This is a genomic window from Aquitalea magnusonii (assembly GCF_003202035.1).
Classification (GTDB): Bacteria; Pseudomonadota; Gammaproteobacteria; order Burkholderiales; family Chromobacteriaceae; genus Aquitalea; species Aquitalea magnusonii.
The window spans coordinates 56090-169215 of the sequence record NZ_QJKC01000002.1; the positions used below are offsets into that span (position 1 = coordinate 56090).

The window sequence follows — 113126 nt, forward strand, 5'->3', positions numbered from 1 at the left end:
GTGTTGCAGCGCGCTGTCGATCAGCCGGTTCAGCGTGCTGTCGTGATAGGCCAGCCACCAGTCGCCACGGGTGGCGGCATCGGCGGGTGCGGCCAGCGTCCAGCTGCCCTCCGCCAGCGTGGCCACTGGCGGGTTCTTGTAGCTGGCCGGCGTGGCCGGCAGCTGGCTGCCGTCAATGGCGGGCGGTGTGGCGCAGGCGCTTAGCGCAGCCGCCAGCAACAGGCCCAGGGTGATTTTGTTGATCATCAATCCGCTTCCTTATTCAACATGGTGGTGCTGGACAGCCGGGTGCAGTGCATGGCCGTGCTCATGCCCCATGGGCGGCTGGGCAATCGGGTCCAGGTGCGGCACCTGGCCGTGCAGCTTCAGTGGCCGGTTGCCGGACAGGCGGCGCATCAGCACATAAAACACCGGGGTGAGGAACAGCCCGAATACCGTGACACCGATCATCCCGCTGAATACCGCCACGCCCATGGCATTGCGCATTTCAGCCCCGGCGCCATGTGCCAGCACCAGCGGCAACACACCCATGATGAAGGCCATCGAGGTCATCAGGATGGGGCGCAAGCGCAGGCGGCTGGCCTCGATGGCGGCCTGCAGCGGGCTGCGTCCGGCAAACTCCAGTTCGCGGGCAAACTCGACAATCAGGATGGCGTTCTTGGCACTCAGGCCCACCAGCACCACCAGGCCGATCTGGGTGAACACATTGTTGTCGCCGTGGCTCAGCCACACCCCGGCCATGGCCGCCAGCAAGGCCATCGGCACAATCAGGATAATGGCCAGCGGCAGCGCCAGGCTTTCGTACTGTGCCGCCAACACCAGGAACACCAGCAGGATGGCAATGGGGAATACCCAGCTGCCGGAATTGCCCGCCAGGATTTCCTGATAGGTCAGCTCGGTCCACTCGTAGCCAATGCCCGGCGGCAGGGTTTGGGCCGCTACCCGTGCCACGGCTTCCTGTGCCTGTCCGCTGGAATAGCCGGGGGCGGCACCGCCGTTGATGTCGGCCGCCAAAAAGCCGTTGTAACGCATGGCCCGTTCCGGCCCGAAGCTGGGCTTGACCTTGAGCAGGGCCGACAGCGGCACCATGCTGCCGTTGGCCGAACGCACCTGCAGCTGGCCCACATCCTCTGGCCTTGCGCGGAAATCAGCATCCGCCTGCACCCGCACGGTGTAGGTACGGCCAAACTTGTTGAAGTCGTTGACGTACAGGCTGCCCAGATAAATCTGCATGGTGTTGAACACGTCGGTCACCTTCACCCCCAACTGCTGGGCCTTGCTGCGGTCCAGATCAGCCAGCAGCTGCGGCACATTCAACTGGTAGCTGGTATACAGGCCGGCCAGTTCCGGTGCCTTGGCCGCACCGGCCATGAAGGCCTTCACTGCCTTGTCCATCGCCTCGTAACCCAGGCCGCCACGGTCTTCCAGTTGCAGCTTGAAACCACCGGTGGTGCCCAGCCCCTGTACCGGCGGCGGCGGGAACATCACCACAAAGGCATCCTGCAACTTGCCAAATTCGGCATTCATCGCACCGGCAATGGCATTGGCGCTCATGTCCTTGCCCTGCCGTTCTGCAAACGGCTTGAGGGTGACAAACACGATGCCGGAGTTGGCACTATTGGTGAAACCGTTGATCGACAGGCCGGGGAAGGCAATGGCGTGCTCCACGCCGGGAATCTTCAGCGCGATATCGCTCATGCGGTGAATCACCGCGTCGGTGCGGTCCAGCGTGGCACCGTCCGGCAACTGGGCAAAGCCGATCAGGTATTGCTTGTCCTGTACCGGCACAAAGCCACCCGGAATGCTGTGGAACAAGCCCGCCGTCAGCGCGGCCAGCCCGGCATAGATGGCCAGCATGACAAACTTGCGGCTGATGGCCTGCTTCACGCCCTGGCTATAGCGGGTGGCACCGCGATTGAACAGGCTGTTGAAGCGGTCGAAGAAACCACCCAGCCAGCGATCCATCTGACGGGTCAGCCAGTCTTGCGGCGCATCGTGACGTTGCAGCAGCAAGGCGGCCAGCGCCGGCGACAGCGTCAGCGAGTTGATGGCGGAAATCACCGTGGAAATGGCAATGGTCAACGCAAACTGCTTGTAGAACATGCCACTGAGGCCGCCGATGAAGGCCAGCGGTACGAATACCGCCACCAGCACCAGCGCAATGGCGATGATGGGGCCGGAGACTTCACGCATGGCGCGGTAGGAGGCTGCCCGCGGGTCCAGCCCGGCCTCGATATTGCGCTCCACGTTTTCCACCACCACGATGGCGTCATCCACCACAATGCCGATGGCCAGCACCAGGCCAAACAAGGACAGGGTGTTGATGGTGAAGCCAAAGCCGTGCATCACCGCAAAAGTGCCGATAATGGACACCGGTACTGCCAGCAGCGGAATCAGCGAGGCGCGCCAGGTTTGCAGGAACAGGATCACCACCAGCACCACCAGCGCGATGGCCTCCAGCAAGGTATGCACTACCGATTCGATCGACGCCCGTACAAACTGGGTGGGGTCGTAGTCGATGGCGTAGTCCACCCCTTCCGGCATGGCTTTCTTCAGCTCGGCCATGGTGGCACGCACCTGGTCGGAAATCTGCAAGGCATTGGAGCCAGGGGCTTGCGATACCGGAATGGCCACTGCCGCCTTGTTGTCCAGCGTGGAATGCAAGGCGTATTCCGACGCACCCAGCTCGATGCGACCCAGCTCACGCAGGCGCGTTACCGCACCATCTGCACCGGTCTTGACGATGATGTCGCCGAATTCCTGCTCGGTTTGCAGGCTGCCCTGCGCGTTGATCGGGAATTGCAGCTGGATGCCCTTGGCGCTGGGCGAAGCACCGACGCTACCGGCCACAGCCTGCACGTTCTGTTCGCGGATCGCAGTCACCACCTCGCTGGCCGACAAGCCATGCATGGCTACTTTTTGCGGGTCCAGCCAGATACGCATGGAATAATCGCCCGCACCGTACAGCCCCACCTGCCCCACGCCGTTGATACGTGCCAGCCGGTCGCGCACATTGAGAATGGCGTAGTTGCGCAGATAGGTCATGTCGTAGCGGCCATTGGGCGACAGCAGGTGCACCACCAGCGTCAGGTCCGGGCTGCTCTTGATTGTGGTCAGGCCCAGGCGGCGCACGTCTTCCGGCAGGCGCGGTTCGGCCTGCGCCACGCGGTTTTGTACCAGTTGCTGCGCCTTGTCCGGGTCGGTGCCGATCTGGAAAGTCACCGTCAGCGTCATCAGGCCATCGGTGGTGGCCTGGCTGCTCATGTACAGCATGCCTTCAGTGCCATTGATGGCTTCTTCCAGCGGCGTGGCCACCGATTCGGCAATCACCTTGGGGTTGGCTCCGGGAAACTGCGCCCGCACGATGATTTGCGGCGGCACCACTTCCGGGTATTCCGAAATCGGCAACACCCGCAAGGACAGCAGGCCGGCCAGGAAAATCAGCAGCGACAGCACCCCGGCAAAAATCGGGCGGTCGATGAAGAATTTGGATAGGTTCATGAATGTCTTTCGCGTGGAAATCAGCTATTGGCCGCCGCAGTGGCCGGGGGCTGCATCGGCACCATGTGCGGCGCGACCGCTGCGCCGGGCTGCACTTTTTGCAGACCGTCGACAATCACCCGTTCACCGGCATGCAAGCCGGCGGTGACAATGCGCAGGCCATCGACACTGGCGCCCAGCTGCACCTGGCGGTAGCGCGCCTTGCTGTCCTTGTCGATCACCATCACATAGCGTTTGTCCTGATCCGTGCCGATGGCCTGCTCGTTCAGCAGCAGCGCCGGATGACGCTTGGCCTGCCCCAGCCGGATACGCACGAACTGGCCGGGAATCAGCACGCCGTCGCGGTTATCCACCGTGGCGCGCAGTTTGACCGTGCCGCTCTTGCCATCCACCTGGTTGTCCACCAGTTGCAGCTTGGCCGGGAAGGTCTGCGCCGTGCTGGTGGCCACCTGCAGCGGAATATCGCCCAGCCGCGCACGGGCAGCACCGGCGTCCGGTAGCTCGGCCAGTGCCTTGTTCACGGTTTCTTCGTCGGCATCAAAGCTGGCGTACACCGGGTTCACCGACACCAGGGTGGTGAGCACCGGCGAGTCCGGCCCGGCCGATACCAGATTGCCGGTGGTCACCAACAGCTTGCCCACCCGGCCGGATACCGGCGCGCGAATGGCGGTGTAGCCCAGGTTCAACCGTGCGGTTTGCAAGGCAGCCTGCGCGGCCTTCAGGTTGGCATCGGCGGCGCGGGCGGCATTGTTGCGCTCGTCGGCATCGCGCTGGGCAATGGCGTGGTCGGCCAGCATGCGGTTGGCGCGTTCCTGCTCGCTGCGAGCAAACACCAGCTGGGACTGGGCGGCGGCCACCTGCGCAGCAGCACGGTCCACTTCAGCCTGATACGGCGCAGGGTCGATAGTCACCAACAGGTCGCCGGCCTTGACCAGCGCACCCTCACGAAAATGCACGGACTGGATGGCACCGGCCACGCGCGAGCGCAGTTCCACCCGTTCCACCGCCTCCAGGCGGCCGGAAAAATCCTGCCAGCTGCTGACCTCCTGCGACACCAGCAAGGCAGCAGAAACGGGGACAGCCTGGCTGGCGGCAGCCGGGGCATCCGCGCGCACGGCCTGGCTGTGCAGGCCCAGCCAGCCAGCAGCACCAATGGCAGCCAGCACGGCAAAGGAAATGGCAGTCACGGCCAGCGGTCGCCGGCCCTTGAGCGGTGGGTTCATATATTTGGTTCCGTAAGGTCAGCACAGATGGTCAGCGCAGGGCGCGTGACCGGTCAGGTAAGGCGACGCAGTGCCTGTGCGGGCTGGCCGCTACGGCACTGTCTTGTTGTCGGGTGAACAAAGCACGACGGCCGGCACATGCCAGCCGGGTATTCACCGCCAGATCAGGGACGCAAATGTATCAGCTGGCATTTTGCTGAACTAGATGCAATTTGATGCATGCCATTGTGAGATAAATTCATCAATAGCTGCGCAAGCTGCATGAGGGTCATGCGTGACGGGAAGAGTTGTGCCTAGCTGGCTTGGTAGCGCAAGGCATCCACCAGCAGCATCAGCGCACGGGAGGACTGGCGACGGCTGGGGTAGTAGAGATGAAAACCGGGAAACATTGCACACCAGGGTTGCAGCACTTCCTGCAGCCGTCCATCGGCCAGATAAGGCTGCACATAGTCGCGGGTGATGTAGGCTATGCCCATGCCGGCCAGCGCGGCATTCAGCATCTGCGGCAGGGTGTTGATGATGAGCTGGCCATCGACACGAATGGAAAACTTGTGCTCGCCCTGGGCAAACTCCCAGGCATACAGCCCACCATAGGTGGGCAGGCGCAAGCTGATGCAGTTGTGCTCGGTGAGGTCACGCGGGTGGGCGGGAACGCCGTGGCGGGCAAAATAGGCCGGTGCGGCCACCACGGTGGTCTGGATATCCGGGCTGATGCGCACGGCAATCATGTCGCGCGCCACCTGGTCGCCAAAACGGATACCGGCATCAAAGCGCTGCGCCACGATATCAGTCAGCCCGTAGTCGATGGACAGCTCCACCTGCACATCCGGGTAGTCCGGCAAGAGCTGCGCCAGCTTGGGCAGCAGGTATTGCTCGGCGGCAAAGTCCGTTGCGGTAATGCGGATGGTGCCGGCCGGTTTGTCACGCTGCTCGCGCAGCACCGACAGCTCGGCTTCGATTTCGTCCAGCCGGGGGGCAAAAATGGCCAGCACCTGCTCGCCAGCGGTGGTCAGCGCCACACTGCGCGTGGTACGGGTCACCAGACGCATGCCCATGCTTTCCTCCAGCGCGCGCATGGTGTGGCTCACCGCCGAGGGCGACACGCCCAGCTTGGCCGCCGCGCGGGTAAAGCTGCCCTCGCGGGCGACCAGGACAAAGGTGCGCAGATCATTCAGGTTTTCGCGGGCCATTATTGAAATAATCTCATGCAAACTGGCGCATTATTTTGCAAACTGCCGCAATACGCCAGCAGATTCTGCCAGCGATAGCGGCGACAGGCCTGCTTTGCCCGGCAAGCAGCGACAGCGGCCAGCCAGACCATTGCCGCAACACATCTCCCGCCAGCCGTGCAGCGCACTTGCCTGTGACAGATGCGCACAGCTAGAATGAGTAATTACTCACTTACTTTCCCCACCCATGGCCCTCCCCCGCAGTGAAGAAAAACGCATCGCCCTGCTGGAATCTGCCGCCGCCATCATGGCTGCGCAGGGGCTGGGTGCGTCCACTGCGTCGATTGCCCGTGGTGCTGGCGTGGCCGAAGGCACGCTGTTCCGCTATTTCGCCACCAAGGACGTGCTGTACAACGCGCTTTACACCCACCTGAAGCTGGACCTGGCTGCCGCGCTGCGCCAGCACATGGCCGTGCACGACAGTCTGGACGAACAAGTACGTGCACTGTGGGATGCCTACATCGACTGGGGCGTCAGCAATCTGTCCTTTTTCAAGACGCTGAACCAGCTGGTGGTATCGGACAAGGTAACGGCAGAAACCCGCAGCACGGTGGCAAGCCAGCTGTCCGATATCAAATGCATCGCCCAGGCCTGCTCTGACAACAACGGCCTTGCCGCCCTGCCCGGCGGTTTTGCCGATGCCGTATTCATGGCGCTGGCAGAAACCACCATCCAGTTTGTAGTGCGGGACCCGGCCAATGGCCAGGCCTACAAAAGCGCCGGATTCCGGGTGTTCTGGTCCGGCTCGGTGCGCTGAAATATTGCGCTGTATTTTTTGCTCGATAAATGAGTGAGTACTCACGACAGGAATGTGCCATGCACTATGCGCGACTGGGCCTTGGCGGCCCCACCCTCTCCCGACTGGCCTGTGCAGCGCTGCGGCCAGACCCGGCCTGCCCGGATGCTGCACCACAGGCCGCCCGCAGCATAGGCCAGGCACTGGATGCAGGCATCAATCTGTTCGATACCACCAGCTGCATGGATGGCCTGGCGGAATCCCTGCTGGCCAAGGCGCTGGGCAAGCGCCGTGCCGAAGTGCTGATCAGCAGCCGGCTTGGTGCACGGCGCAACAGCACCCACAGCCACCCCGGCCTGTCGCGCGCCGATATGGTGTGGTCCATCGAGCAAAGCATGAAACGGCTGGGCAGCGACTGGCTGGACCTGTGCGTGGTACCACATGAAGACCCGTACACGCCGCTGGAAGAAACCCTGCAAACGCTGGACGACATGGTGCGTAGCGGGAAAGTCCGTTATCTGGGCTTTGCCAACTGGCCCGCCTGGAAGGCGGCCAAGGCACTGGAATTGCAACAGCGTCACGGCTGGGCGCCCTTCTGTTTTGGCGAGCTGCACTACGCCCTGAATACCCGCAGTCCGGAACGGGAAGCCATCCCCATGCTGCAAAGCTATGGCCTGGGCCTGATCGTGAAGCCCCAACCAGCAGGCATGCCGTTCAGCAATGCGGGCGCGCTACCCACCCAGGGCTACCTGACCGGCGCCACCGCCCCGGACAGCCCGCGCAGCAACCACAGACTGGCCGAGCTGATGCGTGACATTGCGGCCAGCCATCAGGCAAGCACCAAGCAGATTGCCCTCTCATGGCTGCTGGCGCGCGATACGGTTTCCAGCATCGTGCCGGCATTCAACAGCGCCATGCAGCACGCAGAGGCCCTGCACGCCACCACCTTGCAACTGTCCGCCACCGAATTGCTGCTACTTGATGCCGCCAGCGCCCCCACTCCGCTGTTGCCGGACTGGTTTGTGCCGCAGGAGCAGATGCCAGCAGCACAGGTCGAGCTGGCAAGAAGCTGCGCGTGAAGCTGCGGCGCTCCCTATCATTTTCGTCCCGAAAGAGAAGCCCATGCCCACCCTGACAACAGAAGACGGCAGCCTGCTACGCAATGGCCGCTACCGCAACGCCCAGCCACGCCGCGCGGGCGGGCTACGCGACACCCTGCGCATCATGCTGCGCTTTTTTACCGACAAATCACCCCATGCGCTACCAGCCCGGCCCATCCAGCCGCTACCCTTGCACCCGGCCGACCTGGCATCCGCGCCAGACAACAGCCTGTGGCGACTGGGGCATTCCACCGTACTGCTCAAGCTGGATGGTGTTTTTCTGCTGACCGACCCGGTGTTCGGCCAGCGCGCCTCGCCCTTTTCCTTTATCGGCCCCAAGCGCTTCCATGCGCCGCCCATCGCGCTGGATGAGTTGCCGCAACTGGACGTGGTGATCATTTCCCACGATCACTACGACCATCTGGACCGCGCCAGCGTGCTGGCCTTGCAGCACAAAACCCGCCGTTTTGTCACCCCGCTGGGCGTGGGCCAGCGCCTGCAAGCCTGGGGTATTCCAGCGGAGAAAATCCAGCAGCTGGACTGGTGGCAAGGCGTGGATGCCGGGCCACTGCACATCACCGCCACCCCGGCCCAGCACTTTTCCGGGCGCGGCCTGCGGGATGGCAACCGCACCCTGTGGGCATCCTGGGTGATTGGCAGCAGCCAGAGCCGGGTATTTTTCAGTGGCGACAGCGGTTATTTCGATGGCTTCCGTGACATTGGCCTGCGCCACGGTCCTTTCGATCTCACCCTGCTGGAAAACGGTGCCTACAACGAAGACTGGGCCGATGTGCACATGCACCCCGAGCAAACCCTGCAAGCCCATCTCGACCTGCGTGGCAAAGTGCTGGTACCCATCCACAACGGCACTTTCGATCTGGCCTTGCATGGCTGGACCGAGCCGCTGGAACGCATCAGCACCCTGGCCGCCCGGCACGATGTCTGCCTGCGCACACCACGCTTTGGCGAGCGGCTGGATATCCTGCACCCGGCACAGACGCAGGCCTGGTGGCCATCGCCGACAATAATGATCAACACCCAGACCAAATGCCGCGGGCTAGCAAAGATGGACTGTCGGCTGCTGCCAAAGCCAAAGTAGCTTGTTGATATCCAGAGACCAAGGGCAGGATTGCCTACAGGGGCCGGGACAGACCAGCATTCACCAATGGCATACACGCCATGCGATGGGTGCAGGGCTGTCCACCGCATGCCGAATTGGCTTGTGCCTTGTTTCCACCATGGCGCCGCCGTGGTAAGGCATCATATTGCCCCCGTCCTGCGGGGGCATTTTTCGCCATTATCCGTTTGAGACATTGAAGTTGAGACATTGAAGCTGCCGCGCGGTGAGTGGCTCTGCAATTCAAGACCAATAAAGACAGCAATCAGCAGCACGTGGTCCTGGCCAGCAATAAATGCTGGGTAGCGATGATTTACTGGTGGCCATGCCAGTGCAGGGACAGCAAGTAGCAAGGCTGCGACCTCCTCCGCACGGCAAAAGTCAACAGCTATCCGGCCAGCCGTCCGACATGCCACAAGCGCCCTGCGCGGCCCTTCACAAAAAGCGCCATTACGCGTACCATCCCGCCTCGCTTTTCGGGATGGCATCAATGACTACTAGCAGCGCTGCGCAAGCATGCGGCATCGACTTCGGCACCTCCAATTCCACGGTTGGCTGGCTGCGCCCGGGTGCAGACACCCTGATTCCGCTGGAAGACGGCAAGATCACCCTGCCCTCGGTTGTCTTTTTCAATTATGAAGAGGACCACTCGGTCTTTGGCCGCCGCGCCCTGCTGGAATACACCGAAGGCTACGAAGGCCGGCTGATGCGCTCGCTGAAAAGCCTGCTGGGCAGCAGCCTGATCGACAGCCAGACCGAGGTACAAGGCCGCGCCCTGCCATTTCGCCACCTGCTTACCCTGTTCATCCAAGAGGTAAAACAGCGCGCCGACCGTGCCGCTGGCCGCCCCTTCGAACAAGTGGTGCTGGGCCGCCCGGTATTCTTTGTCGACGACAACCCCAAGGCCGATGCGCTGGCGGAAGAAACCCTGGCGCAGATTGCCCGCCAGGTGGGCTTCAAGGATATTTCCTTCCAGTTCGAGCCGCTGGCTGCCGCCTTTGATTACGAGTCTTCCATCACCCGTGAAGAACTGGTGCTGATCGTGGATATTGGCGGCGGCACCTCGGACTTTTCGCTGGTGCGCCTGTCGCCGGAACGGCGCCTGCTGGACGACCGCCGTGCCGACATCCTGGCCACCGGCGGTGTGCATATCGGTGGCACCGACTTTGACAAGCAGCTGAGCCTGCACGGGGTGATGCCGCTGTTCGGCTTCAAGAGCCGCCTGCGCAACAATGCCGAAATGCCCTCGGCACAGTACTTCAACCTGGCCACCTGGCACACCATCAACTTTGCCTACACCCGCAAGGCATGGATGGATCTGCAGGACATTCATCGTGACGTGGAAGACCCGCGCGCTTTCGACCGCCTGTTCAAGCTGATCCAGGAACGTGCCGGCCACTGGCTGGCCATGCAGGTGGAAGAGGCCAAGATCGCCCTGTCCGGCAGCGACAGCCATCGCCTGGAGCTGGACCTGATCGAAGACGGACTGTATGCCGAACTGCTGCGCGAGCAGTTCAACCAGACCATCGACGGCATGCTGGGGCAGATCGGCAAAACCATCGGCAGCCTGCTGGCCGATGCCGGCATCAGCGCCAGCCAGATCGACACCGTCTTCTTTACCGGCGGCTCCAGCGGCGTTCCCGCGCTGCGCCAGTGCGTGCAGCAACTGCTGCCCAATGCCCACCATGTCGAGGGCAATCTGTTTGGCAGCATCGGCAGCGGTCTCGCCATCGAGGCGAAAAAACGCTACGGCTGATGCCCAAACAAAAAGGCTGCCCCAGTGGAGCAGCCTTTGTGCATTATCCGGAACCGTATCAGCCCTGCCGTTTGCGCGGGGCTTTTTTTGTGGCCGCCGGCGGCAGGTCGAGGTCAAACAGCATGCCGGTACGGCCGGTCTGCGACTGGCAGGCAATCTGCAGGGCGCGGTTGATCGCTTCCTTCTTGCTTACCCCCCACCACTCGATCATCTTGTCCAGCGACTTCTGCGCGTCACGACTCAACTCCACCGTTACCGACAGCTCCTGCAGGCGGTTGCGGCGCTGCTCGCGGCTGCGGCGCTTGCGCTCGGCCACCGTCATGGCGCGCTCGCCCAGCGGCTTGCGTCCGGGCTTTTTCTGCACGCCGCCAATCAGGTCGAAAGTGTAGTGATCGCAGGGATCTTTCATGGATGGGTGACGGGTCACAATCAAGAGGGGCGCAAGAATACCACAAAGCCGCGCCAGGTGGGGCATACCGCCCCTACCGCCCTTGCAATTAGTCGCTTCGCATAGCCAGCCAGACATCCGCACCCTCAGGGAGCGCCGGCGCGGACCAGATCACCCATGCATCACGGGTTGGATAGAGCGCCCTAGAGTGGATTGGCGGCAAAGGTATCGCACTGAGCGATATCACCACTGTCGAAGCCGCGCTTGAACCAGCGCACCCGCTGCGCGCTGCTGCCATGGGTAAAGCTATCCGGCACCACGGCGCGGCCGGCAGAGCGCTGCAAGGTATCGTCACCGATTTTCGAAGCTGCATTCAGCGCCGATTCCAGATCACCCCCCTCGAGGATATGCCGCGCCTTGTCGGCATGATTGCCCCACACCCCGGCAAAGCAGTCGGCCTGCAATTCCAGCCGTACCGACAAGGCATTGGCCTTGCGTTCGCTGGACTGGCGCCGCAGGGCATCCACCTTGGCGGAAATGCCCAGCAGGTTTTGCACATGGTGGCCGACCTCATGCGCAATCACATAGGCCTCGGCAAACTCGCCCGGTGCGCCCAGTTGCTGATTCAGCGTGCGATAGAAAGCCAGGTCGATATACACCTTGCGATCGGCCGGGCAATAAAACGGCCCCATGGCCGACTCGCCCTGACCACAGGCAGTGGGCGTGCTATTGCTGAACAACACCAGCTTGGGCTGCTGGTAGCTGGCACCGCGCTGCTGGAAAATCTGTCCCCACACATCCTCGGTATCCGCCAGCACCACCCGTACCAGCCTGGCCTCGCGTTCTTCTTCAGCAGAATGCACCCTGGGCTGCTGCGGCCGGGTCTGGACTTGCTGATGCCCACCACCGGTCAGCGCAGAAATCACCTGCAAGGGATTGGCCCCGAACACCAGCCAGGCCACCAGGCCAATGGCAATCGTCCCCAGACCGATACTGCCGCCACCCAGACTGAAACCGGGGGAGGCGCCAGCCTCATCGCGACGGTCTTCCACATTATCGCTTTCCCGATTGCCATCCCAACGCATGCCAGCTCTCCTTGTGTCGAATCAGGCCGGCAGGTAGCCCGCCAGCAGCGCCTGCACCAGCAGGGCAAACAGTGCGGCGATGATGTCATCCAGCATCACGCCAAAACCGCCATGTACCCGGCGATCAAACCAGGCAATCGGCCATGGCTTGAGAATATCAAACAGCCGGAACAGCACAAAGGCCAGCAGCCATCCTGCCCAACTGGCCGGGGCATACGCCAGCACCAGCAGCATGGCCACCACCTCGTCCCAGACGATGCCGCCGTAGTCGTGCACCCCCAGTGCATCACCGGTTACCTGACACACCCACACCCCCAGCACAAACAAGGGCAGGCACAACAAGGTCAGCCCCAGGCTGCCCACTCCCAGGGCGTGCAGCAGGAAAAACAGCGGATAAGCCACCAGTGTGCCCCAGGTGCCCGGCGCCTTGCGCGCCAGACCGCTACCAAAGCCGAAAGCCAGCAGATACGCCGGATGCCGGCGCAGAAAAGCCCAGTCCGGGCGAAAGGCCGGCGCCTGTTTATGCGAAGTGGTCATAACCCGCCCTGTCCAATGCAATTGTCTGGCCGGTGGCATCCAGCAGGCGTGCGCCACTGCCCGCCACGATACGGCCGATACGTGTCACCCGGCAGCCCGCCTGCGTCGCTGCGGCCAGCACCGCCTCGCGTGCCGCCTGCGGCGCAGTGAAGCACAATTCGTAATCATCACCACCGGCTGCCAGAAACTCCAGCCAGCGTGCTCGCTCTGCCTCCAGCGGCGACAAGGATGGCAGGCTGTCCGCCCAGATTTCCGCCGCCACGCCCGAGGCGGCCAGTATATGCCCCAGATCGGCCAGCAGCCCGTCCGACACATCGGCCGCAGCATGCGCCACGCCCAGCAGGGCCTGGCCCAGTTCCAGCCGTGGCACCGGAAAATCCAGCCGGCACTGGCAGGCCGCCAGCACATCATCCGACACGGCAGCAGCCGGCAAGCGCCCCAGCCGTTGTGCCACGGCAATGGCACCCAGGCCCAATTCGCCACTGACCCAGACATCGTCGCCCAGGCGGGCTGCATCGCGCCGCAGTGCCTGGCCCTGCGGCGTTTCGCCCATGATGGTGATGGACAGGGTCAACGGCCCGCGTGTGGTGTCGCCACCGGCCAAGTCCACACCGTACTGCTCGGCCAGGGCGAACAGCCCACGGCTGAAACCCTGTGCCCAGGCTTCATCCACCTCGGGCAGGGCCAGCGCCAGAAAAGCCCAGCGCGGGCGGGCGCCCATTGCCGCCATATCGGACAGATTCACCGCCAGCGTCTTGTGCCCCAGTGCCTGCGGGCTGACATCGGCAAAAAAATGCCGCCCTTCCACCAGCATGTCTACCGACACATGCAGGTCCTGGCCCGGCGTGGGACGCAGGATGGCAGCATCATCGCCCACCCCCAGCACGGCCGATGGTGCAGCGCGGGTGAAATAGTGGCGGATCAGTTCAAATTCATTCATTGCGTCAACTCCGGGCCCTCATGCAAAAACACCCGCCGTAGCGGGTGTCAGGCTGCTGACAAAGTTATTTGGTGCGATTGCACTGGACCCGGCAAAGCCGGGCCTTTCGATTAACTTATTGCTTTCGCAGCCCTCTCATCTAATCCCAATCCCCCCGCCCTTGCCCTGCAAGGGAGCCTCGCTTTCCTTTCGGAAAGCGAGAGGGGCGTCAACAAACTGACACCCGCCGTGGCGGGTGTCAGTTTCATGCAGCAAGATTATCAGCCTTGACGACGCGAACGCTGCGAGGCAACCTCGTCGGCGCGTACATCGGCAGCCAGCTTGTCCAGCACGCCGTTGACGAATTTGTGGCCGTCGGTACCACCGAAAGTCTTGGTGATCTCGATGGCTTCATTGATGATCACCGGGTACGGCGTTTCCGGGTGCTGGGTCAGTTCCAGCGCCGCCATCAGCAGCACGGCGCGTTCCACCGGGCTGACTTCTTCTTCGTTGCGTTCGTAATAGGGACGAATGCGACCGGACAGCACGGCAACATCTTTCAGCACACCGTACAGCACGGCGCGAAACAGGGTTTCGTCCGCCTTGGCGAAGTATTCGTTTTCGCGCAGGTGTTTTTCAATCAGCGAAGCCGGACGATCCGGATTCAGTTCCCATTCATAAATGCCCTGAACGGCAAATTCGCGGGCACGGCGACGGGCGGTTTTCATGTCGGTTTCCTAAAAAGAACAAGTGAGCGGCATCATCCCCAAGGGATGATCAACCGCGCAGCGTTTTATGCAGATTGGCCATTTCCACCGCAACGCGTGCTGCGTCGCGGCCTTTTTCCAGCATGCGCACTTCGGCCTGTTCGTCGTTTTCGGTGGTGAGGATGGCGTTGGCAATGGGGATGTCGAAATCCAGACCCACGCGGGTGACGCCGGCGCCGGACTCATTGGAAACCAGTTCGAAGTGGTAGGTTTCGCCACGGATGATGGCACCCAGCGCCACCAGCGCATCGAACTTGCCGCTCTTGGCCATGGTTTGCAGCACCAGCGGCACTTCCAGCGCCCCCGGCACCGTGGCCAGCACCACGTCTTCCGCGGCCACCCCCAGCACCTTCAGCTCGGCCAGGCAGGCGTCGCGCAGGCCATGGCACACTTCCTCGGTAAAACGCGCCTGGACGATGCCGACCTTGAGGCCGCGACCGTTAAAATCGGAAGAAATGCGCTGGATAGCTTCAAGCATGGGAGTCCTCGCTGCTGAAATTCGGATCAGATAAGCCCCCTGCGCGACCGGCAACTACCGGCCCCCAGGGGGAGTCATGACGGAAAACCGGTTATTTTAACCGATTTCGATATGAAAGTGTTCCGGCTGGCAAAAGCCGGTGACTTCGAGATTAAAACCAGCCATCGACGGTACATTCAAGGGCGGCGACATCAGCTTCATCTTGCCCACGCCCAGCGCCTTGAGCATTTGCGCACCGACACCGAAGGTCTTGCCGTCCCAGGGCGAGCGTTTCACATTCTGTCCCAGCGCCCGCTGCAGCAGGTCGTCGCCGGTTTCATCGCGATACAGCAGGATGACCACGCCCTTGCCGGCTTCATCGATGGCTTCCAGCGCGCCCGGCACCGTCCAGGAGTGCGGGCGCGAAGTCGGGTCCAGCACATCCATGATGGACAGCGGCTCGTGTACACGCACCAGCGTTTCCTTTGCCTCGTCCAGCTGGCCCTTGACCAGCGCCAGATGGGTTTCGCGGGTGGTGACATCGCGGAAGACATGCAAGTCGAAAGCGCCAAACGGCGTTTCCACCGGACGCTGGCCCACTTCTTCCACCAGCGATTCGGTACGGCTGCGGTAGTGGATCAGGTCGGCAATGGTGCCCACCTTGAGGCCGTGGGTCTTGGCAAACTCCAGCAATTCCGGCATGCGCGCCATGGTGCCGTCGTCGTTCATGATTTCGCAGATCACCCCGGCCGGCTCCAGCCCGGCCAGCATCGGCAGATCGCAAGCCGCCTCAGTATGGCCGGCACGGATCAGCACGCCGCCATTTTGTGCCTTGAGCGGGAAGATATGACCCGGCTGCACCAGGTCGCTGGCCTTGGCATTGCGCGCCACCGCTGCCTGCACGGTACGCGCCCGATCCGCCGCGGAAATGCCGGTGGTCACGCCTTCTGCCGCTTCGATGGACACGGTGAAATTGGTGCCGAAGGAGGTGCCGTTATTGGCGGCCATCATCGGCAGTTCCAGCAGCTTGCAGCGCTGCTCGGTCAGGGTCAGGCAGATCAGGCCACGCGCATGCTTGGCCATGAAATTGATGGCTTCCGGCGTGACGAACTCGGCCGCCATCACGATATCACCTTCGTTTTCGCGATCTTCCGCATCAGCCAGCACCACCATTTTGCCGGCCTTGATGTCGGCAATGATGTCCTGCACCGGAGAAATAACCATTTGCTACATCCTTTATATAGAGGCGCTGCACGGCCGGGCCGGGCAGACTGCGAATTCTGACGGTTGGCGGCAACCCTGCCCAGACCGTGTACGGGGCATCCGCCCCGCGCTGTATTTTCACAACATGGAGGCAATCGGCACCCTATCAAGCCGATTCACCATTTTTTTCAGACTGCTCACACACCCTGGCGCTGTGCCAGCACCCGCTCCACGGTATCGACAATGGCCTGGGTTTGCGGATCGACCTCGATATTGATGGCGTCGCCCACCTGGCGGAACTGGATGATGGTGCGCTCCAGCGTTTCCGGAATCAGGTGCACGCAAAAACGGCTGCCTTCGACGCTGCCTATGGTCAGACTGCAGCCATCAATACCGATATAGCCCTTGGCAAACAGGTACTTGGCAAACTCTGGCGGCAGCGTGAACCACACCGTGCAGTTGTTGGGCGTGCGGATGATCTCATCCACCCGCGCCAGGCAGATGATATGGCCGGACATGGCATGGCCGCCGATTTCGTCACCAAACCTTGCAGCCCGCTCGACATTGACCCTGTCGCCCACCTGCAGCGCGCCCAGATTGGTCAGGCGCAGCGTTTCGGCCATCAGGTCAAAGGCCACCAGGTCGTCACTGACCTCGGTCACGGTCAGGCAGCAGCCGTTATGGGCAATTGACGCCCCCAGCTCGATGCCGCCCAGCATGGACGGCGGCAGCCGCAGCACATGCCGACGGAAATCCTGTTTTTCCTCGATGGCCACCACCTCGGCCATCCCCTGCACGATACCGGTAAACATGCTTGCTCCTGTTCTGGCCCGCCCGGCTGGCGATGCAGCCGGCAAAACACCCATGATAACCAAATCGCCGCCCAGTGCCGACCCGCTTGCAAGCCCCGGCAGCCAGCCCGCTTACCACGGCCAAGCTATCTTGCTGATGTCAAAAGAAAAGCTTTTGTCAAAACACTGGCAGAAATTTGCAGCCTGCGAGGTTTTGTTGCGCGCCGCTATCCTGTAAAATCACCGCCTTCTTATCAAGCCTGTTCCTACTCCATGTCCGCAGAATTGTCCCGCATTGCCGAGGAAGTGGCGCGCCGCCGCACCTTCGCCATCATTTCCCACCCTGACGCCGGTAAAACCACGCTGACCGAAAAGCTGTTGCTGTTTTCGGGCGCCATCCAGATGGCCGGCACGGTAAAGGGCAAGAAGGGCGGCAAGTTTGCCACCTCGGACTGGATGGAAATCGAAAAGCAGCGCGGCATCTCCGTGGCCTCGTCGGTGATGCAGTTCGATTATCGCGACCACACGGTCAACCTGCTGGACACCCCGGGTCACCAGGACTTCTCCGAAGACACCTACCGCGTGCTTACCGCCGTGGACAGCGCCCTGATGGTGATCGATGCCGCCAAGGGCGTGGAAGAGCAGACCATCAAGCTGCTGAATGTCTGCCGCCTGCGCAACACCCCCATCGTCACCTTCATGAACAAGTACGACCGTGAAGTGCGCGATTCGCTGGAATTGCTGGACGAAGTGGAAAACGTGCTGAAGATCCGCTGCGCACCGATCACCTGGCCTATCGGCATGGGCAAGACTTTCCGCGGCGTATACAGCCTGCTGAGCGATGAGGTCATCCTGTTCGAAGCCGGCAGCGAAAAGCTGATCACCGACATCGAAGTGATCAAGGGCATCGACAACCCGCGCCTGGACGAACTGTTCCCGCTGGAAATGGAAGGCCTGCGCATGGAGATCGAACTGGTCAAGGGCGCTTCCAATGAATGGAATCTGGAAGAATTCCTGGCCGGTGAGCTGACCCCGGTATTCTTCGGCTCGGCCATCAACAACTTTGGCGTGCGCGAGATTCTGGATGCCCTGATCAACTGGGCCCCGGCTCCGCAGCAGCGTGATGCCACCCTGCGTGACGTGGCCCCGACCGAAGGCAAGTTCTCCGGCTTCGTGTTCAAGATCCAGGCCAATATGGACCCCAAGCACCGCGACCGCATCGCCTTCCTGCGCGTATGCTCCGGCCAGTTTGAACGTGGCATGAAGATGAAGCATCTGCGACTGAACCGGGAAATCTCGGCCTCCAGCGTGGTGACCTTCATGTCGCACGACCGTGAAATCGTCGAAGAAGCCTTTGCCGGCGACATCATCGGCATTCCCAACCACGGCAATATCCAGATCGGCGACAGTTTTTCCGAAGGCGAAGAACTGGCCTTTACCGGCATCCCCTTCTTTGCGCCAGAGCTGTTCCGCTCGGTACGCATCAAGAACCCGCTCAAGCTCAAGCAGCTGCAAAAGGGCCTGCAACAGCTGGGTGAAGAAGGCGCGGTACAGGTGTTCAAGCCGCACAGCGGCGGCGACCTGATCCTGGGCGCGGTCGGCGTGCTGCAGTACGAAGTGGTGGCCAGCCGCCTGGCGGCAGAATACAGCGTGGATGCGGTATTCGAATCGGCCAGCATCTGGTCGGCACGCTGGTTTACCTGCGACGACCGCAAAAAGCTGGACGAATTCATCAAGACCCTGCAGATGAATATCGCCACCGATGCCGGCGGCAACCTGGCTTACCTGGCACCCAACCGCGTCAACCTGCAACTGACGCAAGAGCGCTGGCCGGACATCGTGTTCCACGAAACCCGTGAACACGCCGTCAAGCTGAACGACTAGAAAGGCCCGCGCCGCCATGCAAGATCTGCTCCAGCTGATCCATCAGCTGCGTACCGATTACTCTCACGAGATCGTGCGCTCGCTGATGCTGATCGCCGTGTTGCTGCTGATCCGGCTGGCGGTAGGCCATATCCTGTCCAGCAATGTCAGCGTGCCGGTGGAGGAAAGACGGCGCTGGTCGGTCTCCACCCGCAATGTGCTGTTCATTTCCGGCCTGGCCGGCATCGGCATGATCTGGGCCGAAGAACTGCAAACCATCGCCGTGTCAATGCTGGCCTTTGCCGCCGCGCTGATCCTGGCCACCAAGGAGCTGATCCTGTGCGTGTCCGGCTTTGTGGTGCGCCATGCCTCCAACAGCTATAGCCTGGGCGACCATATCGAGGTGGGAACGATACGTGGCCGGGTGGTGGACATCGGCCTGCTGTCGACCACGGTGATGGAGATCGGCCCGCAGCACAATGCCCACCAGATGACCGGACGCGCCCTGACCTTTCCCAACAGCCTGCTGCTGTCCAATGCGGTGATCCGGGAAAACTACATGGGCGATTATGTGATGCACATCATCAACATCCCCATGGGCTACCACATCCCGCCCACCCGCGCCCAGCGCCTGCTGCTGGAGGCTGCCGAGCAGCACTGCCAGCAGCATGTGGAGGCGGCGCGCGAGCACATGGAGCGCATGGCCGAGCGCTATCTGGTGGACACGCCATCGGTGGAACCGCGCATCGGCATGCAGGCGGTGGATGAAAAACGCTATCAGCTGATCTTGCGCATCGCCATTCCGGCCAAGGAACGGCAACGTATCGAGCAGGCTATCATCCACCAGTTCATGGAGCAGTGCTATCCGGACAGTCCGGCCAAATAATTTAGAGCTGGAACTCCAAACAGCAGTTATAATCCCGACTTGCCCCATTGTCCGGTGTCCCATGAGCAAACCCCGCATCAAAACCTACGACCGCATCATTCTGGAAAGTCTGAAACTGTTCAACGAACAGGGCGAGCGCAATATCACCACCAACCATATCGCGGCCCATCTGGGCATCAGTCCGGGCAATCTGTACTACCACTTCCGCAACAAGGAAGAGATCGTCTACCAGATTTTCCTGATGTACCGCGACTTCATCAATGAACGGCTGGCGGTACCGGAAGCGCGCGACATGACGGTGGCCGATCTGGTCAATTACCTGGATACCGCCTTTCTGGCGATGTGGCAGTTCCGTTTCATGTTCTACGACCTGCCCGGCATGCTGGCGCGCAGCCCGCAGTTGCAGTCGGAGTATCACCAGTTCGTCAATACCGAGCTGAAAGGCATTCTGGGCGAGCACTTCCGCGAATTCATCCGTCTGGGCCTGCTCAAGATGGACGAAGAAGACATCGAGGCGGTCAGCATCAATATCTGGCTGGTGGTGAAATTCTGGTTTGCCTTCGAGCAGACCTCGCGCCCCAAATCGCCCATTACCGAAGCCTCCGGTCATCGCGGCGTGCGCCAGGTGATGGCACTGCTCAAGCCCTATGTGCAGCCGGATTTCATGGCAGCTTTCCAGCAGCTGAGCGAACGCCACGCTGCCCGCTGACAGCCGCCAGCACAAGAAAAAGGCCGCCGCCCCACGGGACGACGGCCTTTGTTGTTTCAGCCAGCCGGTCTGGCCGGCCCATACTCAGGGACGAATGGCGATCTTCAGCACCCCATCGCGCTGGTGGGCAAACAGATCGTAAGCCGCTTCGATATCATCCAGCGCATACTGATGCGTCACCAGCGGCCCCAGATCAACCCGGCCCGAGGCAATCACCCCCATCAGCCGGCGCATGCGCTCCTTGCCGCCCGGACACAGCGCGGTATTGATCTTGTGGTCGCCGAGGCCAGCCGCAAACGCCCCCAGCGGAATGGTCAGGTCGCTGGAGTACACCCCCAGGCTGGACAAGGTGCCACCGGGCTTGAGCACCCGCAAGGCCGAGGCAAAGGTTTGCTGCGTCCCCAGGGCCTCGATGGCCGAATCCGCCCCGCGCCCGCCGGTCAGTTTCATCACTTCGTCCACCACATCGCACTGGGTGAAATTGAGGGTGATATCCGCCCCCATCAGCCGCGAGATCCCCAGGCGGTGATCATTGCCATCCACCGCGATGATGGTGGTGGCCCCCAACAGGCGCGCGCCGGCCGTGGCACACAGGCCGATCGGCCCCTGGGCAAACACCACCACGGTGTCTCCGATGCGGATATTGGCGTTTTCCGCGCCCTTGAAACCGGTGGACATGATGTCCGGACACATCAGCACCTGCTCGTCGGTCAGCCCATCCGGAATTGGCGACAGATTGGCCTGGGCATCTGGCACCAGCACGTACTCGGCCTGGGTGCCGTCGATGAGGTTGCCAAAGCGCCAGCCCGCCGTGGCCTTGTAGCCGTGGCAGCCACACTTGCCGGAGGCAATCAGATAGCTGCCATCCTGTGACGCCACGCCATCCTGCGCGGCATAGGAATTGAAATTGGGGCAGATGGCGCCGGCGATGACGCGCTGGCCTTCCTGATAACCACTGACCGCGCTGCCCAGCTTTTCGATGATGCCCACCGGCTCGTGGCCGATGGTCAGCCCCGGTGCCACCGGGTATTCACCCTTGAGGATGTGCACATCGGTGCCGCAGATGGTGGTGGTGGTGATGCGGATCAGCGCATCGTTGGGTCCTACGTCCGGAATCGGCTTTTCGGCGATTTCAACCCGCCCTGCTGCCACAAAAACCGCTGCCTTCATCATGCTGCTCATACTGACCTCCTGTCTGGAAACCGGCTGGCATGTGACGGCAGGCAGCGGCGAGAAGCCCCCCGCCACCCATCACCACAAGCACCAGCAGATCATGCGATGCAGTACACTCGGCACGCAGCCCGGCCCAGCGGCTGCGCACGACCCGCCATCACCGGAATCGGCCATGGCCTTGTCTGGGGCAGCCAGAAACGCTGCAAGTTTCAGCAAGGCGCAAAAACCTTTTCTATCGGATGGGTATTCCATCATAGGGGGCAGACTGGCCGGCAGCCAAGGTGCCCGGCGCGGCGATCAGCCGCGGTTTAGCGCATCCCGCAAATGGTGGGCCGCTCGCAGGGCAAAGGCATAAATCGACAGCTGTGGATTGGCGCCGATGCTGGTGGGAAATACCGAACCATCGATAATGCTGAGATTACGCAGCTGCCAGTGGCGACCGTATTCATCCACCACCCCCTCCTCCGGCTGGCTGCTCATGGCAGCACCACCCATGACATGGGCGCTGACCACGCGCGCCAGCAAGGGCTTGAGCGGCAGCTGCAGGATCTGTGCGCGCGTCGCCTTCCAGCTGCTTTGCAAATCGGCCTGCTCGTGCAGCACCTGCACCTGGCGCGCCCCGGCGGCAAACTGCAGTTCGGCCATGGTCAGCCAGCTGCGGCGCACGCCATCCCACAGCACATCATTCAACGGGTAGTCCAGCTCCGGCGAACCATCCTGGCGCAAGCGCACCTGACCACCCTGGCTGTCCGGGTGAAAGCCATCGCGCAACAAGGCCAGCACCACTTGCAGATGGGGCAGCTGCTGCATCAGCCCCGCGCTGGCTGCACCGAAACCGGAGAGGGTGACTCCCATCAGCAAGGGATGCACCGGCGGCACTTCCAGCTTGTAGCCCAGCGGGCCATCCAGCGGCTGGGTGTGCATGAAGTGGTCGGAATAGACGGTCTGTGGAGCGCCGTTATAGGCCTCGATGCGTTGCGGCATCACCGCCCCGGAAACCACTACCGGATGCAGAAAGGTGCGCCGGCCCACCTGCGCCCCGCCCAACTGGCTGCGCAGCAGGATGGCCGGGCTGCCGATGGCACCGGCCGCCAGCACAACATGGCGCGCCCGCACCGCAAACTTGCGACCGGTCAGCCCATGGCCATCAGCCGCCAGCAGGCTACCCTCAGCCCCCTGCAGCGTCTTGCCATCCGCCGCCGGCAACAGGCGATCCACCCTGGCCCGCGCCAACAAGCCGGCCCGGTGCTGCAAGGCGCCGGGGATGGTGGTCACCAGCATCGACTGCTTGGCATTGGTGGCGCAGCCCATGCCGCAATAGCCCAGATTCCAGCAGCCGCGCACATTGCGGCGGATACGGCCGTGCTTCAGCCCCAGCGCCTGACAGCCACGCTCCAGCACGCTGTTATTGGGATTAGGGTCGGTCTGCCAGTCGGCAATGCCCAGCCTGGCCTCGGCCAGGTCAAACCACGGTGCCATGGCTTGCGGGTTCAGGCCCTGCAGGCCATAGCGCTCACCCCACCAGGCCAGGGTTTCTGGCGGGGTGCGAAAGGCGCTGGTCCAGTTGACCGTGGTACTGCCGCCCACCGTACGCCCCTGCAGGATATTGATGGCCTTGTCGGCGGTCTTGCGGCTGGCAGACTCCTGATAAAGCTCGGGATAGGCCTTGGCTTCCAGCAGGCGAAAATCACGCGAAGTGCGCAGCGCACCCTCTTCCACCATCAGCACATCCAGCCCGGCCTGGGCCAGCACCTCCGCCGTCATGCCGCCACCCGCGCCGGTGCCGATGATCAGCACATCGCAGCTCAGTTGCAGGTCCTGTGTTTGTGCTGCACCGTCCAGCACCCGCCAGCCACTGGCCACACCGTCGGCCACCGGATCGGGCAAGCTCATCTTGCTACTCATGGCAATAACCCCATCACCTGTTGCGGTTGCTGATAGCCCAGCGCGCTCCAGCTGGCCGGATTGCCAAACCAGGCGGCATTGATCAAAGCATGCAATGCCTGGAAGCCCGAGCGCAGCAGCAGCAAGGGGCTTTGCTGCCAGCGCTGCAGGAAGGCGGCCAGCTCGTCCGGCGTGGCCTGCGCCCACGGGCTGTGCACGCCGGCCAGCCAGCGCCGCGCCCAGCGATTGCCCAGCAGGTCGAACAGCTGGCGCAACTCCTGCTGTACCGCAGGCAGCAGATGCGCGATGGCCACATCCACCCCGCGCACGATGTCGTCCAGCGCCAGCCCGGCCATGCCCAGCATCACCGGGGCCAGGCTGCGGATGATCTGTGCATCAGCGGCCTGCAAAAACACCAGACGGCCCTGACTGGCGGCCGGCAGATCCGGCTGCGGGCTGGCCAGGAAGCCGGCCGCCAGCAACACCACGCTGCCGGCCATGCCGGTCTTGATCAATTGACGACGCGTAATCATCTCAGCCTCGCATCATCAGTCGCAGCAGCCATTGCACGGTGCGGCCATAAGGGGGCCGGGTCATCCAGCTGCCCGACCAGCGGCTTTGCTCGAATACCGGCTTGAGCTTGGAGAAGGTGAGAAAGCCTTCATAGCCATGGTAATGCCCCATGCCGGAGGCACCGACGCCACCAAAAGGCAGATCGTGCTGGATGACATGCAACACGGATTCATTGATGCACACCCCGCCGGAAATGGTCTGGTGCAGGGTTTTTTCGATACGCAGCGGATCGTTGTCGAACAGATACAGCGCCAGCGGCCGCGGCCGGGCATTGATGTAAGCGAGGGCCTGGTCGAAATGGTCGTAGCAGACCACCGGCAGGATGGGGCCGAAAATTTCCTCGCGCAGCAGCGTGCAGTCGGCCGGGCAGTTCAGCACCAGGGTCAATGGCAGCTTGCGGGTGCCGGACAGATCCTCGGCGGCCGGGTTGATCTGGCGGATGTCGGCCCCGGCGGCGCGCGCCTCGGCCAGCCAGTCCTGCAGCCGCTGGTAATGGCGCTGGTTGATGATATTGCTGTAGTCCGGATTATTGGCCAGCGTGGGATAGGCCCGCGTCGCGGCCGCGTCCAGCATGGCCAGCAGCCGGTCGCGGTCCTTGGCATTCACCAGCACATAGTCCGGGGCCACGCAGGTCTGCCCGGCATTGAACAGCTTGCCGGCAACAATCGACTCTGCCGCCCGGGCAAAATCGGCATCGCGCGCCACCAGTGCCGGCGATTTGCCACCCAGCTCCAGTGTGACAGGTGTGAGATGGTCGGCAGCCGCACGCATCACATGGTGGCCCACCGCGGTGGAGCCGGTGAACAGCAGATGATCGAAGGGCAAGCGGGTAAAGGCTTGCGCCAGCTCCGGCCCGCCATTGATCACGCAAACCAGATCCGGCTCGAAGTAACGCGCCACCAGCTCGGCCAGCAATTGCCCGGTGGCCGGGGTAAATTCCGACATCTTGATCATCACCCGGTTGCCGGCCGCCAGTGCGCCGATCAAGGGCCCCAATGCCAGAAACAGCGGGTAATTCCACGGCACCACAATGCCCACCACCCCCAAGGGCTGTGGCAGCACGCGATTGCGCGCCGGGCGAAACCAGATGGAGACCCCGCGTCGCTGCGGCTTCATCCAGCGCCGCAGCTGACGGCGGGCACTGCGCAATTCTTCCAGGCTGGGAAACAGCTCGCCCAGGCGGGTTTCCACGCTGCTGCGCTGGCCAAAATCGCTATTGATGGCGGCAATCAGCGCAGCGTGGTTTTGCTGGATCAGCTGCTCCAGCGCATTCAGCCAGCCCAGCCGGCGGGCCAGCACCGGAAAACGCTCGGCGGCAGCGGCGCGACACAGGGCGGCATGGGCATCCGGCAAGCTGAGCGCGTTTTCCTGCTGCATTGGCATGACATTCATTGTGCTATCCTCGTGTTGTTCCATCCGGCAAACGGTCGTTTAGAGCCACGACTCTAAAGCCAGAATAGCACCGGGAAATTTCCTTGTCACTCTCCGTGGACTACCCATGCTGATCGATTTCTTTACCGCCCTGCGCGACGCCGGCCTGCCGGTATCGCTCAAGGAATTCCTGACCCTGCTGCAAGCCCTGCAACAGCAGGTGGCCTTTGGCAGCCTGGACGCCTTTTATTATCTGGCACGCACCACGCTGATCAAGGACGAAAAACATTACGACCGTTTCGACCAGGTATTCGGCCATTACTTTCAGGGCAAGGCGCTGGTACTGGATGATCTGCAAACCGAGATTCCGGAAGACTGGCTGCGCCAGCAGGTAGAGAAATTTCTCAGCGAAGAGGAAAAGCAGCAGCTGCAGGCACTGGGCTGGGACAAGCTGATGGAAACCCTGCGCCAGCGCCTGGAAGAACAGAAAGAGCGCCACCAGGGCGGTAACAAATGGATAGGCACCGGCGGCACCAGCCCGTTTGGTGCTTATGGTTACCACCCGGAAGGCATACGCATCGGCCAGGATGGCTCGCGCCACCGCCGGGCGGTAAAGGTGTGGGATAAACGCGAATTCCGCAATTTCGACAATGCGGCCGAACTGGGCAGCCGCAATATCAAGCTGGCCTTGCGCCGCCTGCGCGAATTCGCCCGCGAGGGCGCGGAAGAAGTGCTGGACCTGGACGGCACCATCGCTGCCACCGCCCGCAATGCCGGCCTGCTCGAGCTGAAAATGCTGCGCGAACTGCGCAATACGGTGAAGGTACTGGTGCTGTTTGATGTGGGCGGCTCGATGGACGACCACATCAAGGCGGTGGAAGAGCTGTTTTCCGCGGTGAAAAGCGAATTCAAGCACCTGGAGTATTACTACTTCCACAACTGCGTCTATGAAACGGTGTGGAAAGACAATCGCCGCCGCCAGGGCAGCAGTCTGTCCACCCACGACTTGATCCACACCTTTGGCAGCGACTACAAATTGATCTTTGTCGGTGACGCCACCATGAGCCCGTATGAAATCAGCTACCCCGGCGGCAGCGTCGAACACATGAACCCGGAAGCCGGTGAAGTGTGGATGCGCCGCCTGCTGCAGCAGTTTCGCCATGCGGTATGGCTCAACCCGGTGGCCGAGCAGTACTGGGACTACACCCAGTCGCTGCAAATGATGCGCTGCCTGCTACAGGAGCGCATGTATCCGCTCACCCTGGAAGGGGTGGACCAGGCCATGCGGGCGCTGAAGAAAAGCGCGCCGGCCAGCGCCCTGCCCCCGGTTTAGGCGGCAGTAAAGCGCTGACCGTTGCCGTCGAAGGCCCGTACCTGATCGCGACCGGCCAGCTTGGCCTCGTACAATGCCTGGTCGGCCAGAGCCAGCGCCACACTGGCCTCCTGCTGGTCGCGGGCAAAACAACTGACGCCGATGCTCACCCGCACCTGCAGTTCGCCGGCATCCAGCGCAACCCGGTGCGCGCGCACCGCCTGGCGCAAGCGCTCTGCCAAGGCCAGCGCGCCGGCCATGCCACAGCCGGGCAGCAGCACGGCAAATTCCTCGCCGCCCAGCCGGCCCAGTACGTCGACCTTGCGCACCACCTGCTGGCAGATGTGGGCAAAGTCGCGCAGCACACGGTCGCCCACGGCATGGCCCCAGCTGTCGTTCACCTGCTTGAAGTGATCGATGTCCAGCATCAGCACCGCCACCGGATTGCTGAAACGCTGGAAGCGGACAAATTCATCCTCCAGCTTTTCCATGAAACTGCGCCGGTTGGCAATGCCGGTCAGCGCATCGGTGGTGGCCAGCAGCCGCAGTGATTCCTCCTGCAGCTTGCGACTGCTGATATCACGGTATACCCACAGCACACTGCGCAAGCGCCCCTCGATAAAGATGGGCACATGGTCGCGCTCCAGGATGCGGCCATCGACCAGCGGCCACTCTTCGCCCAGCACCACCTCGCGCGAACGCTGCAATTCTTCCAGCCTTTGCAGCAGCCGTTGCGGGTCGGCGAACTGTCGCGCCGCCATGGCCGCCACCTGCACCCGGCCCAGATACTGGAGCTGCTCCGGGGTATAGCCGGGCAAGAACAGCTGACAGTACTGCTGGTTTACCAGCACCACCTCGCCATTGTGGTCCTCCAGCAGCATGGCGCCATGGAAGTTTTCGATGATGGTCAGCAATTGCCGCTGCAGGGTGGACAGCGCCTCTTCGGCCTGCCGGCGCGCGGTGATGTCATGAATGATGGAAAACAACAAGGTGCGCCCGCCAGACTCCACCGGCGAGGAATGCACGTCGACCGTGCGCAGCTGGCCATTGGCCAGCCGGTGAGTGAAGGTGAAATGATTGTGTGCCTGCTGCAGCGCCACGCCCATGGTGCCGCGTATTCTGGCCTCTTCCATCTGGTTGATATTGCTCATCGGCATGCCGACCAGCTCGCCCCGGCGATAACCATAAAAGCGCTCGGCCGAGGGATTGGCATCCACGATCACCCCGCTGGCCGGATCAACCAGTATCATCACCGCACCGTGATTCTGGAACAGCATGCGGAAATGCGCCTCGCTGTTTTCCAGCAGCTTTTGCGCCTGCTTGTGGGTGGTGATGTCCTGCACGGTGCCGACGATGCGACAGACATTGCCATTGCCGTCCACCTCGGTGGCCTGGCCCTTGTCCAGTATCCACAGCACTTCACCGCTACGCCGCAGCAAGCGGTACTGGATCTGGTACTGATTGGCCTCACGCTTGAGCAGGGCGCGGATATTGTGGCGCACGGTGGCCAGGTCATCCGGATGGACCAGCGCCTGCCATTGCCCGGGATTGTCATGCAGCTCGTGGTAGTCGTAGCCGACCATATTGACCAGCTGCTGGTTGAAATCCAGCCGTCCCAGCGCCACATGCCAGTCCCACAGCCCGATATTGGCCGCGCGCATGGCCATGTCCAGCCGCTCCTGACTTTCACGCAGGGCTTCTTCGGTCCGCTTGCGCTGGGTGATTTCCGAAATCAAACCATGCCAGCGCACCGACTGGTCATCCTGCAACTCCGGCGTGGCGCGGGCTTCCACCCAGATCAGCCGCCCATCCGGCAACAGCACGCGAAACTCGCTGATCCACGGCAGCTGGTAGCGCAGTGCCGATTCGCTCTCTTCGCGCACCCGCTGCTGGTCATCCGCAAATACGCGCCGCCACACCAGATCGGCATCCTGCTTGACCTGGGCCGGGGTGACACCAAAAATGGTCAGCACGCCGTCGCTGACATAGGAAAACCTGCCCTGTCCCTGCGGGGCGGACCAGAACTGATAGATCATGCCGGGAGTATTGGCGGCGATCTTGGCCAGCCTGTCCTCGCCCTCCACCTGGTTGCTGACATCCATCCAGTAACCCTGCACCACATCGCCGGCAACCTGCTGCACCTGCTCTTCCAACCAGCACCAGTGACCTGCACCATGCCAGAAACGATAGCGGCGGCAGGTAAAACCGCGTTCCTGGCCCAGCCGCCAGCCACCGTCGGCCAGCCCGGCCAGCTCGTCCGGATGCAGGTGCTGCAGCCACCAGTCGGGCTCCAGCAGAATGTCTTCCGGGAAATAGCCGAGTATGGAGGCCACATTGGGGCTGACTTCCACCACCACCCGCGGCTGCTGTACATGGCAGGCGAACGCCACCATCGGGCCATTGGCAAACAGGGCATGCTGGCGCGTCATCAGCTGCTGCAGACGCTTGAACTCGGTCACATCCTGCATCACCACCATATAGCCGCCGGCAGCGCCTGGCTCGACCATGGCGGTGATGGACAGATTGACGGTATGCAAGCGGCCATCCTTGCCACGCAGCGGCCACTCCCGCGTCAGGCTGCGTCCGGGCTGCACTTCGGCAGTGAATACCTCGACAGCGTCCACCGCACGCCCCAGCCGGGCAGCCAGCTGCGCACGCTCCTGCTCCAGCAAGTCCGGCTCCAGCAGCACGCTGGGCAGTGCCTGCCCGCACAATTCATCAGCCCGGTAGGCCAGCAGCTTTTCTGCCGCATGATTGAACAGGATGATCAGGCCGTCCGCATCCAGTGCCATCAGCGCGGTGTCCGCCGCATTGAGCATCGACAGCAACAGGCCAGCCGTCGGCGGCTGGCCCTGTTGTGGCGTGCCCGAGGATGATGACAAGCTCAAGACGGTCTCCCGGCATCGGTATGCAGATTCATGCTTTACTTTATAGATGATGTTTGGAGTGCTCGGCAAAGTGCTATGAAATTAGCCTGCTTTGCTTGAAAAAAATAACAATAACCACATATTTAGCTTGAGCAATCAGCCAGTTGCGCCAACAATGAAGACAGAGGTCAGCCAAACAAGACCTCAGCTAGCCGAGGGAAGCCGCCATGGAAACCGTAATGATGATCCTTATGATCGCTGCCTTTGCCATCGTGCTGGGCATGCTGACCGCCCCGCTGGAGAAAAAGCGCGAGCTGATCCCCATCCGTATCCGCAAGGAAGACCAGCAGCCACGGCGCAGATCTGGGCGCTAAACGGATGCAGGTGCAAGCAAAAAGGCAGCCACGGCTGCCTTTTTGCATGGCGCGGCCTGTCTCAGAAATCGCGCTGCGGCACCAGTACCGTGCGGTTGCCATTGCTCTCCATGGCACTGACAATGCCGGCCGCCTCCATCTGCTCGATCAGCCGCGCCGCGCGGTTATAGCCTATGCGCAAATGGCGCTGCACGGCGGAAATCGACGGCTTGCGCGTTTTCAACACGATTTCCACTGCTTCATCGTATAAGGGATCGCTCTCGGTTGCTGCCTGGGTCTTGGCAGTGGCCGCAGCCGACTCCTCGTCCGCCTCGGTTTCACCAGTCAGCAAGCCTTCCACATAATCCGGCTCGCCCCACTGCTTGAGAAAATCCACCACCGCATGCACTTCGTCATCGGTGACAAAAGCGCCATGTACCCGTTGCGGATAGCCGCTGCCCGGCGGCAGGAACAACATGTCACCCTGACCCAGCAGGCTTTCCGCGCCCATCTGGTCGAGAATGGTCCGGCTGTCGATCTTGCTGGACACCTGGAAAGCAATCCGCGTCGGGATATTGGCCTTGATCAGGCCGGTAATCACATCCACCGAGGGGCGCTGGGTGGCCAGAATCAAATGGATACCCGCCGCCCGCGCCTTCTGTGCCAGACGGGCAATCAGTTCTTCAATCTTCTTGCCGGCCACCATCATCAGATCGGCAAATTCATCCACCACCACCACGATGAAGGGCAGATTGTTCAGCGGCTCCGGTGTTTCCGGGGTCAGGCTGAAGGGATTGGTCAGCCGGCGGCCGGCCGCCTCGGCTTCGCGCACCTTGTCGTTGTAACCGGCCAGATTACGCACACCCAAAGCGCTCATCAGCCGGTAGCGACGCTCCATTTCGCCCACGCACCAGTTGAGCGCATTGGCGGCCAGTTTCATGTCGGTGACCACCGGGGCCAGCAAGTGCGGAATGTCGTTGTATACCGACAATTCCAGCATCTTGGGGTCGATCATGATGAAGCGCACTTCGTCCGGCGTGGCCTTGTACAGCATGGACAGAATCATCGCATTGACGCCCACCGACTTGCCGGAACCGGTGGTACCGGCCACCAGCAAGTGCGGTGCCTTGGCCAGGTCGATGGCCACCGGCTGCCCGGTAATGTCCTTGCCCAGCGCCATGGTCAGCCGCGAGGCCGGTTGCTGGAATACATCGGCGGAGAAGATCTCCGACAAGCGGATCATCTGGCGCTTGGCATTGGGCAGCTCCAGACCCATGCAGGTCTTGCCCGGAATGGTTTCCACCACCCGGATGGAAGCCAGACCCAGTGCCCGCGACAGATCTTTCATCAGGTTGACCACCTGGTTGCCACGCACGCCAACGGCCGGTTCCACCTCGTAACGGGTAATCACCGGTCCGGCATAGGCATCCACCACACTGACCTTGACCTTGAACTCGGCCAGTTTTTCCTCGATCAGGATGCCGCGCTCCAGCAATTCGTCTTCCGACACCACGGTGGTGGCTTCTTCGGCCGGGCGCAGCAGGTCCAGCCCCGGCAGGCAGTCTTCACCATAAATCACCGGCAGGCTGGAACGATGGGCGGCAGCGGGCGGCAGGCTCCATGGCAGCGCAGCATCCGCCACGCTTGCCACTGCCGGCTGCTGCGGCACAGCCAGCGACTCGGCCACTACGGCGGTCACTTCGCTGCTGGCGGTAGCCGCGGCAGCGGGTGGCAAATCAGTCTCATCCAGCAGGTGCCACACCAGATTACTCGACGGCTTGCTGGCGGGGGCCGCCGCGGGCGGGTTCTCGCGGATCATCGACCACGGCAAGACCGGCTCGGCAGCAGGCGGGGGTGGCGGCGCGGCCGGGCGGACTTCACTGTCCTGCGGCGGTAGCTGCGGCCTCTGCTCGGGCCAGCGCCACGGCTGACGCTCCGGTTCCGCCTGCGGCACGGCCATGCTGGCCGGTGGCGAGGCAGGCATGCGCGGCGCAGCCAGCGGCTCCGCCGGCAGCGGGCTCACACTGCTGGCTTCCGCCACGACAGCGGGCGGCGGCTCACTGATGGTGACCGCGGCAACAGGCTCAGCCTGGCTTGCCGGCGCGCCCTGCTCCGCCGGTGGTAAAACCGCGGACGGGTCAGCTGGCTCGCCATTGGCAAACAGCTGCTCGGCAGCCATTTCTGCCACCTGCATATTCTCCAGCGCTGGCTGCGGTGAAGACGACAGTGGCTGCGCAAGCGGTGCAGGTGCAGCAGATTCAGCCGCACTGTGCGGCAAAGGCGCGTCGGGAATATCGGCCAGCGACAGGCCGGACAGCTGCGCGGCCGGCTCAAGCACCGGGGCGGGCTTGGCCGCTGGCGGTCGTGGCGCAGGCGGACGGATCCAGCCGGCATAAGCATTGCTTCTGGGCTGTTGCTCGTGCCGTACGATGGCCGGCTCGGAGGGGGGCGGGCTGACCCGCGGCGGGATCGGCTGGGTGATGATCTTGCGCGGAGCCGGATGCACCGGCTGCAACACCACGGCCGGCTTAGCCACCGGGGTCTCATGACTGCGGCGCTTGCTGTGCAGGGCATTGACCTGGGCACGCACTTCATGCGGATCGATCACCGGCAGCGGGCGCGGCTCGGGATGGCCAGACAGCGACTGGCGCTGTGCCTGACGACGGCGCGAGCCGTGATGCAGATTGTTTTGCAGCTCGTCCAGCCCGATGACCGGCAGATTTTCGCCACGCGGCTGGCTGGGGGCTGCGGCTGATGGCTTGGGCTTGCGATAGCTGCGTACCAGTTCGACATGCGGCAGATCAGGCGCTGGCGTGGCGGGCTTGCCCTGCACGCGCGGGGCGGGGCTGGCCGGCGGCGGCGTGGGCACGGCGGCAGCGACAGCCGGCCTGGGCTGGGGCTGGGCACGGCCCTGCTCGCTGCCTGATGGCGGCGGCAGGCCGGGCTCCTCATCCGCCACGGTGCTGTCAAAGCGGATGGCCACCGGTTCGCGGCGGCGTTCGCGAAATGCCGCCGGCGTGATGTCCAGTTCTTCATCATGACCGGCACCCAGCACACGATCCAGCTTCTTCAGCAGGCGCTCACGCTGCAGCGACACCCGCGCACGCCAGGGGTGCCCTGCTCCCAGCATCCGCCAGGTCACACCTGCTGCCACACCCAACATCATCAGCCCAAGCACAAACCACACGATCAGCAACCTCTTTCCTCATTCTGCCGTAGTCGCGCAAACCAGCCCAAGGCCAATTCCGCAGCACACGACAGGGGCAATCCAAAGCGCCGATTGTACCCGTTTTTGACTGCGCTTCGCATGGCCGCACCGCGCAAACGGCGGCATAAACAAAAAAACCCCGCACAGGGCGGGGTTCTTGTCGATCAGCGCTCGGGATCAGTTCACGGCCACGGTAGCGGCGATGTCCTGGTAGTCCTTGATCTGGTCGAAGTTCAGGTACTGGTAAACCTCGGCACCCTTCTCGTTGATGATGCCGATATTGGCCTTGTACTCTTCCACGGTCGGAATCTTGCCCAGCTTGGAGCAGATGGCGGCCAGTTCGGCCGAACCCAGGAACACATTGGTGTTCTTGCCCAGACGGTTGGGGAAGTTACGGGTGGAAGTGGACATCACGGTGGCGCCTTCGCGTACCTGTGCCTGGTTACCCATGCACAGCGAGCAGCCCGGCATTTCGGTGCGGGCACCGGCCATGCCAAACACGCCGTAGTGACCTTCGTCGGTCAGCTGCTGCGCGTCCATCTTGGTCGGCGGAGCCAGCCATAGCTTGACCGGCAGGTCGCGCTTGCCTTCCAGCAGCTTGGAAGCGGCACGGAAGTGACCGATATTGGTCATGCAGGAACCGATGAACACTTCGTCGATCTTGGTGCCGGCCACTTCGGACATGAACTTCACATCGTCCGGGTCGTTCGGGCAGGCCACGATCGGCTCTTTCACGTCGGCCAGATCGATTTCGATCACGGCAGCGTATTCGGCGTCGGCATCCGCCTTGAGCAGTTCGCCCTTGGCAATCCACTCTTCCATCTTCTTGATGCGGCGTTCCAGCGTGCGCGGGTCGGCATAACCGTCGGCAATCATGGTCTTCATCAGGGTGATGTTGGAGCGCATGTATTCGACGATGGGTTCCTTGTTCAGATGCACGGTGCAACCGGCAGCGGAACGTTCGGCAGAAGCGTCGGACAGCTCGAATGCCTGTTCAACCTTCAGGTTGGGCAGACCTTCGATTTCCAGTACACGGCCGGAGAAGATGTTCTTCTTGCCAGCCTTGGCCACGGTCAGCAGACCTTGCTTGATGGCGTACAGCGGGATGGCATTCACCAGGTCACGCAGGGTGACGCCCGGTTGCAGTTCGCCCTTGAAGCGCACCAGTACCGATTCCGGCATGTCCAGCGGCATCACGCCGGTAGCCGCGGCAAAAGCCACCAGGCCAGAACCGGCCGGGAAGGAAATGCCGATCGGGAAACGGGTGTGGGAGTCACCACCGGTACCCACGGTATCCGGCAGCAGCAGGCGGTTCAGCCAGCTGTGGATCACGCCATCGCCCGGACGCAGCGCAACACCGCCACGGGTGGAGATGAAGGCCGGCAGTTCCTTGTGCATCTTCACATCCACCGGCTTCGGATAAGCGGCGGTGTGGCAGAAGGACTGCATCACCAGGTCGGCGGAGAAGCCCAGACAGGCCAGGTCTTTCAGCTCGTCGCGGGTCATCGGGCCGGTGGTGTCTTGCGAACCCACGGTGGTCATCTTCGGTTCGCAGTAGGTACCCGGACGCACGCCCTGGCCTTCCGGCAGACCACAGGCGCGGCCAACCATCTTTTGTGCCAGCGAGAAGCCCTTGCCGGAATTGACCGGGTCTTTCGGCAGACGGAAGGTGGTGGACGGGGCCAGACCCAGTGCTTCGCGTGCCTTGGCGGTCAGGCCACGGCCGATGATCAGGTTGATACGACCGCCAGCGCGTACTTCGTCCAGCAGCACGTCGGACTTCAGCTGGAAGTTGGCCACGGTGGCGCCGTTCTTTTCAATCTTGCCGTCGTACGGGTAGATGTCGATCACATCGCCCATTTCCAGCGCGGACACATCCACTTCGATCGGCAGCGAGCCGGAGTCTTCCTGGGTGTTGAAGAAGATCGGAGCGATCTTGCCACCCAGGGTGACGCCGCCAAAGCGCTTGTTCGGCACAAACGGGATGTCCTGGCCGGTCGCCCATACCACCGAGTTGGTAGCGGATTTGCGGGAAGAACCGGTACCCACCACGTCGCCCACATAGGCAACCAGATGGCCTTTTTTCTTCAGGTCTTCGATGAACTGCATCGGACCGCGCTTGCCATCTTCTTCCGGCACGAAGGCAGCACCCGGACGGGTGTTCTTCAGCATGGCCAGGTAGTGCAGCGGGATGTCCGGGCGGCTCCAGGCGTCCGGTGCCGGCGACAGGTCGTCGGTATTGGTTTCGCCCGGCACCTTGAATACGGTGACGGTGATTTTCTTTTCCACTTCCGGACGGCTGGTGAACCATTCGGCATCGGCCCAGCTTTGCAGCACGCTCTTGGCGTTGGCATTGCCGCCTTCGGCCAGCACTTGCACGTCGTGGAAGAAGTCGAATACCAGCAGGGTTTTCTTCAGGCCCTCAGCGGCAATGGCGCCCACTTCGGCATCGGCCAGCAGGTCGATCAGCGGCTTGACATTGTAACCACCCAGCATGGTGCCCAAGAGTTCGGTGGCCTTGGCACGGGAAACCAGCGGCGAAGCCACGCTGCCTTCGGCCACGGCGGCCAGGAAGGATGCCTTGACCTTGGCGGCATCATCCACGCCCGGCGGTACGCGGAAGGTGATCAGCTCGACCAGCAGATCTTCCTCGCCCTTGGGCGGGTTTTTCAGGAGTTCGACCAGTTGTTCGGTTTGCTTGGCGTTCAGCGGCAGGGGCGGAATGCCCAGTGCAGCGCGCTCTGCAACATGCTGACGGTAGGCTTCGAGCATAGCTTGGGACCTTTTTGCTTGGGTTGTTTGCAATGAGTCAGCCGCCAGCGCGGGATCAACTGGCGGCAACCGTCCGGGGAGATTTCCTTCTACCCCGTTTTGATTGCTGGAAGATTACGCCGTCTGACCGCCAGTGACAAACGAGTAATCGAAACATCGTCTGTGAGTTATACTCACACCATGAGCACTTACCCCCCTCTCAACGCGCTGCGGATATTCGAGGCTGCAGCAAGGCTGGAAAGCTTTTCCTCGGCAGCCGACGAGCTGTTCGTTACCCACGGTGCTGTGAGCAAGCAGATCAAGCAGCTGGAGGAATGGCTGGGCGTGCGCCTGTTTGACCGTGCCGGCGGCCGGGTCAAACTGACCGATACCGGCTGGCGCTACCTGATCCAGGTGCAGGACGGGCTGGACCTGATCGCCAATGCCACTTCGCAGTTGCTGCAGCCGGACAACCAGCGCCGGCTCACCATCAATTCCACCCCTACCATGGCCATGCACTGGCTGATGCCCAGGCTGCATGTATTCCGCGAAAGCTATCCGGATGTGGAACTGCATCTGGTGACATCAGACCGTGACATCAGCCGGCTGGACAGCCCGTTCGACATTGCCATCCGTCGCGGACCCGGTGACTGGCCCGGCCATATCGCCAAGCCTTTCCTGGAAGAATGCGAGCTGCCGCTCTGTTCGCCTGCGCTGCTGAAACGCTTTCCCATCGACAGCCCGGCCGACCTGGCGCAGCACACCCTGCTGTATGCCGACACCCGCCCCACCGCCTGGCAACGCTGGCTGACCCTGGCCGGCGTACCCGAGCTGAAACCGGCCTGCGGCTTGCATTTCGACCGTTTCTCGCTAGCCTTGCAAGCGGCGCTGGATGGGCTGGGCGTGGCACTGGGCCCGCTGCCAATGGCGCAGTCGCTGGTGGATTCCGGCCAGCTGGTGGCGCCCCTATCCAGCCCGGTGGTGCCGGTGCGTGATTACTGCTGGATCGTGCCACGCACGGCATCGGGCGACTCCACCGTGGCCTCCTTTTGTCGCTGGCTGGAGCAGGAATCCGGACAGATGCGTCCCTTTCCGGCCGCCGGACTCAACGACAACATGATTGCCCACGCCTTTCCGGAAGACTAGGGCTGCTGCGGCGTCAGGCCCAGCTGGCGCATCTCCGGCGGCGCGGTATCGCGCGGCAGCCATTTATTGTAGATACGGCGGAAACTCCCGTCCTTCTTCATGGCGGCCAGCGCGTCATACCAGCGCCTGACGGTGCGCGCCGAGGTGCCGCGCGAAAACGCCAGATACAGCTCAAGCGACTCCAGCACCCTGACCACCTCCACCGCATCCGGCGGCTGGTGAATATCCTTCAATACCGAGGCCACCACAAAGCCGCCCTCCACCCACAGGTCGTAGCGCCCACCCAGCAGCTTCTGTGCCGATACTTGCGGCGTGGGAGCCAGATCGACCTCGACAAAACCGGCCGATGCCGCGGCATCGGCAAAAATGCTGCCGCGATACGCCCCCACCGGCCGACTGTAAAGTGCCGTACCCAAGGCCAGCAGATTGCCGGCTTCGCCCTTGCGCGACAGCAGCACGGTCTGCGATACCGCCACCGGCCCGATCAGCGTCATCAGCTTTTCCCGCGCATCACTGCGCCCTACGGTAAACAGCAGCACATTGGGCGTGCTTTCCAGTTCGCGATAGCCACGCGCCCACGGTACGACCTCGATGGCCGTATTGTCATGAATGCGTGCTTGAATCTCCCTCACCACTTCCACGGCCATGCCATCCGCCACACCATTGCGCTGAAAGGTGATGGGCGGCCACTCTTCGGTGAAGATGGACAGGGCTGCAGCCGGCAGGGCAAGGGATAACAGAATCAGTAGCAGGAGAATCCGCATGGCAGTCATCTCGCTCGGGTCATCGTTTATTGATAGCTGTTAGCGCATGACGCTGCAGGCATATTCGTTATAATGTGCGCCTGAGATCGAGCTGCTGTGCCTGAACCCAGCCAGTACCGCCCCCCACCGAACGCAAGGAACGCCATGAGCCGCATCACCCTTTCCCGCTTTCTGATCGAACAACAGCGCAAGGCCGGCACCCTGCCGCCCGAACTGCGTTTGCTGATCGAAACCGTTGGCCGCGCCTGCAAGGCCATCAGCTACTCTGTCAACAAGGGTGCGCTGGCCGGCATTCTGGGTGAGGCCGGCACCGGCAACATCCAGGGCGAAGCACAAAAGAAACTGGACGTGATCGCCAACGACTTCCTGCTGGATGCCAATGAATGGGGCGGCAGCCTGGCCGCCATGGCGTCGGAAGAAATGGAACTGCCCTATCACATTCCGGGTGAATACCCGAAGGGCGAATACCTGCTGATGTTCGACCCGCTGGATGGCTCATCCAATATCGATGTCAATATCTCGGTCGGCACCATTTTCTCCATCCTGCGCTGCCCGGAAGGCATTGATCACCCCACGCAGGAAGCCTTCCTGCAACCGGGCACCAAGCAGGTTGCCGCCGGTTACACCGTGTACGGCCCGCAGACCATGCTGGTACTGACTTTCGGCAGCGGCGTGCACGGCTTCACGCTGGACCGCGAACACGGCTCCTTCGTGCTGACCCACTCCGACATGCAAGTCCCGGAAACCACTCAGGAATTTGCCATCAACATGTCCAATATGCGCCACTGGGAAGCCCCGGTTAAGCGCTATGTGGATGAAATGCTGGCCGGCAAGACCGGCCCGCTGGGCAAGGACTACAATATGCGCTGGGTGGCCTCGATGGTGGCTGAAGTACACCGCATCATCACCCGCGGCGGCATCTTCATGTATCCGAAAGACGCACGCGATCCGGACAAGGCCGGCAAGCTGCGCATCATGTACGAAGGCAACCCGATGGCCTTCATCATCGAGCAGGCCGGCGGTGCCGCCACCAACGGCTATCAGCGCATCATGGAAATCCAGCCCAAGGGGCTGCATGAGCGTGTGGCGGTTTTCCTCGGCTCGAAAGAAGAAGTCGAACGCATCACCGCTTATCATCAGCAATAAACCAGTCGACCCTGCCGCCACGGCAGGGTTTTTTCATTGGCGGCCATGACAGCGCCGCCAAAGCGCCTATAGTGGTAAATGGCTACACAAAAAACGGAAAAGCGCATGCTGTCCATTCAACACTTGATCGTTGCCCTGGCAGAAAGCTCGTCGGTTCAGGCACAAATCATCCGCAATGCCCTGTCCGAACTCGGCATTACGCGCATGGAAGTATTCGAAACCGGGGAAGCCCTGCTGGAATACATCGGCAAATACAAGCCGGACGTGGTGATGAGCGCCTTCCACCTGCCCGACATGACGGGCGGGGAAATGATTTTCCGCATGCGCGGCCACACCGAACTGCGCGACCTGCCCTTTATCCTGGTGTCCAGCGAAACCAATCCCGACCTGATCGACCCGATGCGCCAGGCCGGCCTGATGGGCATACTGCCCAAACCCTTCGATCTGCCCCAGCTGCGCAAGGTCATCAACGACACCCTGGATTTTCTGGCGGTCAACCAGAACGATACCGACAGCGACCTCGACTACGCCGACCTCAACATCCTGGTGGTGGACGACAGCGTGATGGCGCGTCGCCATATCCGCACTGTGCTGGAGCGACTGGGCTTCGAGAAAATCACCGAATCCTGGAGTGGCAAGGACGCCCTGCCGCTGATCGACAGCACCCTGTTTGATCTGGTGCTGACCGACTACAACATGCCGATGATGGATGGTTGCGAGCTGGCCAGCTATATCCGCACCCGCAGCATGCAAAGCTCGGTCCCCATCATCATGATTTCCAGCGAAGAAAACATGGAAAGGCTGGCCGCCGCCGAGGCCGCCGGTGTATCCGCCATCATGGGCAAACCCTTCGAGACCTCGGCGGTGCGCCAGGTGCTGCGCACGCAACTGGCGCAGCGCTGATCAGCGCGGCATCACCCACACCAGGCGCGCGCCGCCCTGTGCATCGTTGACCGCCTGGCGCCGCCAGTAGCCGGGAGTGGCGTAATCGCCTGGCAGGGTGGCCACGCCGTCCAGACGGCAATAACTCACTTCCTGATAGCCGGCTTGCAAGAGCTGGCTGCGTCCTTTCTGCCGGCTTTTGGCACAGGCCGGATGCATGGCCAGCGCCACGCTGTCCGAGGGGGCCGACCCCTCCCAGCCCCGCACCAGCAGCAGTCGCGGCTGCGTCATCAAGGCCAGGCCATTCAATACCGCCGTCAGCAAGCCACGCCACGGTGCGGCAACCGCCGCCAACGGTGCTGCCAGCTCGCCCGGATAGGCCAGCTGCAAGGCCAGGCTATCTTCCACATCGGCCAGCCAGTCGGCACCTGCCAGCGAAAAATCCGCCCGCAGCAGCAGCAAGGCCACTTCCTGGCGGCCTGGCATCTGCATGACAAAAGCACCCCCTTCTGCGCCATCGACGTGCAGATAAAATGCCGCCGCCGGCAGTTGCAAACGGTCGGGCAAATGACCAGGGGCACGGGTATGCCGCAGCGCCTGCATCAAGCCATCTTCCAGATGTGCCATGAGCTTGCCATGACGGCAGAACTGTCCGTAGGCATCGGCCAGCCGCTGCTCGCTGGCGGTACGCGCCGCGACCGCCGGATAAACCTGGGCGGCACGCGTCAGCTCGCGCCCTACCAGCTCCTGTACCTGCTGCTGTGCCGCCGTCTGCTGCACTTCCCGCGCATACAGCTGCCCCACTCGCTTGGCCCATGGCCGTGTTGCCGCATAACGCTGTACTGCGTAAATCATCTCCATCAAGCACCCCGGACAAGAAAAAAGGGCCGCATTGTAAGCGCAAGCAGCATGTCGCTACCAGCCCGCCCCCCTTAGGCAGCGTGGCTGCCGGCTGGCCAGAAAGCAAAAGGGCCAGACAATTAGCCTGGCCCTGCACGGTCATCCGGTTTGTGTTAGCGATCTGTCGCCTCGGCCCTGCCAAGGCCGACGGCCGCGGGCACCCGGTCCTGGGTAATGCCGGAGTACAACCACTGCCGGAAGTGGTTCAGCGTCATCGGTTTGCCAAAATAAAAGCCCTGCAGGAATTCGAAGCCTTTGACCGACAGATAGTTTTGCTGCCCCTGGGTTTCCACGCCTTTCACAATCACCTGCACGCCAAGCTGATGCGAGGTTTGCAACAGGCCATCCAGGATATTGGTCTTGAAGCTGTCCTTGCCCAGGGCCGATACATAGCCCTTTTCCACCTTCAGGTAGTCAAAACCCCAGCGCCGGAGATAATTGCGGTCGGCGTGGCCGATACCGAAATCATCCAGCGCCAGCTTGACGCCCATCTGGCGCAAATCCTGCACCACACGGTGGGTGACCTGATGTTCGGGCAGCGGATAGCGCTCGGAGACTTCCAGCACCAGCACGGCTTTTTTCTCACGCAATACCGCCAGCAGAATCTTGCAGTCCTCCACCAGGTCCGGCATGCCCAGATGTTCGGCGGCGATATTGATGCCGACAAAAAAACCGGGCGGCAAGGCAACCTGTTTCAGCTCCTTGGTCACACGGCGGATCAGGTAGCGGGTAAGCGGCACGATCAGCCCGGCATCTTCGGCTGCCGGAATAAACAGATCCGAGCGGATGGCCCCCTGCACCGGATGGCGCCAGCGCGCCAGCACCTCCACCCCGACACACTCGCCATGCTCTGCCGTCACGATGGGCTGATAGTGGGTAAAGAATTCGCGGTTGCGGATACCCTGGGCGATTTCCCAGCCGGTGGAGTTGCGCGCCACCTCGCGCCGCAGCAAGGACCAGGCCAGTACCAGACCAGCCAGCACCGCCAGCAGCAAGGTATCCGGCCGGCGCAGCAGCGAGCCTTCCAGCACGGACAGCCAGGATTCCTGCATCACGATGCTGAACTGGCCGCTGGGTGCGGGCAGGCTGTAACTCAGCCCCTGGCCGATGCTGTCATCCATGGGGTGCACCTTGCCATCCGCCGCCAGGTATTGCTCGCCCAGCACCATATAGGCCTGCATGTCGCCGGAAGCGGCTTGCTGCAGCAGATTGACGAAGGCATCGCCGCCCAGTTCGATCATGCTGACACCATAGCCATGGCGCTGCAGCCGCAGCACGGCCTTGCCATCGCGGCTGCCACTGAGCAACAGCACCCGGCCATCACCCGGCAAGGCCGGTACATCCTGCCGCGACAAGTCGGAAGTACACGCCGTGCCATCCGCACCCACACGCAGGGCGTAACGGGCATGCGGGGTGGACTGCACCACCGAGGCCAGCATCTGCCTTGGCAGATCACAGGCCGCACTGACCGGCACCCCGTCGATACGGCCCAGCGCTCCATTGGCCAATCCGATTTGCTGATCCAGCTGCTGCGTCAGCAGGCTTACCCGTTCATGCAGTTCGGTGCGATCCTGCTGCCAGGTCACCAGCAGCGACAGCAGCCAGCCAGTCAGCAGGCATGACGCCAGCGCAGCGGAATATACAACCGCCGGTTTGGGTGACAATGCATAACGCGACCATAGCGTCCTGACTTTTTTAAGCATCCACTTGTTCCAGTCACCATGCCCATGGCTGGTTGATCACGGCAGGTCGCCCGCTGACAGCGCCTGGCCTGGTTATTGTCATCATAGCTCTTATTACCCTTAACCCAAGCGGGATAAGGCTTGCAAGGATATCCTTTCGGATAAGGCAGGAAAAGCGTAGTTTTGCTTAAAACAGCTTGCGCAAGCGCTGCCATCGCCTGTCACCGCCCGGCCAAACCGCGCTGCAAAACGGCGGCGCTCAGTTTAACTGTGAAATGTGACGGCTATTATCACGCCCTCGCTTATAAGCGCAGCTAACAGAATGGGCCGGTTCGCGCCAAAAGGCGCCCCCGCCCCCGCCACAATAAAAATGCCGACAGTCGGAGACTGCCGGCATGGTCACATCATTTCCAGCGAGGCCGCTGCCTCGTGCCGCCTTGACGGCTCAGCCGAAATGACACACGTAGTGCAGGGTTTCCAGCACTTCAATCTGGAAGGAGCTATCGCCCGGCACAGTGAAACTCTGGCCACCCTGATAGCTTACCGCTTCATTGCTGCCGGCCAGGGTGATACGGCACCGGCCTTCCAGCAACTCCATGATTTCCGGCGCACCGGTATTGAACAGCAGCTTGGACGGCAGGATCACGCCGACCGACTTGCGCGTGCCATCGGCCAGGGTAATGCTGTGGCTGACACATTTGCCGTCAAAATACACATTGGCCCGCTTGGCCACGCTGACATTATCGAACTGTTCCATGGGTATCCTTTGCTGGTGTTTTTGTTATCAACAATAAAATGATCGGCTAGCATACCCGAATCCGCTCGGACGGCAAGATGCATGAATGGGTCGCCACCCGTCGCCACTCAGCGCATGCCGCATGACATACTGAGCGCTTCTCCCACCCATACCAAGGAGCCCGGACCCATGGCCATCCTCCAGCGCAGTTGCCTGCTGCTTGGTGTCAGCCTGCTCTCGGCCTGCACCACCATGGCAGACAGACTGCAGGGCAGCATCACCCCTCCCCCCGGCTATGGCTATGCCATCGTATCGCTCACCGCACGCGCATTTGACCAGGATTCGGCCAATACCGGCATGCACATCGTCGACAGCCAGGGCCAGACCGTGGCCCATGGCCGCGCCAGCATGAATACCGATACGGTATTCGGCGAGGAAGGCATGAGTCCGGTCGATGGCCGGCTGCAGTTGTTTGCCTTGCCACCCGGTCATTACCAGGTGGCGGATGCCTGGGGCAACTGGATAGAGGAATCCGGCTGGGGCAGCCAGTGGCGTTCGGTCAGCATGCCTATCCATGCCGGTTTCGACATCAGTGCCGGTAGCAGTGTCTATCTGGGAGAGGTGTTTCTGGACTTGTCGATGCGTCCGGAACTGAAGCTGAGCAATCAGCAGAAGCGTGACTTCGGCCATATGCGCCGGGTATGGAAGGTGCAGGATCTGAGCCATGTGGAAATCCGGCCCTTGCAACTGCCCGCTGCCAGCTCCGGCAGCAGCGCGCCCTGAGCTCGCCGATCAGCCCAGTCGCGAAGTCCACAAGCGGGTCAGGTAGGCCGGCTTGACAGCCGCACTGGCGGCAGCCACGGCCTCGACCACCCGATAAGCCGGCTGGCGGGTGTCACGCAACAGCACATCGGCGTAGGGCGGGCCATCCAGCTTGCGCAAGGCCGCCACCCGCGGCTGGTTCGCCTTGTCGCCACTATGGGTGACCACGGCAATTTCATTATTGGCCAGCCGCACGAAGCTGCCTGGCGGATAAATACCCATTTCCTTGATCAGCAAGGACACCAGTGCAGGCGCAAACGGCCCCAGCTCGCCGCGAAACAGGCTGGCCATCACCTGCGAGGGCAGTACGCCATCCTGCTGCAAGTGCTCGCACAGACTGTCCACCAAGGCCAGCAAGCGGGCATCCGGATGGATCTCCTCGCCGCGCAAGCCGGCCGGATAGCCCTGGCCATCATCCTGTTCGTGATGGGTCTGCACCAGCAGGTGCCAGTGCTCATCCACCACCCCGGCTTCGCGCAGAATCGCCGAACTCATCACCGGGTGGGCATACATTTCATCCTGCTGGTTCAGCGTCATGGCCTGCCTTTGCACCCCCAGCTGGTTTAACAGCTGGCTGATGGCCACATTCATCGACAAGCCGGCACAGACCAGGCTGTGCAGCCGCGATGGTTCCAGCCCCTGTCGCCGCCCCAGGAGTGCCAGCAGCGTGGCCACCTTCAGGCTATGCGAGCGGACCGGCACCAGAAACAACGAGGCCAGCATGCCATCGCGAAAGCGCTGGGTCAGCAACAGCAGCTCTTCGGCCATTTCCTCCAGCCGTCCGGCCAGTCCCGGCACGGCCAGGCCATGCAGGAGCAAGGCTTCCAGCCGGCCCGCCATGAAGCCGACTTCCACCAGCGGATTCTTGGGAACCGTGCTGGCCGCTTCACGTTCCCGCTGTGCCGCGCGATCCAGCCGTTCGCGCTCCAGCCTGACCGCTACCTCTTCCGCATCACCGTGCGCCACATCCATCAGCCGTTCGCGCTGCTCGGGCGTTAGGACATAATGACCTTTTTTCAGCAGCAGAAAGCCGTTTTTGGCGTATACATCTACGGTAAGCTGCTCTCCCACGCGCAGAAAACGGCCGGGAAGCTTGATCTTGGATGGCGGCTGGGACATGGCAGAGAGTGGGAACCGGATCTAGATTGCAGTTTAATCAAACAACGCCCTTGATGCCGACAAACCATGACACAGGCGGACACTGGAGCGGCATTGTCGCCAAGCCCGCAGCAAACCACAAGTCCTGACTGCCGCAGTGGGCAGGACACACCGGAGCAAACCCGCATGGATACATTCAACCCGCCGCGCCGCGCTTTCATTCAGGGCGCACTGGCCACCGGTTTCGCCCTGGCCGTGCAACCCGTGACGGCCGGCAGCATCGCCACCGACAGCCGGGCCCTGGACAGCGGCCTGGCCGGCATTCCGCTGGACGATGGCATTCTCCCCGTTTATTTCGCCCGCCCCACTGCCCGCAGCAGTCTGCCGATCGTGCTGGTGGTGCAGGAAATTTTCGGTGTGCACGAACACATTCGCGATATCTGTCGCCGCCTGGCCAAGCTGGGTTATCTGGCGGTGGCACCCGAGCTGTATTTCCGCCAGGGCAATCCTGCCGCCAGCCCCGACATTGCCAGCATCATCAAGGACATCGTCAGCAAGGTGCCGGATGCGCAGGTGATGCAGGATCTCGACGCCACCCTGGGCTGGGCTGCCGCCCATGGCGGCGATGCCAGCCGCGCTGCCATCACCGGTTTTTGCTGGGGCGGGCGCATCTGCTGGCTGTATGCCAGTCACCATCCGCAGCTGAAAGCCGGCATCGCCTGGTATGGCAAGCTGGAAGGCGCCCACGACGCACTGACGCCAACCCAGCCGGTCGATGTGGCAGCCAGCCTGAGCGTACCCATACTGGGCCTGTACGGCGGCCAGGACAGCAGCATTCCCCAGGACAGCGTTGAGCGCATGCGGCAAGCCTTGCAGCAAGGGCAGAGCGGCTCGCAAATCGTGGTCTATCCCACCGCTGGCCATGCCTTCAACGCCGATTACCGCCCCTCCTACCAGGTGGCCGCGGCACAGGATGGCTGGCAGCGCTTGCAGGCGTGGCTGGACAGCCATGGCATGCAGGCCAGCAAGGCCGCCGATACCGACTAGGCGGGAGACTGCTCCAGCATGCGGCGAATGACCTGATTGAACGGATCAAGCCAGGCGCGCTCGAACTGGTCGTCCGCCGCATTCAGCTCCGCTGCCGCCCGCAGCATGGAGCGACGCTGCCCGCGATGGGCATGCTTGAGCATCACCGCCTCGAAGGCATCCACCAGGGCCAGAATGCGCGCACCCTGGCTGATTTCACCACTGGCCAGGCCGTAAGGATACCCTTCGCCATCCGGTGTTTCGTGGTGTTGCAACACCATCAGCGCCGCCTCTTCCCAACCCGGCATGCGCCCCAGCAAACCGGCCACCCAAGCCGGGTGCAAGGCCATCAGCCGGCGCTCGTTGTCATTGATTTGCCCCAGTTTCAGCCAGACGGACTCCGGCAGGAACATCATGCCGACATCGTGCATATACACTGCGGCCTCCAGTTGCTCGGCGTCCACCCAGCCACCGGCCTGCCGATTCAGCTCCAGTGCCAGCTTGAGATTGCGCTCGGTACGGCCGAGAAATTCCGGCATGCGCTGCTCCAGCTGCAAGGCCAGGGTGCGAAACAGCAGCATGTCCTGCTGACGCGACTGCACCACCGACTTGGCACCTGTGGCCACGGCTGGTGCTTCACTCTTGCCCTGCACGCCCACCATGGCCGCCACCAGCCGCGAACAGGTCGCCAGCACCGAAGGCAGTGGCAGGCTTTCCAGCGAGCGCAGGGCATCCAGCAGCGTATGCATCTGCACCTCATCCACCGGGCGCGCTCCGGCGATCTGCGCCATGACCAGCTCGATGCGGTCCAGCACCAGCATCAGCACGTCGCCCATCACCTCCTGATATAACAGCTCGCCACTGCGCAGCCGGGCCAGCAAGCCTTCCAGCGCATGGGCAAAAGGCACCACGAACATCACCCGGCACAGCCCGGCATCGCCCTTGATGGTATGGATCAGACGGAACAGATCGCCCACCAGCTCGGGCGAGGACGGGTTCTGCCCCAGCTGTGAAGCCAGTTTCTCGATTTGCGGTGCATAGTCGGACAGCACGTCGCGAAAGTCCTGAAAGCCTTCCGCGTCTTCCCGCACAAACTGCAGTTGCACTTCATCGCTCATGACATGCTCACATGGTGGCCTGATGTCATTGCACTATAAATCATCAGACAGCCGCCAGCGGACACAATCCGTCCCCGCAAGCCAAAACCACAGGCGTATGATGAGCCCCCCCAGCTCATTCTTTGCCGGAGTCGCTACCGTGAACCCCTCTTTTGCCGTATTGCAAAAACAGATCGACTTCATTCTGGAAGTCGACAAACTCAAATCCGTGCTGCGCAAGACCAAGCCGCTTGGGCTGGAACGCTATGAGAATTCGGCCGAACACAGCTGGCAGGCCGCGCTGCTGGCGCTAAGCATGGCGCAGCATGCGCCGGTGCCACTGGATATCGACAAGGTGATACGCATGCTGCTGATTCACGATCTTGGCGAAATCGACACCGGTGATGTCATCGTCTACGCCGAAACCGACAGCGCGGCACGCGAAGCAGAAGAGCTGGCTGCCATCCGCCGCATCTGCGGCCTGCTGCCGCCAGAGCAGGCTGACGGACTGGTGGCGCTGTGGCAGGAATTTGAAGCCCGCCAGAGCGCCGAGGCCCGCTTCGCCCGTGCGATGGACCGGCTGATGCCCATTTTGCTCAACCTTAGTCGCCAGGGCCAAAGCTGGCGTGAAAACGGCATCAGCAAGCAGCAGGTGCTGGCCATGGCCGTCAGCAAGGTCAGCGATGGCTGCCCGCTGGCCGGGCAATGGTTGTTACACGCACTGGATGCAGCGGAACAGCAGGGTTTCTTTGCCGCGGCCGCGACTGCCGACCAGCAGAAACCATAATCAATACAATGTTTTTTGCCAGGTATGATCACAAACCGCCGGCATTGCCCGCAGAAAATACTTGCCAACATTCGCAACAATGGGCAGTATGCCTGCCTGCAGGATGCTCAAGTTGTGGATGTGTAGTTGTCGTAGTGGCATTTAGTCCGTACCTCAGTCGCCATTTCCCTTGAACTTCATGCGTTTTATCAACTTGCTCGTTTTGAGGATAAACAAAATGGCAACCGGTACCGTTAAGTGGTTCAACGACTCCAAAGGTTTTGGCTTCATCACTCCGGATGAAGGTGGCGATGACGTATTCGCTCACTTCTCCCAAATCAATGCTAAAGGCTTCCGCACCCTGGCTGAAAACCAGCGCGTAAGCTTCGACATCGTTGATGGCCCGAAGGGCAAACAGGCCTCCAACATCCAGCCGCTGTAATCTTCTTAAAGATTACTCGCTGATGAAAACCCGGACTTGTCCGGGTTTTTTTGTTTTAGCGCGCCAGACATGGCGTGCACTGCCGTGTCGCATGCCTTAACATTCACTCCCATCCCGTCATTCCAGAGTCAGTCCCCATGCAAACGCCCACCCACGACGAAGCCATCGCCAGCACGCGCGAATGGCTGGAAAAAGCCGTCATCGGCCTCAACCTCTGCCCTTTTGCCAAATCGGTTTATGTCAAGAACCAGGTCCGCTTCGTGGTCAGCGATGCCACCGAGCCGGCCCAGCTGGCCGAAGAGCTGGCCAAGGAACTGCGTCTGCTGGCTGACAGCAGCCCGGAAGAAATCGACACCACGCTGCTGATTCATCCCTATGTGCTGCAGCGTTTTCTGGATTTCAACGAATTCCAGGACATCGCCGACGCCATCGTGGAAGAACTGGAATTGGACGGCGTACTGCAGGTGGCCAGCTTCCACCCCAAATTCCAGTTTGGCGGCACCGGCGTCAATGACATCGGCAATTACACCAACCGCTCACCCTGGCCCACCCAGCACCTGATCCGTGAAGCCAGCATCGACCGCGCCGTAGAGGCATTCCCCGAAGCGGAAGCCATTTTCGAGCGCAATATCGACACCGTCACCAAGCTGGGCGTCGAAGGCTGGCAGGCCCTGTTCGCCCCCAAGCACTGACGCCCGGCCACCAGGCCTTATTGCTCAAGCGCCAGCCACAGGGTACAACACAAGCCATCCCCCCTCTTTGCGAGGTCACCATGAAGATGTTGCGTTGTGCCCTGTCACTGCTGGCCTGCCTGCTGCTGACACATTGCAGCAGTACGCCGGTGCGCAAACCGGTACAGGGCGACAGCTTCAGCTCTGCCGAGCTGGGACAAAGCGCCGCCAACCGCATTGCCAATCTGGCGATGCGTGACAATCTGCTCAGCCTGCAAACCCTGCTGGACAAGCTCTATCGCCGCAATCCAGCCCAATGGCAAAAAAGCGGTGCCGCCAGCCGCGATGCCGCCATTGCTCAGGTCATGGCGGCCATCCGCAACAACGGCAAGCTAGCCGCGCTGGGTCAGGTTCGCTCGACAGCAGCGCTGACCACGGCCTTCGACCCGCAATTCAGCGGGGATCGCGCCGGCACGCTGATTTATGGCCTGGGCAGCATGCTGGTTGACGTCTACGGTGGCCGCACCGAACTCTACCTGGTACACGGGCTGGACGCGCAACAGCTGGCAAATGCCGCCTACAATGTCGAAGTTGCCTCCTGGCTGCTGGGTCGCCGCCAGAATGCCGACGGCAGCCCCCTGCTGCTGGCCAATGAAATCAACAGCCAGCAACGCAATCTTTCCTTCGAACGTGAAATGGGCAAAATCATGGCGCGACTGGAACTCCTGGCCGAACTGTCCGATGAGAAGCTACGGCGCAGCGCCATCGACTTTGGTCAGTCGCTGGTCGCCGGCCCCTTCCTGCAATTCCTGCCGGTATCGGCCGTCAGCAGCGCCATTCCGGCAGCCACGCACTGAGCCGGCAGAGCCCGCGCCATGAAAAAACCGCCGGACAAGGCCGGCGGGTGTGATGGCGACGCGATGGCGATCAGTGCTGATCGGGGTACTTGCCTACCTTGTCGCGATAAAAATCCTGAATGAGCGGCATATCCGCAGCGATATCCCCGGTGGGGTGAAATACCGGACCAAAGCCGCACACCTTGCGCGCATAATCCATATAAGCCAGCACAATCGGCAGCTGCGCACCCCAGGCAATATGATAAAAGCCGGTTTTCCATTCCTTCACCCGCTGACGGGTACCTTCTGGCGGAATGGCCACCACCAGCCGCTCCGACTGCTGATAAACCGTAACCATCTGCTGCACCAGCGAGTTGCTGCGGCTACGCATGACCGGGATGCCACCCAGCCAGCGCATCACCGGCCCCAGCGGCCCCCAGAACAAGGTGTGCTTGCCCATCCAGTACAGCTTGGCGCGCAAGGCAAAACACACGCCCAGCGTCAGCGGGAAATCCCAGTTACTGGTGTGTGGTGCCGCGATCAATACGTATTTGGGCAGATCGGGAAAACTGCCTTCAATGCGCCAGCCGCGCAGGCGCAATAGCATGATGGACAGAGCGCGCATGAAGTCGCGCAGCAGCGGAGTATCGAAAATGGTGTAGTGCATGGAGTCCGGCATGAGGGCAGGACCCGCGCGACGGACGGCGGACAGCCCTCCGGTCAGAGGCCTGCCTTGACGATGGAAAAGGCGGACTGTACCGGATATGGCCATGCGGGTAAATCACAATCATGCCGCCGGCCGGCCTGCTGGCCGCCAGCGGCTGTCGACTAGGCGCGCTGCAAGATTTCTTTCAGGTCTTTTTGCACGTCCCAGAAGGTGACATCAGCATCGTAAACGCCCAGGCAAGTGGGCTTGGCCAGATAGCGCTGGGCATTGCGGCTATCCATGGAGCAGAACAGCAGACGCTCCTTTTCCCAGATCACGATGCACTGACCCTTTTTGGACAGACGGTCGATCAGGGTGCTGATCTGCTCGCTGATAACCCGGGCCGAGAGGTTTGCGCCATATTTGCCGGCTTTGGAAAATTCATTTTTCATCACTTCGGACAATCTTTTCTGGGTTGGTCAATGACTCACCCGTCGTATTATCCGCAGTGGTAAAACAATACCTATCAGACGTTTCGGAAAGATAGCCTGCGACTTTAAAACCTCGCCCTGGCTACGTCTGCCGGCGATTTCAGCACACGGTCAGTCCGCGGGCGGCAAACAAGGCCCGCGCCGCGGCGACTGCCGCCGCATCCGGCGTGGGCGTATCTGCCAGCGGATAAGCCATGCCCAGTGCCGCCCACTTTGCCGCGCCCATCTGGTGAAAAGGCAGCACTTCCACCCGCTGCACAATACTGCCCAGCCCTGCCACATAATCAGCCAGACGGCTGATGTCGTCGGCACCATCCGTCAGCCCCGGCACCAGCACATAGCGTAGCCAGACGGGCTTGCCAAGGCGCTGCAAACGCTGGGCAAAGTCCAGTGTCGGCTGCAGCGGCTGGCCGGTAATCAACTGGTAGCGTGCCGGATCGCTGTGCTTGATGTCCAGCAACACCAGGTCCACCGCTGCAAGCCAGTCGTCACTGATGCCGGCATGCAGAAAGCCCTGGGTGTCCAGCGCAGTATGCAGGCCATAACGCTGCTTGATGGCCCGCAACAGCGCACCGACAAACTCCGGCTGCATCAGAGGCTCGCCACCGGAGATGGTGACGCCGCCGGCAAACTTGAGAAAGCCGGCATAGGGGGCCAGCTCGTCCAGCGCCTCATCCAGCGTCAACTGACGCCCGGCGTGCAGCTTCCAGGTGTCCGGGTTGTGGCAGTACTGGCAGCGGAACTGGCAGCCGGACATGAAAAAGACAAAACGCATGCCTGGGCCGTCGACACCGGCACCGCTCTCGGTGGAATGCAGGTAGCCGGTGGGCTGCCCTGCGGCAAGCGGCATCTGCACGCTGTGCTGCAACATGAATCACTCCTGACGAAAAACCCGCCCACCAGCCAGGGCTGGTGAGCGGGCCATACCACCGCGGGTGGCCTGATAGCCGATTACAGGCTGGCGTGGAAGGTACGATTAATCACATCCAGCTGCTGTTCGCGGGTGAGTTTGACGAAGTTGACCGCATAACCCGACACGCGGATCGTCAGCTGCGGATACAGCTCGGGGTGTTCCATGGCATCCAGCAAGGTCTCGCGCCGGAATACATTGACATTGACATGGAAGCCACCGGCGGCGGCAAAGCCATCCAGACAATGCGACAGATTGGCAATGCGGTCCTCTGCGGTATGGCCCAGCGCATCCGGCGTGGCCGATGCCGTCCAGCTGATACCATCGAGCGCAGCGGAGTAAGGCAGCTTGGCCACCGAGGCACCGGCCGCAACAAAGCCATGCACGTCGCGGCCGTTCATCGGATTGGCACCCGGGGCAAACGGCTCGCCAGCACGACGCCCGCACGGCGTATTACCGGTTTTCTTGCCATACACCACATTGGAGGTGATGGTGAGCACCGACTGGGTGGGTGTGGCATTGCGGTAGAAATACGGCTGGGCCTTGATCTTGTTCATGAAGGTTTCGGTCAGCCACACCGCCATGCTGTCGACACGATCATCGTTATTGCCATAGGCCGGGTAATCGCCCTCGATGCGGTAATCCACTGCCAGGCCGGCTTCGTTGCGGATGACATGTACGCGCGCATGCTTGATGGCCGACAGCGAATCCGCTGCCACCGACAGGCCGGCAATGCCGCAGGCCATGGTACGCAGGATGTCGCGGTCGTGCAGCGCCATTTCGATGCGCTCGTAAGCGTACTTGTCATGCATGTAGTGAATGCAGTTGAGGGCTTTCACATAGGTGGCGGCCAGCCAGTCCATCATCTTGTCGAAGCGGGCCATCACCGTGTCAAAGTCCAGCACATCGTCGGTGATCGGGGCGAAACCGTGGGCCACCACCGCCCCGCTCTTTTCGTCCACGCCACCATTGATGGCATACAGCATGGCCTTGGCCAGATTGGCACGCGCACCAAAGAACTGCATCTGCTTGCCGATGCGCATGGCCGATACGCAGCAGGCGATGCCGTAATCGTCGCCCCACAATGGGCGCATCAGATCATCGTTTTCGTACTGGATCGAGCTGGTATCGATGGAAACCCTGGCGCAGAAGTCCTTGAAGCCCTGCGGCAGGCTGGTCGACCACAGCACGGTCAGGTTCGGCTCGGGCGCCGGCCCCAGGTTGTACAGGGTATTGAGGAAGCGGAAGCTGTTTTTCGACACCAGGGTACGGCCATCCTCGCCCATGCCGCCGATGCATTCGGTGACCCAGGTCGGGTCGCCGGAGAACAGCTGGTCGTATTCCGGGGTGCGCAGGAAACGCACGATGCGCAGCTTGATCACCAGATCGTCAATCAGCTCCTGCGCCTGCTCCTCACTCAGCACACCGGCGGTCAGGTCGCGCTCGATATAGATGTCAAGGAAGGTGGCGATGCGTCCCAGCGACATGGCCGCACCATTTTGTTCTTTCACCGCAGCCAGGTAGGCAAAGTAGGTCCACTGCACTGCCTCACGGGCGTTCACCGCCGGGCGGCTGATGTCAAAGCCGTACTTGGCCGCCATCTGGCGCAATTCATCCAGCGCACGGAACTGTTCGGACAACTCTTCACGCTGGCGCAGCACGTCTTCGGTGAATACGGCATCATCCAGCTCGTGGAACAGCTGCTGACGCTCCTTGCGCAGGAAATCCGTGCCATAGAGTGCAACACGGCGGTAATCGCCAATGATGCGGCCACGGCCATAGGCATCCGGCAGGCCGGTGATGATGCCGGATTTGCGTGCAGCGAGGATTTCCGGGGTATAGGTATCGAACACCCCCTGATTATGGCTCTTGCGGTATTTGCTCCAGACTTCCTTGATCACCGGGTCCAGCGTAAAGCCATAGGCAGCCAGCCCGGCTTCCACCATACGCAAACCACCATTGGGCATGATGGCGCGCTTGAGCGGCGCATCGGTTTGCAGGCCGACAATCAGTTCCAGTGACTGGTCGATATAACCGGCGTCATGCGCGGTGATGGAGGTGGCACGATCAGCCGATACATCCAGCACACCCTTTTCCCGCTCCTGCCGCAGCAGTTCGCCCAGCACATCCCACAGCTTGCGGGTGCGTTCGCTGGCACCAGCCAGGAAAGAGGCATCGCCGGTAAAGGGGCGATAATTCAGCTGGATGAATTGACGTACATCGACATGGTTTTGCCAGTTGCCGGCAGTAAAGCCCCGCCACGGGTCAGCCTGTACGGCATTGTGAGCAATCGCTTCCATGACCACCTCCTGAGTTGAAGTCCGAAACTTGTCCCTGCAGAAACAATACTACATTCACTATCGAAAGCAGCTTATTGATGTACATCAAGCTCCACCATGGCAGTTCATCACAGCCGGACATTCTGCCAGTACCCACCCCCTACTCCTTGCCCAAGCATGGCGCCAATAATCACTTTTATTGTTACTTTTCAATAAATTATAGAAAATTAAAATACACACACGCAGTACCAGTGCAGCATGCGCGGTAGCAACAGCGTGATCCCCCACCAGCCAAACCCTGCGGCAAATGCTCAGCTACCAGCGCAGCATAGCAATAATTGCAAAACAAAAATGTTCGTTTTCGAATATTACATTGAGACCAATACGTGCAATCGACAACATTGCTCAGCGCGATAAGTAGTTTTACTACAGAGAGTATCAACAAATCTCCACCCTCCGGGTGCAAAGCACCATACGGGAACCAAGCGGCAAGCCGACACTCTGTACTTCAGTCCAGTATCAGGAATAACCATGAACAAATCGCACCTTGCCACCCTGCTCGCCAGCCTGTTTGCGGTCACCGCCTGTACCCAGCAGCAAAGTGACACGGCGCAGCAGGCAGCTTCGGCCGCCATCAGCACCGCACATGCCACACTGGGCGATGCCAGCGCACCGCTGGCAACACTGCGCCAACAGGCCAGCGCCGCCGCCGGTGAAGCCCGGCAGCAAGCCGCCAAACTGGTGGCGGACAATCCGGCACTGGGGCTTGCGGTATCGGCGGTACAACAGGGAATGGGGAAAGCGACGAATGCGCTGCAATGGCAGCAGCTGGAAGCAAAAGTGGGCAGCTATCCGGCGGATATCGGCCTCTATCAACAAGGTGCGGTAGCCGAAGCACTGCGTCAGCTACTGGGCAAGAAGATGTCGGTCTTCCTGCAGAACATGCAGGTCAGCAGTCCGCTGGGCAAGGACCAGCTTCTGTTTGTCAGCGGCAACAAAGCGCATCAGGGCGGCGAGGAGATGGCCTATCTGCTGCTGGACCCAGCCAGCAAGCAGCTGGAAGTGGGTCTGGTCGAACAGGGCAGGCTGCACGTTTATCGCAGCGGCCCACCGCTGTACCGCCCAGCGGAGATCAACACCATGCTGGGCAACCTGACTGGCTAGCCCTGAACACAACACGGACCAGGCTGCCGGCCAGCAGCTTCATGCCGCCAGCCCGCGCGGCCACAAACGGCCGGTTTGCTGCATATACAGGTGATAGGCAGGTCCGGCGCGCCGCAGCATTTCACCCTCCTCGCGCCGAACGCTGCCGCGGTAACACAGCAGCAAGGCCAGCACACCGCTGGCGGCCAGCCCATCCTGCAATAGCAGCAGCTGCGCCAGCGCCGCCAGCCACAGTGCTGCATACAGGGGATGACGGATGCGCCGGTAAACACCGCCCTGGCACTGCAGCGTTCCGGCAGCTTGCAGCAGCAAATCATGCTGGCTACGCCAGAACAGCCAGCAGGCATAGGCCAGCAGCAAACTGCCGGCTGGAGCGGCCAGCGGTGCTAGCTCCAGCGGCCAATAGCGCCGCCAGCCAGTGGCCGCGGCCAGCATGGGCAGGAGCAACATGCCGGTCAGCACCGGCCAGCGCAGAATGCATTGCCCCACCACCATGCGGCTGCGCTGCTCTAATAATGGGCGGTAAGCCAGCCGTGTCAGCAGCATGACAAGCACGCCGGCAAGCTGAATGATGGACCACAGCATGCTCTGCCTCCTTGGTCTCAGTTAATAACAATGATTATCATTTACAATATCAATTGCGGCAAGCCCTATCACACCATGGCATTCCTGCTGTGCCGCCAGACGTGTCAGAATCGGCAGACAGGCCGCTGCCAGCGCAGCCAGCCTGCGTGATCACTGCATTGCAATTGCTTCCCCCCGGCAGCCGAGAAAGGTCAAGCCATGCCCAAGCGCCGTCTTGCCAGCCTGTGTGCGCTATTACTGCTTTATCTGCCGGCACAGGCCAGCGCCCTGTGTGCCAGGCCACAGCCTGCCGGCATGCAAATCCGCCCCGGACTGTGCGCCGAAGTGATTGCCAGCGGACTGAAAATGCCGCGCGGACTGGCCGTACTGCCTGATGGCCAGCTGCTGGTAACGGAAATGGTGCGCTGGGATGCCACGCAAGGCCGGGTACTGCAACTGTCCGCCACCGCCAGTGGCTGGCAGCAAAGCGTGCTGGCCAGCGGTTTTGACCGCCCGCACGGGGTGGTGCAGGGGCCGGATGGCAAGATTTATGTCGGCGAAGTGGGTCGCATCGTCCGCTTCGCCCCCGGACAGCCGCAGCAACGCGAAACCGTGGCCACCCTGCCCTTGCGCCAGCGCCACCCGCTCACCACCTTTGCCCTGGCTGGCAATGGCGATCTGTATGTCAATATCGGCAGCTCATCGGACAATTGCGAAAGTGCCAGCCCGGCCGAGCTGGCGGCAGAGCGCTGCCCGGAAAGCGAACAGGATAAAGCCGGGGTGGTCTGGCGTTATCACCTGGAGCAAGACGGCAAGGTCAGCGATCTGGGGGTATTTGCCCGTGGCCTGCGCAACAGCATGGCCCTGGGTGTGCACCCGGCCAGCGGCATTGTCTTGCAGGCAGAAAACAGCCGCGATGCCATTCATCTGAAACTGCAGCTGCCCAATGACAATGAATTGCCACACGACGAGCTCAATCTGCTGCAGGCCGGCCGGCACTATGGCTGGCCCTTCTGCTACGACAATCAGGTAGCCGCACCCGAATTCCCCGCCTATCACTGCCGCAACACCCAGCCGCCCTATTTGCTGCTGCCCGCGCATGCCGCGCCACTGGGACTGACATGGTGGCTGTCGCCAAAGGCCCCGCCACGCTTTGCCGGCTGGTTGATCGTCGGCTTTCATGGCTACCGCCAGCACGGCCACCGGCTGATGGCCTATCCGGTAGACAAACAAGGGCTGCCCAAGGGCAAACCGCTGGAGCTGATCAGCAACTGGAAAGACAGCAAAGGTCCGGGCGGCCCGGTGGAAATACGCGTGGGAGGCGATGGCGCACTCTATCTGACCGATGACCGGCACAGTCAGGTCATCCGCCTGTATGCCGCGCAGTAAGGAAACGGCGCAGCACCATGCCGGGCCAGCACCTTTCCGCAGCGCGCCAAAGCCCCTATCATCAAACCATTCCGTTTTAGCAGGCCGGCCATGAACCAGACCCAGCAGCAGCAATGGACAGCCTTGCTGTCCACCCAGCGTTTCAAGGTAGTACAGGGGGAAATCAAGCCAACCCACACCCCCGCCACCGATGAAGGCAGTGCCGGCCTGCGCAGCGATTTTCACATCGACCACGACCGGGTGGTATTTTCCAGCGCCTTTCGCCGGCTGGGCCGCAAAACCCAGGTCCACCCGCTGGCACAGAACGACCATACCCATAACCGCCTGACCCACAGCGTGGAGGTGGCCAGCGTGGGACGCAGCCTGGGCAACCGCGTGGGGGTGATGATGCAGCACGCCGGCGTGATGCCTGCCGGTTACGGCCCATTCGACATCGGCGCGGTAGTGCAGGTGGCCTGCCTGGCGCATGATATCGGCAACCCGCCCTTCGGCCACACCGGCGAGGACGCCTTGCGCGACTGGTTCCGCGACAGTCGCAATGCCCACTTCCTGCAATCGCTGGATGCCGCCCAGCAGCGCGATGTACAGACCTACGAAGGCAATGCCCACGGCCTGCGCATGCTGGCCACGCTGGAAATGTACAGCCACGAGGGCGGCATGCGGCTGACCGCTGCCGCGCTGGGTGCCCTGATCAAGTACCCGTGGACAGCGGATGCCCCCAAGGCACTGGCGCGCGACAAGTTCAACATCTACCGCACCGAGCTGCCCTATTTCGAGCGCATCGCCGAAGAACTGCGCCTGCCACGCAAGGGGCAGCTGGAATGGGGCCGCCATCCGCTGTCCTACCTGATGGAGGCGGCCGACGACATCTGCTATGCCATTCTTGATCTGGAAGATGCGGTGGAAATCGGCATTCTGGACGTGCACGAATTCGAGCGCCTGTTTGCCCGCTTTACCGAATACGAGCGGGTATGGGACATCCACGACGTCAAGCAAAAATGCGCCACCCTGCGCGGCATCGCCATCGGGCGCTGCGTGGCGGAAGTGGCCCAGAAATTCATGCTGCATCACAACTCGCTGCTGGCGGGTGAGTTCCCCGCCAAAGACCTGATCAACCTGACGGACGCCGAGGTACAGGAAGCGCTGATCCAGGCCAAGGAGCTGGCCAGTAACAAGGTCTACCGCCACCGTACCAAGCTGGTGACCGAACTGGCCTCCTACCCCTGCATGGCCACCATACTGGATGTGCTGGTCCCTGCCGTGCATGCCTACATCACCAGGGGGAGCGAGCAGCTCTCGCCGCGCCAGCACCTGGCCATGGGCCTGCTGGAACAGCACATCAAGCCGGATGACAACCTCTATCAGGCTTATATGAAGGTGCTGGATTTCGTTGGCGGGATGACCGACAACTATGCCGCCAACCTGGCGCGGGAAATCTCCGGCGTCGGCATCCTGTAATCAACCCCATCCGGACACCTCGATGCACACCACCCGCTTCTGCCTGATTCGCCATGGCGAAACCGACTGGAACCGCGAACGCCGCCTGCAAGGCCATCTGGACATCCCGCTCAACACGCAGGGCATGGCCCAGGCCGAACGGCTGGCCACTGCCCTGCAGCGCCAGCAGCTGCAATTTGCCGCCCTGCATGTCAGCGAGCTGACCCGCGCTCGCCAGACTGCCGCGGCCATCAGCCGGCAACTGGCACTACCGCTGCACACCCATGCCGCGCTCAAAGAGCGCCACTATGGTGCTTTCCAGGGACGTACTTTCGACGAAGCGCGCGAACAGATCCCGCATGTTTACCGGCTGCATCAGGAACGTGACCTGCATTTCGACCTGCAGGGCGGCGAAAGCCTGCTGGCTTTCCAGCAACGCATCATGCACTGCATGCAGCAACTGGCCACGCACCATGCCGGCCAGCAGATACTGGTGGTCAGCCATGGCGGCGTGCTGGAAATGGTTTACCGCACCGCCAGCGGCAAAGGCCTGAGTGGCGCCCGCGACTTCCCCATTCCCAATGCCGCGCTGAACTGGGTCAACTATCAGGACGGCAGCTGGCACATTGAAAAATGGGCTGATCAGGCGCATCTGGACGACAGCCTGGATGAAGTCTGAACGCGAGCAGCGACAGATTCGCCGGCATGCCGCGACAGACTGACAGCAACCCGCCAAAGGAAATAGCATGAGCACGCCCGAACAGTACAGCGACGCCGAATGGCGCGCCCGCCTCAGCCCCGAACAATATCGCGTTGCCCGCCTGGGCGGAACCGAACGCCCCTTCAGTGGCGAACACTATCCGCGCACCGAGCATGGCGACTATCACTGCGTCTGCTGCGGTAGCCTGCTGTTTCACTCCGACACCAAGTTTGACGCCGGCTGCGGCTGGCCCAGCTTCTGGGCCGAAGCAGCGGGGAACCGCATCAAGCGCTTGCGTGACACCTCGCACGGCATGATCCGGGTGGAAGTGCGCTGCGCCGACTGCGATGCCCATCTGGGCCATGTCTTTCCCGACGGGCCGGAACCGACCGGCGAGCGCTACTGTATCAATTCGGTGTGCCTGAAGTTTACTCCCACCCCCTGAATACCGGGTCTGGTCCCGTGTCAGACCAGCCGTTCATGAAAATCCGCCTCACCCTGCCGCCAGTAGGCCGCCACCCGTACGCCTTCGCGTGGCAGGGCTTTTTCTTCCAGCAGAATGCTTCTGACCTGGCGCATCAGCCCGCCCTCGCCCGCGCACCAGGCAAAGCCATTGCCCGCCGGCGCCTGCCACTGGCGCAAGGCAGCCAGCATGGCGGCTGGCTCGGTGACTTGTTGCAGCTGCCATTCTGCTTGACGCGGCACTGACCAGGCCGCCAGTGCTGCCGGGCGCAGCAGCAAGACATCGGCACGGGCCGCTGCCGGCAGCTCGGCCAGGCGACGGCGTATGGCCGGCAGGGCCGAATCATCGCCCAGCAGCAGATGCCAGTCTTGCTGCGCGGGAATGATCATCGACCCCTTGGGACCACCTATCATGGCCGTCATGCCCACGGCAGCCTGCTCCGCCCAGCTGGCGGCAGCACCGCCACCATGCAGGGCAAACTCCAGCAGCAGCACGCCCTGTTCCGCATCCCAGTGACTGGGGGTGTAGTCGCGCAACACGGTTTGGCCCCGGGCATCGGTAAAGATGAACTTGATGTGGTCATCAAAAGACTGGGACTGGAAGCCGGCCAGATCCTCCCCGCTGAAACTGATGCGGGCAAAGCCGTCGCCTGCGCGCTCGACCTTGCTGACTGTTACCTTGCGCTTGATCAGTTCATATCTGACCCGCTCGATGCGGTGTTGCGGCAAAATGCTAGACATAGTCACTCCAATTAATTGACAATATCACCTAATATGCAAAATAAAGTTGACCTTGTCAACCAAGTTGACGACACCGCCGAGCAGATTTTCGAATCCATCCACACGCTGATGCATCAGTATCGGGCCTTGCAATTTGCAGCCATCCGCGCCGACGAGCTGGGTCTGACGCATATGGAGGGCAAGGTGCTGGGCTATTTCTCCCGCCACCCGGGCGCCAGCCAGAGCGATCTGGCCCAGCACTCGGGCCGTGACAAGGCGCAGCTCACCAGACTGATTGCCCGCCTGAAGGAGGCCGGCCTGCTGCAGGCCCATGCCGACGCGCGTGACCGCCGCACGGTGCGGCTGACGCTGACGGCAGAAGGCGAGGCATTGCACGACACCTTGCGCCAGCAGGGTCGCCAGCTGGCGGCCAAAGCCATGGGCGGCATCGCGGCCGCGCAGCGCCGCGAGTTGTTGCAATTACTGCAACAGGTGAAATGCAATCTGGATCAGCCAGACTAGCCAGCTCCCCTCCGCCACGGCAGTCAGCCTGCAGCCCGTTATCCGCGCCAGGCCTTGGCTGGCGGCTGTTCTCTTGCGGCCAACCACTCCGGCTTGGCTGCTTCCTTTATTTGATACTTTTTGTTTTAAATAAATCAACTATTGCCAGTATTGATTTTCAAACCGGCGACTCCTACACTGCACTCATAATTACTTACAAATTAGTGGCTTTATTTTAAATCGTATTGCGCGATTCAAAATAAGCCGCTGTGGATGAGTGCAGGAGGTGTGTGATGAAGAAAATGATTGGCGTACTGATTGCCGTGGCCTGCCTGCAAGCCAATGTGGCCAGTGCCGACAACGGCGGCCGTATCGATGTGTCCGGGCAGATCGCCAAAAGCCCTTGTGCCATTCCTGCTAGCACCCTGCTGGCTTATGCCAGCCAGCCACGGCTGTATCAGGCCGCTCGCCTGCAGGCGTCCGGCCCTTCCTGCTCCGGCATGGACAACACCCGGTCGCTGACCCTGAGCCAGGTGCCAGGCGCAACAGCAGGCACTGGCATCGTCAATATCGTCTACAACTGACAGCGCCTGGCCGGGCGACTGTTCGCCATATAAAAAAACCAGCAGCCTGATTCCAGCTGCTGGTTTTTTCATGTGGCACGGCCCGCCATGGGCACAGTACCGAATGCTATTGATACAACATGGTGACGCTGACAATCGACTGTACGGTGCCCGGCACCATGGCCGCAGTCCGGTAGTACTCTACATAAACCGGCAGCTGCGCCATTTGCGCTTGCACATTCACCACCCGGGTATTGTTGGTGGAGTTGGCACCAATATTCAGCCCATCGCCAGCAGATGCCATATTGACCGCCACGCCCTTGGCCGTGCCGTTATTGGCAAACTCGGTAGCGATATTGCTGTCGGGCGTACCGGAAAACTTGAAAGTGGCGGTATTGACTCCGGTCGAACAATTGCTGGCGGTAATGGTGAAATAGGTCCGGCCAAAGGTGCTGCCGACACTAGGGAAATTAAAGGTGGAGGCATTGGGCAGGGTGATGCTGCGATTGACATCCGCGGCACTCAGCTGGCAGGTACCACCCGGCGTAAAGGTGACACTGCCGTTCAGCAGCTGATTAAAGTTAATCGGCACATTATTCAGGCCGCCCTTGCCATCCAGCTGGAATACCGGGTAGTTGTTGATATTGACCACGCCACTGCTGGGTGAGTTGGACGACTTCAATATCACCACCGAGTATTGCAGATTGCTGGTGACCTGCCCGCCTTGCGGCACATAGATGCCGGTATTGATGGCACCGCTGGTCTGGGTATAAGTGACGCCATTGAACAGGATGCCGATCTGCACCCCGGCTGCCAGGGTCTGGTTTTTCGGATTGACCCAGAAATAGACGTTTTCCCCCACGCTTTGCGTGCAGTACACCGAAATGCTTTGCAAGGGCGATTGCCAGATGATGGTGCCAGTGGCCGCAGTCGAGGAAATATAGACATTGTTAGGCAGCGTCAAGGTGCTGCTCAGCGGCCCGCCGGACTGGTTCAACCAGCAACCCAGCGCCTGGCTGGCATTGGGCAGCAATAACAGCAGCAAACCCAGGGCTGCGAATGTCTGTTGCAGGTACTTGCGCATATTCATAACCATTTCAGTAAGGGACGGCACGCCGCTGCGGCATGTTTCATGGCCGGGCACACGGTTCGTCGGGTGACTACTGGCATATCGCTTCCGTCTGCAGATAGCCCTTGTTCTTGCGTTCGCTGCTTGCCTGCGCCGGACGGGCATAGCTGAAGCTGCACTGCTGCCGCGCCTGCGGCCCCCAGCTCACGCGCAGCGGCTTGCCTTCCTGGCCGCGCAGGAAGGTGCGCCCACCCTGCCCCACCATGGCCAGCTCGCTGCCGTCGGCCTGCTGCACGCTGGCGCCCACCGGCAGATTGTCACCATTGGCAAGGCGCAGGCGGACAATCATCGGCTTGCCCTGCCGGGTGGGGAATTTCACCATGGCGATGGCGCCGGAGCGCGGTGCCAGCTTGCTGGAGGTTTCCTGCAATTCCACGTCTTCGCTCATGCCCTTGGGGTCGAGCGTGATGTCGTTTTGCCGGTATGGCATCAGGTTGGTGACCACGGCATAGCCGTTGTGGTTGACCCGGACACCATTGACGTTATTGACCATGGCACCTTCCGCGCCCGGAGCCTCGATCACCGCGATGGACTCGCCGAGGGACTGGGCGGCCGTGACGCCGCCAGGGTGGAACACCAGCGCACCGCTCACCCCCAGGGATTGCTGCGAGGTATTGCCCATGCTGCTGGCGCCGGCCGAGAAGGTGGCGGCCGAGGTGGCATATTGCAGATTGCCGCCACCCCCCGTGCTGCCATCCCGGCCATTGAACTGGTTGGCGCTGGCGTAGGCGTTGTAGCTGATATTGCGCATTTCGCCGGCCGAACCGCTAAGCGCCAGCTGCTCGCTGCCATTGTGCATGCTGTCGCGGGTAAGGCTGGCGGTCAGCAAGGGTGAGGTGGGCTGCTTGCCCAGCGGAATCGAGATGCTGAGCATGTACTGGGTGGTGTTGTTGTTCTGGGCGTCCTTGCTGCGCCCGGCCGACACGCTGAAGCTGCCCCATTTGTAGCTATTGGAATAGCCGGCCTGGTATAGCAGGTCGCGTCCGGGCTGATTCCAGTAATCCTGGGTGGAGCCGCTGATGAACACATGGCCCCAGCCCTCGGCCAGCGGCTGGTCGACATTAAGCTGGAACTTGTTGCGGGTGCGGTAGACCACGCTGCCCTGATTGATCAGCGCGGCATAGCTGTTGAACTCCAGATAGCCCTCGGTCGAATAGCGGTATGCCGCCACGGTGAGGTTGGTGCGGGTGGCTTCCAGCAGCTTGCTATAGGTGACGCGGTAACTCTGACCGGTCAGCTGCGCGCCCAGGCCAGCCACAGCGGGCAGATCGCGCGCTTGCGACTGGGTCACATCGGTCGCCACTGCACCAAAAGGCGTATTGACCGCCACCCCCAGCATGCCGGCCTGGTAGTGTTCGGCCGCAATCAGCCCGCCATAGAAGGTGATGGTATTGTTCAGGCCACGCTGATAGGTCGCCTGGATAAATTTGGGCTGGGTATCAAGGCTTTCATCGCGCAGCTGACCGGCGGTGATGCTGTAGCGCGACTGGCCGGTACGCAGCAACTGCGGCACCGCGGCATAGGGCACCACGAACTGGCGGGTACGGCCATCGGCTTCGGTAACCGTGACATTCAGGTCGCCGGCATAGCCGGTGTTATACAAGTCGTTGATCTGGAACTCGCCGGGCGGCACGGTGTTTTCATAGATCAGATTGCCATTCTGGCGGATGGATACACGGGCATTGGTCTCGGCCACCCCACGGACCACCGGCGCATAGCCCTGCATCGATTCCGGCAGCATGCGGTCGTCGGAATTGATCTGCACCCCGCGAAAGCCCACCGAGCTGAACAGATCGGACGGCGTAAAGCTGTCGCCCACCGTCAGCACCGATTGCCATGCCGTCAGGTCATGCTGGGCATAGGTGGAAATGCTCTGGTAATGGCGTCCGTCACCGCTCTGGTTCTGGTAGCTCTGCTGTGTCAGCGCGGCATTATGGCGCAGCCGCCACTCGCCGATGTTCAGCCCGGCATTGCTGCCCAGATAATACTGGGTGGTCTTGCCGGCGCTGCCGTTGTCATAGCGATAGGCATTGGCGTTGTAGTTGATGAAGCCGGCAAAGGGCGCACCGGCATCCCAGTATTGCGGGTCGACATAACCCCGCGCATGGCGGTGGACATATAGCTGGGGAATGCTGACATCCAGCTTCAGATCACCAGCATTGAAGCTGCTGAGCGCACCCGGCACGATGGCACCGATCTCATGGCAGGTACTGGCATCCTGCCGGGTCAGGGCATCGCTATCTGGCAGCCGGCTGAAATCCACCCCCATTTCATCCAGCTGGGCGCGGTTAAAGCAGGCCACCACCTGGTGATCATCCCGCTCGCGCAGCACGATATCGCGCCGCCCCAGCCAGCCCATATTGACGAACACATCGGCGCGATAAGTCCCAGGCAGTGCCGCGCCACTCCCGCTGAAGCGCGACAGATCCTGCGGCCGGCCATCCGGGGTTTTCCCCAGAAAAGCCGGATTGAACTGCACATCGTTCAGTGCCACAGCGCCGTCGGCCGGATTGGCCACAGCCGCCCAGGCCGCACCCGGACTGAACACGGCAAGCAGCATCAGGCTCAATGGCTTGGGCATCCAGCAGGCCGAGGCCTGCCGGCGAGGAGTTTTCATCATGGCAGCACGCTATCTGGCATGAACCCGGCCGGCACGCACGCGGTGGTGCGGCGCGGCCCGGTCCTGATTGATCAAGGTTTCAGCGGCAGGCTGTGCGCAACCGGAGCACCAAAATCATTGATGCTTTCGTAGCGCAGCACGGCCTCGCCGGCGGGACGTGCAGTCAGTCCCTTGAGCTTGAAATCGGTACTGCCACCGGGAGCGATCATGCCACCCTCGCTGCGGTATTCGTGACCACCCAGCTGGATGGCACTGAAATTGAGCGAGACATGAAAGGCACTGGCATTGCTGGCACGCAAGGCGTAGCCAGGCGTCCCCCCCAGCGGCACCAGTTGCCAGCTGAGTTTGTCGGCAGCCTCATCCGGATTACCGGGCAGGCCGGCCGGGCGATAGAACAGCTTGAGCCGGGAACGGAAAGCCACCTGCACATAGTTGTGCTGCTCATTGCTGGCCTTGGGCAGGGGCGGAATATCCAGGATGTTGAGCCAGAACACCGACTCTCGGTCTGGCGGCACGCTATCGCCGGTAAAGGTCAGGCGTACGGTCTGCGCCTTGGCCGGATCGACCCGGAAAATCGGCGGCATGATCAGGAAGGGCGCATCGGCCGTGGTGGGAAGGGACTTTTCATTGCCACGATCCGCCCATACCTGCACCAGCGCCGGATCATGGCCAACATTGTCCATCTTGATGGTGACTTCGCGATCATCCGCTTTGTAGATGATGCGGGTCCCGGTGATCACCACATTGGCCTGCGCGGCGGATGCCAGCAAGATGGCCATGACGGTGAATGCGACTGCCCCGAATTTTGCTATTTTTTTCATTCTGCACCTGCCTCAACGATTGCCCTGGCGGTCCGGGAAGGCATTCCCCAGACCACCGGGCGGGTGCTGCTTAGTTGTAAATCATCGAGTACTGCACGCTGGTATTGACGGTACCCGCGGTGGATGCACCACCGGTGGCAATGTACTGGGCGTAGTAGTTCATGGTGCCGGTCTTGTTCGGCGAACTGCCGGACAGGGTGACGGTTTGCGAATTGGCATTGGTGGCCAGGTTGATCGGCTGGAAGGTATTGTTCAGCAGCTGCACTTCCACATTGGTGGCCATGCCGGTGCCGCTGGAATTGAACAGATTGCCCGTGCTCTGGTCGACGGTGGCACCCAGTTCGAAATGGGTCTGGGCACTGGTGCCGTTGCAGTTGCTCAGGTTCAGCGCAAACGGCGTCACACCGGCAACCTGGCCGGCGGTGGCCAGCGCCGAGGTCGACACCGTCGGCAGGGTCACGGTGACATTGCTGCCACTGGTGCCGGTGATGGTGCAGGTATTGGCAGTGATCTTGCCATTGATGGTAATGGTGCCATCCGCTGCCAGTGCGCCAGCAGAGTAGATGCCCAACCCGATTACCAAGACTGAAACAATCTTTTTCATTTTGTAGAACTCCATCGCATGAACAGGGCAGTACTCTGCCCCAGACTGGACGCCAGCTCTGGCGCCCTTCCCCGCAAGCTTCCATCGCTGCTGCCTGTGGCACAGCCAGCCAGAACACTCGCAAACCACCCGCAACAGCTTGCCTACTCGCACCGGCACCTGTGGCACCTGCGGAATTAGATGATATATGTTTAAGCTGTTGTTATTTGTAATTGTAAACTCACCCTTTACGACATGAAAAGAAATTTCTTTAAAGTGTTGTAATTTTTCTTGTCAAATATGACAACAGCGCATGGCCAACAGGGTGTCTGTAGCGCAAGCCTGGTCACAACCCGCTGTTTTTTTAATCAAATACTTTTAGATACTGCTCCGCGGCAGTACGCGGCGAACGCAGGCTGCTCAGCCAGAGCGCCAGCGGCAGGCCGGCGGCCATGCAGCGGTGGGGGCAGAAACAGGCAAGACATGCAAAAAGGATGATGAAAGCAGGCAGACGGGGAAAAGGCAGGGATAACAAAAGCGTCACTTTACCGCCGCCTATATTTCGATAATAATCGAATTATGGAACTATTAACTGCAGCAGAAATCCTCGCCGCCATCGGCCATGAAACACGGCTTGCCATCTTCCGCCTGCTGGTGGAAACCGGCCCGGACGGCCTTTATGCCAGCGCGATTGGCGAACGGCTGGGCATTGCTCCGGCAACGCTGTCCTTTCACCTGTCACACCTGAGCCGGGTCGGGCTGATCGATGGCCAACGCGAAAGCCGTTTCATTCGATATGCGGCAAATTTCAGCACCATGGATGGGCTGCTCGCCTTCCTCACCAGCAACTGCTGTCAGGGGAAATCCTGCCTGCCCAGCAGGGATGGCACGGACCAAGGCAGCGAGCGCTGCTGCCAGGCACACAAGGAAAGCTGATGACAGATTGCAAAACCGTACTGGTACTGTGCAGCGGCAATGCCTGCCGTTCGCAAATGGGCGAAGCCATACTGAACCATGAGCTGGCAGGCCAGGTGCACGCCATTTCCGCCGGCACCCACCCCCAGGCACAGGTGGCGGCTGGCGCCATCGCCGCACTCGAATTGCTGGGCCTGCCAACAGCCGGGCTCTACCCCAAGGAGCTGAGCGAGGTCATGACGCAGCCTATCGATCTGGTCGTGAGCGTGTGCGACAAGGCCAACGAGTCCTGTCCGGTATTTCCGGGTGCCGTGAAACGCATTCATGTCGGTTTTCACGATCCGCATGGCGAAGCGCTGGCCAGCTTCATCCAGGTACGCGACGATATCCGCCAGCGACTGGTGCCGGCAGTACGCCACGCGCTGGGGCTGGCATGAGCACGCTGGCCAGGCGCCTGGTTGCCGAAGCGCTGGGCAGCGCCCTGCTGCTGGCCATCGTGGTGGGCTCGGGCATCATGGGCGAACGGCTGGCGGGCGGCAATGTCGCCATCGCCCTGCTGGCCAATTCGCTGGTCACCGGCTGCGGGCTGGCCGTGCTGATACTGGTATTCGGCCCGGTGTCGGCAGCCCATTTCAACCCGGCCGTCAGCCTGAGCATGGGCTGGCTGGGTGAGCTGCCCTGGCGCCATGTCATGGCCTACATGCTGGCTCAGCTCGCCGGCGCCTTGCTGGGGGTCGCACTGGCCCACGGCATGTTCGGGCTGCCAGCCTTCAGTGCATCCACCCATCTGCGCAGTGGTCCCGCGCAATGGCTCAGCGAGCTTGTCGCCACCTTCGGCCTGATCACCACCATCCTGGCTTGTGCGCGCCAGCACCGCAGCGCACTGCCCTATGCCGTGGCTGCCTATATCACCGCGGCCTACTGGTTTACCGCTTCCACCGCCTTCGCCAACCCGGCGGTAACCCTGGCGCGGGCGGCCAGCAATACCTTCGCCGGCATCCGCCTCGCCGACACGCCCGGCTTTATCGCGGCCCAGCTGCTGGGGGCTGTGCTGGCCTGCACCCTGTGTGGCTGGCTGATACCCGCGCCGGCCAGAGCTGCCGCCACGACAGGCCGCCGCACCGGCTAGGCAACCACCCTGCCGCCATGGCCGGCGGCGGGACTGCCGTTTTGCGCAGGGCATGAACTTGGCGTATCCTGACGGCCATTGATGGTGCCGGCAGCGCCGGTGAAAAGGGAATGCAGTGCAATGCTGCAACTGCCCCCGCAACTGTAATCGGTTAGGTCTTGCGCATCATGTCACTGGCTGTCCTGTCTGCATCCACCAGCAGGACACCAAGCCGGGAAGACGAGCAAGGCTGCTGGAGCCGGAAGTCAGGAGACCTGCCATCATCGTCTGTGAGCGCGCTTGTCATGCTGCCGGGGGGCGACATGCAGAGTCCGCGCCACTTTCTTTGTGGATCATCATCATGCACATCATGGAAGGCTATCTGCCGGCCAAGCACTGTCTTGCCTGGTATACCGTCTCAGCCCCCTTCTTTGCCGCCGGTGTCTGGCGCATACGCAAAATCCTGGCGGAACGCCCGCAAGCCAGAATGAATCTGGCCGCTGCCGGGGCCTTTGCCTTTGTCTTGTCCGCCCTGAAAATGCCCAGCGTCACCGGCTCCTGCTCGCACCCCACCGGCACTGGTTTTGGCGCGGTGGTATTCGGGCCTGCTGTCATGGCGGTACTGGGGGCCATGGTCTTGCTGTTCCAGGCCTTGCTGCTGGCCCATGGTGGCCTGACCACGCTCGGAGCCAATCTGTTCTCCATGGCCATCGTCGGCCCCTGGGTCAGCTATGGACTATGGAAACTGTGCCAGCGCCTTGGCTGGTCGGTGGCGGTGTCGATGTTTCTTGCCGCGGCACTGGGGGATCTGGCTACTTATGTCACCACCTCCATCCAGCTGGCGCTGGCTTACCCAGACCCGGTGGGAGGCTTCATGACTGCCGCCATCAAGTTCGGTGGCATTTTCGCGCTGACCCAAGTGCCATTGGCCATTGCCGAGGGCATGCTGACGGTGGTGGTGATGGATGCGCTGGCCGGCAAGGTGGCCGATATCAGGAAAGTCAGCATGCTTGCCGGGGAGACACGCTAATGGCCAAGTCATCCCGTAGCAAATGGCTGCTGTTGGGCAGCGTCGCGCTGGTGGTGCTGCCGCTCTTGCTGGTCGAAGGCAAGTTTGCCGGCTCGGACGACCAGGCCACCGCGGCCATTACCCACGCCAAGCCGGGCTACCAGCCCTGGTTCACCCCCATCTGGGAGCCGCCAAGCGGCGAAGTGGAAAGCCTGCTGTTTGCCTTGCAGGCTGCCATGGGTGCCGGCGTCATCGGCTATGTCATCGGCAAACGCCAGGGACTGGCCGCCCGCGATGACGCTGAGCATTGATCAATATGCGCAGCTGAGCCGCTGGCGGGAAAGGCCGGTGCTGGAAAAAGCCCTGTTGGCCATTGGCATGTTGCTGCTGGCCATCAGCCTGCCGCCCTTGCCCGGCGCGCCTTGCATCATCGTCTGCGTGCTGGGCGTGACGCTGCTGGATGCCAGGGTGCCGTTGCGACTCTGGCTGCGCCATGCCGTGATCCCTGCCGGCTTCCTGCTGACCGCCGGGCTGACCATGCTGTTTGATATCGGCCGCCACGGCCTGAGCCTGGCGCCGGCGGGCCTGTCAACGGTAGGCGGCCTGCTGCTGAGGTCTTGCGCCGGCATCTGCTGCCTGCTGCTGCTGGCCCTGACCACCCCGGTGACCGACATCCTGGCCGGCCTGCGCAGGATCGGCCTGCCGCGCGAAATCGCCGAAATCAGCCTGCTCATGTACCGGCTGGTATTTCTGCTGCTGGACACCGCCAGTGCCATGCATATCGCCCAGGCTGCGCGACTGGGCCAGCGCAATCGCAAACAACAACTGCGCTCGCTCGGCCTGCTGCTGGCCAATCTGTTTCCACGCACCATGGACCGGGCCGGCCGAATGGAAAACGGTCTGGCCGCCCGCGGCTGGAATGGCGAATTCATGGTACTGCGGCGCACCCAGCCGCTGTCGCCGTTGCGCCTGACATGGACCAGCCTGTTACTGGGTAGCGTACTGCTGGTGGGAAGCCTATTTTCATGAACACCATTCTCAGCGTCCAGCAACTAGGCCATAGCTTTCCCGGCGATATCACTGCCCTGTCGGACATCGATCTGTCCATCCGCCAGGGCCGCTGCCTGGCCTTGCTGGGGCCAAACGGCTCGGGCAAGAGCACCTTCCTGCAGCATCTGAATGGCAGTTTGCGGCCACAGCATGGCCGCGTGTTGCTGCAGCAAGAGCCGGTGAGCTACTCGCGCCAGGGACTTAACCGGCTGCGCAGCAAGGTGGGCCTGGTGCTGCAGGATGCCGATGACCAGCTGTTTGCCGCCTCGGTCTATGAAGACATCTCCTTCGGGCCCTTGAATCAGGGGCTGACAGCGGCCGAGACAGGGCAAAGGGTGGAAGCGGCAATACAGGCCATGGGCCTGGCCGGGCTGGAAAATCGCCCACCGCACATGCTGTCCGGTGGCCAAAAGAAACGGGTGGCCATTGCCGGCGCCCTGGCCATGGCGCCGCAGGTGCTGCTGCTGGATGAACCCACCGCCGGGCTGGATCACGCCGGCATTGCCCAGCTGATTGACATCCTGCAAAGCCTGATGCAGCGCGGCATCACCATCGTGTTTTCCACCCACGATGTCGATCTGGCCTGCCGCCTGGCCGATGATATCGCCCTGTTTGCCGCGGGACGGCTCATCGGCTTTGGCGAACGCAGCCGTATCTTGCTGGACCAGGCGATGTTATTGACGGCCGGACTCAGCCCCTCCCTGCTGCTGCAAATGGTGGCCTTTGCCCGGCAGCACGGCTGGCTGGCTGCAGATGCCGCCATGCCGCGCACCGACCGCGAGATCATGGATCTGATCGGAAAATGGCAGCAGGCAGCGTGTCAGCCAGCATAGACCGGATGCAGAGACGGTAACTGGCAAAACCTGCCGTCACTCCCTGCCGCAGCCGTTTGGCCACACTGGATCAGGGCAGGGTCAGCAGGCTGGACGCGATGCGCGAACCGGGCATCATCTGCGCAATGCCCTGCGCCAGCTCGGCCCCGGCCTGCTGCAAGGCTTCCAGCGGCATGGCCGGCAGGCTTTCCAGGATGAACCACATGTGCGGGTCGGCCGCGCTCAGCCGGGTTCTCACTCCTTGCCGCCAGTTCCAGCGGCGGCAGGTCACCCCTTGCTCATCACGCCACACCACTTCGCCGCGCTCGGGGGATTCCAGGGCGGGCTGGCCTTCTTTCATGGTGTCGAACGGCTCGCTGCCATCGGCCACGACCAGCCGGGGTTGGCCAATGTAAGCCGCCAGGTTTTCGCCCCCTACCGGAATGGCATAGCGCAGGCTGATGGCGTTATACAGGTCGACCACCGGATCGATGGCCGGCAGGCTGCCGTCGCGCAGCACCCGCTTGCGCAGGGCCTCGGCTGAACATGGTGTCCGCTGCGGCTTGGCACCAAAGGCGCGAAACACATCGGCCCATGCCTGCAGATGTGCATCGGCCCATGCTGCCCCGCCCGCCTGCACAAAGCGGCAGGCCTCCTGCAACTGCTGTGCGCCCAGCTCCGGCGCAAGCAGTGCTGCCGCTTCCACGCGGAGGCTGATGGCGCGGAAGCCGGGGGCAAGCGTGGCAATTTCCGGACTGATTGACGGCAAAAAGGCTGACATTGCGGTATCCTCTGGTGACTGATTCATCCCATACTAGCGACCAATGTCCAAAACAGTCAACATAATGACCGATCCGGGTGCCGATGCCGAATCCATCAGTGCAGCACTGGCCAGCCGACTTAAGCAATATCGCAAAGAGCAAAAATTATCGCTGGACGAGCTGTCACGCCGCGCGGGCGTCAGCAAGGGCATGCTGGTGGAAATCGAAAAAGGCAGCGCCAACCCCAGCATTGCCATCTTGTGCAAGCTGGCGGCGGCACTGGGCATTTCCGTGGCGGATATCGTGAACGTGGCCAGCGCGCCGGCCATTCACCTTATCGAGCAAGCTGACATTCCCGTGCTGTGGCGCGGAGCGCATGGCGGTAGCGCCCGGCTACTGGCCGGCAGCAGCGGTCCGGACATGGTGGAACTGTGGCGCTGGGAGATGCAGCCGGGAGAGGTATTCACTTCGCCCGGACATCCGCAGGGGACCTTCGAGCTGTTTCATGTCGAGCAGGGCACATTGCAGCTGTGCGTGGGGGGTGCACTCAGCACCCTGCATGCCGGCATGGCAGCCGTCGCCCGTACCGACGCTCCGCACCACTATGCCAATCAAAGTGATGAGCGGTTGTTGTTTACCATGACCGTGGCCGAGCTCAGCCCTTTGCGCAGCATGAAATAAACCCTGCAGCAGCGGCCACCGCGCCATCTCGTAGCCCTCCTTGTAAACCGCTGCCTTGCCTGCCTGTTGGCCTGACGGCAAATCGGCATTGCATTTATATCGTATTGCGATATATTTAAACGACAGCCCTGCTGTTTTTCAAGGAGAATGCCATGAGTCCGCTTAGCCCCTTGCGCATGTTGTGGTCGTCAGGCCATAGCTGGGACAGCCTGTCCCAGTCCCATCCCACGCTTGCTGCCAGCTTTTGTCGACTGGTACTGCCCGGTTCGCTGCTGGGAACGGCGATGATCCTGTTTGCGGCCAGCTTTCATGGTGATGTCTACGGCCCGGAGGTTTCCTTTGCCCACTGGGCGCTGATCAGCCTGTTATTCATGCTGACCAACTGGCTGGCGGTGCCGCTGATGGCCTGGGTCATCCGCCAGTCGGTACATGCCCCTGCCCGCCCGGCCTTTGCCGACTGCTATCGCCTGGCGGCCATTGCCCCGCTGCCGATCTGGCTGTCCACCCTGACCTTGCTGCTGCCTTACCCGCTGTTCAACATGGCCTGCGGCCTGCTCGGCCTGCTGGCATCCGGCGCGCTGACCTATCACGGGCTGGATGCCCTGTTTGAGCATGATGACTCGGTCAGTACCCAGTCCATGGCCTACACGGTGTTTTCAGTGGGCGCCCTGGTATGGCTGTTCGTGGTGGCCTTGCTGATGCTGCCGCTGCTCTAGGCCAGCGGTCGGCAGTTTGGTCGCGGTTTGGATATGGTAAGGTAGCGCATCATCATTGCCCTGCCCGCCCATGTCCAGCCCGCTTTGCAAACAGGATTTCGAATACCTGGCCGACTTTCGTTACCGCCTGCGCCAGTTCTTGCGTTTCAGCGAGGAGCTGGCGCAAAGCCATGGCATCACGCCCCTGCAATACCAGTTGCTGTTGCAGGTACAGGGCTATCCCGGCCGGGACTGGGCCACCGTGGCCGAATTGGCCGAAAGGCTGCAATCGCACCATCACAGCGTGGTGGGATTGATCAATCGCTGCGAGAGCCAGCAACTGCTGCGCAAGGCGCCCGGCAGAAACGATGGCCGGCAAGTGGAAATCAGCCTGCTGCCCAAGGGACTGGAGCTGGTGGAAAAGCTGGCGCAAGCCCATCGTGATGAACTGCTGCTGCTCAAGGACCTGGCAAACAGCCCCTCGCCCGATTTGCTGCTGAATATCCAGCAGGCACTCAAAACCGGAAACTAGCCGCACAAGCCATTTGTATCGCAATGCGATATGATGACCGCCCCATTCATCCTGGCGCTGACTGTGCCTGACTCCATGAACCCAATCCTTAACTTCTTGCAGGGTTTTATCCCGCCCACCCTGGGCGCGGGTCGTCGCGAACGTCTTTATGGCTGCATTGGGGCCGGTCTGGGGCTGCAGGTGACCGCCCTGCTGAGCCATCTGTTCCTGGGTCAGGTCAATCCGTGGTTTATCGCGCCGATGGGAGCGTCTGCCGTCTTGCTGTTTGCCGTGCCTTCCAGCCCGCTGGCCCAGCCCTGGTCCATCATCGGCGGCAATATGCTGTCGGCGGCCATTGGCGTGAGCTGTGCCCGGTATATTGGCGACCCGGCACTGGCCGCCAGCCTGGCTGGTGCGCTGGCCATTGCCGCCATGTTCCAGCTGCGCTGCCTGCACCCGCCTGGCGGGGCAGTCGCCATTACCGTGGTGCTGGGCGGGCCGGCCATCCACGCGCTGGGTTACCAGTTCGTGTTGTGGCCGGTGGCGGTCAACTCCGCCCTCATGCTGGGCATGGCCCTGCTGTTCAACAATGCCTTGCGCCGGGGCTATCCGCACCGGCCTCAGCCCGCCCCCAACGCGCACCATACGGCCGACCCCCTGCCAAGCCAGCGCCGTGCCATCAGCCAGCAGGATCTGCACCAGGCCCTGGCCGCGCATGGCGAGGTACTGGATATCAGCGAGGAGGATTTGCTCGCCATTCTGACGGCGGCAGAGGAGCAGGCACAGCAGCGCCGGCTGGGGGGTATTCACTGCGCGGACATCATGTCGCGCGATGTGGTGAGCATTGCGCCGGATGCCAGCTTGCAGGATGCCTGGGACAAGCTGGCCCATCACAAGATCAAGGCGCTGCCGGTGGTCAACCCGGCACAAGCGCTGACCGGCATTGTGTCACTGCATGATTTTTTCCTGCCGCGTGATGGGCAAGCAGCCCACCTGCCCGGCAGCCCCGGCTGGGACCGCGGCACGGTGGCCGACATCATGACCAGCCCGGTGCGCCATGTTGCCGCCCTGCAGCCGATTACCGCCCTGAGCCGGGCTTTTTCCGATGGCGGCCTGCATCACATGCCGGTGGTGGATGCCGATGGCAAGCTGTGCGGCATCATTACCCAGTCCGACCTGATCGCCATCCTGCTGAAAAACTGATTCAGTCGGCCGCGCCCTGCAGGCGGTCGGCGTCCAGCAGCACGATTTCACGGCCATTGACTTCAATCAGCCCGGCCTCGCTCAGCTGATGCAGCATGCGTGAGAAGGTTTCCGGCGTCAGGTTGAGCCGCGAGGCAATCAGGTTCTTGTTGACCGGCAGCGTCACCACCGGCATTGGCCCGCGCTGCGGGTCGACATTCTGCAGCAGATAGCCGGTTACCCGTTGCAGGGAATTTTCAATGGAGTAGCGCTCCACATCGCGCACCAGGCCATGCAGGCGCATGGCCAGGCCGGCCAGCAAGCGGCGGGCAAATGCGGCATCGCGCTCTATCGCCTGGTAAATGGCTTGCGCTTCCACTTTCAGCAAAAAACCGTCTTCCAGAAACTGCGCCATCACCGGGCAGGGTCGCCCCAGAAACATCACCGCCTCGGCAAAGCTCTGCCCCGGATGAATGATCTCCATCACCTTTTCACTGCCCTGGGCGGAGGAAATGGCCAGTTTCACCCGGCCATACACCACCAGAAACATGCCATCGCACGGGTCGCCCTTCTGGAACACGACCTGCCCCTTGCTGCCACGCACTTCGTGGGTAAAAGGCACCAGCGCCTGGATCTGCGCTTCAGACAGTTCCTGAAACAGCGGCTGGTGACGCAAGAAAGCAGGGATATCAACTGTAGCCATGGTCATTTCCGTATGCCTAAGCGGGTGGATAACAAGCGGTGCCACGTCCAGCCGGCCGATACCGCCCACGCTGGCGACTATAGGCCACTGGCCTTAAAGCCACCATGCGCTGTAAGCAGGGAGGGGACTAGTTCTACCGACCTAGTCCGCCAACACGCACCGGGCCGGCATGCTGTCGCAGTGCGCCCTGCGCGCTAGTGGCTGGTGCCTTCGGAACGGTTGATCTTGTTGAACACATTGTATTTGCCGATGGGCTTGGCCATGGGCAAGGCCGCCACTTCACGCAGGGTTTGCGCATCCACCACAATCAGTTCGCCGGGATTTTCCATCACCGACACCAGCGCATAACGGCCATCGCGGGTGAACTCGACATGGGCGGTGGTCTTGCCCGGCCGCAACACCAGCTGGCGCACCACGCTGAGGCTGCGCTTGTCGATGATGGACAGCGTGTCCTTGTGTGCGCTCATCATGGAATCGGCCCAGGCATAGGGCGTATTTTCGTGGCTGCGCAGGAAAAAGCCCGGCCCCGGCAGCTGCACCTGCCTGATCAACTGCCAGCTGTCCATATCGACAAAGCTGAGCTGGCCGCCCTTGAGATTGGGCGTGGCCATGATGCGGTGGCCATCACGCTCGAAGCTGATGCCCGACCCCAGATGCGGCATGCCATCCAGCGGCAGGTCGGCCACTTTGCTGCGCGCATCCAGGCTGATCACCTGTGCCTGGCCGCTGCGTGAAGCACCCAGCACATGCTGATAAGACGGGTCGAAGTAGAAATCGTCCAGCACCATGGACAGCGGCGTCACCCGCGGGGTGAGAAAGCCCGGCTGGGCCAGTGCCTCACCCATTTTATAGTCGTGCACCAGACCGGCATAAACCGGCGCGGCATGGCGGTCGTAGCTGATTTCCCATAGCTCCGGCACATCTTTCAGCGCCACCACAAAGCTGTGGCGTGGCTCAGCTTCGTACACGGCAGACACCCGCGACGGATGACCGGCCGCATCGCGCACCGCAATGGTTTTCACCGGGGCCAGGCCGTGGGCGTCCAGCAGCACCAGCGTCTGCGGCAGGGTATTGCCGGCCAGAATCAAGTTACCGTCATCCGATACCGCGATATTGCGGGTATTCAGGCCCACGCGGATGTCCGCCACCACTTGCAGGCTGTACAGGTCGTACTGGGTCACCCAGCCATCGCGGCTGGAAAAATACACAAAGCGACCATCGGGGGAAAACTTGGGCCCGCCATGCACCGCATAGTGGCTGGCAAAACGGGTGATGGGCCGGAAGCGGTCGCCATCCAGCACCGTGACATGGTGGTCGCCCGCTTCCACCACCACAAACAGGTTGAGCGGGTTTGCCGTGTATTGCGGCCTGGCCGGCAGGCTGGAGAGCGCCACCGGCTGACGGTGCGAGGCGCGCATGTCGGCATCGCTCCAGCGCGGCGGCGTGGCCGGAGCGCTTTGTACATAGGCGGTGAGCTGGCTGATCTGTTCATCCGTCAGCTGGCCGGCAAAACCGGCCATCTGGGTGGCGCTGCGCCCCTGACTGATGGTGTTGCTGATTTCGGCGCTTTTCAGCCGCTCCAGACTTTCCGGCAGCAAGGCCGGGCCCATGCCGCCCAGCCGGTCGGCGCCGTGGCAGCTTTGGCAGTACTGGCCGTATAACTGCGCGGCAGCGGCAGCGGCAGTGGGAGCGGCAGTGGGAGATACTGCGTACAGGGGCAGGCTGAGCGCCATGCCGAGCAAGACTAGCCAGCATTTCATCAGACGGTCTCCCTCTGCCATGGCGTCAGCGGTGCCAGCGCGTGCACGCCACTGGCCACGCCCACTTCTTCATCGCTCAGATAACAGGCCGGGTCTGCCGCCCAGACATTCCCGGTCAGCTCCAGCGCCCGTATTCGGGTATTGCCATTGCAGATGGCCAGATGCTGACAGGCGGCGCAGCGCCCTTCCACCGGCCGTGGCGACTGGCGCAGCCCAGCCAGCAAGGGGTGGGACAGGTCCTGCCAGATGGCGGAAAACGGCCGCTGGCGCACATTGCCCAGTGTCACCTTCCACCACATGGTGTCCGGGTGCACATTGCCCAGATTGTCGATATTGGCCACGTTCACCCCGCTGGCGTTGCCACCCCAGGCCAGCAGGCGCTGACGCAACTGCGCCGCCTGCGCCGGGTAATGACGGGCAGCCCAGTGCAGCAGGTACACCGCGTCGGCATCGTTATTGCCAGTGACAAAATCACGCGGCTGGCCAGCGCGGATGTGCTGCAGGCAGGACTCGATCAGCAGGTCCATCGCCCAGCGGGTGCGCGGCTGACGGGCATCATCCGCCCGGTGCTTGTTGCCGCGCCCGGCATAGTTGAGATGGGAGAAGTAAAACTTGTCGATATTCTCCACCGCCAGCAGCTGCAATAGCGCAGGCAAGTCATCGGCATTGTCTTCGGTCATGGTGTAGCGCAGGCCCACTTTCAGCCCGGCATCGCGTGCCAGACGCATGCCGCGCAAGGCCAGCTCGTAGCCGCCAACCAGGCGGCGGAAGCGGTCGTGGGTGGCACCAATGCCATCCAGGCTGACCCCGACATAGTCAAAACCCACTGCCGCCAGCGCGGCAATATTGCGTTCGTCAATCAGTGTGCCATTGCTGGACAGGCCAACATAAAAGCCCATGGCCTTGGCGCGGGCGGCCAGCTCGAAAATATCCGGCCGCAGCAGTGGCTCGCCGCCGGACAGAATCAGCACCCGCACGCCAAAGGCGTGCAGATCGTCCATCACCGCGCAGGCTTCTGCCGTACTCAGTTCGCCCTGAAAATCCTTGTTGGCCGAGGTGGAGTAACAATGCTGGCAGGTAAGATTACAGCGGCGGATCAGGTTCCAGATCACCACCGGTCCGCCGGGTTTGCCGCCACGGGCGGGGGCGGCGGCCGGGTCGAGCAGGCTTTGCAGATAGGGTGTCAGGCGCAGCATGGCTGGCTCCGGCAATGGTGATGGCCATCAGTGTGCAGGCCGCCCCCGGCCCGTCTCCTTGACCCGTATCAACGGGATCAATCCCGGCTTATACCCGCAGGCCGGATTTTTTCAGGATGCGGGTGGAAAACAGCAGTGCATGGCGACGGCAGGCCGGGCCGAGCAATTGCAATAGCGCCGCCTGCTGTTCGCGTACCGCGCGGCGATTGTCACCATGCACCATGGCAAACAGGTTGTACGGCCAGTGCGGCAGGTGACGCGGACGGCGATAGCAATGGCTGACGCAATCCAGCTGGCCCAGTTGCTGGCCCAGTTCGTCCACCAGTTCGTCCGCCACATCAAACACCGCCATGCCATTGGCGCGGTAGCCGATGGCGTAATGATTGGGCACTGCGCCGATGCGGCGTATCACTCCCTGCTCCAGCATGCGGCCCAGCCGGGTCAAGACCTCTTGCTCCGGTAATTGCAGGCTGTCGGCCAGCTGGCGGTAGGGCTGCTCCACCAGCGGCAGACCGGCCTGGCTGGCGCGGATCAGCCGCCAGTCGTCTTCGTCCAGTTCTGGCGCCACGGGCTGTTCATCCAAACTGCCACGCCCGGCGCTGGCCTGCCCCACTGCCGCCTGGCCGCCCACGGTAAAGCGCATGCCGACAAAGTATTCGCGCTGCTTGGGGAAGGCATGCACGGTGAGGCCGGTCAGCAGTTCGATGGCACTGCAGGCGGCGGAAATCCCGGCCTGGCTGGCGGCGGCCAGTACAAACCACATGTTCAACTTATGCGTACGCTGATAGTTGTGCGCCACCGCCGGCAGGCTGTTGACCGCCGCCGCCACCTCGTCAAAGCGTGCCGGTGGCACCGCCAGTGCGGCCAGCACAAAGCAGCCGCCCATGCGTTCTATCTGGTACAGCGGGCCAAAACGGGTCAGCACCTGGCGCTGCAGCAGGCCATCCAGCCCCTGCAGCAAGGCCCGTTCGCTGCAGCCCAATACAGCAGCAGCGCTGGCAAAGGGCTGGCTATCCAGCGGAAAGCCCCCTTGCAGCTGGTTGACGATGCAGGTTTCCAGCGGGTTGAGCGCAGCCCGGCTATGCGTGATGGCCATAACAGGCTCCGCGTTGGGTGTAGCGTTTGATTGAAGGCAGCACGGCATGCGGGTAAGGCTGCAAGTCGTGTCGCCGGATCAGTTCGTCCAGCATGGCCTGCAGGCTGGCGGCATCGCTGGCGTGAATCATGCAGAACAACTGATAAGGCCAGTGCGGCAGCCGCGCCGGGCGTTCGTAACACAAGGTGACGGCCGCTTCTGTCGCCAGTTGCCGGGCGATGCGCGCGCGCGTGGCGGCATCATCGATCTGCCACACGCACATGGCATTGTGGCGATAGCCCAGCTCGGCATGGCACAGTACCGCGCCAAAGCGCCGCAGCACCCCTTGCGCTTGCCAGTCCTGCAATTGCTGCAGCACCTCCGGCTCGGTCAGGCCACAACTGCTGGCCAGTAGCTGGAAGGGGCGCAATTGCAGCGGCAGGCCGTCACGCAAGGCGGCCAGCAGGCGTTGCTGGCGCCAGTCCGGGCGGATAGGGTCTGGCTGACGTTGCGGCTGACGCACGGCGGTGCTGCCATCCAGCGCAAAGCCCAGGTCGATATGGTATTCGCGCAGCAAGGGCAGGTTGAGCGGTGCCAGCCCGGTAGCCAGATGGATGCGTGACAGCACCTCGGCCACGTTGGCGGCATCGCTGGCGGTCACCACAAACCACAGGTTGAAGTGGTGGTCGCGCTGGTAGTTGTGATTCACCTCGGCATGGCTGCTGACAAAGGCAGCTACCGCATCCAGCCGTTCCGGCGGCACGGCCAGCGCCGCCAGCGTGCTGCTGCCCACGGTATTGGGTGCAAATACCGCGCCCAGCCGCGATAGCAGGCCAGCCTGCCGGGCTGATTGCAGCAGTTGCAGCAGGGTATTGGCCGTCCAGCCCTCGCCCAGCAGGGTGGCCATGTCGGCAAACGGCGTGGCACTGAGCGGAAACTGTTTCTGGCAGCGGTCCAGTGCCTGCAGGCTGCGTGGCGGCAGTACGCCAGGGTTTGAAGGGTCTGGCATCACATCCCCATCCTGCTGGCACGGCTGCTGAAGAAAATGCCGGATGGCTCCAGCGCCGGCAAGGTGCGGCGCACGGTGAGCGTGGTGGTGTCGATCACCAGCAGCTTGTTGTCGTCGCGGCTGGACAGCCACACCGCATCGCCACGCGGGGTGAATTCCATATGCAGGATGGCGCGGCCCGGTTGCAGGGTCTTGATCACCTGCCGGGTTGGCACATCAATCACCTGTACCTTGTCGTTATCGGGGAAGGCAAAGTTGACCCACACCCGCCGCCCGCCCGGTTCGGCCATCACGAAGACTGGTTGGCCCAGCACCGGCACTGTTGCCACCTGCGCCCAGCTGCGGTTGTCGGCCACCAATACCTCGTGCTGACCGATGGCAGGCAGGAAGGCGTAATCCCCGGCGATGGACCAGCCGCGCAAATGCGGCATCTTGTACACCGGCAGGGTCTGACGGCCACGGCCATAGCCGGCCAGAATGCGCCGCACGCCGGCATCAGCATGCCAGCTGTCCAGCAAGGCCAGCCCGTCTTCGCCATACAGCCCGGCAATAAAATAACGGCCATCGCCACTGGCCAGCCCGTCGTAAGGCTGCTTGCCGATATGCGCAAAGCGCTGGATTTTTGGTGCCGTAGGCGTACTGGCGTCCAGTACATCGATTTCATCGGCATCAAACAGCGCATAGGCAAAGCGCTTGCCCGGCAGGTCGGCAAGGCCCACCACGCGCGAGGGCTGGCCATTGGCCCCGGCAGCGGCCGGAACACTGGCCAGCAAGGCCAGGCTGTCGGCATCAAACAGCTTCACCCCGCCGGGGCTGTAGTTTTGTGCGGCAATCACCCGGCCATCGCTGGAAATGGCACCGCCTATGCTGTTGCTGGCCTGCTCCACCCGCTGCACCAGCCGGGCGGTGAGCAAATCCACTTTGCTGATGGCACCATCGCGGCCAAACACATAGGCATAGCGGGCATCCGCGGAAAACACCACCGAGGCATGGGACAGATCGCCCAGGCCCTGTACCCGTGCCAGCGCCTGTTCATGGGTGTTGTCGACAATCTGCACGCTGCCACTGGCGCGTTCGATCACCACGCCCAGATTGCCCGTGCCACGCAAGGGTGGCGGACTGACGCAGGCCGCCAGCGCCAGACTTAGCAAAGCAGCCAGCAGGCGGGCTAGCGTACGCCGCCCTGTTGCAAGAGTTGAACCAGCCATTGCGCTTCTTCTTCGGAAAGGAAAGGCCGCCAGGGCGGCATCGGGGTGCCGGGGCGGCCATTCAGAATGGTGGCCACCAGGCTGTCGGCCGGTTTGCCGGCCAGCGCCTGGGGGGTGAGCGGGCTACCCAGCCCGCCCTTGAGGCTGAGCCCATGGCAGGCACCGCAATCGTTATGCAATAGTTGCAGCAAGGCTGCGGCGCGCGCTTCGTCCGGGGCTGCGGCGGCCTGCTGGCACAGGCTGGCGGCCAGCAGTGCCGATAATCCCGCCAGCCACAGGCGGCGCCTTACTGGGCCAGAATCCATGTCACCAGCTGCTTGAGGTCGGCATCCGGCACTTGCGGATTAGGCGACATCGGAATGGCACCAAAACTGCCGGAACCACCGGCCTTCACCTTCTGCATCAGCTTGGCGGTGACATCCTGCCCCTTGTATTTTGCCGCTACCTGCTTGTAGGACGGGCCAACCAGCTTGGCATCCACGCTGTGGCAGGCCAGGCAGTTGTATTGCTTGGCCAGTTCCGGCCCGCTGGCCGCCTCGGCCAGCCCGGCGGACATCAGGCCCCCCAGGGCCAGCGCGATCAGTGCATGTTTCATTGTTTTCTCCTTGGTCCGACAGACCATGTGCTGTCTGCCGGATTTCAACAGTGGAATGCCTGCAAGGACTTATCCCAGATCAATAAATGTCATGCTGGGTGTTGAATACATTGAACTTGCCAGTGGGAGTGACCAGACGCGGGTCCTTGATGACGGCCTTGAGCTTGCGGGTTTTGTCGTCCACCACCACGATGGCCGATTGCTTGTCCTTGCCGCTCCACACCGAGAACCACACCTCGCTGCCATCCTTGTTATACTCCGGCTGCAGCACGCGCTTGGCACCATCGCCCAGGCCAGACCACTCGCCAATCGGCAGGGTGACAAAGCCCTTGTCCAGATGGTTGATGTCAAACACGGCAGCGCTCTGGCTGACGGCTGCATCCGGGTTCAGCGCGGTATCCACCCACAGATTGTGTGATTTCGGGTGAGTCTTGATGAACAGCGAACCACCGCCCTGCCCCTTCAGCACCCGCACCACCTTCCAGGCCAGGGCCTTGTGCTTGTCCGGGTCGGTGCCGATCAGGCTGATGCTGTCGTCGCCCAGGTGGCCGGTGGCCCATACCGGGCCGTATTGCGGGTCGACAAAGTTGGCACCACGGCCCGGGTGCGGGGTCTTGCCCACATCCACCAGCGCGGCCAGCTTGTCCAGCTTGGTATCCACCACGGCGACTTTGTTGGAGGCATTGGCGGCCACCATGAAGTAGCGGCCGGTGGTATCGAAACCACCGTCATGCAGGAACTTGGCCGCGTCGATGGTGGTGGTTTTCAGGTTGGACAGGTCGGAATAATTCACCATCATGATCTTGCCGGTTTCCTTGGCATTGATGACGAATTCCGGCTTGTAGTGGCTGGCCACAATCGAGGCCACGCGCGGTTCCGGGTGGTATTCGTTATCCACCGTCATGCCACGGGTGCCGACAATCTTCAGCGGCTTGAGGCTGTTGCCGTCCATGATCACGTACTGTGGCGGCCAGTAGGCCCCGGCCACCGCCAGCTTGTCTTCAAAGCCCTTGAACTTGGAGGTTTCTACCGAACGGGCCTCCAGGCCGATGCGGATTTCCGCCACCGTGTCCGGCTTGGCCATCCACAGGTCGATCAGGTTGATCTTGCCGTCGCGGCCAATCACGTACAGGTAGCGGCCAGACTGCGACAGGCGGGAAATATGCACGGCATAGCCGGTTTTCAGCACGCTGACAATCTGCTTGCTATTGCCGTCGATCAGCGCGATCTGGCCAGCATCGCGCAGGGTGACCGAGAACAGGTTGGCCACATCCAGATTGTTCTCTTTATGCGTTGGCCGCTTTTCTGGTGGAATCAGCACCTTCCAGGTACCCAGCATGTCCTTCATGCCGAATTCCGGCGGTGTCGGCGGTTCCTGCTGCACATAACGCGCCATCAGGTCCACCTGGGCATCGGTCAGTTCACCCGAAGTCCCCCAGTTGGGCATGCCGGCTGGCGAGCCGTACTTGATGAAGGTCTTGAGGTATTCGGTGCCACGCCCCAGCGTGATGTCCGGTGTCAGCGGCTTGCCGGTGGCCCCCTTGCGCAATACCCCGTGACAGCCGGCGCAGCGTTCAAAGTAAATCTGCTTGGCGTGGCCGAACTCCGCCTCGGTCATCGGCGGCGCCTTGGGGTTGATGTTCTGGTGCATCGGCTCGGCAGCCAGCGGCGAGGCAGCGCCCTGGTATTTCGCCTCCGGGGCGGAAGGCGAGGTGGCGGCAGTATCCGCCCAGGCCTGCATCACGGAAAAAGGCAGGGCCGCCAATAACACACTTCTTGGCAGCCAGGACAAGCGCGGGGTCTTCATGGTTAGGGCTCCAGCGTGACAGTAATGCTTGGTTGCCGGCATCTTCATCCCGCGGGCATATCCCCCTCCTTGATTCGAATCAACGGTTTAGCCACGACCCCACATGCAATGCAGGCAAGCAGCCGGATTGCTGCTATAGCGGCAGCACATCCAAGCTGCGCAAACTTTTACCCGGATACACATGAATCTGGCAGATACTTACAATACGAATGCAGACGCATCAGACTGATGCCGTACAGCTTCCATTTGCGGGCTCCTGACCGAGGACGATGAAAAATGTTCTGTCGCTTTACCTTGCTGTTTCAGGCAGCCGTGCTGGCTTGTATGCTCAGCAATATTGCCCACGCCTCCGGTACCGTCACCATTTCAGTCATCCAGAATGATCCGGTGGATGCGGTCGGATTCCGGATTATCAAAGAGGCGTATCGCCGTATCGGCATGACTGCATTGGCTTCCCCACTCCCCAGCAAACGGGCCATCGCGGCTGCAGACTCCGGCAGCAACGATGGCGATGCCATACGTGCAGAGGGTATGGAAATCCAGTACCCACACCTGCTGCGAGTACCCGAGCCCGTGATGTCCATCGACACCTACGCCTTCACCACCCAAGCTGAAGGGCTTGAAATCAAGGGTTGGAACAGCCTGAGGGGCCATCAGGTCTGTATCAGGCAGGGGATATTCCTGCAGGAGGCAAAAACGAATCAACTGCTGGTCAGCCATGTTGTCACGATTGCCGATGCAATCAGGATGCTGATTGCCGGACGCTGTGACGTTGCCACCTTAAGCAAATGGGCATGGCTGGAGATTGCAGAAATGCATGCAGGCAATATCCGTCAGCTACAGCCAGCCTTGGCGAGCAACCGGATGTATCACTACCTCAATATCAGAAATGCTCACTTGCTTGCTCCACTGGCACAGGCACTGCAGCAGATGAAGGCTGATGGCACCATGACCATCCTGGAAAACAAAGACAAGGAAGTAATCGAGGCCGCCATGACGAGTTATTCACGGCAGAAAGTATCGCAGGCCCGGTCATCCTTCAAGGCAGACTGAAGCGGCCCTCGTTGCTGTCATATAAGACTGCTCCAGCAACAGTACCGGAATCCGACCCCATCATTTTCCCGGCAAGTCCAGCGACTTCTGTTCCGGCTGCACCTCCAGCCCCCAGTCGCCGTATTCGTACCAGTCCTCGCCCAGTACTTCCGCCGGGTGCTGGGTGCGGCCGGAGCCATTGCCGCATTGCAGGGAATCGGCCGGGCAGTATTTGTCGCAGCCCCAGCAGATGCGCTCCGGGTGCGGTGGATTGAGCGGGAATTTTTTAGCCATGCGCCATTATCGCGCCGCGGCCAATGCCGCTCATGGACACATATCAAGAAATGGCCTGGCCGCTGCCAAAAAAAACCCGGCCACCAGGGGCCGGGAAAAAAGGTGCGTACACCTTGGAGTACAGGTCAAGTAATCAATAACCAGCTCAGCGGGTAAAGCCGGCGTACAGGCGGGTCAGTACCTGTGGCAGGGTCTGCGCCTGCTGCACCACCACATAGCCGCGGTGGCCAAACAGATGCGGCAGGTAGTCACCGGCCTCGCGGTCTACCGTCACGCAAAACGGCAGCAGACCGTCGCGGCGGGCTTCCAGAATGGCCTGGCGGGTGTCCTCGATGCCGTAGCGGCCTTCGTAGTGGTCCAGGTCATTGGGCTTGCCATCGGAAATGATCAGCAACAAGCGGCGTGCTGCCGGCTGTTGCAGCAGGATGCGGCTGCTCTGGCGAATGGCCGCACCCATGCGGGTGTAATAACCGGGGCGAATGGCGATGATGCGGCCACGGGTGGTGTCGTCGTAGCGTTCGGCAAAATCCTTCAGCACCTGCAGACGCACTTCCTGGCGACGGATGGAGGAAAAGCCATACAGGCCAAAGGCGTCGTCACTGGCGGACAGCGCTTCGGCAAACAGCAGCAGGCTGTCGCGTATCACATCGATCACCCGCCCGGCTTCCCCTACCCAGCTTTCGGTAGACAGCGACAGGTCGGCCAGCGTCAGGCAGGCCAGGCTGCGCTCCCCCGGCGGCCAGGCCTGGTAGAGCGCGGGCTCGGCGATGGCCACGCCGCTCATGCGCTCGGACATGAAACGGATGACCCGATCGATATCGATATCCGGGCCGCTGGCTTCGCCACTGCGCCGCACCCGCTCCGGCGCCAGCGCCTGAAACTGGCGGCGCAGACGCCGTGCCAGTGGCTGCAGGCGGTCCGGCAGGGCAGCTGGCTGGGCATCTCGCGGCAGCATGGGCTTGATGATGCAGTGGTCCTCCACCAGTCTTTGCTGTTTCCAGTTCCATTCCGGCAGCTTCAGCCCCGGCCCCAGCGGGCTGTCATCGTACGCCGCCGCTGGCAAGTCCAGGTCAAACTTCAGCTTGCTGGACTTGGTATCGGCATCCTGCGCCAGCGACAAGCGGTTCATGTCCTCTGCCGCGGCCTCGCCGTTATTGTCATCGTCCTCTTCGCTATGGCGATTGACCTTGACGTACTCGTCCCAGGTAAACAGGCTTTCGGCACGGAACACCAGCAACATGCCGTTTTTCCGTTCGTCCTGCGCCACGCGCTGGGCGCGATAGCGGCGGCGGCCTGAGCGCTGGTCGGGCCGTTTGCCTTGCGGGTTTTGCGCCGCGTTCTGCGCCGCCGCCCCCGCCTGCTCTACCGTAGGCGGCAGCGGATGCAGCCACAGCGGTACCGGCAGTGGCGGCTGGGTAATCGGCGGCAGAATCTGTTCGACCTCCGGCTGGCGCAAGGCTGCCTGGATGGCACGCTCGACTGCGGCCTCGCTTGGCGGCAGCCGTGCTGGATCCGGACGCATGGGCAGCAAGCCGGTTACCAGCCGCTGGTAAACCAGCGCCAGCCCAGGCATGGCGGCCAGGCAGGCGGCGGTGGCGGCGCGGTTGCGCTTGAGCCAGTCGCCGGGCCGCACCGGGGCAGCCGCCAGCGCCATCAGCCAGAAATACAGCTGGCGATTCAGTGCTGCATCCGGGTACAGGTCCAGCTTGTCCGGCAGGTAAAACGCCTGGCTGTCGCGCCAGGCCAGCTCCACCTTGGTGCCGGTGCCAGCCAGCCGTTCAAGCAGCCGCCGCCGTGCGCCATGTTCGGTGCCAACCGTGGAGCGCAGCACCAGTGCCGGGTCACCGCCCATGGCACGGAAAAACAGCGGGGCCTGGCCGGCGATGCTTTCCAGCTCCACCGCCGCTGCGGGATGGCCACGGTAGGCCGCCCGGCGCACCAGCTTGTCCCACCAGCCGCCTACGATGTCTTCCATGTGCGCGCTACCTGGCGGGAAACTGGGTGTCGATCACCGCCAGCAGCGCGGCGATGGTATCGGCCTCATCGCTCAGCGGCTCGGCCAGCGCCGTGCGGCAGGCCAGCTGCGGCGCCATGCCGGACATCATCAGCTTGGCAGCGTAGACCAGCAGTCGGGTGCTGACCGATTCGTCCAGATCATAGCCAGTGAGGCGGCGCAGCTGCCCGGCCAGCGTCACCAGCTGGCGGGCCTGGCTTTCGGCAATGCCGGTTTCCTGTTGCAGCACCGCCAGTTCCACATCCGCTGCGGGAAAATCAAAGCTCATGGCGACAAAGCGCTGGCGGGTACTGGGCTTGAGGGTTTTCAGCACATGCTGGTAACCGGGGTTGTACGACACCACCAGCATGAAGCTGGGCGGTGCTTCCAGCAGCTCGCCGGTGCGCTCGATAGGCAGCATGCGCCGGTCGTCGGTGAGCGGGTGCAATACCACGGTGGTGTCCTTGCGCGCCTCCACCACTTCGTCCAGATAGCAAATACCGCCCTGGCGCACGGCACGGGTCAGCGGACCGTCGCACCATACCGTCTGACCATCCCCGATCAGGTGGCGGCCCACCAGATCGGCGGCGGACAAATCGTCATGGCAGGACACGGTGATCAGCGGCAGGCCCAGCCGGGCTGCCATATGGGCGACAAAGCGGGTCTTGCCACAGCCGGTGGGGCCTTTGATCAATACCGGCAACTGCTGTTGCCAGGCGGCCTCGAACAGGCGGCATTCATCGCCCTGGGCCTGATAAAACGGTGCTGCCACAGCAGCGGGTAAGGGTGCGTTCATGTCCGGCCTCAGCAAAAACTCATCATCAGCAAGCCCGTCACCAGCAGCAGCCAGCCATGCACGACAAGGCGCAGCCAGCGGGGGGCATGGCGCAGGCCCATATAGTGCTCGATCACGGTAACGCCCTTGACCCAGGCCAGCAGCAATACCAGCCGGGCCAGGGCACCCTGCCCCAGCGACAGGCCCTGTTCGGCCAATAGTGCGGCCAGCAGGGTCAGGCCGCTCAGCCAGAGCCACCACAGCCACAAACGGGAAGATGCGGGATAATTCATCTGCACAGCATAGGCAGTGCGTCGCGCGGCATCCTTGATACCGGATAAGGGTTTGGCCCTGCGCTAGCGCGCCACATACACCAGGGCAAACAGCACCAGCCACACCAGGTCCACCATATGCCAGTAGGCCGCGGCGGTTTCCACGCCGTCCAGCCGGCCAGGGCCATAGCGGCCATCGCGCGCCATCCACCACACCGCCGCCACAATCACCATGCCCAGCACCACATGCAGGAAATGAAACACGGTGAGCGACAGGTAGAACATCCAGAAATCATTGCTGGACAGGCTGATGCCGGCCATGAACTTGCCCGCCAGTTCATACAGCTTGCACAACAGGAAACCGCTGCCAAACACCATGGCCAGCAGCAGCGCCCGGCGCGCCGCAGCTTGCCGGTCCAGGGCAAACCGTTTCACCGCGGCCACCATGCAGGCGCTGCCGGCGATCAGCAGCAGGGTATTGAGCGTGGGCAGCAGCAAGGCCAGATGCGACTGGCCCTCGGCAAACAAGGCCGGCTGCTGCCGGCGATATACCCCGTACACCAGGAAGAACACGCCAAACACCGCCAGCTCTGCCAGGATGAAACACCACATGGCCAGGTCACCCGGTATATGGCGCGCGGGCGGCGCTGCGGTCAGTTCCAGACTTTGTCCATTCATCTCTGCCTCCAAAACAAAGAGGCGGCCCGCAAGCCGCCTCAAGATCGGTACGGATAGCCGCTACTCAGCTTTCACGTTTGCCGGTGACAAAAAAACTGGTGACATACATCATCAGGCCAGTGAAGAAACACAGGCCAAAGCCGAAACGGGCCCAGTACATCGGCATGATGTGCTGCTGGGTTTCCATGAAGGACAGCGGTGCGGCGGACAGGCGCTGCAGCGACACCTGGGTCACCGCGGCAGCAGTCAGCGACAGGGTGATCCCCACGATGGCCAGCGTCATCACCCAGAAGGCGGTCTTTTCCAGCTTTTGCGCCGCGGCACTGTTGGCTTCACGGCCACGCAGCAGTGGCATGGTGTAGGAGATCATGGTCAGCACCACCATGGCGTAAGCACCGTAGAACGCCATATGGCCATGTGCCGCAGTCAGCTGGGTGCCGTGGGTGTAGTAGTTCACCACCGACAGCGTACCCAGGAAGCCCCATACCCCGGCCCCAAGGAAAGACATCACCCCGGTACCCAGCGCCCACAGCGTGGCGGCCTGGTTGGGATGCTCACGCCGGCGCCGCTTGACCATATTGAAGGCGAACACCGTCATCATGAAGAAGGGAACCGGTTCCAGCGCCGAGAAGACGGAGCCCAGCAGCTGCCAGTAGCCCGGCGTGCCAATCCAGAAATAATGGTGACCGGTACCGATGATGCCGGTGATCAGCGTCATGGCAATGATCAGGTACAGCCATTTTTCAATGATTTCACGGTCGACGCCGGTCACCTTCACCAGCACGAAAGCCAGCATGGCGCCCATGATCAGTTCCCACACGCCTTCCACCCACAGGTGCACCACCCACCACCAGAAATACTTGTCCAGCACCAGGTTGTTCGGATTGACAAAGGAGAACAGGAAGAAAATCGCCAGGCCCCACAGCCCCAGCATCATCACGATGCTGATGCTGGTCTTGCGCCCGGACAGCAGGGTCATCGACAGGTTGAACAGGAAGGACAGCGCCACCAGCACGATGCCTACCTTGGTGATCAGCGGCTGCTCCAGGTAGCCGCGCCCCATGGTGGGCAGCAGGTCGTTGCCGGTAAGGTGGGCCAGCACGTTATACGGCAGGCCCAGATAGCCCAGAATGGTCAGCGCACCGGCCACCAGGAATACCCAGAAGGTGATGATGGCCAGTTTCGGGCTGTACAGCTCGCGCTCGCACTCTTCCGGGATCAGGAAGTAGCCCGCACCCATGAAGCCGAACAGCAGCCAGACAATCAGCAAATTGGTATGCACCATGCGGGCGGTGCCAAACGGAATGGCGGGAAACAGGAAGTCGCCCTTGAAGTACTGCAGGCCGATGATCAGGCCAAACAGGATCTGGCCGATGAACAGGCCGATGGCCGCCACGAAATAGGGCTTGGCCACTGCTTGCGAGCGGTATTTTATCTGGTCATTCACTGTCGCCTTGCTGGCGGGCAGTGCTGCCACGGTTGCATTACTCATGTGTTTTCTCCGGAAGCAATTGATCGCACTGCGGATCAGCCTTCGATATTGGGCGGCCAGTTATTGGTATTGATCTGCGAGCTGTACTTCAGGAAGGCCACCAGATCATCCAGCTGGGCATCGTTCAGGTTGAACTGCGGCATCTGGCGCCGACCCGGTACATTGGTGGGCATCGCCTTCATCCAGCCCTTGATGAACTCCGGGCCACGGCGCACATAGACATTGCCCAGCTCCGGCGCAAAGAACGCCCCCTCGCCCAGCAGCGTGTGGCAACCGGCACAGTTGCGTGTCTCCCAGATTTTCTTGCCGCGCACGGCGGCATCGGTCAGCTGGGCCTTGGCGTTATGGCTGGGCACCGCCAGGGTGGTATCCACGGTCAGCCCCAGGAAAATCAGGAAAAAGAAAACCGACCCACCGTAAAAGATGTTGCGGGCCGTCGATTTGGTGAAGCTCGCGCTCATCACGTCCTCCTCAATTGCGTGTACCGGCAAGCCCGGCACTTGCGGCGAAATGTACGGTTTCGGACATCCCGACAGCATTGATTCGAATCAACGATTTCCGGCCCCCTCCCTACCTACACTGGCAACATTCCAGCCAAGGCCCAGCCAAAGGAGCCTGCATGAACAGCCCGTATCAAGCCCTGCACACGCCCCTGGTGCCGCCAGAAAAACCCGTCATTCCCGGCGCTGAATTCCGGCCCGGCAGCGTCGCCCTGGTGGGTGCCGGGCCGGGTGCCGCCGACCTGCTCACCCTGCGCGCGCTGCAGCGCCTGCAACAGGCGGATGTCGTGCTATACGACCACCTGCTGGACAGCAGCATTCTGGCGCTGGCGCCGGCCACGGCCGCACGCCTCTGCGTGGGCAAACGCGCCAGCCGCCATACCCTGCTGCAAGCCGACATCAATCAGTTATTGGTCAGCCTGGCCCGGCAAGGCCAGCGCGTGGTGCGGCTGAAGGGGGGCGATCCGCTGCTGTTCGGCCGCGGCGGCGAAGAGATGGAAGCGCTGGCCGCCGCCGGCATTCCCTGTGAAGTGGTCCCCGGCATCAGCGCCGCGCTGGGGGCCGCCGCCAGTGCCGGCCTGCCGCTCACCCATCGCGATTACGCCCAGGGTTGCAGCCTGGTCACCGGTCACCGCCGCCAGGGGCAGCAGACGCTGGACTGGACCCGCCACTGCACGCCCGAGCAGACCATCGTGGTCTATATGGGACTGGGCGAGGCCGCCAGCATCGCCAGCCAGCTGCTGGCGCATGGCCGGGCGGCCGACACCCCGGTTGCCGTGGTGGAACATGCCTGCTCCGCGCGGCAGCGCTGCCTGTGTGGCAGCCTGCAGACCCTGGCCACCCTGATCGAACAGGAAGGCATCACGGCCCCGGCCCTGCTGGTGATCGGGCAGATCGTCACCCTGCATCAGAAGCTGCAGGCCGCCATGGCCGGGCAAGCTGCAGCGGCAAGTTCTTGATCCGTGTCATTCAAACGGGCCGCCGCCGCACCGCATACTGCGCTTTTACCGTCAGCCCCAGCCACACAGGACACCACCCATGAATGCCATAGCCTGCCTGACCCAGCAGCATCGTGACTGCGACGCCATTCTTGCCCAAGCCGAACAGGCGGTACGTCACGGCGACTGGACCACCGCCGGCCAGACCTGCCTGCGCCTGGCCACCGATCTGGAACAACACTTCCAGCTGGAAGAACAGCAGCTGTTCCCGGCTTTCGAGGCTGCCACCGGCATGTACAGCGGCCCCACCGCCGTGATGCGCCAGGAACACCAGCAAATCCGCCTGCTGCTGCAGGACATGGACGACGCGCTGCTGGCCAGCGATGCCAGCGCCTGGCTGGGCCACGCCGAAACCCTGCTCATCCTCACCCAGCAGCACAATATGAAAGAAGAAAACATCCTCTATCCCATGTGCCGCCAGCACATTGCCGGCTTTGAGCAGATGGTGCGGCCGGGAGTCAGCGCATGAGCCCGGTCGACCTGCGCCACCTGGCAGCCCCCGCACCGATGGAAATCATTCTGGATGCCGCCGAGCAATTGCAAGACCAGCAAACCCTGGCCTGGATCCTGCCGCACCACCCCACGCCACTGCTGCCCATGCTCACCGCCCAGGGCATTGCCTACCGCTTCGAGCTGTCCGGCGATGGCGGGGTGATTCTGTACATCAGCAAGGCATGAGCCAGGCCTGGCTTTCCTACGACGACGCGCCCCCCATCTGGCTGCCTGCCAGCTTTTTTGGCGCAGCCATGCTGTGGCTGCTGGCCCTGGGAGGGCTGCTGCTGCCTGCGGGCATGCTGGCGGCCAACCGCTACCACCCGCAGCTGCTGGCGCTGACCCATGTCCTGGCGCTGGGCGTGCTGGGCAACATCATGGCCGGTGCCCTGCTGCAAATGCTGGCGGTGGCCAGCGCCGTGGCAGCACGGCGCGCAGGGCGCCTGCTGCTGGGTATTTTCCTGCCCTGGCAGGCAGGAACCGCCTTGCTGGTGGGCGGCTTTTTGCATGGCTTTTCCCCACTCGCCTTGCAGGCGGCGGCAGCCTTGCTGGGTGCGGCCATCCTCCGTCTGGCCTGGCACGGCCTGCATGGGCTGGCCCACAGCCCGGCGCGCGATGCCAGCAGCCGCGGCATGGCGCTGGCACTGCTGGGACTATTGGTCGCCGCCGCGCTCGGGCTGTGCCTGGTGCTGACCCTGAGCGGCCGGCTGGCCCTGCCCTGGCTGCCGCTGCTGCACAGCCATGTGCTGTGGGCGGCCATGGGCTGGCTGTTGCTGCTGATGCTGGCCGTCAGCCAGACCGTGATTCCGCTGTTTCTGATCACTCCACCCTATCCGGCCTGGATGCTGAGCACCGGCCGGGCGGTGCTGCTATTGCTGCTGGCCTGCAGCCTGGCCCTGCTGTTCTGGCCAGCGCAACTGTGGCTGCCCGCCAGCCTGCTGCTGATTCCAGTACTGCTTTATGCCGTGCAATCCTGGCAGCTGCTGCGGCAAAGCCGGCGGCCGGCGGATCCGCTGTGGTGGCAATGGCAGGCGGTCCTCGCCTGCCTGCTGCTGGGCTGCGTGGCCGCCTGGCTATGCGCTGGATGGACAATATGGCCGAGCCTGCCCTTGCTGGCTGGGCTGTGGTGGCTGGGCGGCGCCGGCCTGGGAGCCACGCTGGCCATGCTGGGCAAGATCCTGCCGTTTCTGGCCTGGTTGCACTTGAAGCGGCTGAACCCGCCGCGTGGCTTGCTGCCCTCCACCCATGGTTTCCTGCCCGAGTCCGCCCAGCTGCGGCTGCGTCATCTGCATCTGCTATGGCTGCTGGCCGGCACACTGTGGTGCTGGCAGCCCGCCCGTTTTCATCTGCTGTTTGCCCTGGCCACGCTGGCGCTGGCGGCTTATGCCTTGTGGCTGGGTGGGAACATCGCGCAGCGCTACCAGGCGGTGCGGCGTGCGCTGCCTGCGGCGGCGGTGCGCTGAGCAGCCAACAGCCTTGCTGCCGCAGCCGCCGCGCGCGGCCGGATTTTCTTGACGAGAATCATTCCGCCTTGCACGACCGCCACCGATACTGGGCTACCACCTTCTGTGAGCCCGACCATCATGCCTGACACACTTCCCCCCGCCTTGCTGCGCGCACCGCACCGCCTGGCCTTTCTGCTGGGCATGCTCAGCGCCCTCTTGCTGTTTGCCGCCTGGTTTGCCGAACTGGCATCGCGGCTAGGCCCGCATGTCATCACGCCGCAGATTCCTGCGGTGATGGCGCATGCCTTGCTGATGCTGTACGGCATCTTCCCCTTGTTCATGACCGGCTTTATCTTTACCGCCGGCCCGCGCTGGCTGGGGGTGTCCCCGCCCAACCGGCTGCGCTATCTGCTGACGCCCGGCCTGATGGCTGCCGGCGTGGCCGGCTGGCTGGCGGGTCTGGCGCTGGGCAAGAGCTGGCTGCTGGCCGGCCTGCTGTTGTACGGCCTGGGTTTTGCCAGCCTGACCTTGTGCTTTGCCGGGCTGATCTGGCGTAGCCCGCAGCCGGATCGCCGCCATGCGCTGGTGGTGCTGGCGGCTTTTGTGCTGGGGCTGGCCGGTGTCGTGGCCGCAGGCTGCTGGCTGTTCAGCGGCAATGGCGCTTACTGGCTGATCATGCGCGATCTGGCCTTGTGGGGCTTTTTGCTACCGGTATTCCTGACGGTGTGCCACCGCATGCTGCCTTTCTTCACCAGCAGCGTACTGCCGGATCGCCAGGCATGGCGGCCCTACTGGCTGCTGGCCGCCATGGTGGGCGGCAGCTGGCTGCATGGCTTGCTGCTGCTAAGCCAGCACAGCAGCCTGCTGGCCGACCTGCCGCTCACCCTGCTGTTTGGCTACACCAGCTGGCGCTGGGGCCTGCTGCCGGCGCGCAAGGTCAAGCTGCTGTGGATGTTGCACCTGTCCTTTGCCTGGCTGGCCGTGGCATTCGGCCTGTACAGCGTAGCCGGCCTGCTGCCTGCGCTGGCGCTGGGGCTGGCGCCGCTGCACGCCATCACGGTGGGCTTCTTCATGACCATGGTCATCGCCTTTGTCTCGCGGGTAACGCTGGGGCATTCCGGCTTGCCGCTGCAGGCCGGCAGCTGGCTGTGGCGTGTCTATCTGGCGGTGCATGCGGTGGCACTGAGCCGGGTCGTGGCCGACTTTGTGCCGCCAGCATGGGTCGCCTGCCTGTATGCAGCCGTAGCCCTCTGCGGCCTGCTGGCACTGCTGGGCTGGAGCCGGCAACTGATCGGGCTGTACCTCAAGCCGCGCGCCGATGGTCAGGCTGGTTGAAGCAAACCGTTTACCGCGACCAAGCAAATAGCGCAGCGCCCCTGTGGCGCAGCCGCTTTCCGGTTTGCGGCTCTTGCATCAAACCGTCTTGCCGCCCCCTGCGCACGGAATAGCCGGGCAAGGGGGCGGCACAGCTTGCCCCGCCAGGTGATCAGCGCGCTGATCACCTGGCCATCCACACCCCGGCCGCAATCCCCCCGCCATTTCACAAAGCATGCCGACAGCTGAATACGGTGGCAGCGCATCAAGTCACACGCCCTTGCCGACCTTGCTGCCGCCGCAAGCGACGACCAGGCGTCGCATCACTGCCCCCGCAGCCTGCGCAATAAGAGCGGCTCACAACACCTCGTAGCGAAGCCGGAGTACCAAGTGTAGGGCAAGGAGGCGCAAGGCAGGCGCGGGGGTCTTGTCAGCGGGCCTAAGCAGCCCGGGCTGGCGCGCCATACCACCTCCCCGGAATGACCGCGACCAAAGCGCGCTCTCACAGCCCGCCGCGGCCTTGCACCGGGCGCCGCCACATCCGCACCGCATGTCCTGGTCGGCTGGCACGGAGCCGACCTTCTGGTACCGGCTTTGTCTTGTCATGCAAGAACACAGCGCCCCCTGCACCGGAGCATTTGCCGCCGGCGATGGTGCGGGACTGGCCTGCAAGCAAAAAAAACCCTGTCTCCAATCGCTGGAAACAGGGCTTTCTGCTGTGTGAATGGCTTGTTGTGCCTAGCCTGCCAACTGCTGATCAGGCACGCGGGCGCACCAGCTGCCAGGCGCGGCCCAGATACGTCACCGCACCAAAGCCGCTCCATACATGCACCAGACGGGTGAAGGGGAAGATCACGAACACGCTCATCCCCATGAACAGGTGCAGTTTGAAGATGGGGGATGCGGCCACGATGAACTGTGCGGCATCGCCACGCAAGGTGACGATATGCTGCGCCCAGGTCATCAGCAGCACCATTTCGTGGCCGTCCAGATGCTGGGCGGACACAGCGATGGTGCACAGGCCCAGCAGCAGTGTGGCCAGCAGCCACAGCAGCACCAGCTTGTCACGCCAGGTGGTGTTGGCGGCCAGACGCTGGTTGCTCAGGCGGCGATGCAGCAGGATCAGCAGGCCGACCAGGGCCAGGCTGCCCATGATGCCACCGGCGCTCATGGCAAATACCTGTTTGAAGCTGTGGGTGACACCCAGTGCTTCCCATACGCTCAAGGGCGTCAGCAAGCCCACCAGATGGCCGAAGAACAGGCCCAGCACGCCGACGTGGAACAGGATGCTGCCCAGGCGCAGATTGCCGCGATACACCAGCTGGGAGGATTCGCTCTTCCAGCTGTACTGTTCGCGCTCGAAGCGCATCAGGCTGCCCAGCAAAAAGATGCTGAGCGCGATATAGGGATAAATCCCGAACACAAATTGATGCAGATAATCCATCTCTCTCTCCTTGCTGTTCCGGCCAGCCCATGACAGCGCGGGCCGGGAACGGGCAGATTCAGGCGCCGGGTCGCGACGGGTAGAAATTGACCGGAGCTATGGCCGGCATGGCGGGCTTGAGCAAGGGCTCGCTGCCGTCCGCACCGGGGCCAAAGGTTTCCAGCAGTTCGTCCATGTCGCGGATGGGCGGTACGGTCAGCGGCTCCGGTGCCACCGGCGACAGCCACACCAGCACATCCAGCACCCCGGCATAGGCCGAGGACGATTCGCGCAGCTTGCCGGCGATATGGCCCAGCACATGCACCGCGTCGCCCAGCAGGCGGCTGCCCTCCTCCGCCTCGCACTGCGACAGGAATTCCAGGAACAGCGGCACGTAGTCGGGCAGCTCGGCACACACCGGCTCGAAACCGTGGGCCTTGTACTCTTCCATCAGGTCCACCATGGCCTGACCGCGGGCGCGGTCCTCGCCATGAACATGCTCGAACAGGTGCAGCGAGTGCGCCGGGCTGCGGTCGAAAGTCTGCACATAGCCTTCCTGCAGGGCGATCAGCTCGCTGCCTTCCAGCTGGGCCAGCAACGGTTCCAGCATGCTGGCTGCGGTTGGCGTAGCCTGCAGTGCGCTGCGGATGTCATCCAGCGCCGCCAGCAACTCGGGCTCCGGATAGCACAGCAGGGCCGAGGCAATCTTGAACAATGACTGGTTCATGGTTTAGCTCCCGGCGTTGGCCTTGCGGTCGCGCCGCATGTCGTGAAACACGATGGGGGTGGCCTTCTTCTTGCCAAACAGGCTGGATTCGGACGTGCCGCCGGAGCAGCCATTGCCGAAGGTGAAGCCACAGCTGGCCTTGTCGTCGAAGGTGTTTTCCACCATTTCCTTGTGGCTGGACGGAATCACGAAGCGGTCTTCGTAATTGGCAATCGCCATCACCTGGTACATTTCTTCCACCTGGGCCGGTTTCAGATGCGTACCGCGCAGGGTGGCCGGGTCGCTCACCTTCTCCACGCTCTTCTTGCGCATGTAACGGCGCATGGCCACCATGGTTTCCAGCGCGCTCACCACCGGTTCTTCCTTGCCGGCGGTCAGCAGGTTGGCCAGATAGCGGATGGGGATGCGCAGGTCTTTCACGTCCGGGATGATGCCGTTGTCACCGATCAGGCCGTTTTCCAGCGCGCTCTGGATGGGCGACAGCGGCGGGATGTACCACACCATGGGCAGGGTGCGGTATTCCGGATGCAGCGGGAAGGCTACTTTCCATTCCATGGCCATCTTGTACACCGGCGAATTCTGCGCGGCGCTGATCCAGGCTTCCGGAATGCCCTGTTTGCGGGCTTCGGCCTGGATTTCCGGCGAGTTCGGGTCGAGGAACACGCCCAGCTGCGCTTCGTACAGGCTCTTCGGGTCTTCCACGCTGGCAGCGGCTTCGATGCGGTCGGCATCGTACAGCAGCACGCCCAGGTAGCGGATGCGGCCAACACAGGTTTCCGAGCACACGGTGGGCTGGCCGGCTTCGATACGCGGATAGCAGAAGATGCACTTTTCGGCCTTGCCGCTGGTCCAGTTGTAGTAAATCTTCTTGTACGGGCAGCCGGACACACACATGCGCCAGCCACGGCACTTGTCCTGGTCGATCAGCACGATGCCGTCGTCTTCGCGCTTGTAGATGGAGCCGGACGGGCAGGATGCGACACAGGCCGGGTTCAGGCAGTGTTCGCACAGGCGCGGCAGATACATCAGGAAGGTGTTCTCGAAGGCCGAGTACATTTCCTTCTGGATGCCTTCAAACAGGGCGTCCTTGCTGCGCTTGGAGAACTCGCCCCCCAGGTCGTCTTCCCAGTTGGGGCCCCATTCGATCTTGTCCATCTTCTTGCCGGTCAGCACCGATACCGGGCGGGCAGTCGGCGGGGTCTGCATTTCCGGCGCGTTCTGCAAGTGCTCGTAATCGAAGGTGAAGGGCTCGTAGTAGTCGTCAATGCTCGGCAGGTTGGGGTTGGCAAAGATATTGGCCAGAATGCGCATCTTGCCGCCCTGCTTGGGCACCAGCTTGCCATTGGGCTTGCGTTCCCAGCCGCCCTGCCATTTTTCCTGGTTCTCCCAGTCCTTGGGGTAGCCGACGCCGGGCTTGCTTTCCACATTGTTGAACCAGGCGTATTCCACACCGTCGCGGCTGGTCCAGACGTTCTTGCAGGTGACTGAACAGGTATGGCAGCCAATGCACTTGTCCAGGTTCAGCACCATGCCGATTTGTGCACGGATTTTCATTTGGTATCTCCTGCGGGCTGTGCTACTTGGTCCAGCCAGTCAACTTTTTTCATCTTGCGCACGATGACGAATTCGTCACGGTTGGCACCCACCGTGCCGTAGTAGTTGAAGCCCCAGGACAGCTGGGCGTAACCGCCAATCATGTGCGTCGGCTTGGTCACGGCACGGGTCACCGAGTTGTGGATGCCGCCGCGCTTGCCGCTGGTTTCCGCCCCCGGCACGTTCACGATTTTTTCCTGGGCGTGGTACATCAGCGTCATGCCTTCCGGTACGCGTTGCGATACCACCGCACGGGCGGTCAGCGTGCCGTTGACGTTGAATACTTCGATCCAGTCGTTGTCGACGATGCCGGCCTTTTTGGCGTCCACTTCCGATACCCATACATGCGGGCCACCACGCGACAGCGTCAGCATGCGCAGATTGTCCGAATAGGTACTGTGGATGCCCCATTTCTGGTGCGGGGTGATGAAGTTGAGCACCAGCTCGTGATTGCCGTTGGACTTCTTGCCCAGGATGGCCTGGGTGGTTTTCAGGTCCACGTGCGGCTTGAACACGCACAGGCCTTCACCAAAAGCACGCATCCACTGGTGATCCTGATAGAACTGCTGGCGGCCGGTGATGGTGCGCCATGGAATCAGCTCGTGCACATTGGTGTAACCGGCGTTGTAGCTGACTTCTTCGCTTTCCAGGCCAGACCAGGTGGGCGAGGAAATAATCTTGCGCGGCTGCGCCTGCACATCGCGGAAGCGGATGCTGTCATGCTCGCGCGGCAGTGCCAGATGGGTGTGGTCGATACCGGTGATCTTGGACAAGGCTTCCCAGGCTTTCACCGCCACATGGCCATTGGTTTCCGGTGCCAGGGTCAGAATCATCTCGGCCGCGTCGATGGCGGTATTAAGCCGTGGCTGACCCTTGCCCGCGCCCTCGGCCACGGTATGGTTCAGGCCGCGCAGGATGTCCACTTCGTGGCCGGTTTTCCAGCTGATGCCCTTGCCGCCATTGCCCACTTTTTCCAGCAAGGGGCCGATGGAGGTGAACTTGTCGTAGATGGCACCGTAGTCGCGCTCTACCACCGTCATGGCCGGCATGGTCTTGCCCGGAATCGGCTCGCACTCGCCCTTCTTCCAGTCCTTGGGATCGAAAGCCTGACCCAGTTCCTGCGGGGTGTCGTGCATCAGCGGGGTGAGTACCAGGTCCTGTTGCACGCCCAGGTAGTCCTTGCCGATTTCGGAAATCTTCCTGGCAAAGCCCTTGTAGATTTCCCAGTCCGACTTGGCCTGCCACAGCGGCTGTACGGCTTCGGACAGCGGGTGGATGAAGGGGTGCATGTCGGAGGTGTTGAGGTCGTCCTTCTCGTACCAGGTAGCGGTCGGCAGCACGATGTCGCCGTACAGGCAGGTGGTGGACATGCGGAAGTCCAGCACCACCAGCAGGTCCAGCTTGCCTTCCACCGCCGGACGCACGGTGATTTCGGTCGGCTTGATGCAGTCTTCCTCATTGCCCATCACCGCGTTCTGGGTGCCCAGCAGGTATTTGAGGAAGTATTCGTGGCCCTTGCCGGAGCTGCCCAGGATATTGGACCGCCACACAAACATATTGCGCGGGAAGTTCTTCGGGTTGTCCGGGTCGTTGCAGGACATGTCCAGCGTGCCGTTTTTCAGGCTGTCCACGGCAAACGGAATGGCGTCCTTGCCAGCCGCCTTGGCGGCGCGGGTGATGTCCAGCGGGTTGGTGGTCAGCTGCGGGGTAGACGGCAGCCAGCCCATGCGTTCGGCCTTGGCGTTGTAATCAATCAGGCTCATATTGGCCATCTTGCCGTCGGCAGTCGGGCACAGGATTTCATTAATGCCCAGCTTTTCATGCCGCCACTGGCTGGTATGGGCATAGAAGAAGCTGGTGCCGTTCATCTGGCGCGACGGACGCACCCAGTCGCCAGCAAAGGCCAGCGGGGCCCAACCGGTTTGCGGACGCAGTTTTTCCTGGCCCACATAGTGGCACCAGCCACCACCGCTCTGGCCGATACAGCCACACAGCATCAGCATGTTGATGATGCCGCGATAGCTCATGTCCATGTGATACCAGTGGTTGAGCGCGGCACCGACAATCACCATGGATTTGCCATGGGTCTGGTCGGCGTTCTGGGCGAATTCGCGCGCCACCTGGATCACCATTTCCGGCTTCACGCCGGTGTGCTTTTGCTGCCAGGCCGGGGTGTACGGTACGTCGGCCATGTAATCATTGGTGACATTGCCGCCGCCCAGGCCACGGTCGATACCGTAGTTGGCTGCCATCAGGTCGAATACCGTGGCCACCAGTGCAGTGCTGCCATCAGCCAGCACCACCTTTCGCGCCGGGACATTGCGGGTGAGCAGTTCCTCGTGCTCGGCACCAAAGTAAGGGAAGCCGACGCCAACTACTTCGTCACGGTTTTCAATCAGCGACAGGCGGGCCGATACCTCGCGGCCCGTGCTGCCGTCCTGCTGTTGCAGGTTCCACTTGCCACTCTGGCCCCAGCGGAAGCCGATGGAACCGGTGGGTGCCACGATGTCGCCACTGGTTTCGTCGAATACCAGGGTCTTCCATTCCGGGTTGTTGTCTTCGTTCAGGTTATTGGCCAGATGGCTGGCGCGCAGGAAGTAGTCCGGCACATAGCGTTCGCCATCCTTGCGCAGCGTCACCAGCATAGGCATGTCGGTGTAGCGGCGGATGTAGTCGGTGAAGTAGGCCGACGGCTGGTCCAGGTGGAATTCCTTGAAGATGACATGGCCCATGGCCATGGCCAGTGCGGCATCGGTGCCCTGCTTCGGGGCCAGCCAGATGTCGCCGAATTTGGCCATTTCGCCAAAGTCACTGGAAACGGCCACGGTCTTGGTGCCCTTGTAGCGCACTTCGGTATAGAAGTGGGCGTCCGGGGTACGGGTCATCGGGATATTGGAGCCCCACACCATCAGGTAGGTGGAGTTGTACCAGTCGGCCGATTCGGCCACGTCGGTCTGCTCGCCCCAGATTTGCGGGCTGGCCGGCGGCAAGTCGCAATACCAGTCGTAGAAGGACAGCGGCACGCCGCCGATCAGGCTGAGGTAACGGCTGCCCGCGGCGTAAGACACCATGGACATGGCCGGAATCGGCGAGAAGCCCACCACGCGGTCCGGACCGTAATTCTTGATGGTGTAGGCATTGGAAGCCGCGATGATTTCGTTGGCCTCATCCCAGTTGGCACGCACAAAACCGCCCTGGCCGCGCTTGCTCTTGTACTGCCTGGCCAGTTCCGGGTTCTGGCTGATGTGCTCCCAGGCTTGTACCGGCCCCATGCTCTTGCGCGCCTCGCGCCACAGCTTGGCCAGACGGCCGCGGATCATCGGGTATTTCACCCGCTGCGCCGAATACACATACCAGCTGTACGACGCACCACGCGGGCAGCCGCGCGGTTCGTGGTTGGGCAGGTCCGGCCGCGTGCGCGGATAGTCGGTCTGCTGGGTTTCCCAGGTAATCAGCCCGTTCTTGACATACACCTTCCAGCTACAGGAGCCGGTGCAGTTCACCCCATGGGTGGAACGCACGATCTTGTCGTGCTGCCAGCGTTGGCGATAGGCGTCTTCCCACTGGCGGTCTTCATTCACCACCGCGCCATGGCCATCGGCAAAGGTGGATTTCACCTTGCCGAGGAAATTCAGTCTGTCCAGAAAATGGCTCATCTTGCCTCCGAGTTTTTACCGCCAGATGCGGTGCCGCGGCCGTGCCGCGCAGCCTTTGCTTACGCTGGACAGATTAAGTCCGGGCAACAACAGCGCCCATTCGCCACAGGTGGCAAGCAGGCAAAGCAGAGTGAGGAGGCGGATAAGCCATAAGAATTAGACGGCACTACACAGGCCGGCCAGCAACAGGGGGAAAGGGGGCGGGATGGGCGGAGCAGGCCGCCAAGGGGCTGCTCCGCAGCTTGCTGCAGGGAACTCAGGAACTGGTGTGCTGGAAACGGTCGACCAGTCCGACCATCTTGCCGGCGGTGCGATTAAGCTGGCCGGACAGCGCCGCGGCCTCCTGCACGATGCGCGCATTGCTTTCCGCCAGCGCGGCAATCTTGCTGACATTGGTGGCCACATCATTGCTGGCGGCAGTCTGCTCCTGCATCGCCAGCGTGGTGCTGCGACTCTTGTCGGCGGTAGCGCTGGCCTTGCCGTGAATCAGCGCCAGGTCGGCCACGGTGTGATCCACTTCGGCCATGCCGCCCTGCATGCGCTGCCGCGCCGTGGCCATCTGCTGCGCCACATCGCGGGTTTCGTGACGGATGTCTTCGATCAGCGCCGCGATGTCCAGCGTTTCCTTGCTGGTGCGCTCGGCCAGCTTGCGCACCTCGTCCGCCACCACGGCAAAGCCGCGTCCCATCTCACCGGCACGGGCGGCCTCGATGGCGGCATTCAGCGCCAGCAGATTGGTCTGGTCGGCAATCTCGCGAATGGCGGTGACGATGCTGTGAATACCCTCGGACTTGTCGCGCAGCATATTGACGCTTTCGCCGGTATGGCTCAGGCCATCCGCCGTTTCACTCAGTGCGGCAGCGGTACTGCGCATGCGTGCACGGCCATCGTCCACGCAGCCCTGCATGTCCTCGGCCACGCGCATGGCCTGCTGGGCATTGTCGGTAACCGCGGCAATGCCGGCGGACATTTCCTCGATGGCGGCGGCAATATCCACCGAGGAGCGACTCTGCACCTCCGCAGTGGAGGCCGCCCGTGCCGACACATCGCTCAGCGCGTTCGCTGCCGCCACCATCTGGTGTGCTTCGGCCTTGATCTGGCGCAGGGTGGCGGCAAAGGCGTCCGCCAGGTGATCAAAGGCATGGCCCATGCGGGCAATCTCATCACTGCCGGGCAGCGCGGCGCGGCGCGACAGGTCGAAGTCGCGGCTCATGCCGCTCATCAATTGCTCCAGCCGGGAAATCGGCCGCTCCACACTGTGGTAAATGGCCCAGCCCAGCAGCGACAACACCAGAATGGTGGCGGCCGACCCCAGCAAGGTGAACCACAGCTGGAAACGGGCCTGTTGCAGCAGCTGCTGCATATTGTCATCCAGCTGCTGCAGCAATTGATCCTGCAGCTTTTTCAGATTGGCCATTTGCGCGCTGGCTGCGCCAAACCACCGGGCCGGCGCCACACCAGGCGACTGGCCTGGCGCCACCTGCATGATCTGCTGGCGCATGGCCTGCAGCACAGATGCCTCGGCCGACTGGTCGGCCTGCTGTGCCGCCTGGCGAATCCCGGCAGAGGCCACCAGCCGCAGCTGGCTGGCACAAGCCTGTTGCCGGGCCTGCATGCCGGCTGCCTGCAGCAAGGCAGCCTGGTCAAAGCTGCCACGCCCCAGCACACCATTGATGAATCCGCGTTCGCGCCCGGCAAACTCCTTCTGGCATTGCAGATTGAGCAGCGCCACGGCATCGTGCAACAGGCCGGTATCGCTGGTGCTGCCAGCCAGATCCGCAATCAGGCCGATCAGCTGTTCGATATGGTCGGAATAGGCCGCGAACATCTGCCCTGCCGGCTGACTGCGCGTGTCGATGGCGGCACGCCCCTGCAACAGGGCATGCACCTGCTCATCCACCGTCGCAGCCTGGGTGGCTGCCGGCAACTGCGCCAGGCTGGCGTGGAAGTCGGCCAGCGCGGCGTCGGTTTGCCGGCGCACGGCGGGCAGCTCGGCCGGCAGGCTGCTGCCCGCCGTACTGAGAAAACCATTGCTCAGCCCGCGTTCGGCCTGTAACTGGTGAATCAGGCCACTGGCCTTGCCCGCTACCTTCAGCAGCTGGGCCGAAGCCTGCAGACGTGACAGGCTCTGCCACTTTTCCAGTGACAGCACACCGGCAAGGCCGGCAATCACCAGCACAAAAGGCAGGATCAGCAGGCCCAGCCTGCTGGCAATGGAAAGTCTGGACAACATGACAGCCTCGCAATCGGCGTGTGGGGGTGGGTGTTGCAATGCACTAACAGCATAGGCAATTTCCAGCCGCGATCAAATATGCCAAAAAATTAAAAAGGGGAAGCATTGATGCTTCCCCCTGCCTTGCCTGCTTGCAGCGTGCGGGTCAGCCCAGGCCGATCAGCACGGAATTTCCGCGTTCTTGCGAGCGTAGAACCACCAGTTGATCAACACACAGCTGGCATAAAACAGGATGAAGGCATACAGCGCCGCCTCCACCCCGCCGGTCATGGCGATGGAGGTGCCATAGCTCTTGGGAATGAAGAAACCGCCATAAGCACCAATGGCACCGGAGAAGCCCAGCACGGCGGCGGCTTCACGCGTGGCATCGGCCTGCGCCTGCTTTTGTGCCGTCTCGCCCTTGCCCGCCAGCCGCTGGTGCAGGGTGAGGAAAATCACCGGCACCTGCATGAAGGTGGAACCATTGCCCAGCCCGGTCAGGGCAAACAGGCAGAGGAACATGGCAAAAAAGCCCTGGAAACTGCCGCCCTGGCCGGCATGCGGCAAAAAGCCCAGCACACCGCCCACCGCCAGCATCATCAGCAGGAATACCGCCTGGGTCACCTTGGCGCCGCCGATCTTGTCTGCCAGCCAGCCGCCCACCGGACGGGCCAGCGCGCCCACCAGCGGGCCATAGAACACGTATTTGGTGGGATCGACATCCGGAAACTGACCTTTCATCAGCAGCGGGAAGCCGGCAGAGAAACCGATAAAGGAACCGAAGGTACCGATATATAGCCAGCACATCAGCCAATTGTGCTTGCGACGGAAAATGACCACCTGGTCGGCAAACGAGGCCCGCGCCGAGGCAATGTCATTCATGCCCAGCCAGGCGGCGATGGTGGACAGCACGATAAAGGGCACCCAGACAAAGCCGGCGTTCTGCAGCCACATTTTCTTGTGTACCGCCCCCTTGATCCAGGTTTGTGCATCGCCGCCAAAGGCCCCGAACACCCCCATGGTAATCACCAGCGGCACCACGAACTGCACCAGCGACACCCCCAGATTACCCAGCCCGGCATTCAGGCCCAGCGCCGTACCCTTTTCCGCCTTGGGAAAAAAGAAGCTGATATTGGACATGGACGAACTGAAATTGCCGCCGCCAAAACCGCACAGCAAAGCCAGCACCACCATGGTGATGTAGCTGGTGTTGGGGTCCTGCACGGCAAAACCGATGCCGATGGCCGGAATCAGCAGGCTGGCGGTGGAAATGGCCGTCCATTTGCGCCCGCCAAAAATGGGCACCATGAAGCTGTAAAAAATGCGCAGGGTGGCGCCGGACAAGGCCGGCAATGCCGCCAGCCAGAACAGCTGGTTTTGCGAATAGCCGAAACCGATATTCGGCATGTTCAGCACCGCCACGCTCCATACCTGCCAGATGACAAAGGCCAGCATCAGCGCCGGGATGGATATCCACAGATTGCGCCGCGCCACCGCCTTGCCTTGCTGTTGCCAGAATGCGGGATTTTCCGGTTCCCACCGGTTCAGTACATGTGACATCAAGCCCTCCCTGACGGCATCTGTGGCCGTCAATCAAAAATTCGAAGACCAGCTCAGCCGGCCTGTCTGGCCATGGCGGCCGGCTCACGCCCGGCCTGTGCCTTGAAGGAAAAGTGCATCCACACCAGCGACACGCACACCGTGCCGTACAGCAGCATGAAGGCGCTGCTGCGCACACCGGTGATATCCAGCAACACCCCGAACAGGATGGGCAGCAGGAAACCGCCCATGCCGCCGGCCAGGCCCACCACGCCGGACACCGCGCCGATATTGTCGGGAAACTCATTGGCAATGAACTTGAACACCGAGGCCTTGCCGATGGCCATGGCAATACCGACGGCAAACAGCACCAGCGTGAACAAGGTGACATTCAGACCGAGATGGAAGCGCTGCACACCGTGGGTGGTGCTGATGCTGAAGTCGGTTTGCGGATAGGACAGTATGAAAAACGCCACCCAGCACACCCACATCACCCCCCAGGTCACCCGGTAGGGGCCGAAGCGGTCGGACAGCCAGCCGCCCATCGCCCGCAGCACGCCGCCGGGCAGGGAGAAACAGGCCGCCAGAAACGCCGCATGCTTGATGTCGAAGCCGTATTCGCCGACGTAGTACTTGGTCATCCACAGCGCCAGCGCCACATAGCCGCCAAACACCACCGAGTAGTACTGGCAGTAGCGCAGCACCGCCGGGTCTTTCATCAGGGCCAGCTGCTGGCGCAGGCTGACCTTGCTGCTGACCAGATGGGACGGGTCCTGCCAGGAGAACAGCCAGAACAGGATGGCGGTAACCAGCATGATGATGGCGTACACCGTTGGCACCATTTGCCAGCCGGCCGCGGCGATGATGCCGGGGGCCACCAGCTTGGTGAGCGAGGATCCGGCATTGCCGGCCCCGAACACGCCCATGGCCATGCCCTGCTGCTCCGGCCTGAACCAGCGCGCCACATAGGGGGTGCCCACGGAAAACGCCCCGCCGGCCAGACCGACCAGCAGGCCGATGGCCAGGAACTGCCAGTAGGCGGTGGCGTACTGCATGATGAAAATAAAGGGCACACACACCAGCATCAGCACAAACATCACGATGCGGCCGCCAAAGCGGTCGGTCCAGATGCCCAGCGGCACCCGCACCAGCGAACCGGACAGCACCGGGGTCGCTGCCAGGATGCCGAATTCGGTTTCGTTCAGGCCCAGATGCTGCTTGATGGGAATGCCCAGTACCGCAAACATCATCCAGATCATGAAACAGATGGTAAATGCCAGTGTGCTGGACGCCAGCACGTTGTACTGCCTGAAGCGTGGGGAAGCCATGGTGCCTTGCTCCGCAATGGGGATAGCAGGCATTTAACCCTGATACGCACACGGGAAATATTCGCCGATAGCAGCAAGGCGCGCGGCATGAGGAGCTAGCCCGACCCTGCAGATGGGGAAGCCGGACTAATCACAAAGTAGCATGCCACCCTGCCCGGCCTTGCCCGGAGCCGCCTGCCCTGGCCATGCCACGCTGCCACGCCCTACCCCTTCCGGAGAATTGCTGTCCACAAGGCCAGCCGGTATTGTTAGCAGTATTGCCTGCGGCAACGCACACCACCCGCCACCCGGACGCCCAGCACCATGATGCTCTACCAGACCCCGCGCCTGCGCAGCCTGTCCACCAAGCTGCTGATGCTGACCATCGCCTGGCTGCTGCTGGCGATGACCTCCATCGGCTACACCCTGATCCTGTCGTGGAAGCTGGAAGGTGGCGCCGCCGCCATCAATGACGCCGGCAGCCTGCGCATGCGCAGCTACCATATCGCGCTGCAAGTGAGCGAAGGCGCCGCACTGGCCACCATTCATGCCGAGGAGCAGCAGTTTGCCGCCATCCTGGCCCGGCTGAAACAGGGCGACCCGGCACGGCCGCTGTTCCTGCCGGACAATGCCACGGTCAGACAGCAGGTCAGCGATATCGAGCGCTCCTGGCAGACAGACATGCTGCCACTGCTGGAAAACGCAGCCCGCCAGCATGCCGGCCAGCGCCAGATGGAAAGCCCGGCCATCGCCCGCTTTGTCAACCGCATCGACCGCCTGGTGAAACTGGTGGAAGAAGACAACTCCCGCAACACCACCCTGCTGCGCTTCTTCCAGATGGCGCTGATCGCCATGGCCATCATCGGCTCGTTCAGCATGATGTTCTTGTTGTTCCTGCTGGTGATCCGCCCGCTCAACACCCTGGGCGAAGGCATGCTGCGGCTGCGCGACGGCAATCTGGATGCGCGGGTCAGCGTGGACAACAATGATGAATTCGCCACCATTGCCACCGGCTTCAACCAGATGGCCGACCGCCTGCAAGACCTGTACGCCACGCTGGAGCAGAAAGTGGCCGACAAGACCCGTTCGGTGGAATACAAGAACCGCCAGCTGGCCGCCCTGTATAACGTCACCGCCTTCCTGCATGACTCGCACAGCCTGGCCGACATGTGCAGCGGTTTCATCGAGCGGCTGATCGAACTGACGGGCGCGGACGCGGGCAGCGTGCGGCTGGTGGATTTCAAGCGCGGTCGGCTGGAGCTGACCGCCCAGCGCGGCCTGCCGGCCGAACTGCAGGAAGAGGACGATTGCGCCACCCTCAACGGCTGCCTGTGTGGCGATACCGTGCCGCAGCCCTTCTCGGTGCTGCATCGCTTCGACCAGTTGCCGGCCGCCACGGAAAAACACTGCCAGCGCGCCGGCTTTTCCAGCATTGCCGTGTTCCACATCCGGCATAACCAGAGCAATGTCGGCATTTTCACCCTGTACTTTTATCAGGATCCCAAGCTGGCCACGCAAGACCAGTTCCTGCTGGAAACCCTGGGCAGCCACCTGGGGGTGGCGGTGGAAAACCACAGGCTGGCAGCGCGCGACCGCCAGTTTGCGGTATCGGAAGAACGCAACCTGATGGCCCAGGGCCTGCACGACAGCATTGCCCAGTCGCTGTCCTTTCTGAATCTGCAAGTGCAGATGCTGGACGCCGCGCTGGCCGAGCAGCAGATGGAGCAGGCGCAGGAAAACCTTGGCTTCATCCGTGCCGGGGTGCAGGAATGTTATGAGGATGTGCGCGAACTGCTGCTGAACTTCCGCACCCGCATCAGCAAGGAAGACTTTCCCGACGCCGTGCGCACCCTGCTGGAGCGCTTTGAAAAACAGACCCACATCCCCACCCAGCTGCACATGAGCGGCGACGGGCTGGCACTCAATCCCCAGCAACAGCTGCAGCTGATCTTCATCCTGCAAGAAGCGCTGTCCAATGTGCGCAAGCATGCCCAGGCGCAGCGCGTGCGCATCGACATCCTCAACCATGCCGACTTCAGCATGAGCATACGGGACGACGGCTGCGGCTTTGACGAACAGAGCGTGGCCAGCCGCCGCGCCAGCCATGTCGGGCTATCCATCATGCAGGAGCGCGCGGCCCGCATTCGCAGCCAGATCAGCATTCACCCCCATCCGCACGGCGGCACCGAAGTACAATTGCTGCTGCCACAAAGTGAAAGACAAGCCGCATGACACCCATCCGCATCTTGCTGGTCGACGACCACACCCTGTTCCGCAGCGGCCTGAAGGCGCTGCTGCAACGCCAAAGTGATTTCGACATCATTGGCGAAGCCGCCGATGGCCTGGAAGGGGTGAAACTGTGCGAACAGCTGAAGCCGGACGTGGTCCTGCTGGATATCGACATGCCACAAATGAACGGGCGCGAGGCGCTGGCACAAATCATGGTCAGCCAGCCGCAGCTGGCGGTGCTGATGCTCACGGTATCGGAAGACGGTGAAGACCTGGCCGAATGCCTGAAGCTGGGCGCACGCGGCTATCTGCTGAAAAACATCAATGCCGACTTCCTGCTGGCCAGCATTCGCCGCGCCGTGGATGGCGACAGCGTGCTGTCACCGGAAATGACCTCGCGCCTGCTGCAGCAGCTACGCAGCGCCGACACCCAGAAAAGCAAGCCGACCGGGCTGGAGCAACTGACCCAGCGCGAAAGGGAAATCCTCGCCTGGCTCAGCCGCGGCATCAGCAACAAGGAAATCGCCCGCGCGCTGGATCTGGCCGAGAGCACCATCAAGGTGCATGTGCAGAACATCCTGCGCAAACTCAACCTCAATGGCCGGGTACAGGCCGCGCTGTTTGCCGTGGAGCACGGGCTGGACAAGCTGCCCTGAAGCCGGGGCGGCTGCCGCCCTTTCTTCCCGGCCCCCTACTCCCTCAGACCTAGCCAAAACCCCACTACCGACCAACTGGCAAGCCCGGCGGATGCGCCTACACTCTGGCCATTCTCCCCTCAGAGGGTCAGCCATGTTACGCGACCGTTTTGGCAGAAGCATCGACTATCTGCGGCTATCCGTTACCGACCGCTGCGATCTGCGCTGCAGCTACTGCATACCCAAGGGTTTCAAGAACTTTGAAGAACCGGCCAACTGGCTGGACTTTGCCGAAATCCAGCGGGTAGTGGCGGCCTTTGCCCGCCTTGGCTGCCACCGCTTCCGCCTGACCGGTGGCGAACCGCTGCTCAGGCGCAATCTGCCGGCACTGGTCAGCAGGCTGGCCAGCCTGCCCGGCGTGGACGACCTGTCACTCAGCACCAATGGCACCCAGCTGGCCGGCCAGGCCGGCGCGCTCAAGGCGGCGGGCCTGCAGCGGCTCAATGTCAGCCTGGACTCGCTGCGGCGGGACTGTGTGGCCAGCATCAGCGGCAGCGACAGTCTGGAACAGGTCTTGCAGGGTTTGTCCGTCGCCCGTGCCGCCGGCTTCAGCAGCATCAAGATCAATATGGTGCCGCTGGCCGGCATCAACGACCGCGACATCGACGCCATGCTGGCTTACTGCAAGGCACACGGTTTCATCCTGCGCCTGATCGAAGCCATGCCCATGGGCCATACCGGCCAGCAAGCAGACGGGCTGGATTTGTCACAGCTGCTGCACAGCCTGAGCCAGCGCCACGGCCTGACTCCCAGCGCAGTCAGCCTGGGCGGCGGGCCGGCCCGCTACTGGCAAAGCCCGGACGGCAGCTGCACGCTGGGGCTGATTACACCGATGTCGCAGCATTTCTGCGCCAGTTGCAACCGGGTACGGCTGTCGGTGGATGGCACCTTGTATATGTGCCTGGGGCAGGAGGAAAAGCTGGCGCTACGCCCGCTACTGCGCGCCGGCTGCAGCGACGCCGAGCTGGAAGCGGCTATCCGTGCCGCCATCGAACTGAAGCCGGAAAAACACGAATTCATCCAGCAGCCCCAACAGGTGGTGCGTTTCATGTCGATGACCGGCGGCTGATGCGGCCACCCCAGGCAGCCTGTGGCGGGCGCTTCAGCTTGCTGCCAGGCCGCGGGCATAGGCCTGCGCCAACTCTTTGTCGCTCAGGACCAAATCCGCACCGCCCGTCAGCCGCTCCACCGCCAGGTCGATGAATCGGCGCACGCGGGCAGGCTGGGCGGCGCGGCTGCCGTAATAGACAAACAGGCTGTAGTGATCGGCCATGTGCTCCAGCAGAATGGGCAGCAGCCGGCCACTGCGGATCAGCGGGGCCGCCGTCGGGCCCGCCAACTGGCCGATCACCTCGCCGGCCAGCACCGCGCGCAACTCCATGGCTTCGTCATTGGTGCAGAAGGCCGGATTGATCGGCTGATCCTGCATGCCATCGCCCACCCTTACCCGCCACGGCACCACGCGACCATCACTGGCGCGGCGAAAAGCGCTGCAGCGATGCGCGCCAAGCTCGTACAGGCTGTGCGGAATGCCGTACTTGCGCAGATAGCTGGGCGCGGCGCAGATAATCAGCTGCATGGGAAACAAGCGCCTGGCCACCAGCCCTTCCTGTGGCGAGTTTCCCAGCCGG

Annotated in this window: 105 protein-coding genes, 1 pseudogene and 1 riboswitch (2 of these 107 running past the window's edge); of the genes and pseudogenes, 46 read left to right on the forward strand and 60 right to left on the reverse strand. The window is 62.2% G+C overall.

The features are described 5' to 3' along the window. From DFR38_RS02040 to DFR38_RS02055, 4 genes and pseudogenes are all read right to left on the reverse strand, one after another. Positions 1–246, reverse strand: the 5' portion of a protein-coding gene (locus DFR38_RS02040) for an efflux transporter outer membrane subunit (RefSeq protein WP_110312927.1). Its footprint begins 1233 nt before the window's first position; the window shows 246 of its 1479 coding nt (coding positions 1–246); it begins with the start codon at positions 244–246; its stop codon lies off the left edge, out of view. Between the two features lie 126 nt (positions 247–372). Next, a pseudogene (locus tag DFR38_RS02045) lies at positions 373–3501 on the reverse strand (efflux RND transporter permease subunit); the annotation flags it as partial. 20 nt (positions 3502–3521) lie between these two features. Continuing rightward, complete coding sequence (locus DFR38_RS02050) at positions 3522–4724, reverse strand: efflux RND transporter periplasmic adaptor subunit (protein WP_059286852.1); 1203 nt, start codon at positions 4722–4724, stop codon at positions 3522–3524. 293 nt (positions 4725–5017) lie between these two features. Next, the gene (locus DFR38_RS02055) at positions 5018–5914 is read right to left on the reverse strand and encodes a LysR family transcriptional regulator (RefSeq protein WP_059286853.1); all 897 of its coding nucleotides are present in this window, start codon (positions 5912–5914) and stop codon (positions 5018–5020) included. A 226-nt stretch (positions 5915–6140) separates the two neighbouring features. On the opposite strand from DFR38_RS02055, the gene DFR38_RS02060 reads away from it, so the two are divergent. From DFR38_RS02060 to DFR38_RS02075, 4 genes are all read left to right on the forward strand, one after another. Continuing rightward, the gene (locus DFR38_RS02060) at positions 6141–6710 is read left to right on the forward strand and encodes a TetR/AcrR family transcriptional regulator (RefSeq protein ID WP_059286854.1); all 570 of its coding nucleotides are present in this window, start codon (positions 6141–6143) and stop codon (positions 6708–6710) included. Positions 6711–6769: 59 nt separating this feature from the next. Continuing rightward, on the forward strand, positions 6770–7768 hold the full coding sequence (locus DFR38_RS02065; protein ID WP_059286855.1) for an aldo/keto reductase: 999 nt from the start codon (positions 6770–6772) through the stop codon (positions 7766–7768). A gap of 43 nt (positions 7769–7811) precedes the next feature. After that, positions 7812–8888, forward strand: coding sequence for an MBL fold metallo-hydrolase (locus DFR38_RS02070; protein WP_059286856.1), 1077 nt, complete (start codon positions 7812–7814; stop codon positions 8886–8888). 508 nt (positions 8889–9396) lie between these two features. After that, positions 9397–10662 carry an Hsp70 family protein gene (locus DFR38_RS02075; protein WP_059286857.1) on the forward strand — a complete coding sequence of 422 codons (1266 nt, stop codon included), beginning with the start codon at positions 9397–9399 and terminating at the stop codon, positions 10660–10662. A 58-nt stretch (positions 10663–10720) separates the two neighbouring features. On the opposite strand, the gene DFR38_RS02080 is transcribed toward DFR38_RS02075, so the two are convergent. The 8 genes from DFR38_RS02080 to DFR38_RS02115 all read right to left on the reverse strand — a co-directional run bounded on the left by DFR38_RS02080 (position 10721) and on the right by DFR38_RS02115 (position 16830). Further along, positions 10721–11071, reverse strand: coding sequence for a hypothetical protein (locus tag DFR38_RS02080; protein WP_103524561.1), 351 nt, complete (start codon positions 11069–11071; stop codon positions 10721–10723). Positions 11072–11253: 182 nt separating this feature from the next. After that, entirely contained in the window at positions 11254–12135 is an 882-nt protein-coding gene (gene ypfJ / locus DFR38_RS02085; protein ID WP_059287650.1) for a KPN_02809 family neutral zinc metallopeptidase, read from the reverse strand. A 21-nt stretch (positions 12136–12156) separates the two neighbouring features. Then, positions 12157–12672: a phosphatidylglycerophosphatase A family protein gene (locus DFR38_RS02090; RefSeq protein WP_059287649.1), complete on the reverse strand. Its 516-nt coding sequence runs from the start codon at positions 12670–12672 to the stop codon at positions 12157–12159. After that, positions 12656–13612, reverse strand: a complete 957-nt coding sequence (thiL, locus tag DFR38_RS02095; RefSeq protein ID WP_110312929.1) for a thiamine-phosphate kinase — start codon at positions 13610–13612, stop codon at positions 12656–12658. Before thiL ends, DFR38_RS02090 begins: the two co-directional genes overlap by 17 nt. Positions 13613–13872: 260 nt before the next feature. Further along, positions 13873–14319 (reverse strand): transcription antitermination factor NusB, encoded by a 447-nt coding sequence (nusB, locus tag DFR38_RS02100; RefSeq protein WP_059287032.1) that lies wholly within the window; start codon positions 14317–14319, stop codon positions 13873–13875. A 49-nt stretch (positions 14320–14368) separates the two neighbouring features. Next, positions 14369–14836, reverse strand: coding sequence for a 6,7-dimethyl-8-ribityllumazine synthase (gene ribH, locus DFR38_RS02105; RefSeq protein ID WP_059287031.1), 468 nt, complete (start codon positions 14834–14836; stop codon positions 14369–14371). A 96-nt stretch (positions 14837–14932) separates the two neighbouring features. After that, positions 14933–16039: a bifunctional 3,4-dihydroxy-2-butanone-4-phosphate synthase/GTP cyclohydrolase II gene (gene ribBA / locus DFR38_RS02110; protein ID WP_059287030.1), complete on the reverse strand. Its 1107-nt coding sequence runs from the start codon at positions 16037–16039 to the stop codon at positions 14933–14935. A 176-nt stretch (positions 16040–16215) separates the two neighbouring features. Continuing rightward, a complete protein-coding gene (locus tag DFR38_RS02115; RefSeq protein ID WP_059287029.1) occupies positions 16216–16830 on the reverse strand; it encodes a riboflavin synthase in 615 nt (204 codons plus the stop codon). Between DFR38_RS02115 and DFR38_RS20875 the strand changes: the two genes are divergently transcribed. The 4 genes from DFR38_RS20875 to DFR38_RS02130 all read left to right on the forward strand — a co-directional run bounded on the left by DFR38_RS20875 (position 16829) and on the right by DFR38_RS02130 (position 20267). After that, positions 16829–17047 carry a hypothetical protein gene (locus DFR38_RS20875; RefSeq protein WP_059287028.1) on the forward strand — a complete coding sequence of 73 codons (219 nt, stop codon included), beginning with the start codon at positions 16829–16831 and terminating at the stop codon, positions 17045–17047. The two genes, DFR38_RS02115 and DFR38_RS20875, sit on opposite strands and share 2 nt — an antisense overlap. A gap of 35 nt (positions 17048–17082) precedes the next feature. Further along, positions 17083–18693, forward strand: coding sequence for a peptide chain release factor 3 (locus tag DFR38_RS02120; protein WP_059287027.1), 1611 nt, complete (start codon positions 17083–17085; stop codon positions 18691–18693). A 16-nt stretch (positions 18694–18709) separates the two neighbouring features. Continuing rightward, positions 18710–19558, forward strand: coding sequence for a mechanosensitive ion channel domain-containing protein (locus DFR38_RS02125; protein WP_110312930.1), 849 nt, complete (start codon positions 18710–18712; stop codon positions 19556–19558). Between the two features lie 61 nt (positions 19559–19619). Then, positions 19620–20267, forward strand: coding sequence for a TetR/AcrR family transcriptional regulator (locus DFR38_RS02130; protein ID WP_059287026.1), 648 nt, complete (start codon positions 19620–19622; stop codon positions 20265–20267). 84 nt (positions 20268–20351) lie between these two features. Here DFR38_RS02130 and DFR38_RS02135 read toward each other — a convergent pair whose 3' ends face one another. The 4 genes from DFR38_RS02135 to DFR38_RS02150 form a co-directional block, all read right to left on the reverse strand. Further along, the gene (locus DFR38_RS02135) at positions 20352–21449 is read right to left on the reverse strand and encodes an NAD(P)-dependent alcohol dehydrogenase (protein ID WP_059287025.1); all 1098 of its coding nucleotides are present in this window, start codon (positions 21447–21449) and stop codon (positions 20352–20354) included. Positions 21450–21737: 288 nt separating this feature from the next. Beyond that, positions 21738–23333 (reverse strand): GMC family oxidoreductase, encoded by a 1596-nt coding sequence (locus tag DFR38_RS02140; protein WP_244909880.1) that lies wholly within the window; start codon positions 23331–23333, stop codon positions 21738–21740. Between the two features lie 8 nt (positions 23334–23341). Then, positions 23342–23857: a hypothetical protein gene (locus tag DFR38_RS02145; RefSeq protein WP_110312932.1), complete on the reverse strand. Its 516-nt coding sequence runs from the start codon at positions 23855–23857 to the stop codon at positions 23342–23344. Between the two features lies 1 nt (position 23858). Further along, positions 23859–25289: a coniferyl aldehyde dehydrogenase gene (locus tag DFR38_RS02150; protein WP_059287529.1), complete on the reverse strand. Its 1431-nt coding sequence runs from the start codon at positions 25287–25289 to the stop codon at positions 23859–23861. A 106-nt stretch (positions 25290–25395) separates the two neighbouring features. On the opposite strand from DFR38_RS02150, the gene DFR38_RS02155 reads away from it, so the two are divergent. Continuing rightward, complete coding sequence (locus tag DFR38_RS02155) at positions 25396–26601, forward strand: vWA domain-containing protein (protein WP_059287528.1); 1206 nt, start codon at positions 25396–25398, stop codon at positions 26599–26601. On the opposite strand, the gene DFR38_RS02160 is transcribed toward DFR38_RS02155, so the two are convergent. Beyond that, on the reverse strand, positions 26598–29468 hold the full coding sequence (locus DFR38_RS02160; protein ID WP_146215903.1) for a PAS domain S-box protein: 2871 nt from the start codon (positions 29466–29468) through the stop codon (positions 26598–26600). The two genes, DFR38_RS02155 and DFR38_RS02160, sit on opposite strands and share 4 nt — an antisense overlap. Before the next feature lie 218 nt (positions 29469–29686). Between DFR38_RS02160 and DFR38_RS21655 the strand changes: the two genes are divergently transcribed. Continuing rightward, positions 29687–29821 carry a hypothetical protein gene (locus DFR38_RS21655; protein WP_275576188.1) on the forward strand — a complete coding sequence of 45 codons (135 nt, stop codon included), beginning with the start codon at positions 29687–29689 and terminating at the stop codon, positions 29819–29821. 61 nt (positions 29822–29882) lie between these two features. Here DFR38_RS21655 and DFR38_RS02165 read toward each other — a convergent pair whose 3' ends face one another. Both DFR38_RS02165 and acnB read right to left on the reverse strand, forming a co-directional pair. After that, a complete protein-coding gene (locus tag DFR38_RS02165; RefSeq protein WP_244909881.1) occupies positions 29883–32987 on the reverse strand; it encodes a DNA translocase FtsK in 3105 nt (1034 codons plus the stop codon). A 198-nt stretch (positions 32988–33185) separates the two neighbouring features. Further along, positions 33186–35780: a bifunctional aconitate hydratase 2/2-methylisocitrate dehydratase gene (gene acnB, locus DFR38_RS02170; protein ID WP_059285491.1), complete on the reverse strand. Its 2595-nt coding sequence runs from the start codon at positions 35778–35780 to the stop codon at positions 33186–33188. 180 nt (positions 35781–35960) lie between these two features. Between acnB and gcvA the strand changes: the two genes are divergently transcribed. Further along, complete coding sequence (gene gcvA, locus DFR38_RS02175) at positions 35961–36905, forward strand: transcriptional regulator GcvA (RefSeq protein WP_082693355.1); 945 nt, start codon at positions 35961–35963, stop codon at positions 36903–36905. On the opposite strand, the gene DFR38_RS02180 is transcribed toward gcvA, so the two are convergent. Further along, on the reverse strand, positions 36902–37669 hold the full coding sequence (locus DFR38_RS02180; RefSeq protein WP_158527676.1) for a substrate-binding periplasmic protein: 768 nt from the start codon (positions 37667–37669) through the stop codon (positions 36902–36904). The genes gcvA and DFR38_RS02180 overlap by 4 nt on opposite strands. Positions 37670–37813: 144 nt before the next feature. Here DFR38_RS02180 and DFR38_RS02185 point away from each other — a divergent pair, with 144 nt between their 5' ends. Continuing rightward, positions 37814–38815: a class 1 fructose-bisphosphatase gene (locus DFR38_RS02185; protein ID WP_059285489.1), complete on the forward strand. Its 1002-nt coding sequence runs from the start codon at positions 37814–37816 to the stop codon at positions 38813–38815. Between the two features lie 105 nt (positions 38816–38920). After that, positions 38921–39718 carry a response regulator gene (locus DFR38_RS02190; RefSeq protein ID WP_059285492.1) on the forward strand — a complete coding sequence of 266 codons (798 nt, stop codon included), beginning with the start codon at positions 38921–38923 and terminating at the stop codon, positions 39716–39718. Here DFR38_RS02190 and DFR38_RS02195 read toward each other — a convergent pair whose 3' ends face one another. The 3 genes from DFR38_RS02195 to ppnP all read right to left on the reverse strand — a co-directional run bounded on the left by DFR38_RS02195 (position 39719) and on the right by ppnP (position 43036). Next, positions 39719–40558, reverse strand: coding sequence for a hypothetical protein (locus tag DFR38_RS02195; RefSeq protein WP_110312934.1), 840 nt, complete (start codon positions 40556–40558; stop codon positions 39719–39721). It lies immediately after the preceding gene. A gap of 152 nt (positions 40559–40710) precedes the next feature. Continuing rightward, positions 40711–42300 (reverse strand): EAL domain-containing protein, encoded by a 1590-nt coding sequence (locus DFR38_RS21475; protein ID WP_233170319.1) that lies wholly within the window; start codon positions 42298–42300, stop codon positions 40711–40713. 424 nt (positions 42301–42724) lie between these two features. Further along, positions 42725–43036, reverse strand: a complete 312-nt coding sequence (gene ppnP, locus DFR38_RS02205) for a pyrimidine/purine nucleoside phosphorylase (RefSeq protein ID WP_059285487.1) — start codon at positions 43034–43036, stop codon at positions 42725–42727. A gap of 168 nt (positions 43037–43204) precedes the next feature. Here ppnP and DFR38_RS02210 point away from each other — a divergent pair, with 168 nt between their 5' ends. Next, complete coding sequence (locus DFR38_RS02210) at positions 43205–43798, forward strand: hypothetical protein (protein ID WP_059285486.1); 594 nt, start codon at positions 43205–43207, stop codon at positions 43796–43798. A 9-nt stretch (positions 43799–43807) separates the two neighbouring features. Here the strand turns inward: DFR38_RS02210 and DFR38_RS02215 are convergent, their stop codons facing one another. After that, the gene (locus DFR38_RS02215; protein WP_110312935.1) at positions 43808–44956 is read right to left on the reverse strand and encodes an HD-GYP domain-containing protein; all 1149 of its coding nucleotides are present in this window, start codon (positions 44954–44956) and stop codon (positions 43808–43810) included. A gap of 165 nt (positions 44957–45121) precedes the next feature. Between DFR38_RS02215 and DFR38_RS02220 the strand changes: the two genes are divergently transcribed. Continuing rightward, a complete protein-coding gene (locus tag DFR38_RS02220) occupies positions 45122–45982 on the forward strand; it encodes a dienelactone hydrolase family protein (RefSeq protein ID WP_059285485.1) in 861 nt (286 codons plus the stop codon). Here the strand turns inward: DFR38_RS02220 and DFR38_RS02225 are convergent. Next, positions 45979–47079, reverse strand: coding sequence for an HD domain-containing phosphohydrolase (locus tag DFR38_RS02225; RefSeq protein WP_059284523.1), 1101 nt, complete (start codon positions 47077–47079; stop codon positions 45979–45981). The two genes, DFR38_RS02220 and DFR38_RS02225, sit on opposite strands and share 4 nt — an antisense overlap. Positions 47080–47218: 139 nt before the next feature. On the opposite strand from DFR38_RS02225, the gene DFR38_RS02230 reads away from it, so the two are divergent. The 4 genes from DFR38_RS02230 to DFR38_RS02245 all read left to right on the forward strand — a co-directional run bounded on the left by DFR38_RS02230 (position 47219) and on the right by DFR38_RS02245 (position 49794). Next, complete coding sequence (locus DFR38_RS02230) at positions 47219–47845, forward strand: HD domain-containing protein (RefSeq protein WP_239688500.1); 627 nt, start codon at positions 47219–47221, stop codon at positions 47843–47845. Between the two features lie 217 nt (positions 47846–48062). Next, positions 48063–48266, forward strand: coding sequence for a cold-shock protein (locus DFR38_RS02235; protein WP_045845074.1), 204 nt, complete (start codon positions 48063–48065; stop codon positions 48264–48266). A gap of 137 nt (positions 48267–48403) precedes the next feature. Then, complete coding sequence (locus DFR38_RS02240; protein WP_059284524.1) at positions 48404–48958, forward strand: DUF1415 domain-containing protein; 555 nt, start codon at positions 48404–48406, stop codon at positions 48956–48958. 80 nt (positions 48959–49038) lie between these two features. After that, positions 49039–49794 (forward strand): hypothetical protein, encoded by a 756-nt coding sequence (locus DFR38_RS02245; protein ID WP_110312936.1) that lies wholly within the window; start codon positions 49039–49041, stop codon positions 49792–49794. 70 nt (positions 49795–49864) lie between these two features. On the opposite strand, the gene DFR38_RS02250 is transcribed toward DFR38_RS02245, so the two are convergent. The 4 genes from DFR38_RS02250 to pflB form a co-directional block, all read right to left on the reverse strand. Continuing rightward, positions 49865–50440 (reverse strand): lysophospholipid acyltransferase family protein, encoded by a 576-nt coding sequence (locus DFR38_RS02250; RefSeq protein WP_059284564.1) that lies wholly within the window; start codon positions 50438–50440, stop codon positions 49865–49867. Between the two features lie 161 nt (positions 50441–50601). After that, a complete protein-coding gene (locus DFR38_RS02255) occupies positions 50602–50871 on the reverse strand; it encodes a hypothetical protein (RefSeq protein ID WP_059284525.1) in 270 nt (89 codons plus the stop codon). Between the two features lie 139 nt (positions 50872–51010). Next, the gene (pflA, locus tag DFR38_RS02260; RefSeq protein WP_059284526.1) at positions 51011–51781 is read right to left on the reverse strand and encodes a pyruvate formate-lyase-activating protein; all 771 of its coding nucleotides are present in this window, start codon (positions 51779–51781) and stop codon (positions 51011–51013) included. A gap of 80 nt (positions 51782–51861) precedes the next feature. Further along, entirely contained in the window at positions 51862–54120 is a 2259-nt protein-coding gene (gene pflB, locus DFR38_RS02265) for a formate C-acetyltransferase (protein WP_059284527.1), read from the reverse strand. A 510-nt stretch (positions 54121–54630) separates the two neighbouring features. On the opposite strand from pflB, the gene DFR38_RS02270 reads away from it, so the two are divergent. Continuing rightward, positions 54631–55263: a hypothetical protein gene (locus tag DFR38_RS02270; RefSeq protein ID WP_059284528.1), complete on the forward strand. Its 633-nt coding sequence runs from the start codon at positions 54631–54633 to the stop codon at positions 55261–55263. A gap of 39 nt (positions 55264–55302) precedes the next feature. Here the strand turns inward: DFR38_RS02270 and DFR38_RS02275 are convergent, their stop codons facing one another. Further along, entirely contained in the window at positions 55303–55848 is a 546-nt protein-coding gene (locus DFR38_RS02275) for a hypothetical protein (RefSeq protein WP_059284529.1), read from the reverse strand. A 198-nt stretch (positions 55849–56046) separates the two neighbouring features. Here DFR38_RS02275 and DFR38_RS02280 point away from each other — a divergent pair, with 198 nt between their 5' ends. The 4 genes from DFR38_RS02280 (at position 56047) to msrB (ending at position 59798) form a co-directional block, all read left to right on the forward strand. Next, complete coding sequence (locus DFR38_RS02280) at positions 56047–57216, forward strand: PQQ-dependent sugar dehydrogenase (protein ID WP_059284530.1); 1170 nt, start codon at positions 56047–56049, stop codon at positions 57214–57216. 90 nt (positions 57217–57306) lie between these two features. After that, the gene (locus tag DFR38_RS02285; protein WP_110312937.1) at positions 57307–58674 is read left to right on the forward strand and encodes a deoxyguanosinetriphosphate triphosphohydrolase; all 1368 of its coding nucleotides are present in this window, start codon (positions 57307–57309) and stop codon (positions 58672–58674) included. A gap of 22 nt (positions 58675–58696) precedes the next feature. After that, positions 58697–59332: a histidine phosphatase family protein gene (locus tag DFR38_RS02290; RefSeq protein WP_059284531.1), complete on the forward strand. Its 636-nt coding sequence runs from the start codon at positions 58697–58699 to the stop codon at positions 59330–59332. A gap of 67 nt (positions 59333–59399) precedes the next feature. Beyond that, positions 59400–59798: a peptide-methionine (R)-S-oxide reductase MsrB gene (gene msrB, locus DFR38_RS02295; RefSeq protein ID WP_059284532.1), complete on the forward strand. Its 399-nt coding sequence runs from the start codon at positions 59400–59402 to the stop codon at positions 59796–59798. Positions 59799–59818: 20 nt separating this feature from the next. On the opposite strand, the gene DFR38_RS02300 is transcribed toward msrB, so the two are convergent. Continuing rightward, the gene (locus DFR38_RS02300) at positions 59819–60556 is read right to left on the reverse strand and encodes a siderophore-interacting protein (RefSeq protein WP_110312938.1); all 738 of its coding nucleotides are present in this window, start codon (positions 60554–60556) and stop codon (positions 59819–59821) included. Positions 60557–60589: 33 nt separating this feature from the next. Between DFR38_RS02300 and DFR38_RS02305 the strand changes: the two genes are divergently transcribed. Beyond that, positions 60590–61057 (forward strand): MarR family winged helix-turn-helix transcriptional regulator, encoded by a 468-nt coding sequence (locus DFR38_RS02305; RefSeq protein WP_059284533.1) that lies wholly within the window; start codon positions 60590–60592, stop codon positions 61055–61057. 272 nt (positions 61058–61329) lie between these two features. Continuing rightward, the gene (locus DFR38_RS02310) at positions 61330–61620 is read left to right on the forward strand and encodes a hypothetical protein (RefSeq protein WP_059284534.1); all 291 of its coding nucleotides are present in this window, start codon (positions 61330–61332) and stop codon (positions 61618–61620) included. A gap of 106 nt (positions 61621–61726) precedes the next feature. Here DFR38_RS02310 and DFR38_RS02315 read toward each other — a convergent pair whose 3' ends face one another. From DFR38_RS02315 to DFR38_RS02330, 4 genes are all read right to left on the reverse strand, one after another. Next, positions 61727–62689, reverse strand: a complete 963-nt coding sequence (locus tag DFR38_RS02315) for a fimbrial protein (RefSeq protein ID WP_059284535.1) — start codon at positions 62687–62689, stop codon at positions 61727–61729. Between the two features lie 70 nt (positions 62690–62759). Next, positions 62760–65348, reverse strand: a complete 2589-nt coding sequence (locus tag DFR38_RS02320; RefSeq protein ID WP_082693251.1) for a fimbria/pilus outer membrane usher protein — start codon at positions 65346–65348, stop codon at positions 62760–62762. 71 nt (positions 65349–65419) lie between these two features. Then, on the reverse strand, positions 65420–66169 hold the full coding sequence (locus tag DFR38_RS02325) for a fimbrial biogenesis chaperone (RefSeq protein ID WP_059284536.1): 750 nt from the start codon (positions 66167–66169) through the stop codon (positions 65420–65422). Between the two features lie 70 nt (positions 66170–66239). Next, the gene (locus DFR38_RS02330; RefSeq protein ID WP_059284566.1) at positions 66240–66773 is read right to left on the reverse strand and encodes a fimbrial protein; all 534 of its coding nucleotides are present in this window, start codon (positions 66771–66773) and stop codon (positions 66240–66242) included. Between the two features lie 558 nt (positions 66774–67331). Between DFR38_RS02330 and DFR38_RS02335 the strand changes: the two genes are divergently transcribed. The 7 genes from DFR38_RS02335 (at position 67332) to DFR38_RS02365 (ending at position 71667) form a co-directional block, all read left to right on the forward strand. Further along, complete coding sequence (locus DFR38_RS02335; protein WP_059284537.1) at positions 67332–67688, forward strand: ArsR/SmtB family transcription factor; 357 nt, start codon at positions 67332–67334, stop codon at positions 67686–67688. Next, entirely contained in the window at positions 67688–68104 is a 417-nt protein-coding gene (locus DFR38_RS02340) for an arsenate reductase ArsC (RefSeq protein ID WP_110312939.1), read from the forward strand. The genes DFR38_RS02335 and DFR38_RS02340 overlap by 1 nt, the downstream gene beginning before the upstream one ends. Then, positions 68101–68796 carry an aquaporin gene (locus DFR38_RS02345; RefSeq protein ID WP_110312940.1) on the forward strand — a complete coding sequence of 232 codons (696 nt, stop codon included), beginning with the start codon at positions 68101–68103 and terminating at the stop codon, positions 68794–68796. Before DFR38_RS02340 ends, DFR38_RS02345 begins: the two co-directional genes overlap by 4 nt. A gap of 65 nt (positions 68797–68861) precedes the next feature. After that, positions 68862–69072: riboswitch (cobalamin riboswitch) on the forward strand. 64 nt (positions 69073–69136) lie between these two features. Further along, complete coding sequence (locus tag DFR38_RS02350; protein ID WP_059286313.1) at positions 69137–69805, forward strand: energy-coupling factor ABC transporter permease; 669 nt, start codon at positions 69137–69139, stop codon at positions 69803–69805. Beyond that, positions 69805–70095, forward strand: a complete 291-nt coding sequence (locus DFR38_RS02355) for an energy-coupling factor ABC transporter substrate-binding protein (RefSeq protein WP_059286312.1) — start codon at positions 69805–69807, stop codon at positions 70093–70095. The genes DFR38_RS02350 and DFR38_RS02355 overlap by 1 nt, the downstream gene beginning before the upstream one ends. Continuing rightward, positions 70079–70813: a cobalt ECF transporter T component CbiQ gene (gene cbiQ, locus DFR38_RS02360; RefSeq protein ID WP_059286311.1), complete on the forward strand. Its 735-nt coding sequence runs from the start codon at positions 70079–70081 to the stop codon at positions 70811–70813. Before DFR38_RS02355 ends, cbiQ begins: the two co-directional genes overlap by 17 nt. Next, the gene (locus tag DFR38_RS02365; RefSeq protein ID WP_059286310.1) at positions 70810–71667 is read left to right on the forward strand and encodes an energy-coupling factor ABC transporter ATP-binding protein; all 858 of its coding nucleotides are present in this window, start codon (positions 70810–70812) and stop codon (positions 71665–71667) included. Before cbiQ ends, DFR38_RS02365 begins: the two co-directional genes overlap by 4 nt. Before the next feature lie 70 nt (positions 71668–71737). Here the strand turns inward: DFR38_RS02365 and DFR38_RS02370 are convergent, their stop codons facing one another. After that, entirely contained in the window at positions 71738–72427 is a 690-nt protein-coding gene (locus tag DFR38_RS02370) for a B3/B4 domain-containing protein (RefSeq protein ID WP_059286309.1), read from the reverse strand. Positions 72428–72491: 64 nt separating this feature from the next. On the opposite strand from DFR38_RS02370, the gene DFR38_RS02375 reads away from it, so the two are divergent. The 4 genes from DFR38_RS02375 to DFR38_RS02390 all read left to right on the forward strand — a co-directional run bounded on the left by DFR38_RS02375 (position 72492) and on the right by DFR38_RS02390 (position 75497). Next, a complete protein-coding gene (locus tag DFR38_RS02375; RefSeq protein ID WP_239688696.1) occupies positions 72492–73088 on the forward strand; it encodes a helix-turn-helix domain-containing protein in 597 nt (198 codons plus the stop codon). 152 nt (positions 73089–73240) lie between these two features. Continuing rightward, positions 73241–73804 carry a YIP1 family protein gene (locus DFR38_RS02380; RefSeq protein WP_059286307.1) on the forward strand — a complete coding sequence of 188 codons (564 nt, stop codon included), beginning with the start codon at positions 73241–73243 and terminating at the stop codon, positions 73802–73804. A 70-nt stretch (positions 73805–73874) separates the two neighbouring features. Beyond that, positions 73875–74315, forward strand: a complete 441-nt coding sequence (locus tag DFR38_RS02385; RefSeq protein WP_059286306.1) for a MarR family winged helix-turn-helix transcriptional regulator — start codon at positions 73875–73877, stop codon at positions 74313–74315. 75 nt (positions 74316–74390) lie between these two features. Beyond that, positions 74391–75497, forward strand: a complete 1107-nt coding sequence (locus DFR38_RS02390; protein ID WP_110313011.1) for an HPP family protein — start codon at positions 74391–74393, stop codon at positions 75495–75497. A 1-nt stretch (position 75498) separates the two neighbouring features. On the opposite strand, the gene DFR38_RS02395 is transcribed toward DFR38_RS02390, so the two are convergent. From DFR38_RS02395 to DFR38_RS02435, 9 genes are all read right to left on the reverse strand, one after another. Next, on the reverse strand, positions 75499–76179 hold the full coding sequence (locus tag DFR38_RS02395; protein WP_110313012.1) for a Crp/Fnr family transcriptional regulator: 681 nt from the start codon (positions 76177–76179) through the stop codon (positions 75499–75501). A gap of 194 nt (positions 76180–76373) precedes the next feature. Next, on the reverse strand, positions 76374–77939 hold the full coding sequence (locus DFR38_RS02400; protein ID WP_059286305.1) for a nitrite reductase: 1566 nt from the start codon (positions 77937–77939) through the stop codon (positions 76374–76376). Next, entirely contained in the window at positions 77939–79135 is a 1197-nt protein-coding gene (gene nirJ, locus DFR38_RS02405) for a heme d1 biosynthesis radical SAM protein NirJ (protein ID WP_059286304.1), read from the reverse strand. The genes DFR38_RS02400 and nirJ overlap by 1 nt, the downstream gene beginning before the upstream one ends. 88 nt (positions 79136–79223) lie before the next feature. Next, complete coding sequence (gene ahbB, locus DFR38_RS02410; protein ID WP_059286303.1) at positions 79224–80231, reverse strand: siroheme decarboxylase subunit beta; 1008 nt, start codon at positions 80229–80231, stop codon at positions 79224–79226. Further along, positions 80215–81219, reverse strand: a complete 1005-nt coding sequence (gene ahbB, locus DFR38_RS02415; protein ID WP_059286302.1) for a siroheme decarboxylase subunit beta — start codon at positions 81217–81219, stop codon at positions 80215–80217. The genes ahbB (DFR38_RS02410) and ahbB (DFR38_RS02415) overlap by 17 nt, the downstream gene beginning before the upstream one ends. Beyond that, positions 81219–82427, reverse strand: coding sequence for a cytochrome D1 domain-containing protein (locus tag DFR38_RS02420; protein ID WP_059286301.1), 1209 nt, complete (start codon positions 82425–82427; stop codon positions 81219–81221). The genes ahbB (DFR38_RS02415) and DFR38_RS02420 overlap by 1 nt, the downstream gene beginning before the upstream one ends. After that, complete coding sequence (locus DFR38_RS02425; protein ID WP_059286300.1) at positions 82388–82732, reverse strand: c-type cytochrome; 345 nt, start codon at positions 82730–82732, stop codon at positions 82388–82390. The genes DFR38_RS02420 and DFR38_RS02425 overlap by 40 nt, the downstream gene beginning before the upstream one ends. After that, on the reverse strand, positions 82714–83022 hold the full coding sequence (locus tag DFR38_RS02430; protein WP_059286299.1) for a c-type cytochrome: 309 nt from the start codon (positions 83020–83022) through the stop codon (positions 82714–82716). The genes DFR38_RS02425 and DFR38_RS02430 overlap by 19 nt, the downstream gene beginning before the upstream one ends. 79 nt (positions 83023–83101) lie before the next feature. After that, positions 83102–84829: a cytochrome D1 domain-containing protein gene (locus DFR38_RS02435; RefSeq protein WP_059286298.1), complete on the reverse strand. Its 1728-nt coding sequence runs from the start codon at positions 84827–84829 to the stop codon at positions 83102–83104. 276 nt (positions 84830–85105) lie between these two features. Between DFR38_RS02435 and DFR38_RS02440 the strand changes: the two genes are divergently transcribed. Then, positions 85106–85882: a substrate-binding periplasmic protein gene (locus DFR38_RS02440; RefSeq protein ID WP_059286297.1), complete on the forward strand. Its 777-nt coding sequence runs from the start codon at positions 85106–85108 to the stop codon at positions 85880–85882. 60 nt (positions 85883–85942) lie between these two features. Here DFR38_RS02440 and DFR38_RS02445 read toward each other — a convergent pair whose 3' ends face one another. The 7 genes from DFR38_RS02445 to DFR38_RS02475 form a co-directional block, all read right to left on the reverse strand. After that, on the reverse strand, positions 85943–86155 hold the full coding sequence (locus DFR38_RS02445; RefSeq protein ID WP_059286296.1) for a DUF3079 domain-containing protein: 213 nt from the start codon (positions 86153–86155) through the stop codon (positions 85943–85945). 145 nt (positions 86156–86300) lie between these two features. Continuing rightward, on the reverse strand, positions 86301–88130 hold the full coding sequence (locus DFR38_RS02450; protein ID WP_110312941.1) for a nitric oxide reductase activation protein NorD: 1830 nt from the start codon (positions 88128–88130) through the stop codon (positions 86301–86303). Positions 88131–88137: 7 nt separating this feature from the next. Next, a complete protein-coding gene (locus tag DFR38_RS02455; protein WP_059287605.1) occupies positions 88138–88944 on the reverse strand; it encodes a CbbQ/NirQ/NorQ/GpvN family protein in 807 nt (268 codons plus the stop codon). An 8-nt stretch (positions 88945–88952) separates the two neighbouring features. Continuing rightward, positions 88953–89216: a cytochrome C oxidase subunit IV family protein gene (locus DFR38_RS02460; protein WP_059287604.1), complete on the reverse strand. Its 264-nt coding sequence runs from the start codon at positions 89214–89216 to the stop codon at positions 88953–88955. Between the two features lie 63 nt (positions 89217–89279). Then, positions 89280–89873, reverse strand: coding sequence for a cytochrome c oxidase subunit 3 (locus DFR38_RS02465; protein ID WP_059287603.1), 594 nt, complete (start codon positions 89871–89873; stop codon positions 89280–89282). A 64-nt stretch (positions 89874–89937) separates the two neighbouring features. Then, positions 89938–91365, reverse strand: a complete 1428-nt coding sequence (locus tag DFR38_RS02470; protein WP_110312942.1) for a cbb3-type cytochrome c oxidase subunit I — start codon at positions 91363–91365, stop codon at positions 89938–89940. A gap of 35 nt (positions 91366–91400) precedes the next feature. Beyond that, positions 91401–91826 carry a c-type cytochrome gene (locus tag DFR38_RS02475; protein WP_059287651.1) on the reverse strand — a complete coding sequence of 142 codons (426 nt, stop codon included), beginning with the start codon at positions 91824–91826 and terminating at the stop codon, positions 91401–91403. Positions 91827–91984: 158 nt separating this feature from the next. On the opposite strand from DFR38_RS02475, the gene cobA reads away from it, so the two are divergent. The 5 genes from cobA (at position 91985) to DFR38_RS02500 (ending at position 96135) form a co-directional block, all read left to right on the forward strand. Next, positions 91985–92824 (forward strand): uroporphyrinogen-III C-methyltransferase, encoded by an 840-nt coding sequence (gene cobA / locus DFR38_RS02480; protein ID WP_110312943.1) that lies wholly within the window; start codon positions 91985–91987, stop codon positions 92822–92824. Positions 92825–92903: 79 nt separating this feature from the next. After that, positions 92904–93332 carry a hemerythrin domain-containing protein gene (locus DFR38_RS02485; RefSeq protein WP_059287675.1) on the forward strand — a complete coding sequence of 143 codons (429 nt, stop codon included), beginning with the start codon at positions 92904–92906 and terminating at the stop codon, positions 93330–93332. Then, positions 93329–93541, forward strand: a complete 213-nt coding sequence (locus DFR38_RS02490; protein WP_059287674.1) for a DUF2249 domain-containing protein — start codon at positions 93329–93331, stop codon at positions 93539–93541. Before DFR38_RS02485 ends, DFR38_RS02490 begins: the two co-directional genes overlap by 4 nt. Further along, complete coding sequence (locus DFR38_RS02495; protein WP_110312944.1) at positions 93538–94818, forward strand: hypothetical protein; 1281 nt, start codon at positions 93538–93540, stop codon at positions 94816–94818. Before DFR38_RS02490 ends, DFR38_RS02495 begins: the two co-directional genes overlap by 4 nt. A gap of 120 nt (positions 94819–94938) precedes the next feature. Then, positions 94939–96135 carry an NnrS family protein gene (locus tag DFR38_RS02500; RefSeq protein WP_110313013.1) on the forward strand — a complete coding sequence of 399 codons (1197 nt, stop codon included), beginning with the start codon at positions 94939–94941 and terminating at the stop codon, positions 96133–96135. A 736-nt stretch (positions 96136–96871) separates the two neighbouring features. Here the strand turns inward: DFR38_RS02500 and narI are convergent. From narI to DFR38_RS02540, 7 genes are all read right to left on the reverse strand, one after another. Continuing rightward, positions 96872–97558: a respiratory nitrate reductase subunit gamma gene (gene narI / locus DFR38_RS02510; protein WP_059287034.1), complete on the reverse strand. Its 687-nt coding sequence runs from the start codon at positions 97556–97558 to the stop codon at positions 96872–96874. A gap of 58 nt (positions 97559–97616) precedes the next feature. Beyond that, positions 97617–98264: a nitrate reductase molybdenum cofactor assembly chaperone gene (gene narJ / locus DFR38_RS02515; RefSeq protein ID WP_059287035.1), complete on the reverse strand. Its 648-nt coding sequence runs from the start codon at positions 98262–98264 to the stop codon at positions 97617–97619. Between the two features lie 3 nt (positions 98265–98267). Next, entirely contained in the window at positions 98268–99818 is a 1551-nt protein-coding gene (gene narH, locus DFR38_RS02520) for a nitrate reductase subunit beta (protein ID WP_110312945.1), read from the reverse strand. After that, the gene (locus tag DFR38_RS02525) at positions 99815–103513 is read right to left on the reverse strand and encodes a nitrate reductase subunit alpha (protein WP_110312946.1); all 3699 of its coding nucleotides are present in this window, start codon (positions 103511–103513) and stop codon (positions 99815–99817) included. The genes narH and DFR38_RS02525 overlap by 4 nt, the downstream gene beginning before the upstream one ends. 256 nt (positions 103514–103769) lie before the next feature. Then, positions 103770–105746, reverse strand: coding sequence for a methyl-accepting chemotaxis protein (locus DFR38_RS02530; protein WP_110312947.1), 1977 nt, complete (start codon positions 105744–105746; stop codon positions 103770–103772). Between the two features lie 159 nt (positions 105747–105905). Then, the gene (locus DFR38_RS02535; protein WP_059287296.1) at positions 105906–107285 is read right to left on the reverse strand and encodes a NarK family nitrate/nitrite MFS transporter; all 1380 of its coding nucleotides are present in this window, start codon (positions 107283–107285) and stop codon (positions 105906–105908) included. 53 nt (positions 107286–107338) lie between these two features. Beyond that, positions 107339–108592 carry an MFS transporter gene (locus tag DFR38_RS02540; RefSeq protein ID WP_059287297.1) on the reverse strand — a complete coding sequence of 418 codons (1254 nt, stop codon included), beginning with the start codon at positions 108590–108592 and terminating at the stop codon, positions 107339–107341. Positions 108593–108895: 303 nt separating this feature from the next. Between DFR38_RS02540 and DFR38_RS02545 the strand changes: the two genes are divergently transcribed. The 3 genes from DFR38_RS02545 (at position 108896) to moaA (ending at position 112564) form a co-directional block, all read left to right on the forward strand. After that, positions 108896–110803 carry a type IV pili methyl-accepting chemotaxis transducer N-terminal domain-containing protein gene (locus DFR38_RS02545; RefSeq protein WP_110312948.1) on the forward strand — a complete coding sequence of 636 codons (1908 nt, stop codon included), beginning with the start codon at positions 108896–108898 and terminating at the stop codon, positions 110801–110803. Further along, on the forward strand, positions 110800–111456 hold the full coding sequence (locus DFR38_RS02550; protein WP_059287298.1) for a response regulator: 657 nt from the start codon (positions 110800–110802) through the stop codon (positions 111454–111456). The genes DFR38_RS02545 and DFR38_RS02550 overlap by 4 nt, the downstream gene beginning before the upstream one ends. 133 nt (positions 111457–111589) lie before the next feature. After that, positions 111590–112564 carry a GTP 3',8-cyclase MoaA gene (moaA, locus tag DFR38_RS02555; RefSeq protein WP_110312949.1) on the forward strand — a complete coding sequence of 325 codons (975 nt, stop codon included), beginning with the start codon at positions 111590–111592 and terminating at the stop codon, positions 112562–112564. A 33-nt stretch (positions 112565–112597) separates the two neighbouring features. Here moaA and DFR38_RS02560 read toward each other — a convergent pair whose 3' ends face one another. Continuing rightward, positions 112598–113126: the 3' portion of a LysR family transcriptional regulator gene (locus DFR38_RS02560; protein ID WP_193394313.1), read on the reverse strand. It continues 434 nt past the right edge of the window; only the last 529 of its 963 coding nucleotides appear in the window; its start codon lies beyond the right edge, outside the window — the gene reads right to left on this strand; the stop codon is at positions 112598–112600.

Excerpts from the sequence above, each read along its gene's own strand:
- DFR38_RS02355 (WP_059286312.1), top strand. The coding sequence starts at position 69,805 with ATGGCCAAGTCATCCCGTAGCAAATGGCTGCTGTTGGGCAGCGTCGCG.
- DFR38_RS02270 (WP_059284528.1), top strand. The coding sequence starts at position 54,631 with ATGAACAAATCGCACCTTGCCACCCTGCTCGCCAGCCTGTTTGCGGTC.
- cbiQ (WP_059286311.1), top strand. The coding sequence starts at position 70,079 with ATGACGCTGAGCATTGATCAATATGCGCAGCTGAGCCGCTGGCGGGAA.
- DFR38_RS02285 (WP_110312937.1), top strand. The coding sequence starts at position 57,307 with ATGAACCAGACCCAGCAGCAGCAATGGACAGCCTTGCTGTCCACCCAG.
- DFR38_RS02370 (WP_059286309.1), bottom strand. The coding sequence starts at position 72,427 with ATGTCAGCCTTTTTGCCGTCAATCAGTCCGGAAATTGCCACGCTTGCC.
- DFR38_RS02155 (WP_059287528.1), top strand. The coding sequence starts at position 25,396 with ATGCTGATCGATTTCTTTACCGCCCTGCGCGACGCCGGCCTGCCGGTA.
- DFR38_RS02500 (WP_110313013.1), top strand. The coding sequence starts at position 94,939 with ATGCCTGACACACTTCCCCCCGCCTTGCTGCGCGCACCGCACCGCCTG.
- DFR38_RS02305 (WP_059284533.1), top strand. The coding sequence starts at position 60,590 with ATGCAAAATAAAGTTGACCTTGTCAACCAAGTTGACGACACCGCCGAG.
- narH (WP_110312945.1), bottom strand. The coding sequence starts at position 99,818 with ATGAAAATCCGTGCACAAATCGGCATGGTGCTGAACCTGGACAAGTGC.
- DFR38_RS02485 (WP_059287675.1), top strand. The coding sequence starts at position 92,904 with ATGAATGCCATAGCCTGCCTGACCCAGCAGCATCGTGACTGCGACGCC.
- DFR38_RS02150 (WP_059287529.1), bottom strand. The coding sequence starts at position 25,289 with ATGAATGTCATGCCAATGCAGCAGGAAAACGCGCTCAGCTTGCCGGAT.
- DFR38_RS02195 (WP_110312934.1), bottom strand. The coding sequence starts at position 40,558 with ATGGAGATGATTTACGCAGTACAGCGTTATGCGGCAACACGGCCATGG.
- DFR38_RS02180 (WP_158527676.1), bottom strand. The coding sequence starts at position 37,669 with ATGCGGATTCTCCTGCTACTGATTCTGTTATCCCTTGCCCTGCCGGCT.
- ypfJ (WP_059287650.1), bottom strand. The coding sequence starts at position 12,135 with ATGCGTTGGGATGGCAATCGGGAAAGCGATAATGTGGAAGACCGTCGC.
- DFR38_RS02235 (WP_045845074.1), top strand. The coding sequence starts at position 48,063 with ATGGCAACCGGTACCGTTAAGTGGTTCAACGACTCCAAAGGTTTTGGC.
- DFR38_RS02250 (WP_059284564.1), bottom strand. The coding sequence starts at position 50,440 with ATGCACTACACCATTTTCGATACTCCGCTGCTGCGCGACTTCATGCGC.
- ribH (WP_059287031.1), bottom strand. The coding sequence starts at position 14,836 with ATGCTTGAAGCTATCCAGCGCATTTCTTCCGATTTTAACGGTCGCGGC.
- DFR38_RS02420 (WP_059286301.1), bottom strand. The coding sequence starts at position 82,427 with ATGGCTGGTTCAACTCTTGCAACAGGGCGGCGTACGCTAGCCCGCCTG.
- DFR38_RS02245 (WP_110312936.1), top strand. The coding sequence starts at position 49,039 with ATGAAGATGTTGCGTTGTGCCCTGTCACTGCTGGCCTGCCTGCTGCTG.
- DFR38_RS02390 (WP_110313011.1), top strand. The coding sequence starts at position 74,391 with ATGAACCCAATCCTTAACTTCTTGCAGGGTTTTATCCCGCCCACCCTG.
- DFR38_RS02395 (WP_110313012.1), bottom strand. The coding sequence starts at position 76,179 with ATGGCTACAGTTGATATCCCTGCTTTCTTGCGTCACCAGCCGCTGTTT.
- DFR38_RS02310 (WP_059284534.1), top strand. The coding sequence starts at position 61,330 with ATGAAGAAAATGATTGGCGTACTGATTGCCGTGGCCTGCCTGCAAGCC.
- DFR38_RS02385 (WP_059286306.1), top strand. The coding sequence starts at position 73,875 with ATGTCCAGCCCGCTTTGCAAACAGGATTTCGAATACCTGGCCGACTTT.
- DFR38_RS02465 (WP_059287603.1), bottom strand. The coding sequence starts at position 89,873 with ATGAATGGACAAAGTCTGGAACTGACCGCAGCGCCGCCCGCGCGCCAT.
- DFR38_RS02140 (WP_244909880.1), bottom strand. The coding sequence starts at position 23,333 with ATGAGCTTGCCCGATCCGGTGGCCGACGGTGTGGCCAGTGGCTGGCGG.
- DFR38_RS02535 (WP_059287296.1), bottom strand. The coding sequence starts at position 107,285 with ATGTCACATGTACTGAACCGGTGGGAACCGGAAAATCCCGCATTCTGG.
- DFR38_RS21655 (WP_275576188.1), top strand. The coding sequence starts at position 29,687 with ATGATGATCCTTATGATCGCTGCCTTTGCCATCGTGCTGGGCATGCTG.
- DFR38_RS02490 (WP_059287674.1), top strand. The coding sequence starts at position 93,329 with ATGAGCCCGGTCGACCTGCGCCACCTGGCAGCCCCCGCACCGATGGAA.
- DFR38_RS02120 (WP_059287027.1), top strand. The coding sequence starts at position 17,083 with ATGTCCGCAGAATTGTCCCGCATTGCCGAGGAAGTGGCGCGCCGCCGC.
- DFR38_RS02050 (WP_059286852.1), bottom strand. The coding sequence starts at position 4,724 with ATGAACCCACCGCTCAAGGGCCGGCGACCGCTGGCCGTGACTGCCATT.
- pflA (WP_059284526.1), bottom strand. The coding sequence starts at position 51,781 with ATGTTGCAGCACAGCGTGCAGATGCCGCTTGCCGCAGGGCAGCCCACC.
- DFR38_RS02435 (WP_059286298.1), bottom strand. The coding sequence starts at position 84,829 with ATGAAGACCCCGCGCTTGTCCTGGCTGCCAAGAAGTGTGTTATTGGCG.
- narJ (WP_059287035.1), bottom strand. The coding sequence starts at position 98,264 with ATGAACCAGTCATTGTTCAAGATTGCCTCGGCCCTGCTGTGCTATCCG.
- DFR38_RS02240 (WP_059284524.1), top strand. The coding sequence starts at position 48,404 with ATGCAAACGCCCACCCACGACGAAGCCATCGCCAGCACGCGCGAATGG.
- DFR38_RS02290 (WP_059284531.1), top strand. The coding sequence starts at position 58,697 with ATGCACACCACCCGCTTCTGCCTGATTCGCCATGGCGAAACCGACTGG.
- DFR38_RS02375 (WP_239688696.1), top strand. The coding sequence starts at position 72,492 with ATGACCGATCCGGGTGCCGATGCCGAATCCATCAGTGCAGCACTGGCC.
- DFR38_RS20875 (WP_059287028.1), top strand. The coding sequence starts at position 16,829 with ATGCTTGCTCCTGTTCTGGCCCGCCCGGCTGGCGATGCAGCCGGCAAA.
- DFR38_RS02090 (WP_059287649.1), bottom strand. The coding sequence starts at position 12,672 with ATGACCACTTCGCATAAACAGGCGCCGGCCTTTCGCCCGGACTGGGCT.
- DFR38_RS02380 (WP_059286307.1), top strand. The coding sequence starts at position 73,241 with ATGAGTCCGCTTAGCCCCTTGCGCATGTTGTGGTCGTCAGGCCATAGC.
- DFR38_RS02335 (WP_059284537.1), top strand. The coding sequence starts at position 67,332 with ATGGAACTATTAACTGCAGCAGAAATCCTCGCCGCCATCGGCCATGAA.
- DFR38_RS02430 (WP_059286299.1), bottom strand. The coding sequence starts at position 83,022 with ATGAAACATGCACTGATCGCGCTGGCCCTGGGGGGCCTGATGTCCGCC.
- DFR38_RS02075 (WP_059286857.1), top strand. The coding sequence starts at position 9,397 with ATGACTACTAGCAGCGCTGCGCAAGCATGCGGCATCGACTTCGGCACC.
- DFR38_RS02280 (WP_059284530.1), top strand. The coding sequence starts at position 56,047 with ATGCCCAAGCGCCGTCTTGCCAGCCTGTGTGCGCTATTACTGCTTTAT.
- DFR38_RS02550 (WP_059287298.1), top strand. The coding sequence starts at position 110,800 with ATGACACCCATCCGCATCTTGCTGGTCGACGACCACACCCTGTTCCGC.
- DFR38_RS21475 (WP_233170319.1), bottom strand. The coding sequence starts at position 42,300 with ATGCTTAAAAAAGTCAGGACGCTATGGTCGCGTTATGCATTGTCACCC.
- DFR38_RS02130 (WP_059287026.1), top strand. The coding sequence starts at position 19,620 with ATGAGCAAACCCCGCATCAAAACCTACGACCGCATCATTCTGGAAAGT.
- DFR38_RS02440 (WP_059286297.1), top strand. The coding sequence starts at position 85,106 with ATGTTCTGTCGCTTTACCTTGCTGTTTCAGGCAGCCGTGCTGGCTTGT.
- thiL (WP_110312929.1), bottom strand. The coding sequence starts at position 13,612 with ATGAATGAATTTGAACTGATCCGCCACTATTTCACCCGCGCTGCACCA.
- pflB (WP_059284527.1), bottom strand. The coding sequence starts at position 54,120 with ATGGAAGCGATTGCTCACAATGCCGTACAGGCTGACCCGTGGCGGGGC.
- DFR38_RS02525 (WP_110312946.1), bottom strand. The coding sequence starts at position 103,513 with ATGAGCCATTTTCTGGACAGACTGAATTTCCTCGGCAAGGTGAAATCC.
- DFR38_RS02220 (WP_059285485.1), top strand. The coding sequence starts at position 45,122 with ATGGATACATTCAACCCGCCGCGCCGCGCTTTCATTCAGGGCGCACTG.
- DFR38_RS02275 (WP_059284529.1), bottom strand. The coding sequence starts at position 55,848 with ATGCTGTGGTCCATCATTCAGCTTGCCGGCGTGCTTGTCATGCTGCTG.
- DFR38_RS02145 (WP_110312932.1), bottom strand. The coding sequence starts at position 23,857 with ATGATTACGCGTCGTCAATTGATCAAGACCGGCATGGCCGGCAGCGTG.
- DFR38_RS02065 (WP_059286855.1), top strand. The coding sequence starts at position 6,770 with ATGCACTATGCGCGACTGGGCCTTGGCGGCCCCACCCTCTCCCGACTG.
- DFR38_RS02475 (WP_059287651.1), bottom strand. The coding sequence starts at position 91,826 with ATGAGCGCGAGCTTCACCAAATCGACGGCCCGCAACATCTTTTACGGT.
- ribBA (WP_059287030.1), bottom strand. The coding sequence starts at position 16,039 with ATGGTTATTTCTCCGGTGCAGGACATCATTGCCGACATCAAGGCCGGC.
- nusB (WP_059287032.1), bottom strand. The coding sequence starts at position 14,319 with ATGAAAACCGCCCGTCGCCGTGCCCGCGAATTTGCCGTTCAGGGCATT.
- DFR38_RS02455 (WP_059287605.1), bottom strand. The coding sequence starts at position 88,944 with ATGAACGCACCCTTACCCGCTGCTGTGGCAGCACCGTTTTATCAGGCC.
- DFR38_RS02125 (WP_110312930.1), top strand. The coding sequence starts at position 18,710 with ATGCAAGATCTGCTCCAGCTGATCCATCAGCTGCGTACCGATTACTCT.
- acnB (WP_059285491.1), bottom strand. The coding sequence starts at position 35,780 with ATGCTCGAAGCCTACCGTCAGCATGTTGCAGAGCGCGCTGCACTGGGC.
- DFR38_RS02445 (WP_059286296.1), bottom strand. The coding sequence starts at position 86,155 with ATGGCTAAAAAATTCCCGCTCAATCCACCGCACCCGGAGCGCATCTGC.
- DFR38_RS02060 (WP_059286854.1), top strand. The coding sequence starts at position 6,141 with ATGGCCCTCCCCCGCAGTGAAGAAAAACGCATCGCCCTGCTGGAATCT.
- ahbB (WP_059286302.1), bottom strand. The coding sequence starts at position 81,219 with ATGCCAGACCCTTCAAACCCTGGCGTACTGCCGCCACGCAGCCTGCAG.
- ppnP (WP_059285487.1), bottom strand. The coding sequence starts at position 43,036 with ATGGAACAGTTCGATAATGTCAGCGTGGCCAAGCGGGCCAATGTGTAT.
- DFR38_RS02080 (WP_103524561.1), bottom strand. The coding sequence starts at position 11,071 with ATGAAAGATCCCTGCGATCACTACACTTTCGACCTGATTGGCGGCGTG.
- DFR38_RS02495 (WP_110312944.1), top strand. The coding sequence starts at position 93,538 with ATGAGCCAGGCCTGGCTTTCCTACGACGACGCGCCCCCCATCTGGCTG.
- narI (WP_059287034.1), bottom strand. The coding sequence starts at position 97,558 with ATGGATTATCTGCATCAATTTGTGTTCGGGATTTATCCCTATATCGCG.
- ahbB (WP_059286303.1), bottom strand. The coding sequence starts at position 80,231 with ATGGCCATCACGCATAGCCGGGCTGCGCTCAACCCGCTGGAAACCTGC.
- DFR38_RS02135 (WP_059287025.1), bottom strand. The coding sequence starts at position 21,449 with ATGAGCAGCATGATGAAGGCAGCGGTTTTTGTGGCAGCAGGGCGGGTT.
- DFR38_RS02320 (WP_082693251.1), bottom strand. The coding sequence starts at position 65,348 with ATGATGAAAACTCCTCGCCGGCAGGCCTCGGCCTGCTGGATGCCCAAG.
- DFR38_RS02300 (WP_110312938.1), bottom strand. The coding sequence starts at position 60,556 with ATGTCTAGCATTTTGCCGCAACACCGCATCGAGCGGGTCAGATATGAA.
- DFR38_RS02070 (WP_059286856.1), top strand. The coding sequence starts at position 7,812 with ATGCCCACCCTGACAACAGAAGACGGCAGCCTGCTACGCAATGGCCGC.
- DFR38_RS02185 (WP_059285489.1), top strand. The coding sequence starts at position 37,814 with ATGAGCCGCATCACCCTTTCCCGCTTTCTGATCGAACAACAGCGCAAG.
- DFR38_RS02115 (WP_059287029.1), bottom strand. The coding sequence starts at position 16,830 with ATGTTTACCGGTATCGTGCAGGGGATGGCCGAGGTGGTGGCCATCGAG.
- DFR38_RS02425 (WP_059286300.1), bottom strand. The coding sequence starts at position 82,732 with ATGGATTCTGGCCCAGTAAGGCGCCGCCTGTGGCTGGCGGGATTATCG.
- DFR38_RS02055 (WP_059286853.1), bottom strand. The coding sequence starts at position 5,914 with ATGGCCCGCGAAAACCTGAATGATCTGCGCACCTTTGTCCTGGTCGCC.
- msrB (WP_059284532.1), top strand. The coding sequence starts at position 59,400 with ATGAGCACGCCCGAACAGTACAGCGACGCCGAATGGCGCGCCCGCCTC.
- DFR38_RS02330 (WP_059284566.1), bottom strand. The coding sequence starts at position 66,773 with ATGAAAAAGATTGTTTCAGTCTTGGTAATCGGGTTGGGCATCTACTCT.
- DFR38_RS02315 (WP_059284535.1), bottom strand. The coding sequence starts at position 62,689 with ATGAATATGCGCAAGTACCTGCAACAGACATTCGCAGCCCTGGGTTTG.
- moaA (WP_110312949.1), top strand. The coding sequence starts at position 111,590 with ATGTTACGCGACCGTTTTGGCAGAAGCATCGACTATCTGCGGCTATCC.
- DFR38_RS02540 (WP_059287297.1), bottom strand. The coding sequence starts at position 108,592 with ATGGCTTCCCCACGCTTCAGGCAGTACAACGTGCTGGCGTCCAGCACA.
- nirJ (WP_059286304.1), bottom strand. The coding sequence starts at position 79,135 with ATGCTGCGCCTGACACCCTATCTGCAAAGCCTGCTCGACCCGGCCGCC.
- gcvA (WP_082693355.1), top strand. The coding sequence starts at position 35,961 with ATGAGCACTTACCCCCCTCTCAACGCGCTGCGGATATTCGAGGCTGCA.
- DFR38_RS02450 (WP_110312941.1), bottom strand. The coding sequence starts at position 88,130 with ATGGAAGACATCGTAGGCGGCTGGTGGGACAAGCTGGTGCGCCGGGCG.
- DFR38_RS02255 (WP_059284525.1), bottom strand. The coding sequence starts at position 50,871 with ATGAAAAATGAATTTTCCAAAGCCGGCAAATATGGCGCAAACCTCTCG.
- DFR38_RS02325 (WP_059284536.1), bottom strand. The coding sequence starts at position 66,169 with ATGAAAAAAATAGCAAAATTCGGGGCAGTCGCATTCACCGTCATGGCC.
- DFR38_RS02545 (WP_110312948.1), top strand. The coding sequence starts at position 108,896 with ATGATGCTCTACCAGACCCCGCGCCTGCGCAGCCTGTCCACCAAGCTG.
- DFR38_RS02225 (WP_059284523.1), bottom strand. The coding sequence starts at position 47,079 with ATGAGCGATGAAGTGCAACTGCAGTTTGTGCGGGAAGACGCGGAAGGC.
- DFR38_RS02350 (WP_059286313.1), top strand. The coding sequence starts at position 69,137 with ATGCACATCATGGAAGGCTATCTGCCGGCCAAGCACTGTCTTGCCTGG.
- DFR38_RS02190 (WP_059285492.1), top strand. The coding sequence starts at position 38,921 with ATGCTGTCCATTCAACACTTGATCGTTGCCCTGGCAGAAAGCTCGTCG.
- DFR38_RS02365 (WP_059286310.1), top strand. The coding sequence starts at position 70,810 with ATGAACACCATTCTCAGCGTCCAGCAACTAGGCCATAGCTTTCCCGGC.
- DFR38_RS02345 (WP_110312940.1), top strand. The coding sequence starts at position 68,101 with ATGAGCACGCTGGCCAGGCGCCTGGTTGCCGAAGCGCTGGGCAGCGCC.
- DFR38_RS02470 (WP_110312942.1), bottom strand. The coding sequence starts at position 91,365 with ATGAGTAATGCAACCGTGGCAGCACTGCCCGCCAGCAAGGCGACAGTG.
- cobA (WP_110312943.1), top strand. The coding sequence starts at position 91,985 with ATGAACAGCCCGTATCAAGCCCTGCACACGCCCCTGGTGCCGCCAGAA.
- DFR38_RS02530 (WP_110312947.1), bottom strand. The coding sequence starts at position 105,746 with ATGTTGTCCAGACTTTCCATTGCCAGCAGGCTGGGCCTGCTGATCCTG.
- DFR38_RS02400 (WP_059286305.1), bottom strand. The coding sequence starts at position 77,939 with ATGAAATGCTGGCTAGTCTTGCTCGGCATGGCGCTCAGCCTGCCCCTG.
- DFR38_RS02210 (WP_059285486.1), top strand. The coding sequence starts at position 43,205 with ATGGCCATCCTCCAGCGCAGTTGCCTGCTGCTTGGTGTCAGCCTGCTC.
- DFR38_RS02340 (WP_110312939.1), top strand. The coding sequence starts at position 67,688 with ATGACAGATTGCAAAACCGTACTGGTACTGTGCAGCGGCAATGCCTGC.
- DFR38_RS02460 (WP_059287604.1), bottom strand. The coding sequence starts at position 89,216 with ATGAATTATCCCGCATCTTCCCGTTTGTGGCTGTGGTGGCTCTGGCTG.
- DFR38_RS02215 (WP_110312935.1), bottom strand. The coding sequence starts at position 44,956 with ATGTCCCAGCCGCCATCCAAGATCAAGCTTCCCGGCCGTTTTCTGCGC.